We start from the raw sequence: 115343 nt of genomic DNA, 5'->3' as shown, positions 1-115343 counted from the left end.
ATCGTCGCTCCAGAGGGCGCAATTGCCTTTTCCCCTGTGTTGTAAACCGGCGTAATCATATCTTCCTGCCGTGCATCTCCATAAATGACCGGCCAGCCATAATTGCTTCCAGGCTCTATCATGTTGATTTCATCATGCCCGCCGGGGTCACCTGACGGACCATGCTCCGTATTGAACATAACGCCCTCATCATTCCATGCAAGCCCTTGCGGATTGCGATGCCCATACGAATACACGTAAGATGCGGGGAACGGATTATCGCTTGGCACCTTGCCGTCAAGCGTCATCCTTAATATTTTACCTGCTAAGCTATTAACATCCTGCGCCAGCTCCCGCTGCTGCGCATCTCCTGTCGTCACATAAAGCAGCTTGTCCGGCCCAAACGCCATCCGTCCCCCATCATGGTTGGCCGCTCCCGGTATGCCTTCGAGCAGCGCCCGCACCTCGTCCCATTGCCCGCCATTTTGCTTAAGCAGAACGACTCTATTCCATATTCGGCCATTTTCCTCGTACGTATGATAGGCATAGGCTGTTTTGGACTGCGCAAAATCCGGCGCCAGCAGAAATCCTAGAAAACCGCCTTCTCCGTTGCCGTGCACCTCTTTAAGTAAATGAACGGATTGACGGGTCAGCTCCCTGCCCTCAAGCTTCACAATGCTGCCTTCACGCTCGCTGATGTAGACAATATCGCCGTCGAACGCAATGACCCAAGGAACACGCAGCTCCTCGGCGAGCACCTCATAAGCCACCTCCGGTTCAGCCGGCTCCATCGTTTCTCCGCCCGTTTCCACTTCTTCCGGCTTGTCCGTTGCCGCATCCGCCGGAGCATTTGCCGGTGGGGGCGATGCGGACGGTTCGTTTGGCTCACATGCTGCCAGCGTGCCTAAGAACACCGTAATCATAATTAACGCGGCTATCCGTTTCTTAGCAGTCATCATCCATTGGTTCCTCCTCCCAATATCCTGCTCTTTTTTATCATTTAAAAAAAGAGAAGGACAACAAGCCTGCAGGTATTACAGGGCCGCTGTCCTAAGTTTTTATTCGTTTGCATTCGCATCGGCAAGCGCCTTGATAAGCTCATCCTGAATATGTCCGTTCGACGCTACAACATTGCGGACGCCCAAATCATAAGGCTTGCCCAGCGTATTGCTTACAACTCCGCCAGACTCCTGCACGAGCAGCGAACCTGCCGCCAAATCCCAGCTGCTAAGTCCGATCTCCCAAAATCCGCTTAAGCGTCCAGATGCGACATAAGCCATATGCAGCGCGGCAGAGCCGGTGATGCGAAGGTTGCGAACCTGCGGAGCAACCGCCTGTATCCCTTTCAGGTTGAGTGGAAGCGCGTAATGGTGATCGGCCGGAAGTCCGGTTGCAACCAGGCTGCAGCGCAGCGTATCCTCCTTCGACACCTGCATCCTTTTACCATGGACGTAGGCTCCTTTCCCTTTTTCCGCGACAAACATCTCGTCCTTCATCGGATCATAGACGACGCCGACAATAACCTCGCCGTTATGCGCAAGCGCGATCGATACGCAGAAATAAGGGAAGCCGTGCACAAAGTTGGTTGTGCCGTCGATCGGATCAACAATCCATAAATATTCAGCGTCTCGAATATTCTCCAGCGCGCGCGTCGAAGCCTCCGGCCCGGGCTCCACTCCCTCCTCGCCCAAAAACGAATGGTGGGGAAAATGGGTCAAAACTAAATTTTTAATCAGGCGCTCCGAGCCTTTGTCTACTTCCGTAACAAGATCATGTGGGGAATACTTTATATCAAGGCTCGCATAGTTGCCTAGTTTCGTCTTAATCCATTCTCCTGCTTTCGATGCGCAATTGATAGCGACAGCTGTAAAGCTTTTCCCGCCTACGACGGAAGCGTTATTCTGGTCACTCACGGTCCATCACTCTTCCCTCTATGTAAATTCTCGAACATTTCTATCCATGTAATGATCTTTTACGTATGAAGCTGATTTCAAGTTTCGCATACAATTATTCTCACAGTATCAAAACGAGCTCAAACCTTCAATAATTAATTGGCCGGCCAGTAAAATAAGCGTCACTCTAAGCAGCCAAAGCAAGCCCTTGCCGCTCATTTTCACCGCGATTGCCGCTCCCAGTTTTCCGCCGATCCAAGCGCCAGGCACTAATGCAAGCACGAGCAGCCAATCCGTCTCTCCCAAATAGGCATGCATGCCGCTCCCAAGTATGGATGACAAAAAAATGACGAACATCGATGTAGCCGTCGCCATATGCGGCGGAAAACGAAACAGAAGCACCATTAACGGCACGAACAACGAACCGCCTCCGATTCCGAACAAACCTGACATTAGACCAACGCCAAAACCAATGGCTAAGGCCGGCATCATTCCATAGCTGTACGTATGCACCTCTCCGGAAACATCCGTCATCGTACGGACGATCGGCCATTGCTTAGAAAACGGTTTCATATGCTCTCGAGCAATCAAGAGCGACGCCATAAGCAGCATAAAAACCCCAAACACGAGCTGGAATATGCCGGCTGGAAGCAAGCCCGTCAGCGCTGAGCCAAGCAATGCAGCAGGACCGCTCGTTATAAAAAATAACCAGCCGCTGCGGAAATCAACGATTTTGCGTTTGGCATAGCTCAGCGTTGAAGCGAGTGCCGTAACGACAAGAACCGTTAACGAAATACCGACCGCCGTTGCATGTCCAATCGTACCGCCCGTCAGCACCGGACCGATCAGCATTAAAACAGGAACGATAATAATGCCGCCGCCCAGTCCGACGATACTGCCGAACATGGCTGCTACGACGCCGAGCAGTACAAGAAGTATCCATTCCATGATAATATCACCTTTTTTCCAGAAACGTAATGATTGATTTACTGAGGGGCTGTCGATAAAATAACACCGTCAAGGTCAGGCCTTGACGGTGCTTCCATACAACCGTTAATGCTGATTGTGAGGGGCTATTTCTACGCGTCCGCCATCCAGCACCGTGACGCCTTCGCCGCATGCTTCCATCCGCTTCAAATCCTCGATGAGCTTGGGGCCACAAATTATAGTACAGATCGTCCTCACTGATGTCTCCCAGATTAACGGCATGATGATGAATGTCGAGCACCATAGGAACTCCCGCCTGCTTCGCTGCCTCGAGCGTCTCCCTTGCATGGAACGTAACGTATTATCGTCATTCTCGAGCGTAACCCGATGCTTAAAACGAGGCGACAAGGCGCTAAACTGACGAATGAACCGTTCCCCAGCTATAGCCTTGTCGCCATATGCTCCACCGATATGTATATATTGCACTTTGTCGCCTCGTCCAGCCCCATTGTCTCCAGCATCAAAAGATGTTAAGTAAATCCAACTCCGACTTCGCAGGCACATCCGGCCTCGGCGTGCTGAACACGCAGAAGTAATCCGGATGAAAGGACACTCGAATTCCATTCTGTTGAACAAATTCGCCAATCTCCCGAAAGGCAGACGCTAGCGCCGGAAATCAATCAGCTAATTCCTCATGTGTAGCAAGCGGAATGAGCTTGGACGAGAATCGATTAAGCCTTCTCTCCAAAAAACATTTCAAAGGCAAGCGCTGTTTGAACCCTTGCTTCTTCCTCGGTCAGCTTTCTCACGAGTTCCATCTCCACCTGTGTCACTTCTTCACCTTGAAAATTAATTTCCGCTATAGAAGCTAAGATGCGAACAATAGCAATCGCCTCATTGGCTGGCGTATATGCAATAACCTTCTGGCCAGTCGGAAATACGCGAAAGCCGCTCTTAACCATTTTGCCCCGACCGTACTCCAACAATTCATATAGCTCTTGTTCGGACTTGAATTTGCAGACAGAATTAAACTCAGTTGCAAAACCCATATGGTTTCCCTCCATTCAGTGAAATTTCTACCTGACCTTCAACGGATTAATGCCAAACCTTTTAAAGCTTAATGACAAACCTTTAAAGGCTTAATGACAAACCTTTAAAGGCTTAATGTGAAACCTTCAAAGGCTTATGCCAAACCTTCAAAGGCTTTTCGAACCCACCCAAACCCTCCCTTCCATGGGAGGGCCCCGAGGGTTGCACCCTCTGGACTCCTGCAATTGGACTAACGTAAGGAGGTGCAGAGAGGCTTGTGAGTCACGTTTGCGGTGGGTCGCTTTCGTCCCTGCGGGACACGCTTAACTTTTGGCATGCCTTTGTTGCTGGCATGAAATCCCTTCCTTCCAAGGGAGGGTTCCGAGGGTTGCACCCTCTGGATTCCTGCAATTGGACTAACGTAAGGAGGTGCAGAGACACTTGCGAGTTGCGTTTGCAGCGGATCGCTTTCGTCCCTGCGGGACACCAGCGATTTGCTTAATTAACAGGAAAAGCTCCTGTTAATTTTCCCCCAAAATGCGCTACAGCCTCATTTAACTGGAAATCCTCCATGTAATCTGAAGAAAATATCCCATTAAGGGACTATTTGCTGAAATTAGATGGAGAAATTCCTGTTAAATAAATCGCGGGCCTAATCATCAGCAAATTAGATGGAGCTTTTCCTGCTATTTGCTGATGAACTACCTGCGGGACATGTTAAGCCTGTCCTATTATTGGGATCGGAATTCGGAATATTATTTCGTTTCATTTTGCGAGCTTACTTTTGGAACTGTTTGATATAAGTGCTGTTTAGCTGCTTTTCACGAAACTAAACAGCACTTTTTAAACTTGGCTGATCATATATGCGCATTGAGTTCGAGATACAACTAATCGATCCTTTAATTTAGAGAGCGCTTGATTTAGTTTGATCATTTGCAACTAAATCGTGGTAAGAGCGTTCGATCGCATTCTAGCTCAAACTATAATAAGAAGTTTTTACCGCACCGCATCCACCAGCTATTATACCGGGTCGCCAGTATAGTCTATACGTTGTTTTTCGGCGTGGCGCGACAGGGCCAGCGAGATTAAGGTATCTAACAATTCTTTATATGGAATGCCGGTTTCCTTCCACATCAGCGGGTACATGCTGAAAGGCGTGAAGCCGGGCAAGGTGTTGACTTCGTTTATGAAAAGCTGGTTATCGTTTTTACGAAGGAAGAAGTCTACGCGCGACAAACCGGAGCCGTCGATCGCCTGGAATGCGCGAACGGCCATTTCACGGACGGATTCTGTTATTTCTTGCGGCAAAATAGCCGGAATTTGCATCGTCGATTTCCCGTCGATATATTTGGCTTTATAGTCGTAAAACTCGTTTGAAGGTGCAATTTCGCCGGGTACGGATGCTTTGGCATCGTCGTTGCCCAGTACGCTTACTTCAATTTCACGAGCGTCCACGAACTCCTCCACGATTACCTTCCGGTCAAAACGAAATGCATAGTTAACAGCCGCAACCAGCTCTTCGCGGTTTTTAGCTTTGGATACGCCGACGCTGGAGCCCAGGTTGGCCGGCTTGATGAAGCATGGATAGCCGAGCGCGACTTCGCATTCCATAATGAAGAAGGAAGCGTCTCTTTCCCATTGCGTCCTGTTGAAGTAGCGGAATATGCATTGCGGCAAGCCTTCTTGAGCAAATACTTTTTTCATCACAATCTTGTCCATCCCGACGGCAGAAGCGAGAACGCCCGCTCCGACGTAAGGGATGTTCGCCATTTCGAATAGCCCTTGAATCGTGCCGTCCTCGCCGAATGTGCCGTGCAATAACGGAAATACGACGTCAACGCCCGGCTCGCCGCTGGCAGCGGCGTCTCCTGCGTTTAGGCCCGCAAACAATGGAGCGAGCGCGAAGCCCGTTTGCTTCGCCTCGCTCGCTGTAAAACGAAGCTCTTCCACGCTGCCGGGACGGGCTTGCAAAGCATCTCCCGTTTTCCATTCGCCTTGCTTCGTGATATAGAAAGGCTTAATTTCATATTTGTTATAATCAAATTCTCCCATTACTGCGTAGGCCGTTTGCAAAGAGACCTCATGCTCTCCTGATTTCCCCCCGTATACTAAACCTACTCGAACCTTGCTCCCCATGGCATATCCTCCGGTACAATAATTTATAATTGATCAGCAATATGAAAAAAACGATATTTCGTTTGTTCCGTCCATGCATAGGAATCACGATAATCCCAATAGCGATGCCTGCTGGAGACCGTGTTGGCATTCACTAGCGGCATTCCGAACGAGTCAAAGGCAGTTACGATTGTGCTGTGCTGAAAGCGTTGATCGCCGTTCCAGTCATACGTAATGACATCGCCAAGCTGCAGCTCATCGGCGGACTGCACAACCTCCGCGCGCAAGCCAGAAGACTTGAAGCTGCTCAAATAATTGGTAAAAGCATTGGATACCGCCCAACTATAGCTCCACCACTCGCTGCCTTTATTCCGGCCTTTATACCACCAGCCCGATTCCCTTTTACCAGTATAGTTCATCGGAGCATTGCCTGCAAAGATGCACTGTGACACGTAATGGGTACAATTCACCTCAAAAGGCTCGTATGACGGGTTCCCTTCATTCCACCAGCGGTCCGCATACGCAGCAGCCAAATCTCTCCTGTAACGAATACCCGACGGCCGGTTTTTGAATTGCTGTAATAGGTCATAATTTAAGTATGGTGTTGACGGTGACGATAAATCGCCAAATAGCTCCGAATGGTTATCGACGGTCATCCAGTTGTCTGTAGCTGTGCCAAAGCGCGGCCTGCGCTCCGCTATGATCGGTTCAACCCGCAGGACATCCCAGGCACCGCCTGACAACCCAAGCCAGAGACGCTCGAATTCGGATCTTTCCTCCATGTAAAAAAGCCCAGACTGCTCCATCCTTCTTTTGATGTGGAGCCGAATGAGCACAGAAACTTCGCTGGACGATTCATTTACGCGCACGAGCTCTGCTTTCGTCTCGCTGCCTGCTGGCAGGGCGCCTCTTAGCAAATCGCGCTCGCGCAGACGTTCAAGCCTGCAACGGAGACGGTCGCAGTGCTCATGGTCGGTTACGTAATCGGTCAGCACCGTCGCATGCTGATTCGCTTCCGCTTGATTGTACAGGCTCACATAGCGATGAACGGCAGATTTCCAGCCCTGCAGACTCCCTTGCTGCCTATGCTGATCGTAATCGGATGAACGCAATAGCGAATTAAGCTTTGAAGTTTGCTGTCTGACGGACTTAGTTTCTTGATTTTCCTGATTCTGAAGCGCATGATTAACCGTTTCAGCATGCCGCTCCGGTTGCAGCCCGAAAGGCGCCGGCTGTTTTGGGACAGCATGCGTCACAACCTTTTGCTGCGGCTTGCGCTGAGATGCTATCGGCTTGGACGGCGCTTGATGATGCTTTTGGCCCTGAATGCCCTGTCCCCGGTTTCCCGTTCGCGGCATAGCAATCCCTCCTTGACCATGTTGGTAATGCAAAAAACGTTTCGCGCTGAAATATAAGCCGGATGATCAGACTAATCCTTATTCATCCTTGTATTTCAGGCATAAACACTGTAAACAGCCTTAGGCTGCATGAGATCACCATCAAGCTCAATTGCCTTAAGCTTACGCTGATTAACTGCTTCATTATATGAAGCCGTCTTTCGTTTCATGTAACATTCGTTCCGTACACTTTTCATGCCATTTACAGGCACGATAAGACATAATTGGACTTTACGGAAGGACTATTTTAACGATATACTATAGATATAGCGATTTTGAAATCGTGTTTCACAGAATGAAACATGAATTCCATTCAAAGAGGAGAATGACGATGTCTACACAAAATCATTATTCGGTTCGCACAACGCTGGACGCAGGTGGCAAATCTTACGCTTACTACCGTCTGGGCGGACTTGAAGAGCAAGGACTAGGCGACATTTCCAAGCTGCCTTTTTCCATCAAAGTATTGCTTGAGGCTGCTGTTCGTCAATTTGACGGCCGCGCCATTACACCTGAGCATGTAAAGCAGCTTGCTACATGGGCTGACGGACGCGAAGATAAAGAAATTCCTTTCATCCCTGCCCGTATCGTATTGCAGGATTTCACAGGCGTACCGGTTGTCGTAGACTTGGCAGCTATGCGTGATACTGTGAAAAAAGCAGGCGGAGACCCGAAAAAAATCAATCCGCTCGTACCTGTTGATCTTGTAATCGACCACTCCGTAATGGTTGACGCATTCGGCACGCCTGAAGCGCTTGAATATAACACGAAGGTTGAATTTGAGCGTAACGAAGAGCGTTACCGTTTCCTTCGCTGGGCACAAACGGCATTCGATAACTTCCGCGCGGTTCCGCCGGGCACAGGTATCGTTCACCAAGTTAACTTGGAGTATTTGGCATCCGTTGCCGCTACAAAAACAATCGATGGCGAAACTGTCGTATACCCTGATTCCCTCGTTGGTACGGATTCCCATACAACGATGATCAACGGTCTTGGCGTTGTAGGCTGGGGCGTTGGCGGTATCGAGGCTGAGGCTGGTATGCTTGGCCAACCGCTTTATTTCGTTATGCCTGAAGTTATCGGCTTCAAATTGACAGGCAAGCTGGCAGAAGGCTCCACGGCGACTGACCTAGCGCTTACCGTTACACAAATTTTGCGTAAAAAAGGCGTTGTTGGTAAGTTTGTCGAGTTCTTCGGCCCTGGCTTGTCTAACATCAGTCTTGCTGACCGTGCAACAGTTGCCAACATGGCTCCGGAATACGGCGCTACAATCGGCTTCTTCCCTGTCGATAATGAAACGCTTAGCTATCTTCGCCAAACAGGCCGCTCGGAAGATCTCATCGAGCTAGTTGGCTCTTACTATAAAGCACAAGACATGTTCCGTACGGATGAGACTCCAGATCCTGTCTTCTCAGATATTGTTGAGCTGGACCTTTCGACGATCGTACCTTCACTTGCAGGTCCGAAGCGTCCTCAAGACCGCGTTGAGCTTACTGCAATGAAAGAATCCTTCAATAGCATCATCCGCACGCCAATCGACAAAGGCGGATATGGACTGACTGAAGAGAAAATCGATCAAGTCGTTACGGTTAATCACAATGACGGCCAAGTGAGCAAAATGGGCACTGGCGCAGTTGTTATTGCCGCGATTACAAGCTGCACGAACACTTCTAACCCAAGCGTAATGGTCGGCGCCGGCCTTGTCGCGAAGAAAGCAGTAGCACTTGGACTTAAGAAGCCAGCTTATGTAAAAAGCTCCCTGACGCCGGGCTCGCTTGTCGTTACAGAATATTTGACAAAAGCAAACCTGCTCGAGCCGCTTGAAGCACTCGGCTTCCACGTTGCCGGCTATGGCTGCGCGACTTGTATCGGTAACTCAGGCCCGCTTCCGGACGAAGTAAGCAAAGCCATTGCTGACAATGATATGACGGTATCCGCTGTTCTCTCCGGTAACCGTAACTTTGAAGGCCGCGTACACGCGCAGGTAAAAGCAAACTACTTGGCTTCTCCGCCGCTGGTTATCGCATATGCGCTTGCCGGTACGACAAACATCGATCTGACAACGGAGCCAATCGGTTATACAGAAGATAACAAGCCTGTATTCCTCAAAGATATTTGGCCAACGTCGCAAGAAGTTAACGATGCAATGACCGCGGCTCTTTCACCGCAAATGTTCCGTGACAAATACGAGAACGTATTTACGCAAAATGAGCGTTGGAACGCTATTTCGGTACCTAAAGGTGAAAGCTACGAGTGGGATGCTAAATCGACTTATATCCAAAACCCGCCGTTCTTCGAAAACCTTGGCCCGGATCTAACGGATATCGGGGATATTCATTCGGCAAGCGTGCTTGCACTTATGGGTGATTCCGTAACAACTGACCATATTTCGCCTGCCGGTAACATTACCGTTAACAGCCCAGGCGGCCAATACTTGATCGAAAACGGCGTTAAACGCGAAGACTTCAACTCCTACGGCTCCCGTCGCGGTAACCACGAAGTCATGATGCGCGGAACGTTCGCTAACATTCGTATTCGTAACCAAGTGGCTCCAGGCACAGAAGGCGGCGTAACGACTTACCTGCCTACTGATGAAGTCATGTCGATCTACGACGCATCGATGAAATATCAAAAGGACGGCAAAAACCTTGTTGTTCTTGCCGGTAAAGAATACGGTACAGGAAGCTCCCGTGACTGGGCGGCAAAAGGAACTTTCCTGCTCGGCGTCAAAGCCGTTATCGCTGAAAGCTTCGAGCGTATTCACCGCTCCAACCTGGTTGGTATGGGCGTATTGCCGCTCCAATTCCCGGAAGGCCAAGGCTGGAAGACACTTAATATTACTGGACGCGAGACGTTCGATATCGCTGGCTTGTCCAACGATGTTACGCCAGGCTCGCAAGTTACCGTTACAGCTACACGCGAAGACGGCACGTCGTTTGACTTCCCGGCAATCGTGCGCTTAGACTCGATGGTTGACGTCGATTACTACCGCAATGGCGGTATCCTGCAAACGGTACTTCGTCAAATGATCGCGAATATGAACTAATCAGCATAAATGCTGCGCAACCAGGCGTAAACGGCTTTAGCGGCTAAAGCTCGTTTCGAGGTGAAATAGAAGCATTGTATAAGTTTAAAAGAGCTTTGCCGTCCTTTCGGCAAAGCTCTTTTTCAGTTGCAGAACGGGATTTATTCTGAGTGGGATAACACGCGATGACTTAGCCAATACGCATGAAGCTACTCTTTCATTCCTTTCTACAGCTTAAATAGCTATAAAAAAACAGCAGGTTTGAGGTTCGCCTCAGGCCTGCTGTTTCTTTTCAGCTATAAAATCATCATTCCCATCCGATTAGCGGATTCGATCATGACGGGCGCGTATTCCTTCATCGTCTGCAGCGTCAGCCTGCTTGCTGGACCTGATACAGATAATGCGGCCGTCAGCTTCCCTTTCCGGTTAAAGATAGGCGCGGACAATGCCGCTGCTCCCGGCTCGCGCTCCTCGAAGCTGGTGGCGTATCCCTGCAGGCAAATCTCTTCAAGCTGCTGCTTGTATTGATCCAGATCAATCGAGTATAGCCAAGCCGGATCTCCAAAAATGCTTTCCTGCGTGACCGGATCGGAATAGGCAATGAGCACCTTGCTCGACGCGCCTGCATAAAGCGGCAGCCTTACGCCGACAGGCGCTACCCGCCGCACGGGCTGGTTGCTCTGCACCGCTTGCATGCGGATCCTCTCGGAGCCGTCTCTAACATATATGCTGACTGTCTCTCCCAGCTTGTCGCGAAGCCGCTCCATTTCCGGCAGCCATATCGTTGCTTGATCGTCTGACCGCGATAGATTGGCGGACAGCTCCCACATTTTCAAACCCAAATGATAACGGTCAGTCGAACGATCCCGTTCGATGAAGCCCTTCTCCTCTAATGTAGCGAGCATCCGGTGAACCGTGCTTTTGTGCAGGCCGACATGTTCGGCAATTTCCGTCATTGCCCAGTCCGTTTTCGAAATAAAGCACAGCAATATATCAAGCGCTCGATCCACTGCCCGAACCGTTGATTTTCCATCTTCCATGCAGCCGTACCTCCGTCTTCCTAAAGTTTCATCCAATGAAACCGATTATCATCTAGTATAACTCATCGCTTCCATTATCGTAAAGAAAAGATCTTTACGTTACAGCAATATTACAAATCATTAACATTACCTCGACATCAATTGACAGGCCTTTAGGACCGGACTACGATTAAAGGACTAGAAATGATAAGCGCTTTCAGCTATGGGATGAAACAGTCCGACAGCCGGTTGCTTGCAGAGGGAGGAATACGACATGAGCACGAGCATAATGACACCAATGCCACTTGAAGGCGGATTTCCGCAAAGCCTTCAGCCCTTCCCTATGGGAGACTCAGACAGCCTTTTCCTGCTTCGCAAATCAAGAAGCCGCGGCAAGCACCTGCTGGTTGCCTCCATCGCTTCCCTCGCTGCTATGTGCCTGCTTGCAGTTATTATTTTTCATGGATATGTCGCTTGGATGCTTGCTTTTCCTTTTGTCGCTCCACTCTCCACTAATCCGCAAGCGGCTATCGGCCTAGATTATGAGGATGTCGTTTTCCCCAGCAAGAGCGGAGACACAACGGTCAGCGGCTGGTTCATTCCAGCGGAAGCCGATGCGGGCGGAGCCGCAGCCTCGGCGCGGACTGTCGTATTCAGCCATGGCTATGGCGCTAACCGCGAAGAATCATGGGTGCCGATGTACGAGCTCTCCAAGCTGCTGCACGGCTTAAACTATAATATTTTGTTGTTTGACTATGGCTACGCCTCGAAGGAGTACAAGGCTCCGGCCACTGGCGGCCTTGAGGAATCGCAGCAGCTGCTCGCAGCTGTAGATTATGCCAAATCCCGCGGCGCCGAGGATATCGTCGTCTGGGGCTTCTCAATGGGTGCGGGAACCGCCCTGCAAGCAGCGCTTCAGACCGATGAGATAGATGCGATGATACTCGACAGCTTATTTATACCAAGCCCCGAGGCGTTATTTGATAATCTGAATCAATTTGTAACCTTGCCGCGCTTCTCGCTGCCGCTCATTGAATCGATGATTCCGCTTTGGACCGGTACAAGCTTTGGCTCCATTCCGGCAAGCGAGGTTATCTCGAACATCTATGATATACCGCTTTTCATTATTCATGGTACGAACGATGTTAAAGCGTCATACAAAACGGCCGAAGTTATTGCTGAAGGGCAAGGCAACATTCTCTCCCGCTCATGGATCGTGCAAGACGGCAAGCACGAGCTGCTGTTTCAAGTTCACCCGAGCGAATACATCCAAAGAGCCGCCCTATTTCTAAGCCAAGTCGATCAGCAGCTCCAGACAGAAAGAATATAATCAGGAAGTACGACATAAGCCCGAATTGCAACGAATACATCTAACATAGATGCACATGTTGCGACATAGGAGGCGATGGTCGTGCTTTTTGTTTATGGAACGCTCATGCCCATACGAGTAATGGAATTAATCCGTCATTGGAAACTCCAAGAGAAGGAGCATGCCGCCGTTATTGTCCAAGCGGCTCCGGAGCTGAAACGCCAGTATGTGCAGCTTCTTCAGTCCTGGGAGCCGATCTTCTCTCAAACCGCGCATTATACGAACCAATGGCTGGATGAATGGCTCCCCTTCCCGTCCCATCTACCCTCACATGTGGAGCAATCCGTTGAAGCGCTTGTAGATGCTGCGCTTGAACAATCGCTTACTTACGTAGATCAGCTAAGGCAAATAACGGAGCGAACGGCCGCTGTATCTTCATCCATTACCAAAACCGTCATTTCACATTCCATCCGCGAATCCAATTATTATATCGGCTTAATGAGCGCTTATCGCCAAGCCGTGAACAGTCCTGGCAATCGCGAGCAGCGCCCCCCTCTTCAGCAAGTACCGGTCGGCGGGCATACGCTCCCTCCCCTGCCTTATACTTATGATGCGCTTGAGCCTTATATCGATGAGCAGACGATGCGGATTCATCATAATATGCACCACCAATCCTACGTCGATGGCTTAAATATAGCTGAACTTCAGCTGCAGACCGCACGCGATACCGGCAATTTCGAGCTCGTAAAGCATTGGGAACGCGAGCTCGCTTTCAACGGTGCCGGCCATTATTTGCATACGTTGTTCTGGAACGTGATGTCGCCCTACGGCGGCGGCGAGGCGACGGGGCCGCTTAACAACCAGATCCGGAACGATTTTGGCAGCTTTGCTGCATTCATGAAGCAGTTCAGCGAGGCTGCAGCGAAGATCGAGGGCAGCGGCTGGGCTATTCTGGTATGGAGCCCGCGCAGCAGACGGCTCGAAATTTTAACCGCAGAGAAGCATCAAAATTTGTCGCAATGGGATGTCATTCCTTTGCTTGCGTTAGACGTATGGGAGCATGCTTATTATTTGAGGCATCAAAACAGACGCCCCGAGTACGTACAGGAGTGGTGGAACGTGGTCAATTGGCCTTATGTGAATGAAAGGTATGAGGAAGCGCGGAAGCTCGTGTGGGTGCCGTTCTGATAAAATTTTGACGTTCCATCAATCAAAAAAAAGTCCGTCAGGAGCATTTCTCCCGTCGGACTTTCTAATATAGGCCGGCCTATTGCTTGAGCAAAGCAAGGAACTCCGAACGCAGCGCCGAGCTGCTGCGGAACTCGCCGCGTACGGCAGACGTAACCGTCTTGCTCCCAGGCTTCTTCACGCCGCGCGCGCACATGCACAGATGCTCGCCCTCGACGACGACCATAACGCCATGCGGCGCAAGCTCCTGATCGAGTATGTCGGCGATTTGCGATGTTATGCGCTCTTGGACCTGCAGTCTGCGCGTAACCGCCTCTACAAGGCGGGCAAGCTTGCTGAGGCCCGCTATTTTGCCGCTAGGGATGTAACCGATATGCGCTTTTCCGAAGAATGGCGCCATATGATGCTCGCACTGGCTGTAATATACGATATCTTTGACGATGACAAGCTCCTCATGCTGCTCATCGAACGTGACGCCAAGCACCTCGCGCGGATCAACCTCGTAACCGCCAAAAATTTCCTCGTACATCCGGGTTACGCGTGCAGGCGTTTCCAGCAAGCCTTCACGCTCTACATTTTCACCGATGAGCTTCAAAATTTCTTTTATATGGTGTTCGATTTGCTCCCGGTTGTTCTCTACGCTCGAATTGACGTAATCTTTCCTTCCCGCCATTCCTTAATTCCCCTTCCGGCCCCCCTCACGCTTTATCTGCGAGGCATTTTTTGATTTCTCATCATGTGCTGCGCTTTTTGCATCTGCTGTTTATTCAAATTGTAGCCCATTTGCTTAGCCATCTTTTGAATCATTTCAGGATCGTTTTGCATTTTCTCAAGCTGCTTCCGCAGATAGAATACGCCAACAAAGAAGCCCCCTACTGCTCCTGCTAATAAAGTAACGATCGGTACCACAATGTTAACCCACGACATACTGTCACCTGACCCTTTCTAAATCTCCTGCTGTGTATAATGTTCCCATGATAGCATGTTCACCCTATGTTCGCAATGAACAGCTTAGCCTTATCGCAAGCTTTATTAGCCAGCCTATAAGCTAGTTTTCCGCTTTCTTCTCCAGCTCAAGCAGCGCGGTCTTAATCGGCAGTCCTCCGCCATAACCGATCATTTGACCATTAGCCCCGATCACGCGGTGACAAGGCACAATGATCGATACGGGATTGCGATTGTTCGCGCCGCCAACGGCACGCATCGCGCCCGGCTGGCCGAGCATCACCGCAATGTCCTTATAGGTACGCGTCTCGCCATACGGGATTTGCTGCAGGGCTGCCCATACCTTCTGCTGAAACGGCGTGCCAAACAGCTGAACCGGAAGCTCGAACTGCCGCAGTCCTCCTGCAAAATAAAGCTGCAGCTGCCTGCCCGCTTCCTTCAGCTGCGGATGGGAAGACGCTACAATTTGCCTGATATCCGCTGCCTGCGGTCCAATATGGCGCAGCGCCCACTGCCGGAGTCCTTCCTCGGCAGCTTCAAAGGGAGCGAAATCCAAATGACAAATATGTTCGTCCGCTGCCGCCAGCGTCATCGTCCCGATAGGCGAGCCGATCTCAGCCGCATAAAGCTGTTCAATCATCTGTGCCAACACCTTCTTCCGACTGCTGCTGTATATCCTTGGCAATCGGGTTTATTTGATCGATCGCATTCATTATAGCCTGCAGCGCTTCCTCATCGCTCTCTTTATGAGAAGCGGCAAGCAGAGCCGCTTTCGCCTGCCCGCCGCCGATTCGCGCGAGCGCCCACGCTGCCGTACCTCGCAGCACCGGCCTCGTATCCTGCTCAAGCACGCGAATCAGATCCGGTACCGCGCTCGCCTCTTTGAAGTTGCCGAGCGCGATTACGGCGTTGCGCTGGATCGGCTTCTTACCGCGCCATGCAGAGGAGGTGCTTCCATATCTCGCTTGAAACTCTTTGTTTCCTATTGTAAGCAATGGAACAAGAAGCGGCTTCACGAGCTCCGGATCGGGCTGCAGCTCCGGCTGATGCGTCCAGTTTTTGCCGCGGTTAACCGGACAGACGGTCTGGCATGTATCACAGCCATACAGCCGATTTCCGATTTTGCGCATCAACTCGTCCGACAGCATTCCCTTTGTCTGTGTTACATAGGAGATGCAGCGGCTGGAATCCAATTGGCCCGGCCCGACTAACGCGTCCGTCGGACAAGCGTCAATGCATTTTGTGCAAGAGCCGCAGCTTTCCGTGACCGGTTCATCCGGCGCAAACGGCACATTTGTGATCATCTCTCCGAGATACATCCATGAGCCGAGCTCCGGGGATAGGATAGAGCAGTTTTTCGCGCTCCAGCCAATGCCTGCACGCTCCGCGACGGCGCGATCCGACAAGGCGCCGGTATCGACCATGCTTTCCACGCGCAAATCCGGCACGCGCTCCCTCAGCCATGCTTCGAGCTTCGCAAGCCGGTCCCGCAGCACCTTATGGTAATCGTCTCCCCAAGCTGAGCGCGACATAATGCCCCGCCTTGCTCCAGGCTCCGATTTGGGAGGATCCTTCAGCTTGGACGGATAAGCAATTGCGATCGCGATGATCGACTGCGGATTATCGAATAAAAGCGACGGATTCGTCCGCTTCTCGATATCCGGCTCCTCAAAGCCGGATTCTCTGCCAAGCTCGCGGTGTCTTAGCAAAATTTCCTTTAATGATACGAACGGGTCTGCGGATGCGACCCCAATTTTGTCGATTCCCAGACTAGGAGCGGCCCTTAGCATCTCTTCCTTCAGCTTTGCCCACTTGTTTGTCATCATCTATAACCGTTTAATAGCTTCACGAGCCAGCTCGTCACAGCGATTGTTCCATTCGTTATCGCTGTGGCCTTTTACCTTCACGTATTCGACTTTATGCTTTTTCATAAGCTCCCATAGCGCTTTCCACAGCTCTTGGTTCTCTACAGGCTCCTTCTTGCTGTTCTTCCAGCCGTTCCTCAGCCAGCCGTGAATCCAGCCCTTCTGGAAGCAATTCACAACATATGCTGAATCACTGTACACTTTTACCTGACAAGGCTCCTTCAGCAGCTTCAAGCCCTCGATCACCGCCTGAATTTCCATGCGGTTATTCGTCGCAAACTTCTCTCCGCCCGAAATCTCCTTCTGATGAACGCCAAAAAACAGCACCGCGCCCCAGCCGCCCGGACCCGGGTTGCCGGAGCAGGCCCCGTCCGTATAGATCATAACGTCCTTCATTGTAGACCCCTCCTTAAAGGTTTGCTCTCCCGATACGAACAGCGATTAAAGCGATCTTATCTCTTTGTACGGCCACAAAATATAATCGGCTCTGCCCCGGATCAGCTCTTCCGGCACAGCATGAAACGATCTGCTGTCCAGGCTGGCTCTAGCATGGCGGTTATCTCCCATAACAAAGTAATGGCCTTCACCGATTATTTCTGGTCCGTAGCTCATATCTTCTATTAAGGTGTCCGTGTAAGGTTCGTCCACCAGAATGCCGTTACGGTACAACCGCTTGTTGTGAATCTCGATGCGGTCGCCGGGAACGCCGATTACCCTTTTTACGAGATACTTCTCCTCTTTTGCGCCCGTATTCGGTTCCTTCAAAATAACGACATCCCCGGCCTTCGGCTTGGCGACCAAATAAATGAATTTATTAACAAAGAGCCACTCATGCGCCGTTAACGTCGGCTCCATCGAATGCCCCTCGACTTTGGATAAGTTAAATACAAAAAAGTGTAGAAGCATGACAACTGCAAAAGCAATAACTAATGTTTTTGTCCAGTCTAACAGCTCTGCCAGCCATGTGGATTGGTCGCTCGCAGCAGCTTCGGCAGACGGGCTGTTCTTACCCGCAATTCCTGCCTTATTTTCGTCCAGCTCATGTTCCCGGCTCAGCAGACTCATTGCTCCACCTCATCGTTTCGTCTCAGCCATTCCTCGTAATAGAGCGTCACAAGCTGATCCTCAAAAGGAGACTGTGCTTTATCGATTCGCCCAAGAAGCGCTTCAAGCCCCTCCTGTACCTTGTCGTCGACCATTTTCGGATAGTGATAGGCTGCTTTATGCATTTCGTATTCATCCTGATCAACTACGAACCTTCCGCCGTCTACCGTGCGAATAACATCCAAATCGTAATCAATATAGGTCAGCACATTCCCTTGCAAATAAGGCGGCGAGGCAATATTGCAATAATAACGAATGCCTCCCTCCTCAAGCAAAGCGACCACGTTAAACCATTGCCCTGGTATAAAAAAGGAGACTGCCGGCACGCGGCTTACCCATATCTTACCATCAGATTCTTGAATCGGCGTTTGGCGGTTAATGAGCACAATCATGGACTCCTCTTTATGCCCGCCAGCAAGCCGTTCATCCGGAACGAGCCAATTCTGCTGCCATGTACGGTGAATGTGACCGTTATGTTTGAAGCTTTTGATGACACAGTGCCGATATGGTTCCATCCCGTTCTCCTCATAAACGTATATAGTAATAAGAAAAGCATATCTCACCGCCAAAAGCAATGGCGATGCAGATATGCCCTGCGTACAAACTAACATGCAGTAAAGTTCGCGTTAACCCGCTACAATGCTCAGTTTCTGAAACGATCTGATAAAATCGTTGGCCACGTACCCCATCGACTCATACAAAGGTAAGACTGGCTCATTGTGCTCGTCCGCGGTAATTAGTATCTTTGTAACATTGCGCTGTTCGAAACGCTGGCGCAATGCCTGGATGAGCGCTTTGCCGATTCCTTTCCGCTGGTGGAGAGGAGAGACGGCAATTCGATAATAATAACCTTTGTTATTATCAATCGTACCGATAATCATGCCCACAATTTCGGAATTTTCGACAGCGACTAGAACTAAATCACTATCCCATGACAACTGGCGGGCAAAAGCTTCCATCGTTTGTTCGTAGCACTCTTCTGTAAGAACATCTTCGAGAAGTGCTGTAATTGGTCGGTAATCGGACAACTGGAAGGAACGAACATTCATTTAAATTACACCTTCTATACCATGTCATAGTATTGCATTTAGATTATATTACGACAAAATTTAACGAAATCCTGCTTCTATCTTTAATATTCCTTAAAAAAATTAAACAAATCATCGATTATCTCTTGAAAACGCTTTATATTAAGCGCTTTCATCGTTTTTATCGATTTTTATGTAAACTGGCTCAGGTTCTCTCTGCCTAATTCGCATAATTTTGATAGGACAGTGATAACCTATTGCAGGTTAAGTTCGATATCCCTGCCCTTCCGACTTTTGAAACAATAATGTTGATTTATTCGATCGGATAAGGGATAATGGATTTGGATAACTACATATCATTTAGGAGGCTGTAAAAAAATGGCACATCAACTACCTGCTTTGCCGTACGCGCACAACGCACTTGAGCCGCATATCGATGCGACTACTATGGAAATTCACCACGGCCGTCACCATAACGCATACGTGACTAACCTTAATGCAGCTTTGGAGTCCGCTCCAGAATTGCAAAGCAAATCGATCGAAGAATTGATCTCCGATCTTGCTAGCGTTCCTGAAGCTATCCGTACTGCTGTTCGCAACAACGGCGGCGGACATGCTAACCACAGCTTGTTCTGGGAAACGATCGCTCCAAACGCTGGCGGAGCACCTGCTGGCGCTCTTGCAGCAGCAATCGAAAGCGAGCTTGGCGGCTTTGATGCTTTCAAAGCGGACTTCGCTAAAGCAGCAACTACTCGTTTCGGCAGCGGCTGGGCATTCCTTGCGGTTGCAAACGGCAAATTGAAAGTATACAGCCTGCCTAACCAAGACAGCCCGATCATGGAAGGCGAAACGCCGATCCTTGGTCTTGATGTATGGGAGCACGCTTACTACCTGAACTACCAAAACAAACGCCCTGACTACATCGCGGCGTTCTGGAACGTAGTTAACTGGGATGAAGTTAGCAAACGTTACGAAGCAGCTGTAAAATAATATTGTTTTCCAAAACGGCGCTTTCCTCATTCCTGAGGAAGCGCCGTTTTTGCGTTTTATGACGGTCAATAAGCTAGTTTCTTTTGTGCAATCATTTTAGTCATTGCATGTTTATGAGGAATGCCCGACGAATTGCAGTCAAATATAACTTCTGAACTGTCCTTAATGAGCCAGTCGTGATAATGTGCGAGTAATTCTCCAGAATGCCACTTAAACGCGTTGGGTTCCTTTTCAGGCGGTGGAGCTATAAAGGGTTTGTTAACAAATACATTGAAAACATGCAGACCATTTGTGTTTGTGAATTTCTTATAATTACTAAATATGTCGTTTCGATAATCAGGCTTCAAATAATGTAAAACACCGCTAGAAAAAAGGATGTCGTAATTGGATTGCAAGCGAAAATCCAAAACATCTGCTTTGAAAGCTTTAACTGGTACACCAACTTTATCAGCAAGCTTTTTAGTTTTTTCAATACCTGCATCTGATATATCGATTGATGTAACATCATACCCATTTCTTGCAAAAAACACGGAGTCTTTCCCCTCGCCGCAACCAATATCTAATAATTTCAGATGTTTGGCAGGGGGCATTAAACGAATGACTTCATAACATGCCGTATTGGGTTCCATACCCCAATAATAATCTGGCGTTTTGTATTCTTCCTCATAGATCGTAATCAGTTTATCTTGTGATACATACCCAAGCAGCTTGTCAATATTTACATCTAATGCTGTAGATAGACTTGGTAACAACGAGATTTCGGGCATTGTTTGAGCATTTTCCCATTTTGAGACTGCTTGAAAGGTAAGTCCGAGTATTTGTGCAAGTTCTTCTTGTGTTAGTCCCTTTTCCTTACGATATCTGTTTATGTTTCTTGCCAGTGTGTCTTTCATAATATTTCACGCTCCTTGGTAACCAATTTTATTGATACCAACTAATACAAGCAATAACCTGGTATTTGATATTATATTTTACTCAACCAACAGTTGAATTGAATTCTTACCTTTACAGCTACGATGATGTCCTTTCATCCAAAACTCGCGAACACCGGATGGGCATTTGCCGCATACGATACATAAGGATAAATGCCTAATTTGTTTCGTGAAGGAGACTGAGTGCTTGCATGGACTATACTTACGCTAACGAGCAACATTTTCTCGCGGGTCGCGAGCAGCCAGTACGAGCCGGCAGCGATTGCGGATGCGGGGGATCGCGTATGATCATGCCGGGCGGACCTGGAGGGCCGGGCGGACCAAGCGGCTTATTCCCTCCCGGACCTGGACCGTTCCCTCCCGGACCTGGACCGTTCCCTCCTGGACCTGGACCGTTCCCTGGACCCGGACCATTCCCTGGACCCGGACCGTTCCCTGGACCCGGACCGTTCCCTGGACCCGGACCGTTCCCTGGACCTGGACCGTTCCCTGGACCTGGACCGTTCCCTGGACCCGGACCRTTCCCTGGACCTGGACCGTTCCCTGGACCCGGACCGTTCCCTGGACCAGGACCATTCCCTGGACCTGGACCGTTCCCTGGACCTGGACCGTTCCCTGGACCCGGACCGTTCCCGTTCCCGTTCCCGTTCCCGTTCCCTCCTGGGCCGCTAGCAACGGTAACGGTTGTCATCAACGGGGGAAGAACGTTCCCTAACGTAACGCAAGCCTATCGAGTGAGATTCTTTCCGGGCATGGCGATCTATCAAGCGCTTGCTGCAACCGGCGCCGTCCGTTTCAACTTTAGAGGACAAATCGTTTCCGTAAGCGGCGTTCCGATTGGCGGCAACATCAGCTATCGGCTTCAGTTGAACGGACGCAGTATTCCAGCGTCACTGCTTAACTTCCCGGTTCAACGCTATGACTCTGTAGCTCTTGAGCTCATTTACAACCCTTTCTTCCGCGAGGATGAAGCCGAATCTGAAGTCGAAGCTGAGGACACAAACTAGCACGACTAAACCCGTCTTTCGGCAAAAAAATAAATAAAGCAAGAGCTTCAACAGCAGCCCCTCAAATATAAACAAGGAGCTGGAAAGAGACGTCTCCCCCAGACGTCATTTTCCAGCTCCTTTTCTTTTGCTTGCCCCTTCGGCAAACCTTTTACTTAATCGCCTTTCCTTTTCCGCTTATAAGCTTCAACTGATCGTTTTCGTAGCCTACCTCATAGGTGACCTGATACTTGCTGAGCACATATTTGCCGTCAACCCGCTCGTCCGCTGAAATAACCGCGATAACCGTAGCGGTATCGTCCCTGCTGTCCGTTACTTGCATATTATCGATGACCACATTTAACGTCCCTAAGTAGCCCTCCCTGAACTTCTCGTAGCTTGTGCCTTCCTTCCAGTTGCCACCAAGCAGTGAGTACGCATAGACGTAATCGGCGTTGTTCAGGCTGTCGTAAAAATGAGTGACGAGATAACCCGCGTACTCTTCTAACGAAGCATCCTCCTCCAAAATAGCCGAATCAGCCGAAAGCTCCAGCTCGGGAAGCTCGGTCATCGGCTCTTTGGACCAGCCTTCAGCAATCTCGATAACGTTCGCAATCGGAATGCTGAAGCCAATCGAGCCTCGCTCGTAACCGGCTGAGTTAATGCCGAGAACTTCACCCGTCTTCTGATCGACGAGCGGCCCTCCGCTGTTGCCGGGAGCGATTGGCGCCGAGATTTGGTACAGGTCCGAATACAAGTAAGGCTCAATTTCAAAGCTTCTGCCTAAGCCGCTAATAATGCCGGTAGTAACCGTGTTTTGAAAGCCTAGCGGACTGCCCACAGCCAGCACCTCGTCGCCTACCTCCGCTTTCTCGCCCTGTACAACCTGCAGAGGCTCGATGCCGGTCCAAGCGTTCACGCGAACGACAGCGACATCCGTCTCCGTGCTGATGCCGATAACCTCTCCGTCCAGCTCGCGCGCATCCGCCGTTTTAATTTTCACATTGCGGGAGCCTGCAACGACATGCGCGTTCGTAATCAGATCGCCTTCCCAGTTATAGAGGAAGCCGGAGCCTTGCGAGCCGTTTTCCGTTTCAATCATAACGACGAGCTTCTGCGTCTCAAAAATGATATCCTTAAGCGTCTTCGCCTTGCCTCCTTCAGCAACAGAAAGCAGCGGCTTCCCCGCAAGCCGGCTTGGCACATCTGAATGGACGAACAAAGCAGCAGCCATTCCTCCGCACACAATAAGGGCCGATGCGATGACGCTGATCCATATCCGTTTACTCATCTCATCGCCCCCTTAATCCAAATACCAAGTCGCATGATCAACGACGACGGTCGTATTTTCTGCATTGACGCCATACACGGTGCCCGTAAAGCTCATCTTCCCGCCAGGCTCGACGTAATCCGGCGCCGCCTCGGCCGTGCCCGAGCCCACTTCCTTGCCTTCAGCATCGTATACGATAAACTTAACGGTGATCGAATAAATAGGCCGCGTAGCTGCGTTTTTCAGCTCGGCTGTTACGTTAAGGTCGCCAAACTCATCAAGCGTCGACTCCATATGAACAACCTCGACGGCTGCCGTCTGATTTTTCAAATCCTCTGCCGCCGCTTGCTGCATCGCTTGCTCTAACCGCTGCTGCTCGGTCTTCTCATACTCTGCCTGTGCCTGGTTAATGCGTTTCTCAAGCGAGAGCAGGCGTTCATTATCTTTGGCAAAAGCAAGCGCCCTATCCGTCACCGATAGTGCGTCCGTATAATTTTTTTTCTTAAGCAGCGCTTCAGCTTCGTTACAGCTAATATCTACGATTTTCGCAATGATCTGCTCCCGCACGGCGGCTGCTTCTTCACCATCTAAATGATTCGCAACGTTAAGCTTCGACTCAAGCTCATCGATTGTACTCAGATCAGCCAGCTCAGCTGTCAGCCTCATAACGCCAAGCTGCTCCGTATAAACGCCCAGCTGCTCCTTCATCATCGCGTAGATCGGCTCAGCGTGGCCCTTAAGCCCCTTCCTTGCCTGCTCCAGCGCCTGCTCCGCCTCCGTAAGCTTCTGCTCCTCAAGCAGCTTCCCGGCTGCCTTAACCGAACGTGACAGTTCATCGGCGAGAGCTGTGATTTCGGCATCCTTCTGTACCGCAGCAAAGCCCGGACGGGCATCGGCCGCTTCCTTAAGCAGCGCTTGCGCCTCAGCATACTTGCCTGCAAGCGCCAACGCCTTCGCTTCGGCCTGAAGCTTGATCACTCTTTCATTAATTCCTGTTTCATATATATAGTAACTAAAAACAGAACCAGTCGTAACAAGCGCAAGCAAAACGGGCACGAGCCATGCCCATACGGAGCTCCCGGCGCTCCGCCTCAAGGCAGCGTTTGGCCTATTCGACTGTTCCCCTGCTAATTCTTTCTCTATGGATGCAGCAGTCTCGCTTAAGACCTCAGCCCTCTCAGCATCTAATGCCGCTGCAGGATCCTCATCCGCAGCAAGCAGTCTTCCGCACTGGCTGCAATAGATCGCATCGTCTGTCCGCTTCTTTCCGCAATGATGGCAATACACTTCCGTTCATCCCCCAGCTACTCATTCTCTCCTCGCACATCTATCTATTTTATATGAAATAGTAAAATATCACCATTTTTAAATAGTGGGAAATTTTAAACAAAAAAAAACGATTCTGCCGCATATTATGCGCGCAAGAATCGTTTTCCTCATAGACTAAGCCTGCTCTTCTTTTATCGCTTTAAGCCGTTTCATCACATCGTTTGAACCGCGGCCGTAATAGTCATGCAGCAGATTGTATTCCGCATACAGCTTCTCGTACACCGCTACGTTTGCCGGGATCGGCTTGAATGTCTCTTCGCGTACGCGAGCCATCTTCTGAGCCGCATCGACGATGCTGTCGAAGCCGCCCTTCGCTGCGCCTGCCGCTACCGCTCCAAACATTGCTGCGCCGAGCGCAGGCGTTTGCTTGGATGCCGCAACCTTGATCTCGCGGTTCGTAACGTCTGCGTAAATTTGCATAAGCAGCGCGTTTTTCTGCGGCAAGCCGCCGCATGCGTACAATTCATTGACTTCGACGCCGTTGCTGTGGAACGCATCGACGATTTTACGCGTGCCAAAGGCCGTCGCTTCAAGCAGGGCGCGGTAAATCTCCCAAGGCTTCGCCAACAGGGTTAAGCCTACGATCGTGCCCGTCAAATCCGTATCAACCAGCACGGAACGGTTGCCGTTCCACCAGTCCAGCGCCAGCAAGCCGGATTCACCAACATTCAGCTCGTTTGCCTTGCGGGTCAAATAAACATGTACATTCTCGCCAGCCTGCTCCGCCTCTTGCAGCACATAAGCAGGAACCGCTTCCTCTACGAACCATTCGAAAATATCGCCAACAGCCGATTGGCCTGCTTCATAGCCGAAGTAGCCCGGAATGATGCCGTCTTCGACGACGCCGCACATTCCTTCAACTTCCTTCTCTTCCGTTCCAAGCAGCATGTGGCAAATCGAAGTTCCCATCGCCATAACAAGCTTGCCTGGCGTTACTACGCCAACACCCGGTACAGCCGCGTGCGCGTCAACATTGCCGACCGCAATCGCGGTGCCCGGCGCCAGCCCGATGCGGGCAGCAATATCAGGAAGCAATTCCCCGGCTTTCGATCCGAGCGGAACAACCTCGCCGCGCAGCTTTGTTTCCGTCAGGTTCTCGAGACGCGGATCAAGCGCTTTGAAAAACTCCTTGCTCGGGTAGCCTTCTTGCTTATGCCACATGCCTTTGTAACCAGCCGTACAGCTGTTGCGCACGATATTGCCGGTCAATTGGCCAATTACCCAGTCGGTTGCTTCAACGAATTTATCAGCCGTTTCATAGATGTCCGGCGCTTCGTTCAAAATTTGCCAAGCTTTGGCCATCATCCATTCGGATGATATTTTACCGCCGTAACGCGGTACCCACTTCTCTTCGCGCTGCGCAGCAAGTTCATTAATAAGGTTAGCTTCATCCTGGGCTGCGTGATGCTTCCACAGCTTCACCCAGCTATGCGGATTATCCTTGTAAGCATCCTGCACGCATAGCGGCGCTCCCTCTGCGTCGATTGGAAGCATTGTGCATGCCGTAAAGTCGATGCCCAGCCCGATTATATCGGCAGGGTCGATGCCGGATTCCTTCATAACAGCAGGAACGGACAATTCAAGCACTTCAATATAATCAAGCGGATGCTGAAGCGCCCAGTCATACTCAAGCTTAATGCCGGAGACAGGCAGCTTCTCATCGATAACATGGTGAGTATATGGGGTAACGTGCTCCGCTATCTCAGCACCGTTAGACAGATCAACAAGAACAGCGCGACCCGATTGTGTACCGTAATCTACGCCAATTGCATATTTTTTGCTCATTTTTCCATGTCCTCCTTATTTTTGGCCGTAGTAGGCGTTTGCTCCATGCTTGTGCAAATAATGACGGTCTAACAAAGCTTGATCCATCGGCTGAACATTCGTCGGATACGAATGTTCCCCTCCCTTGAGCGCGATAGAGCCACCCCTCCTGCTCCAAATCGCCCAGCGCTTGACGCACCGTTTGACGGCTCATTTCAAACTGCTTGCCGATCTCGTTCTCCGATAGCAGCTTATCATGCGGCTTGAACTGCGCCGTGACGATCCAGGATAAAATTTGCTGCTTCAATTGCATATATTTGGGCGTTTGCTGTTCCTTCACTTCACACCTCAGCTCCGTTAGTTGTACGACTAGTAGTATAGCATAAGCCAAACTTGTACGTACATGGTAATGTCGCTATCGGCAGGAGCCCCTCTCATGCAAAAGAGCCGCCCATCGGCGGCCCTTCAAATGATAGATACTTATGAGTTCGTCTCCTTTAGCCTCTCCAACAAGTATCTTCTGACATCCCCGGAAAGATCGGCTCGCTCCAATGCGAAATCGATCGTTGCCTGCACGAAGCCCAGCTTGTCGCCCACATCATGTCTGCGGCCGTCGAAGCGGTAAGCCGATAACGAGGCTATACGATTCAATTCCTGCAAGCTGTCCGTCAGCTGGATTTCTCCCGCCTTTCCAGGCGCCGCTTTCTCAAGCAGATCGAATATGGCATTGTCCAGCACGTATCGTCCGACAACCGCGTAATTAGAAGGCGCTTGCCCCGGAGCCGGCTTCTCGATGATGTCGCGTACGCGCGCAACCTGCTGGCCCCGCTCGATATCAACGATGCCATACTTATGCGTCTGTTCCCACGGCACTTCCATAACGGCTACGACAGATGAATACTGCTGCTCATACACGTCGATCATTTGGCGCAAGCACGGCGGCTCCGATTTCAAAATATCATCCCCGAGCAGAACGGCGAAGGGTTCGTCTGCAATGAAGCGGCGGGCGCACAAAACGGCATGGCCGAGGCCCAGCGGCTCCTTCTGACGAACGTAGTAAATGTCCGCCAGCTGTGATATTTTACGGACCATATCCAGCATTTCCTCGTTATGACGCGCCTCCAGCTCCATTTCGAGCTCGGCCGATTTGTCAAAATGATCCTCGATCGCCCGCTTGTTGCGGCCGCTGACGATCACGATGCTCTCAATGCCGGATTGAACCGCCTCTTCTACTATATACTGAATGGCTGGCTTATCGATGATTGGGAGCATTTCCTTCGGCTGTGCTTTCGTAGCAGGCAAAAACCTGGTTCCTAATCCCCCAGCAGGAATAATCGCTTTCCGTATCCGCTTTTCCATTCAAGCCCCTCCCCCAAATCATTACATGACTCGCATATACTCCCTCCATCATATCCATTCTATAATTAATTATCCAAAAAAATGACCTTTACCGGCTAAGCGGAATACCAACGTCAACGACTCACGACTAAAGTCGCGAGCTTGTGACGCTCCAGTAGTGCAAATGCCACGATGACACAGCACCTTGTATATACAAGATGCCGTTGTAGCTCCTACCTTTACCGCACCCGGCGGCATCGCCTCCATGGAAGCGTGAGGTCACATCCTCGATTTATCCTTTGGAAAATATCGAAATGGATATTTCCGAAGAAACATCGAACGGGCAGGCTGACAGCTACCCTGCGGCATAAGCGTGCTTATGTCGCATCTTTGGCGATGTACTTGTTTCCACTCTGCCAAAGATTCATCGAGGCGATACGGTCGTCATTCGACCTGTATCCGCAGGCTCGGCAGCAAAAGAGATGCTTCTTTTTGTTGCGATTTTCTTTCGCGATGTGATTACATTTCGGGCATGTTTGCGAGGTGTATTTGGGATTGACCGCGATGGTCTTGGAGCCCGCCATCACCGCTTTGTACGTGATCATTTGGCGAAGCTGGTAATAGGCCCACGAAACCGTGACGTAACGGCTGTTTCGGTAAACCCTTTCCGCCCACTTGCGCACGCCTTGCAAATCTTCCAGCACAAACAGCGTTTTGGCTCCATAGCGGGATATGAGTGCCTTACTGACCTGATGGTTAACATCGGTCATCCAACGGTTTTCTCTCTGCCCGATTTTTTTTAATCTTCGACGTGCAGATGGCGTTTGCCGCATTTGAAGCGCTTTTCGAAGCTGTTTATAACGTGCCCGTTTATCTTTGATGCGCCGACCCGAAAAGAAGGTCGTTTTGCCCGCCGAATCATAGGCGGTGGCAACAAAGTTTACCCCCATATCAATACCGATGACTTGGTCCAGGTTCTTATCTTCGATTTCATCGATTTCTTTGGTCATCGGGATATGCAGAAACCACTTACTGTGCTTGTGAACCAGCTTGGCCGTGCCAAAGCGCCAGGAGCCATCGAAGAAGTGTTCCATACCCTTGGACTCGAAGGCTACCTTGACGCGGCCTTCCAAGGTATTGAGTGAGAAAACGCCTGCCGCCAAAGAATAGTCACGGTTCCAAACCAAATCGTATTCAGGACGTTTGAACTGTACGTATGTCCGATCGTGCCCGCTTGATTCATTGGTTTTATACCGTGCGAGAACGGTTTTAAGCACCGACTGCGCCATTTGCGAACGCAAACCAAACTGCTGCCGCAAATAGGTATTCGTTAGCTTGTGCAACGACCTGGCGTTTAAGGCTGTTCGTTCAAAAATGAGCTTCGAAACCATGTTGCATCCTTTTCGATAAGCGGCCATGGTTTTGTGCAACAACATGGCTTGAAGTGAGGTTGGTTTGATTTTCAGTTTCGCTGTAAGGGTAAGATTCATGGATTCACCTCCCTGTTGATAGAGTTATACGATCATTGTATACGACCATGTGTTCGTATACAAGCAAAACCAGGCGTTTCCTCTCATGACTGAAGTCACGAGTATCCACGCCCCTATTGATGAACGTTACATGAACGATATTGACTTTAACGCTAGATTATAATAATTTTAATGTAGTACTTATTATTTTGATCAAGTCCCGAATGGAGGATATAGATGATGCATAAAACAATCATTATCGGTACAGGTCCTGCCGGATTAACGGCTGCTATTTACTTGGCTCGCGCGAATATGGAGCCGCTCGTTATCGAAGGGTGGCAGCCAGGCGGCCAGCTTACGACGACTACGGAGGTAGAGAACTTCCCGGGCTTCCCTGACGGGATATTGGGCAGCGAGCTCATGTCCAACATGCGTAAGCAAGCGCAGCGCTTCGGAGCAAAATTCAAAACCGGCTCCGTGAAAAGCGTCGATTTCAGCAAGCGTCCATACACACTCGACGTTGAAGGGATCGGCGAGCTGCAAGCGGAGTCGATCATTATCTCGACAGGCGCTTCTGCCAAATATCTTGGCATCCCGGGCGAGCAAGAAAATATCGGACGCGGCGTAAGCACCTGCGCTACCTGCGATGGCTTCTTCTTCCGCGGCAAAAAGATTATCGTAGTCGGCGGCGGCGACTCCGCAATGGAGGAAGCGGTGTTCCTCACCCGTTTCGCTTCCGAGGTGAGACTCGTTCACCGTCGCGAAGATTTGCGCGCTTCGAAAATTATGCAGGACCGCGCTCGCGCCAACGACAAAATCGTATGGAGCTTAAACCGCACGCCGCTTGAGGTCGCTGCAACGGGAATGGGTCTGCAGGGATTGAAAGTGCGCAATAATGAAACCGGCGAAGAAGAAATGCTGGAGACAGACGGCTTATTTATTACGATTGGGCATACGCCTAATACCGCCTTCCTTAGCGGCCAAATCGATACCGATGAGCAGGGCTACATTATCGTGAAGCCAGGCACTTCGGAGACGAACATCCCAGGCGTATACGCCTGCGGTGACGTGCAGGACCGCCAATACCGCCAAGCGATTACGGCAGCGGGAAGCGGCTGCATGGCTGCACTCGATTGCGAGCGTTTCTTGGAATCGCAAGCGCATGAAGCGGCTCACGCGTAAACTTTTTTCCCAAATTGACTAGAACAATACGTGCAAATTATGTATAATAAATGTGTTGAGAGTTACAATAGAAAGGCAATGCTACCGCAACCATTTGTTCGCAATATGCTTCGCGTGAGCGGCGCCTGAACGTATTATGGGAGAAGGTACAACCTCGGCTTTTATGAGCAGAGGTTGTACCTTTTTTCGCGTTGTAAGTCTTTTTCCATACCAATCATAAGGAGCGATAAAAAACATGTTATTAGAAGCTGTTTATCACAGACCGAAGCAAAACTGGGCCTACGCCTACGACGGGAAAACGCTGCACCTTCGATTGCGCACCAAAAAAGACGATGTTGCCGAAGCCGTGGCAATCGTTGGCGACAAATATGCATGGGATCAAACCCTCACTACTGTTACGATGCGTATTTTCTCCTCAGATGAGAGGTTCGACTATTGGGAAACGGCTGTTATCCCTCCGTTCCGCCGGCTGCGCTACGCGTTTCGCTTGACTAGCGGGGATGAGACGGTATTCTTTACGGAAAAAGGCTTCGAGCAAACGATGCCGGGACATTCAAATTATTTTTTCGATTTTCCATATATTAATCCAATCGACGTATTCAAGCCGCCGGCTTGGCTGAAGGACGCTGTCTTCTATCAAATATTCCCTGAGCGCTTCGCGAAAGGCGATCCATCGCTTGATCCCGAGCAGGTGCTTTCTTGGGGCGGCGAGCCGACTCCGCAAAACTTTTTTGGCGGCGACCTGCAGGGCGTAATCGATCACTTGGATCATTTATCCGCGCTCGGCATCAATGCTGTCTATTTCACGCCCTTGTTTGAGGCGACAACGAATCATAAGTATGACACGCAGGACTATATGAAGGTTGATCCGCATTTCGGCACGAACGAGAAGCTGAAGGAATTGGTTGACGCCTGCCATGCCCGAGGAATTCGCGTACTGCTTGATGCGGTATTCAATCACTCCGGCAGAACGTTCCCACCGTTTGTCGATGCGCAAAAGAATGGACAGCAATCGAAGTATGCAGACTGGTTCTACGTTCGGGAATGGCCGCTGCAGGTTGTTGACGGCGTGCCTTCTTATGAAACGTTCGGGTTTGAGCCGCTAATGCCGAAGCTGAACACCGAGCATCCTGAAGTGAAGCAGTATTTGCTCGAGGTCGCGCGTTACTGGGTCGAGGAAATCGGAATCGATGGCTGGCGTCTCGACGTTGCCAATGAGGTTGACCATCAATTTTGGCGCGAGTTTCGGATAGCGGTGAAATCCGTTAATCCGGAAGCGTACATTTTGGGAGAAATTTGGCATGATGCGATGGCGTGGCTGCAGGGCGATCAATTCGATGCGGTCATGAACTATCCATTTACGAATGCGGTGCTTGATTTCTTCGCCTATCAGACAATTGACGCAGCTGCCTTTGCCCATGCGATCGGCACGCAGCTTGCCGCTTATCCGCAGCAGGTGACGGAAACGGCCTTCAATTTGCTCGATAGTCACGACACACCAAGGCTGCTGACGATATGCGAAGATAACATCGGTTCGATGAAGCTTTCGTCGTTGTTCCAGCTGACTTACCCGGGAACGCCATGTATTTATTACGGCGACGAGGTAGGAATAAATGGAGAAGGCGATCCCGGGTGCCGCAAATGCATGGTTTGGGATCCAGCGGAACAAAACACGGAGCTGCTGCAATTTTATAAAACAGCAATCGGACTTCGCCACAGCCACAGCGCGCTTCGCAGCGCGGACATTCGCTTCGTGCACGTCGGCGAATCGGACGGCACCTTGGTATATGAGCGCCGCGATGGCGATCAGCGCTTGCTTGTCGCGCTAAATGCGCGCGGTAAAGCGGCCGATCTGCGCTTCACTGTTGAAGCGGCGCCGGCAAATAACGGGGCTGTTCCGTACGCAGTTGCGTTTACAGGCTTTGCTAGTGCGGAGACATTAGAGGAAGCAGTCGCTGCCGCTGCACCGGCGGAGGCTGCCGGAGCGGCGAGCTCAGCCGCAGTGACAGAAACAGATGCAGTAACAGTGGCAGTGGCGGGCGGAGGCGAATCCGCTTGGACGACGCTTTTCTCTAGCACAAGCGCTCTGGCTGCCGGCTCTACGCTGGCTAGCAATGCGAGTGGTCAGTTAAAGCTCTCATTGCCTGCTTTTGGCTACATCATTTTGCAGCAAGTAACGGCATAACAGCAAAGGACAGAGGCAGCCTCCAATCGGGCTGCCTTTGTCCTTTATTACCCCCTTGATTTTCCAGTAGAATAATCTGCCTTACTTTGATATCCTCATAGAGGAATTTTTTTCAACCAAGAGAGGAACATCAAAAATGAAAAATATTTATTTTCGCAGCACGATCTTCTTACTTTTATCCCTGCTTCTGATTTTTCCGCTTCAGTCTGTACAAGTGAAAGCGGCTGAGCTCGATCCTTTGGAACTCTATTTTCCGGCGGACATAGAAGAGCACTGGGCTTATAACGAGCTGGACAATTTTGTAAACGCAGATTTGTTACGGGGCTATGCGGATCAAGAAGGATATGTAACGGTTAAGCCAAACCATCCTATAAGCCGCGCGGAGTTTGTATCGATTTTGGTTCGCGCATTAGGTTTGGCAAGCGATGCGGCCGGAACGGCTTTTACTGACGTCGAACAAGGAAAGTGGTACTTCGATTCGATTCGCGTTGCCAGCTCCCTTGGTATCGTTAGCGGGATTAGCGAAACAAAATTCGGGCCAAATCAACTGATCAAACGCGGCGAGATCGCTACAATGGTCGTTAGAGCCTTTTCTTCCTCTGTCCAATTTGAAGGAGAAACGAAGCCATTTACGGATGTTCCCGACTACTTCGCTAAAGAATCCATTTTAAAAGCAAGTCAAGCCGGTATCGTACGTGGAGCCAGTGAAACGCAGTTCAAGCCTTTCGCCAATGCAACAAGAGCTGAAGCCGTTGTCATGCTGCAGCGTGCGTTAGACTTGCAAAAAAGCGCACTGCCTGAAGACGGTCTGCTCACATCTGCCGTGTTAGATTTAGAGGAGCAGGAAAATCAAAAAATCAAAGATAAAGCCTATGATCAATTAGAAGATGTGTATGCGCAATTTTATACTGGTTATTATTTAGCGTATAGCCATTCTTATTATGAAGAAATGATTGCACATATCAATCAAGGGTATGAACTTGAATTTGAGAAAATCACTGAACAAACGCTGACGGTCATGGATAAAACAGATCGATTCGCCGTAGTTGAGTCGAAAGGCGGCAGCTACAAAGTAACGACCACTAAAGATAATGAAGCAACCACAGATACAGTGGCAACCGACGGCATTTACTTATTGAAGAAAATGAATGACAACAGTTGGAAAATCTACATGTACTATCAGGATGGGCAGCAATAAACGAGTTTATTTCATAAAAAAATGGAGTGTGAACTGTAAACGTTCACGCTCCTTTTTTCACCTCAGGCACCTGTCCTCGGCATTCCCTTTGACACACTTATGTAGGGGTTCCCTCTGAAGGGACCCGATTTTTTTTCATAAGTATTAAACGGACTTATTTTTAAGCTGCTTTTGTAATTGAGCGATTTGTTTCTGCATCTGCTCCATCTGCAACTGCATTTGCTGCTGTCCACGTTGTTGTTCTTGTTGATCCTTTTGCGACTGAATTTGAGCCATCTGATCCTGCTCAAGTGCAAGAGCTTGCCCGGCAGAAGTGATAATATCCCCGGCCGTAACGAGCAGCTGCCCAAAGAACTGTATGAGATCCGGAAGATTATCAGCATTAACAGCCGGCTCAGCCGTATTATTAACTCTACCTTTTCCACTTTTTGCGCCTCTTGCAAGGTAATCACTGTTGTGTCTTATATAAATCCCTCATTTCTCGAAAAGCGAAGCTATAACAAGTTATTCGTAATGGTTTATTTAGGTGCCAGTCTAATGGGCTTGCCGTGCCGGAGGCAGTGACTCGGATTCAATACGATAACCGCAAATCCGAAGAAGCCTTTCAGCTAATGATGAAGCTTATTGATGATCCCTTGAATGGGCCATTAAAGTTAGAGCGAGTCCCAGCTACTGGCCTTACTTTGTATAGCAGCAAAAAGCTGCGAACGGCTGCATGCCGTCAAGCTGCAGCACCTGCTTGCGACTAAATTACGGTAATAATAGGCCTTATTCATCGAAAACTAAGCATTCTTAGGAAAATAGCGGAACAACGGGGGCTTATTTCGGTCAAACCAATCATTTAACCTCAAAATGAGCCTTTCTTGCCGAAATGAGGCTATTAATTACCGTTCTCAACGGATGCCACGAAGCCGCAAGCGTCATTAAACATGATTTAATGGACGGCTTCCGCTACGTCTGGCATGTACTTTTGCCAAAGCTGCCCTCATCCTGCTTCCGCTCGTCATGTTCTTCTTTCTGTCTACGTTTATGCTTATTCAAGTGATGGCAGTTCAGGAGTGGAAGGCAGAGCCTTTCGTATTCGGTTTGCTGGAAGCCTGCATCCCGCTTGGCTACGTGATCGGCTCCCTCCTCATTATGCGGCTTGATCAGCGGCTAAAAAACAGGGGAAAATGGATCATTGGGAGCATGATCCTGATGGGGCCGTTATTCATTGTGATTGCCCAGATGGCGACTGCTGCGATAGCCCTGCCGCTCATTTTACCCGTCGGCTTTCTGTTCTCGTTCAGTACGACCATTATCTTTATCGTTCTCCGGGTAATCATTGAGCCTGCTCTGCAGGGCAGAGTGTTCGGACTGCTCGGTGCGCTGACGAGCGCCTCGCCCCCTATCGGGTTAACCGTCTTTTCCACCCTTTCCGATATCAATGGACCGGCTATTATCATAACGATAAGCGGCACCACTATGCTCCTTATCGGCAGTATAGCGTACAGCCGCATGAAGCCGATCCGAAATGTCAATTAGCGTGCGTGCTTGCAGAAGATTGGGATATTGAAGTAAGGCAATGATCTACCGCGGCGATCCCTCCAGTTCTTCTATCAACGGGGTTAATTATAAATAATATTTATGATAAAAGATCATAAGAAATATTCATCACTCGTAGGGTGGGGGCTACTTGACGCCTACAATGGAACTATCTATTGTCCTTCGCTTAAACCGGAGTAACTGTTGTATTGTCCCCAATTCCGCGTTTCATGGCCCGGCTCCCGCGGATCGACATAATCCCAAGTGTTGTAAAACGGCTTCAGAGCGATGGAATAGCTATCGCCGTAATAGGTACCATTGGCCGATAAAATGTCTAAATGGACCGAAACCGTTTGTTTTGCTCCTAAATATTTATCGCCAGTCTCATTGTAATCCCCGGAACCCGTATCCCAACTGGTTATATGGTCAATATATTGAACGACTTCTAAATTAGTACCCTCTGAATTTTGATAAGCCCGCACCGACGTACTCGTTGATGGATCAGATCCGGACCAATAGGTGTAACCGTCCCTTGTATCCTCATAAGACAAAGTCACGTTTGCTGTCTTTTGCTTGCCCGTTTCGCTGGTCAGCGTCAGTTTTACTTCTTCCGGGTTGATTTGATCAGGGGTAAAGGTATATACGCCGAACGTTTCCGAAGAGCCTTTTTGATGAGATTCATTGTATTGGCTTTTCCAGTTGATTTCATAATCTGATGTGTATTCGTAATGTGAATGGTACTCCACGGTTTTGTTGTTTTCAACAGCTTCAATCGTAAATGTCATATCATTGTTGGAGTCGGCATAATCCCCCGGTTCCACACCGGTAATGTTCACTTTAAGCGTGTATGTTCCGGCTTTGGCAAGAGTCAGCATAAAAGCGGCTTGTGCTTGTCCCCCTGCATTCACCACTAACCTTTCTGCGGTATCAAGCACATTGGAACCATCAAGGATCTGCACGTTTGCTATAGCGCCGACATCTCCGTTCAGTTCTTTAATATTCGCGGTTACGGAGAATGGTTCATTTACTTTGACCTTATCTGTCGCTTGCACTTTATCGACAACAAGATCCGGTTTGAGCAGGACGTTTGTTTTTCCGCTTAACACTTCCTCGTCCGCTGTCTGATCATTTTGTACATGAATCCTTGTTTCTAACGATTGGTATCTTTCAAAATCATTTAGCTTTATATCGGTTAGTTCCGGGGAAGCGGCAACGTTGAAGAGATTCTTGGCGTAGATGAGTTTTCCTTCCAAATCGTAGGACTTAAGCTGGATTTTCTTGAGTATGTCCGGGGGGATCATTTCATTTGATTTAGGAGTAATCTTGACATACAAATCGGTTACGCTGTCTTTTCCTTTTAATGCTTGCAAAGCAAGGTCATAAGAGTTTATCGTACCTTCATTCGCAGGCACTGCAGATACGGTCCCTACGAAGAACAGAAGCAAGAAAAGCACCATAAGCACTGACAAAATACGCTTCATAACAACGCCCTCTCTTTCATTTACAATAAATGTCTTTAATTATCTTAATATTTATTAAAGATAAACGCATCCCTCCCGAGAACCATAGACCTGCGTATTAGGAATAAAACCGTAGTCTTGCAAAAAAGAGGGAACCGCACCCGCTGTGCGATTCCCTCTATCGATTCTATTTGATAATAACCGTGCTGTACGCCGGCATAGTCAGCTTGCTTCCATCCAGATTCGTTTTGGCGCTTGTCGCATGGATAAGCTCCTGAAACATACCATAGGTTTTGGACGGCAGCAAATCAGTTGTTTGCTGTTCACCGGATAAATTGTGCACGACTAGCACCCGTTCACTCGCAATGACGCGAATATAAGCGCTCAGCTTCTTATTAGCAGGCTCCAGCTTAAACTCCGCTATTCCCCCGTCACTCAAAGCAGGCTCCTCGTTCCGCCACTTGATAAGCTCGCGGTAATGACTCAGCATCGACTGTTTATCCTCCGTCTGGGCCTCTACAGATACCGCACCCGCCTCCGCATTATAGCGGGAAATCTCCCAAGTCGTCTGCCCTTCGCCTCCGCTTGGATCGCTATACCAGCGCATCGGCTCGCGGATGTACTCATCCGGCTTAGCGCCCTTCATGCCAAGCTCCTCGCCGTAATAGAGGAAAGGCGTGCCCGGAAGAGTAAGCAGCATAGCTGCAGCCATCTTTGCATGATCGATATTGCCGTTTAATACGGTCATGACGCGGTTTTGGTCATGGTTGCTCAGAAACGGCGCATCGACGAAATTTCCGCCGGAAGACTTCTCGTAAACGCCATAAGCGCGGCCAAGCGAAAAAGCCAGGTCAACATCTTGCTCTGCATCCGCTGCGCTGAGCAAGCGCCCTGCAAGATCGAAGTGGAACGCAGAGTCGAGCGCATGATCGAAGTAAGGCGCAATGACGGTCAGCGAATCCCATACCTCTCCGATCAAATAGACATCCGGCTTCACTTTGTTCATGCCTGCGCGGAACGCCTGCCACCATGCCTTGTTCTTCACTTGAATTTCCGGCGTACTGGCCGTCGACGCGAAATCGCCGTAAATATGCTTAGCTGCATCAAGACGAAAGCCGTCGAGACCCTGCCCGAGCCAAAATTGTCCGATCTTAATCATTTCCTCGCGAACCTTCGGCTCGTCAAAATTCAGATCCGGCATGCCCTCCCAGAAGACGCCCAAATATTTGTAACTGCCGAAGCCGTGCCAAGGATCGCCGCCTAACGCGCCGTCCGCTCTCACCTGCTCATCCGACTTCGCAAAGGTATACCAGCTGCGGTACGGGCTATTCTCATCAGCTAGCGCTTCCTTAAACCAAGGATGCTCCTTGCTCGTATGATTGACGACAAGATCCATAATGACTTTGATATCACGCTTATGCGCTTCATCCATCAGCTTCTTCAAATCGTCCAGCGTGCCGTACTCCGGATTAACCGCGTAATAATCTGTCGTGTCGTAGCTATGGTAGCTGGGCGAAGCGTTGATGGGCATGAGCCAAATGCCGCCAATGCCAAGCTCCTTCAGATAATCGAGCTTAGCGGTTACGCCGTTCAAATCGCCGATTCCGTCACCATTCGTATCATAGAAGGAACGGACGAATATTTCATAATATACCTTGCCCGGCTGCTCATCAACCGTATAGGAAACAGCGGCAGGCTCCCCGCCTGGCACTTCCTCCGCCGCCTGAGGTGCTGGCGCAACTACCGCTTTCCCGCCCTGATTTCCTTCGTCCGAGAAGCAAGACGCCAATAGAGCCAGCAATAGCGAGCAGAGCAAAATGGATCCGGCAAAACGCAGTATTTTATCGTTCATCCCCTTATCCTTTCGATGCGCCGGACATCAGCCCTTGCACAAGGAAGCGCTGCAGGAAGACAAACAGCAGTGTAATCGGAATCGCAATCAGCACCGCGCCTGCAGCGAACAGTGTAAAGTTGCTGTTTTGGTAAGAGTTGACGAGATCCCACATGCCGACTGCGAGCGTCCAGTTTTCTTTGCTGCGGAGCACCAATCTGGCAAAAATAAAGTCGACCCATGACCCTGTAAATGTCGTCAGCGCCACATAGGTAAGCATCGGACGTGACAGGGGCAGCATAATTTTGATGAATACCTGCACATGGGAAGCGCCGTCGATGCGGGCCGCTTCATCCAAGCTGCGCGGGATCGTATCGTAAAAGCCTTTGACGACAAACCCGCCAAGCACAGCGCCAGCGGAATAAACGAGAATAAGAGCGGAATGCGTATCCAGCAGGTTAAGCTGCAGCAAGAAAATGAAAATAGCGATCATGCTCATAAATCCGGGAAACATGCCGAGGACAAGCATAAACGTCAACGTCATCTTGCGGCCCCTGAAGCGGAAGCGCGATAACGCGTACATGCTGAGCGTGACCAGAATGGTTGAGAAAATCATCGTCATCGTAGCTATTTTCAACGTATTCAAGTACCAGACGCCGTAGCGGAAGCTTGGATTCGTAAACAATTCCTTATAATGAACCAGCGTAAACGTATCCGGGATAAGACTTTCGCTAAATAGAGCCGTGCCCGGACGGAGCGATGACAGCAGAACCCAAAGAGCAGGATAAATGGCGCAGACGGCTATCGCGATCAAAACGAGATAGCTAAGCGTCAGACGCACGAAGTTAGCGGTTTTACGGCCCATTTTCATTGAATCATATCCTCCTCTTTGAATGACCGCGAGCGGCGGTAGTTGTAAATGGAGAACGACGCCACGATCAAGAAGATGATGATGCCGATCGCAGATGCCATATTGAATTGGCTGTTGTTCAGCGTCAGCTTATACAGCCAGGTTACAAGCAAGTCCGTGCTCCCCGCAAATTGATAATTGCCTTTAACCGGGTCGCCGTTCGTAAGCAGGAAAATAACGTTAAAGTTATTCATATTGCCGGCAAACTGCGTAATCAGAATCGGCGCGGTCGAGAACAAGACGAATGGCAAAGTAATGATCTTGAATTTCTGGATGCCTGTCGCTCCGTCTACGTCCGCCGCCTCGTACAGGTCTTTCGGAATAGCAGTCAATACGCCAAGAATAAGAACCATAGATACCGGGATCCCGATCCACATATTAACCAAAATTACAGTAACCTTCGCCCAAAACGGGTCTGTCAGCCAAGGCAGCTTGCCGAGGCCAAAGTGTCCTAAGTATTGATTGATCGGACCAAACTGCCCGTTAAACAAATTTTTCATAACGAGCAGGGAAATAAGCTGCGGAATCGCATACGGGATAATGAACAGTGTCCGCCAAAGCTTTTTGAAGCGAATGCCCTTCTGTTCAATCAGCAGCGCAACAAGCAGGCCGCCGAAATAAGTCGTTACAGTTGCGATAACCGCCCATATAATCGTCCAAGTAAATACGCCAACAAATGTATGGCTCCATGTTTTGAGCGTCAGCAGGTTAGCGAACGTTTGAAAGCCTACCCAGTCAACCAGCTTAGCTGGCGGAATATGATCAGGCGACGCATAGTTCGTGAAAGCAAGCATGATCATGAAGATGATCGGCATGATCGTTAGAAACAATACTCCTAGCGCCGGGAGTGTCAGCATCAGGTACGGAAAGTTGCGGTCCGTCACATAAGCCAGCGTTTGCCGGAAACTTACAGGCACTGTCCCTTCATCTCTCTGCTTGCCGTTTCGGTATGCATCGCGGATATTCATTACATAGATAATGACAAAAATCAAAAATAAGATTAACGTTATTAATCCGCTGATTAAGAGAAAGATCGAATGATCTCCTTTGACGGCCACACTAATTCTCCCGATTTTCTCAAGCCCCTGCGTTTTCTCTCCTAGCGTTACAACTCCCCAAACGGCTCTTCCTATATTCGGAACAAAATACATAAGCGCTGCCGCTTCGACAGCGAGCATGATTAAGCCTTTAATAAATTGGCGGTTATACAATTGGCCAAGACCCATTACGAGTAACGACAATATAGCCGCGGTGCTGCGATGACGATTCATCCCGCCTGGCTCCCTTCCTTTCATCTAAAAAAACATTGTGCCGCATCCAGCATGGATAGCTTATAAACATCGGTTCACCCGCCGAATCGATTCGGCGGGTGTACCCTCATGAAACGATATTATTTTGCAGCCGCTGCGCCGTTGTTAGCGTCTTTAATTTGTTGAACGGCATTGTCAAGCGCCTCTTTCGCATCCTTGCCGGAATTCCACACGTCAGCGAATGCTGCACCGATCGGGCTCCAAACGTTGCCCATTTCAGGAATGGACGGCATTGGCGTCGATTGGTTAAATTGCTCCAGGAAGCCTTTAACAATTTCATTTCCTTGCACGGTAGGATCCGCAGCCGCTTCAAGGTTCGAAGGAATAGCACCTGTAAGCTCGAAATCTTTCAGCTGCGCTTCTTTAGTCGATGCAAAGTACGAGAATAGACGCGCTGCATTCGGGTATTTCGAGAATGAGTTAACGTACCAAGCTTTAATGCCGGAGAAGGAAGAAGCAGGTTGGCCGTTGATGCTTGGCAATGGAGCTACGCCGAAATCAATTCCTGCGTTTCTGTAGTCGCCGATGGTCCATGGACCGTTAATATCCATAGCCAGTGTACCGCCAGTGAACAAACCTTTTTTAATATCGTAGTTGATATCGCCGGAGTTCAATGGCAAAATGCTGTTTTTCAGGGAACCGTAGTAGGTCAGACCTTTAATGGCGCCTTCCGTGTTGAGGCCGATGTCGTCTTTGTTCTGACCGTTATCGCCATAGACATAACCGCCAGTCGAGATAAACGGATAGCTGAAGTAGAAGTTTCCTACATCCCACATCAGAGCGTATTTGTTATTTTTTGTGTCATTGAACGTTTTTGCAAACGCAACGATGTCGTCAAACGTTTTGGGAACCTCAGTAATAAGTGCTTTGTTATAAAATAATGCGTATGTTTCAACAGAACGCGGATATCCATATAGTACGCCGTCATAAGTTACCGCATTTACAGCGATTTCCGAGTTTGCGCTTTTGGATTGCTCTTCGTAGAAATCATTCGGCAAAATCAATCCGGCTGTAACCGCTTTGCCAAGGTTGTCATGCGGGAACAGTACAACGTCTGCGCCAAGGCCGGCAGGGCCGTCGGTGATCAGCTTGTTGACTTGATCGCCTGCGCCGATTTCCTCGAATTTAATTTCAATGCCGTACTTTTCAGTAAATTCCTTTGCGATGGCTTCAACGAAAGGACGCTCTTCTTTACTTTCCCATACGAGCAGCGATGCGCCTTCTTCCGGAACGATATTCTCTGCATCGGCATCGGCAGCGCCTTCAGTCGTGTTGCCCGCTGTATTGTTCGCCGGAGCTTTCGCAGCGTTGCCAGCATTCTCTGTTTTGCCTCCGTTTGTCGCGCCGCCACAAGCGGAAACGATAAACAAAGCTGCGATTAATGACATTACAAACCACTTTTTCATGCTAGGTGATCCCCCTCCATAATGTGTTTCATGCCTTTTTCGGAATAGTGCCATCCAATCCATTCCATTCCATCAGCTCATTTTCATAAAATGCTGAATTCGTGCAAACAATATGCTCTGCGGAGTATTCCGAGACCTTGACCCGGCTGACCGGCATGCTTATGAAAAAGCATAGATCAGAACCTGTGCAAACGTTTGTACAAGCACAGCTGGAAAATGCCGTGTAATCGGATTTTTTATCGTTTCACACGTTTATCAACCTAACATAATGGAATTGAAAGCGTTCTATTCGTGATTTCATCATACAACAGAGTGTGGGATTTGTTAAAACGTTTGCACAGTTCAATATTTGAAAGAAATAAGATGTTATCTTCGATTTTCACCGATTCTCTCTCTCTCATTCAGTTTTATAACATTTGTGGAACGCTTTCTTAAGATATATATTTACTTTTAGACAACAGTTGCATTAGGATGAAGCATATACAGCACACGATTGCGCAAGCAGGGGGCTAAAATTAATATGGTAACCATTAAAGATATTGCAAAAGCTGCCGGGGTATCTCCTTCAACGGTTTCCAGGGTCGTATCCAATCACCCTCGAATCAGTAAAGCTACTACGCAGAAGGTTAAACGGTTTATGGAAGAAATGGGCTACCATCCGAATGCAATGGCCAAAAGCCTTGTCTCTAAGACGACTCAAACGCTGGCGATTATGCTGCCCCGTCCTGCCGAAGAGCTGTTTCAGGATTTCTTCTTCGGAGAATTGCTGCGCGGAATACTGACGCAATCGACGCGGGCGGGTTACGATATGCTGCTGACGGCAGCCACCTCGCCGAGCGATGAGACCGAAACGGTATCCCGCCTCGTATTTGGACGACGGGTAGATGGCGTTATTTTGTTATCCTCCCGGGTAAATGACCCTTTGATCGATCTATTGAACAAGCATGAGTTCCCTACCGTATTAATTGGCCGCACCGATGATCATCCTAATATTTTATCTGTCGACAATAACAATGAGATCGCCGCATATGACGCGACGCAGCATTTAATTCTCCAAGGCCATGAAAGAATCGGCTTCGTTAGCGGACCGCCTTCACTAACCGTTGCCCATGACCGGATGGAAGGTTACCGCAGAGCCATGCGCGAAGCCGGCTTGCCGGTAAGACCGGAATGGATCGTTGAGGGCGAGTTTTTGCAGCAAAGCGGCTATCGCGCCATGTCGTTCATAATGAGCCTGCCCGAGAGACCAAGCGGCTTAGTCGTCATTGACGATGTCGTCGGCTTCGGCGTACTGCGCGGCCTGACTGAGCTTGGTTATAAAGTACCGGATGATCTAAGCATTGTAAGCTTCAATAACATTGCATTATCCGAGCTTGCCACTCCCCCGATCAGCTCCATTGATATCGGAACATACCAGCTTGGCTACACCGCTTCGCAAATGTTAATCCGTTTCATTCAAGAAGGAAGCGTGCATCAAAACCGCATGATTATTCCGCACAGGCTGATCGTTCGCGAATCATCTATACTAACTGTAACTAAAAGGAGTTAACAGCATGTCAAATAAAAAACCGTATCTCGTAGATGCCATTATTGGCAATTCAAATTTTCTCGCATCGCTTGGCCGCACAGGTAAAATGTACCGTCTGTGGTGGCCGAATATCGATTTGCCGCAGCATGTGGATGCCATTCGCACCGGCATTCAACTACCGCACTCACCCGTTTCTTGGTTTGACGAACAAGCAGACGGCTGGAAGCATGAGGCAGAATACGTGGCAAAAACCAACATTTTCCGCGTTAGCGCCCGTTCCGGGCAGCAGCCGGTTCAAGTAGAAAGCTTGCATCTTGCCGTTCCCGGGCAGGATGTTATCGTTCGTGAATATACTTTTACGAACGTAGGCGAACAGCCCGTTTCCTTCTCGTTTATCGTTCATTCTTCCTTTCTCGTCAGCGAAAATCAGCTGTATAATACGACATTGTTCAATGCTGCGGACGATTCCTTGGTTCATTTCCGTCATAAGTACTATTTTGCGCTTTCGAGTGCAAACGTGTGCACAGCATATCACGCAGGACTCCATTGGGACTCTGTTCAGCATGGCGAATTGAACGGCAACAACATTGATATGAGGCCGGACGGCGCTTTAAAATGGCATATTGATGCTCTTGCAGCAGGTGCATCCATAACGGTTCCCGTATATCTTACAGCAGGGCATGATGAGCAGAGCGCATTGCAGCAAATGCGGACTGCGAAAGGCAAAGCAAGCTCCGAATGGATCGCGGAAACGATGGCTTACTGGCACGAGTTTTTGGCAGCGGCAGCGCCTTGCCCGCTTGAGGATGCGGAAGTTTCCGATTTATACGACCGCTCTCTGCTTATGTTCAAGCTCATGTCCGACGAGCAAACCGGCAGTATTATTGCCGCTCCGGAATTCGACGAAAAATTTGCCCGCTGCGGCGGATATTCGTTCTGTTGGGGCCGGGATGCCGCATTCATTACGACTGCGCTTGATAAAGCGGGTCTTGGATCACTTTCCGACAGTTTTTATGCATGGACGCTTACCGCGCAATCGCCTGACGGCTCATGGCAGCAGCGCCACTATCACGATGGCAGCCTGGCTCCGTCCTGGGGACTTCAAATCGATGAAGGCGCATCGATTTTGTGGGGAATGTGGCAGCATTATTTAGAGAACAAGGACAGCCGCTTCGCTGAGCAGGTATGGCCTGCTGTCGAGAAGGGCGCTTCTTTCCTTATGAGCTTCCTGCATGCTGAAACCGGTTTGCCTAAGCCGAGCATCGATCTATGGGAAGAACGCGAAGCATCGCATACTTACTCCTCTGCCGCTGTATACGGCGGTTTGACGGCTGCTGCCAGCTTTGCCAAGCTTGCTGGCAGAACTGAGCTTGCAGCCGAGTGGACGGCTGCTGCCGTGCGGATTTCAGCTGCGATTAAGGAGCTTTGCTGGAATGAGGAAATCGGAAGCTTCTACCGCGGCGTAAATCTTACCGTTCCTTCAAGCAAGTACGAGCAAGCTATCGCAGCCGGCGCGACCGGGTATGTGGCTGAAAGCATAAAAGGCTACAAAAAATATACGCTTGACCACGATGCCGTGATCGATATCAGCTTGCTCGGCATCGCCGTTCCTTTCGGCGCCGTTCCGGCGGACCATGACTATATGCGGCGTACAGCCGATGCTGTGGAATCCGCATTGACCGTGCCGGGCGTAGGAGGTATTAAGCGCTATGAGGATGACATCTATATTGGAGGCAATCCATGGATTCTCACCACGCTATGGCTCGCCCACTACCGTATTCAAACCGGAAGCGTTGACGAAGCGAAGCAGCTGCTGAAATGGGCGATCAATCACCGCACCGAGACTGGCCTGCTCCCTGAGCAAGTGGATAAACACACAGGCGAAACGGCATGGGTTGTCCCGCTTACGTGGTCGCATGCGATGTTTATTTTGACCGTCTTTATGCTTGCGGAAGCGGAAAGCCGTGCGTAATTTCATCCTTCTAGCTGAGTAATTGTTGGCCGACGGTAACCGATACCGTCGGTTTTTTTTTGAAGCTTAGTTGTCCACACAATTCGTTCAATTTTCTCATATATTGTAATCGATTGCGATAAAAAGGAGGAATAGTAAATGGCCTATCCCAAAGTGAAATTTAAATTTAACGGCAATCTATTAAGAAAACTACTACTCAAAAAAATCCGAATTACAACAAATGCTCGTACTTTCACTGGAACACTTATATGTTTTGACCAATTTGTGCTAACACTAAGAATAAGACACGCAGGAAAAACTTTGTTTATAACCATTCCCCAGAATAAAATCAATGCAATCATTGGTTCTGTCGGACCTCAGCCGCAGCCCCGTTCTGGAGCCTGGTACGGCCGATGCATAACAGGGTGAACAGCGTTGAATCACATGCTGATAAACATCCATACGAACAGCGGTTGTCATCAATGATCAACCGCTGTTTCGTATACATAACAAAATCAATCCGTTACTGCCAATTGTATACGCTGGTATCTGCCGTTCCCGTAGAACTCGAAGGAGAGGTATACGAGCGGTTGCTTCCGCTTTCCCAGACGACATTGCCGCTGCTGTCCTTCTTAATGAATTTGAACTCGAAGGTCGTCCCTTTCGGTACACTAACCGGCAGGAACCATACCGGGTAGTTAGGATTCATCATCGCTTCTGGTCTTATTTATGTTGAATTGATCTCATACGCATCCAAAACAGCTGAATAACGCCGAACTTTTCCTCTATTTCAGTCGGTAACGTAGAATTGGATGATATAGTACCACTTTTTCCCGTTATACTTTGGCAGCACGAGTCGAATGAATTTATAGTTTCCGAACTGTAACAGAAATCTCACTTCGTCCTTCGAATGAGGTGAGCAGAGAGCATTCAGCAAACAAGCTCCCTATTTATGAAGCTGAACTTATATGCATAATTCATTTCCTGCACGATGGTGTAATGATATTGACAAACCTCTTGTAGTTTGTAATAATTATAAATAAGTAATTAGTCTAATTAACTGAGGTTTCAAAAGCAACTCGGCCATTTTTCGTATTTGAAAACGGTTAATAGCACAGACTACCACCTGAAAGGATGATTACGATGACTACTACAGCTGCAGCTACACCCACAACCGTACAACAGCATTTAAACCGCCAAATCGCCAACTGGAGCGTGCTTTACATCAAGCTTCACAATTACCATTGGTATGTGAAGGGCTCCCAGTTTTTCACTTTGCACGCTAAGTTCCAAGAGTTATACGAGGAGGCTGCGCTTCACGTCGATGAGATTGCAGAGCGTCTGCTGGCCGTAAAGGGCCAACCGATAGCAGCGATGAAGGATTATTTGAAAACCTCGAGCATTCAAGAAGCTTCCAATAAAGAGGATGCCACGCAGATGGTCGATCAATTAATCGAGGATTTCACGACGATCATCGGAGAGCTGAAGGAAGGCATGGAAGCGGCACAGAAGGCTGACGATGAAACAACGGCAGATATGCTTCTTGCGATTCATACAACGCTCGAGAAGCATGTGTGGATGCTGAACGCTTTTAACGGCAAATAAGCTGCATAAGCTACGGCAACGAGGGTGCCCCATAAGCGGAAATCGCTGCCGGGGCACCCTCGTTATCCCGCTCGTTCCTAAACCGCTAATCATTACCCATTCTAAGTGCATCCGCCGGCTTAAGCTTTAGCGCCGCCCTTGCAGGCGCGATATTAATTAACAAAGAAGCAAGCAGCAAGCCGCCGATAATCGGCAGAAGAATGTCAAACGGGTAATGATAAATAATCGGCTCTTCAAATACGCGTATGTCCTTCCGGGTACTTTCCACGAATATACGCCCCCCGCTCGAACCGATTGCAAAGCCGACCAACAAGCCGATCGCGCTTATGACGAAGCCTTCGATAAAAAACATCCAATAAATATGTTTGCCGGGCAGTCCCATGCAGCGCATCATCCCAATCTGCTTGCTCCGCTCGCGCACCGCTCTGAACTGAATGATCGCAAGCCCCATCAATCCAATGCAGGCCGAAATCACGGTAAAGCCTACGAAGCCGTAACCGAGCTGCTTGCTCATTAATTGCTCCGCTGAATTTTTCAAGTAAGGCACGTTAAAGGTCAGTACTCCTTGAATGGCGAACCTCTCCTCAAGCGTTTGCGCCAGATTTATGTCCTTATAGTCAAATTGGAATAAAACAAATCCAAGGTCGTTTTGAGCGGCCCATTTATAGCCAAGAGGGCGAAGCTCCTCTACTACGGTTTTGTGCATAAAGGTAGCTCCGTAAAAGTCCATCAATAGGGTGGCCGCATCATTCGGTACAAATCCGGCGACGGTGAACGTACGCTGCGCAACAGGCTCCCATGCTTCCTGATTTGTTCTAAGTTTATTCTCATAAACAGGAAGCGTAATGATATCCCCCGCCTTCACAAGCGTTATAGCTTCAGGAAACAGCGGGTCCTCTATCATATAAAAATGAGGTAAAATAATATATTTAGGGTCATTAAATACAGCTTTCCAAGCGGCTTCATCACTTGAAAATGCTGGTGATCTGGCGAGTAATGTTATGCTATTATGCTGCAGCAGCTCCCCGGTAACCGGAACAGCCGCTTGTGCTAGGCCGCGTTCTACCATGTTAAGCATGTAGGGCTCTGCGAACATCGTCCCCTTTATATGCTCCCTGATAAAGGGATCGTCGGCAGCGGCTGCCTCGATTTTTGCCTTCTCTTCGGCCGTACGGTACGAAGCATAGCCGCCAAAGCCAAAAACGGTTTGGTTCGTCCGATCAACATTCACGTTTGCGAGAATGACCTGCATCAAGCAAACCATAAAAGTGATGGCCATCATGACAAGCGCGAACATAAGCGCTGCCGTATAGGTTCTCCCTCTATACCGGCGAGGATATTTAATGGCAAGCATCAGCGATACCGGAGGCACGCCGACAAGCCGAAAAAGCTTCTGAAGAGGAGCATCGAGTTTGCCTAATGCGGCTAAAGCAGCAGCAAGCACGGTACAGCAGGCTATGAGCCAGGTTGATGCAATGATCAGCATATTTTCACCGTTTAATTCCGGCGGCCAAGCGAATGCAAACATAAGATGGATACAAGTGGCCGATAAGCCGCCAATCCGCAGCATTCGAATTACCATTCGTTTTTTGTTTTTCTTCTTTCCTTCTCCTTCACCGTCCGAAGGGCCCCGCAGCGCTTCAACAATTTTGAATTGGCTTACCTTACGGGCAGCAAATATAGAAATCACACTAAGAAACGATAGAATCGCTACAAATACAGCAGCCACAGTTCCTATCGACACATAAGGATGAATCTTTATAGGACTACCGGCCATTCGAGCCAGCTCTTCAGAATAAGCGCCGTAAAAGAGATGAATAAGGCCATATCCGCCTGAAATTCCGAGCAGCGTTCCGAGCAATGAACTGAATAGGGAAAGCAGAATCGCTTCCACGATAAACATGGCCGCTATATTTCCTTGGGAGAGACCGATTGCGCGCAGGATGCCGTATATCTCCTGCCTCGATTCGCCGATCATCACTAAAACCTGGCGCATGAACAGCATGCTGGAGACGACAGCTACGAAACTGATCATTCCGATAATCATAGAGTGATTCAGCTTATCGACCTTGCTCTTAAAATCATACTTCAGATACTGAACTTTGTACGGATGGTCTGGAATGAGAAACATTCCCTGCAGATCCACAGACGGATCCAAGGCTCCGGCGAGTATAGCTTCATAGCCGTCTCCAGCCTGACCGGACAGCTCCCGAACGGTACGCTCGGTGCCGATAATCGTACCGGTGAACGCACCGGATTCAAGGTAGCCTGTCAGCCCCCGCTGCTCCGTCACTTTACGAATCCGAAACAGCTTATCCCCGTTCGAAGCAGCAGCAGACAGCGTATCTCCGGTATCAACCTGCAGCAATCTGGCTGTTTCGCGGTTAATAATAAGCTCATCATCAGCCAAGCCATCCTTCCACAGCTCAGCGCCTGCCGGATCAAAACGGGCAGCCTCCTCCCTGGAAAACCCGATAAACAGCATATTCTTCAGGGCTGTCTCCTCGTCCGTATTCGCATTTTTGGCAACAACGACAGCTTCCGTCTTCACGTAAGGCAGCAGCTTAAAGCCGTTATTTGCCGTGCGGGTGTAATCCATAAGAAACGCGGTTTCCTTCGCTGAAAAGCCGCTGGAATCAAATTTCTCCGGCGTCAGCTTCCAGTTGATTGGTCCAAGATGCGACTCGATCCACTCTTCCCCGCTGCGCTTAACTGATTCATAGTTTACCGCGCTGACCGCGATCAGCATCGCTCCGATGGCTCCCGCCACAATCGTAACCAGCGTCTGCTTCCATTGTTTCTTCAAATGGCCAAGCGCCATTCGCCATACAACGCTTGACATCATCATAAGGAACCGCCTCCATCATGAATGACCCGGCCATTTTGCAAACGGATTGCGTACGATGTCCGGTTAGCTATCCGAGGATCATGGGTGACGATTACGATGGTCGTTCCGTGATGACGATTCAGCATTTCCAGCATGCCGATAATTTGCTCAGCCGAGTCCGTATCCAGCGCGCCTGTCGGTTCATCCGCCCAAATGATATCCGGTCTTCCTACTATCGCGCGGGCAATCGCAACCCGCTGATTTTGCCCGCCTGACAGAGTACCTGGATATTGACTAGCCTTTTCAGCAAGCCCAACCTCCTTCAGCGCTTCAAGAGCCCTCTCTTTCGCCTTGCTGGCGGGAATACCCGAGGCGATTAGCGGCAGCGCCGTATTTTCCCATGCGTTCAATACGGGTACAAGGTGGTAGGCTTGAAAAATGAACCCCATTCTCGCAAGACGCAGCTTCGCTATCCTTTTGTCATCCCATGTATGGATAGGCGCGCCACCAATCCAAATCTCGCCGCTGTCGCTGGACTCGATTCCCGCCAAAATATGCAGCAATGTCGTTTTACCGCAGCCGGAAGGCCCCGTTATCGAGACCATCTCACCTTGATTAATCGTAAATGAAACGTCGCGGAGCGCCCTTGCTGCCGCTTCTCCCTTGCCGTACGTCTTCGTTAAGCCTTTTACCGTAATCATCCCGTCTATCTTCACCTCTTGTTCCATTGAATGCCTTAACTCTAGCAAATCCATATGCATTCATGATGGAGCAAATATGCAGAACTTGTGCAGTTGGTTAGCCTTCTATAATAGGCAGACTCAGCGTAAACGCGGCGCCTTTGCCATAATGGCTTGATACGCTTAGCTTCCCGCCATGCGCGAGCGCGAATTGCTTCGCAATCGCAAGTCCAAGACCAAGACCTGATCCGCGCTTGCCTGCATCTGACTGACCCCCTCCTCTATAAAAGCGGTCAAATACATAGGCAAGCTCCTCTTCCTCAATCCCTAAGCCGTCATCGGCAATCTCGAGCTCCGCTTGCCCTCCGGTTAAACGAACCTCTACCCGAAGCTTTTGGCGTGCATGCTGCATCGCATTGCCGATCAGGTTTATAATGATTTGCCTTATACGAATTTCATCTGCATAGATGCGAATGTCAAGGTCCATATCCATGCTTGTCTGAATCGCTTGTTCCTCCGTACCGACGACAAGCGTCTCAGCCACGGCCGCAGCCAGTTCCGTTAATGAAAACCAGCTTTTGCTCAGCGGCAAATGACCCGATTCAGCGAGCGACAGCTCCTGCAGGTCGCGCACAAGCTTCGTAAGACGGAGCGTCTCGTCATGAAGCGATACCGTTCTCTCTAACGGAAGCGGCTGCCCTTTCTGTATGGCATGATCCAGCTGCGTTCGCATCACCGCGATTGGCGTACGAAGCTCGTGGGCTATATCCGCTACCATAGTCCGCCGCACGGTCTCCAATCGTTTGACCCTCCTCGCAAGCCCGCCTACCTGATCCAAAGCGTTATGTATATTGACGCCGCCAATCGCCCTGCTATTATCCATTAAGGCTGTCTGCTCCCCAATCGCTGCAGCAATGCGGCGCTCCGTCTGCTCCGAGGCACGCTGCGAACGGCGCATCATCCATGCTCCGCCTATGTATATAAGCACCGCTGACACCAACGGCGGCAGCATAACCCTTGCACTTATGAAATTCTGCACCGCATGACCGACTTGCGTATAGCCGACAATCGCACCGTTCGAGAGAACCGCTATTTTCCGGGTCTCGCGACCGCTGTTTATTTTGTTTCCCAGCCCGGCTATTTTGGCGGTCCCATCAAGGCCATAAACCGCGAGCGCAAACGTCTTATCCTCTGCGACCATAAACCGGTCGGATTGAAGACGCTCCTCAAGGCCAGCCCAGCTTCCCGTTTTCTCGTAAAATAATTTGGCATATCCGTTCCAAAACAACTCTGTCTTAACTTGCTCTTCCCGATCTATGCTTTGCATAAGCCATAACGAACAAATAAGAGTCAGCACAGCCGCAGCAACGCTTGTTCCGGCTAACCCAAGCCTGCCTCTCCGATTTCTCGCTCCAATTCCGTTACTCACTTGATTTCCTCCGTAAAGCGATAGCCAACTCCGTATACGGTTTGAATAAGCTCCAGCTTCTCATCCCCGGCCTCCAGCTTGCGCCGCAAGTTGCGAATATGGGAATCCAGCGTTCGCTCATAGCCCAGAAATCCGTCGCCAAGCGCCTTATCCATCAAATGCGTGCGTGTGAATACCCTCCCCGGATACGCCGCCAGCTTCCACAGCAGCAAAAATTCCGTACGGGTCAGGTCAAGTCTACGCTCATCCAGCACAGCCGCGAAGCGCAGCTGATCGAGCATGAGCGGTCCTCTATGAATAACCGATTCGTTCTGCGAAGGCTGTCCCGCTTCCTCCGGCTTGTTCGCTCTGCGCATAACCGCTTTTATCCGCGCGCTTAATTCCCGCAGCCCGAACGGCTTCGTCAAATAATCATCCGCGCCAAGCTCCAGCGCCAGCACCTTGTCGAATTCATCGCCCTTCGCCGTCACCATAATGAAGGGCAGCTGCCAATCCCGCTCATTCCGCTTGCAAATCTCTATTCCGCTCGCTCCGCCGGGAAGCATCCAATCGACCAGCAGCAGATCCGGATGCACCTGTGAAATGAGCAGCTCCGCTTCGGATAAAGTAGAAGCGCCATGCACTTCCACCGATTCCTTACTCAAAAAATCAGCACATTCCCGAAGCAGCTGTTGCTCATCCTCGATCCATACGATTTTCAACATCCACTCACTCTCCCATAAGTAAATTGTTACATAAAAAAACAGTTCTTCCAAGTAGGGAAGAACTGCAGCTGCCAAACCTTTCGTGCTATTTCCATAAAAAACGTTGCCTTAGCAGCAAAGCCAAGCACTAACGGCTTATCTTAAATAAGCTTCACGCTGCAGCTGCCAACCTTATTTCCCGCCCATAGCGCTTGCAGCTGATCGCCGTCCCGCAAAGCAGCTACACCTGCCGGCGTTCCCGTATACAGAATGTCGCCTGCGCCAAGTCCGTAGTGCTCTCCTACATACCTGATAAGCTCAGATACATGGAACAGCATGTCGCTTGCCTGTCCGCGCTGCGCTTCTTCTCCGTTCCGCAAAAGCACGAATTCGTACTCCGCAAGCGCCGCCGCGCCCGGATAAGGCAGCCATTCGCCCAGCGGGGCAGAGCCTTTAAAACCTTTGGCGGCAAGCCATGGCAGCCCCTTCGCCTTCAGCTTGGACTGGACGTCGCGAAGCGTTAAGTCAAGGCCAAGCGCCATGCCGTCGATGCATTGCTCCGTATCGATGCCCGGCTCATAAGCCCGGCCGATTCTCAGCACGATTTCCAGCTCAAAATGCACCTCGCCCGCATTTCCCGGCAGCTCGACGACATTTCCGTTCATCGGAACAACGGCGTGAGACGGCTTCGTGAATACGAGCGGCTTCTCAGCCACCTCGTTACCGAGCTCCAAAGCGTGAAGCCGGTAGTTGCGGCCAATACAATAAATATTGCGAATCCCGTTAGCGCTCATAAACAATCCCGCCTTCCAGCTTGTTTTATCCTATTAATTGTTCTTGCTATTAACGGTCTCCATCTTACTTCTGAGCCGCGATCCGCTCTGCCAGTTCATTCAGCTCCGCCCAGCGGTCCATCAGCTGCTCCAGCTTCTCTTCAAGCTGCTGCTGCTTCGCCATTAGCTCCTGCAGCCGCGCGGAGTCGCTGCTTGCCTCCTCCATGCGCACTGCAATCCCGTTAATTTCCGTTTCCGCATCCGCGATCCAGCCATCGATTTGCTCGAAGTCCTTTTGCTCCTTGTAGGACATTTTGAGCGCGCGCTCTTTGCCCGCCGCTTTCGCGGGCTCAGCCGCGCTGCTTGAATCGGCAATTTCTGCCGGCTTCGGCTTCGATGCAGCTGGCGCCGCGGCTCCCTGCTTCTCGACAAAAGCCTGATAGTCCGAATAGTTGCCCGTGTGATGAGTAATGACGCCGTCACCTTCGAATGCGACGATTTTATCAACCGTACGGTCTAAGAAGTAGCGGTCATGAGAGACGACGAACACGACGCCCGGAAAATCGTCCAAATAATCCTCCAGCACCGTCAAGGTCGATATATCCAAGTCATTTGTCGGCTCATCCAGCAGCAGCACATTCGGCGCGTTCATTAACACGCGCAATAGCTGCAGACGGCGCTTCTCGCCGCCGGACAGCTTCGATATCGGGGTCCACTGCATCGTCGGCGAGAACAAGAAGCGCTCCAGCATTTGACCTGCCGAAATCGTCGAACCGTCCGCCGTCTTCACCTGCTCGGCGCCCTCGCGAATGTATTCAATGACGCGCAGCGATTGGTCCATATCCTCATGCTCCTGCGAGAACCATCCCAGCTTAACGGTAGCGCCCAGCTCGACCGTTCCTTCATCCGGCAGCAATTGTCCGGTTATGAGCTTCAGCAGCGTTGACTTCCCGCTTCCGTTGCGTCCAACGATTCCGACCCGGTCCTCAGGAACAGCGATATAGCTAAAATCACGAATAAGCGTCCGATCGCCGAACCGTTTCGTCACCTCTTCGATCTCAACGATTTTCCGTCCCAGTCTGGTTGACGCAACCGACACGTCCATCTTGCCGCCCGCTTGCTTCGGCGCATCCGTCTTCAGCGCCTCGAACCGGTCGATACGCGCCTTTTGCTTCGTCGTTCTCGCCTTTGCGCCGCGCCTAATCCAAGCGAGCTCATTACGCAGCAGGTTCTGCCGCTTCGACTCCGTTGCCGCTTCACGTTCTTCCCGTTCCAGCTTCAGCTCAAGAAACCGGCTGTAGTTCGCTTGATAGAAATGGGCTTGGCCCTTATCAAGCTCGATTACACGATTACTGACACGATCCAGGAAATAGCGGTCATGCGTAATCATGAGAAGCGCGCCTCTGCGCTTTTGCAGCATGCCTTCCAGCCAGGCTACCGAATCATTATCGATATGGTTCGTAGGCTCATCGAGAATAAGCACATCGGACGGAAGCAAGAGCGCCGCCGCCATGGCGACCCGCTTGCGCTGACCGCCCGAAAACGTCTCAACCTTCGCCTCAAAATCATGAATGCCGAGCTTGGATAGCGCCATCTTAGCGTCGCTCTCCAGCTGCCACGCATCCAGCTCATCCATAAGCTGATTCGCCTTGATCAGCTGCTCCTGCAGCGCTTCGTCGCTCGGCTTCAATTCAATCGCTGCCATTGCCGACGCATAAGCCTGGACGGCTCTCAGCTGCGGCGAATCTCCGCCAAGCACATGCTCCAGCGCTGTTTCGTCCGGAGCGAACGCCGGATCCTGCGCCAGCATTCTTACGGTTACCCGGTTGCCGATCGATATGGTGCCTGAGTCGGCCGGCTCCAAGCCGGCAATAACCTTAAGGAAGGTCGACTTCCCCGTACCGTTCACGCCTATGATGCCGATTTTATCGCCATCCTCTACGCCGAATGTTACATTTTCGAACAACAGCTTCTCGCCATAGCTCTTTGTTATATGTTCTACAGACAATAAATGCATAAGGAAAACCTACTTTTTCGAATAGTATAGCTGCATAGGCAGCCTCTCGTATCATACCATAAAATTCGCAGCACTTGTGAGCATACGCATGTCTTGAAAAGCAGAAAAAAGGACCGGCGCTACGTCATGACATGACAGGCGCCGGCCCTTTGTATGCTTCATCTGTTGATTAATGTTTTCCGATCATGTTCTCCGGACGGACAAACTCGTCGAACTGCTCGGACGTCAGCAAGCCGCTCGCGATAGCCGACTCCTTCAGCGTAAGTCCTTTTTTGTGTGCATTTTTCGCAATCGCAGCCGCATTCTCGTAGCCGATATGCGGGTTAAGCGCCGTAACGAGCATGAGCGATTGATCAAGATTGCGCTTGATTGCCGCTTCGTTCGGCTCAATGCCGACCGCACAATTGTCATTGAACGATACCATGCCGTCAGCAAGCAGCGCGATCGATTGCAGGAAGTTATAAATGATTACTGGCTTGAACACGTTGAGCTCAAAGTTGCCTTGGCTCGCCGCCATTGAAATGGCTGTGTCATTACCGATGACTTGGCATACCGCCATCGTCAAAGCTTCGCTTTGCGTCGGATTTACTTTACCCGGCATGATCGAGCTGCCCGGCTCATTCTCCGGAATCGAAATTTCGCCGATGCCGCAGCGCGGACCGCTTGCCAGCCATCTTACGTCGTTGGCGATTTTCATCAAATCAGCCGCAAGCGCTTTTACCGCGCCATGCGTGTACACGATTTGATCATGGCTTGTCAGCGAATGGAATTTGTTCTCTGCCGTCACGAAGGTTTTGCCCGTAAGCGACGTTACTTCCTCCGCTACCGCAACTGCAAAGTCAGGATGAGCGTTAAGGCCTGTACCAACCGCTGTACCGCCAAGCGCCAGGTCGCGCATCGTTTCCACGCTTTGAACAAGCATGGCGCGCGTTCTGTCCAGCATAGAGTACCAACCGCTAATTTCTTGACCGAGCGTAATTGGCGTAGCGTCTTGAAGATGTGTACGGCCGATTTTTACGATATCGTTGAACTTCTCCGCTTTCGCGCGAAGCGTACCGTTAAGCAGGTCAAGCGACGGAAGCAAACGATCCTCAAGCGCGATAACGCCTGCGATGTGCATGGCTGCCGGGAAAGTATCGTTCGAGCTTTGCGAGCGGTTGACATCATCGTTCGGGTGGATGCGCACATCGCTTCCGCGTTCAGCAAGCAAGCTGTTCGCCCGGTTTGCGATGACCTCGTTAACGTTCATGTTCGTTTGCGTACCGCTGCCCGTTTGCCATACGACGAGCGGGAAGTGGTCATCCCATTTGCCGGCAACGATCTCGTCTACCGCTTCGCCGATGATCGCAGATTTAGCCGCATCCAAAACGCCGAGCTTCTCGTTGGCTTGCGCTGCTGCTTTTTTGATATAAGCCATTGCATATACGACTTCTATCGGCATGCGCTCGCCGCTGATTTTAAAGTTTTGCAGGCTTCGTTGCGTTTGCGCTCCCCACAGCTTGTCTGCAGGAACTTGAATTTCACCCATCGTGTCCTTCTCAATCCGATAATCCATTAATTGAACGACTCCTTTAATCAATTGGTTTGTCTCTTCATAACCTTGATTGTTCTTGATTGTCTCTTCATGACCCTGTTTCTGTTATAACGCTATTCCCGCCCAGAATCAAGCAATGATGCATAAATCGGCAGCGATAATTTATTCCGCTCTCCATATCCGGCTATAACGGACAAGCGTCCGTTAAGCCTTTCTCCGCAGCGTACCGTCCTTCTCTTCTACCTCAATGAAAACGGCCCGCTCGTCCGGCTGATTGTTTGGCGCATGCATCGCCAGCATAAGCCGCCCCTCCAGCGATCGGAACAGCATCCCATGTCCGCCTTCCTCAGGGAACAGCGTCTCCTTATCCTGCTTCCACGGCCCTGCGACTTTACCGGTCTCCGAACGCGCAATCCCGATTGCATAGCCGTTCTTCGAGCCGCTTGACCACAGCATGAGCAGCTCGCCCTCCTGATTTCTGAACAGGAATGGACCGTCTGTTACGTATACCTCTTTCTCGTCCCCGCCAGCTGCGGCCCAAGGCGCTTCCGAAGCGGAGAAGAGCGTAACCGGCTCCCCTCCAGCTTCGCTGAGGTCTGGGTTCAACGGAACCGCGCACATTTTTCCATCCTTTACTTGTACCCACTCATGGCAAAATACCATCCACGGCGTTCCGTCCTCTTCGATATGCAGCGTTCCGTCAAGACATTCCCAATCGGCTGGCGTAATCGGCTTGCTGCCATGCGGCTTAAAGGGACCAAGCGGGCTGTCTGCTTTTAAAATTTGCGTCGCCCGGCGCTTGTCGTCCGACTTAAAGGAGGCGAACATATAGTAACTGTCTTTATAAAAATACACCTCAGGCGCCCAGAAGTGATGATCCGCCCAAAAGCCCGGCTCCGGTCTGAAGGCAGGGTAAGGTCCGTCCCATTGTTCCAGATCCGTGCTCCGGTACGTATCGAAGCCTGTCCCCGGACCAGACCATACATTATGATCGGTTGTCCCGTAAAGGTAATAACATTTCGCTTGCTCATCTACAAATATATATGGATCACGAATTCGGATTTGTTCACGTTTAATCATTGGCTGAAAATCCCCCTCATCTCATTTAAGAACGCTTGCAAAATAGTTAATATCCTTAAAAAATCCTTAAAAAAACCCTGACAGAGGCTATTCCCCTCCATCAGGGTTTCATGCTAAAGCCCTTTCGCTTCGCGGTAAGCTGCGATATAGGCAGCCGCCTTTTTCTCAATAAGCGAGAAGTCGCCGGTTTTCACGGCATCCTTCGTCAGATCGGAGCCAATGCCGACCGCTACTGCGCCCGCCTTGATCCAATCCTTCAAATTGTCGAGCGATACGCCCCCGGTCGGCATAACGTTTGCCTGAGGCAGCGGTCCTTTGATAGAAGGAATCACGCTCGGAGAGTACAGGTTGCCCGGGAATAGCTTCACGATATCAACACCAAGCTCTAATGCGGTTTGAATTTCGTGAATCGTCATCGTGCCCGGCAAAACCGGAATCGCATATCGATTGCAAAGCTTGATTGTATCCGGGTTAAGAGCAGGAGAAACGACATATTCAGCCCCGGCCAAAATAGCTGCGCGCGCCGTTTCCGGATCAAGCACAGTGCCTACGCCGATAATGGCAAAGTTATCCGCATCGGGTGATACGGAGCTTGAATATTCCTTCGATAATTGTTCGATCGCGCGAAGCGCGAAGGGTACCGTCATCGTAATTTCAATCGCTTTGATTCCGCCTTTGATCGCGCGGCGCGACATTTCCGCAACTTCCTCTGGCGAGTCTGCGCGCAGTACAGCCACAACGCCGGCATCCGTCAGCTGCTGCAGCACCTTAAGCTTTTTCATCCGTTAGTCCCTCTTCCCATTTTGTTCATATTTGTTCGAAAATGTTCTATCTATACCGCTTATTATATGCCGTTTCGCACAAATCTTCAATCGTTGTTCTGCTTCGCGTAATCGATTTCAAGAAAATTTTCGACTTCCATCACCCATCGCTCATTCACAAATTGCACATGAAGCGGATGCTCGTTATACACGTCGTAATCGGCTTGATTCGCAAACTCCATGGAGAAGCCGTGGTGAAACTCATTTTTTGCGCTGACTTGCTTATAAACTTGAAAGTTCGTTACGGTTGGAATAGATGTAAGAATGCGCTTACCATCCGCCAAAAATTGACGCTCCGCCTCCGAACCCCGCTCATGCTTCAAGCTAAAAATAACCGAATGCAAAATCCAATCTTTCGATTGCGCCGACATCATATTCGCTCCCTCTTCTATATGAATTCATATCATTCCATTAAAAAATAACATAATTAGCAGCGGATTGTTACTGTGATGAACGAAAAAAGCTCTCCTTATTGTAGAGGTGAGCTTTAAGCTGAAATATATTTGTACATTCAACCGCAGAATGCCGTTTTCAGAGTCCGTTCATTCGTCCCTCCACGCACTCTTTAAATGATAGATATTCAAGGCGATCAGTTTAACATTCTCGTTTTTGGCGTAAAGCTCGACATCCCGGCTTTCAGGTGAAGGAAAAATCAGGCTCGTAATCACCTGCTCGCCATCATTTCCGAATACTTCCACGGATGAACGGTCAACGAACAAATGCAGCTTGATCCGGTTGCGGACGGGGGTCAAAGGAGCCCGGAACTCGCCCGTGAAAAACGGACTAAATTGCGTATTTCCCGACTTTGTCCGGTTTACGAACATTTGCGATGCGGCTGCATCGTATCCGACAATTGTTTCTTCATGCGCACCTTTTCGCACTTTAAAACCGAATTCCGTAGCTGAGCCCATTTCGAATTCGGCTTCAATTTCATAGGTATCGTCTTGAAACCCGGCGAGCAGATTGGATCCCGGAGTGATCGTTTCCGGCGTTTCCCACTTTTTCACAGGCATTCGAAGCTGCTTCAGCTCATAAATGGGAGCCTGCACCAGCCTGATCCCCTGCTGAGGTACCGTTTTTAAAGCGACCTCGCGAGGAATAGACATCGTTCCCCTCCATGGAGAAGTTGGGGTCTGATCCGCATACTGCCAGTTATTCATCCAGGCGAGCCAGACGCGACGTCCGGGCAAATGATTCCATGACAAGGGAACATAGAAATCTTTCCCGTGCTCGATCCACAACACTTTTTCGGGTGGATTGTCATTGACAAATTTCGTCCCGTCGAACCGGCCGATAAAATATTGCCCCCGGTATCCTTCATTCCTTTCGCCAGGACTTATGTCTACCTTCAATACCCATTTGGTATGAGAAGGATCGCCGTCTACAGGAAGTTCAAACAAATCCGGAACTTCCCAAACCCCGCCGTGAGCACCCTCCTGCATACCGAATTCGCTTAAATAGGTCCAGGTCTTTAGATCGTAAGAAGCATAGAACATCACTTTATCGCCTGCGGCAACAAGCATCGTCCATCTTTGCGTTTTGTCGTGCCAAAAAACTTTCGGATCGCGAAAATCTTTGATCCCCGGATTCGGCAGGACGGGATTTCCCCCGTATTTCATCCAAGTTCGGCCATTGTCCGCGCTGTATGCGATACTTTGCTGCTGAGTTTCTCCGGCGCTTGTATAGACCGCCACCATTCCGGCTGATTTCCCCTTGAAAAAGCCGCTCGTATTATGCTCATCCACTACCGCGGTGCCGGACCAAATCTGTCCCAGCCGATCGGGCTCCAAGGCCACAGGCAAATGCTTCCAATGCACCAGATCCTTGCTTACCGCATGTCCCCAGCTCAAATTCCCCCACGTATTTCCGTACGGATATACTGGTAAAAAAGATGATACTCCCCCTTAAAGTACACCAATCCGTTTGGGTCACTCATCCAATTTTGGATGGGGGTAAAGTGAAACTGAGGACGGTAAGGTTCATTGTACTCAGGCCGGGTTTCTCTTGCATGAGCAGCCGGGATTGCCGTAATGATCGTTACGATAAAGGCCATAAGGATCACAGGAAATATTCAGAACTCCAAATTCAACAGCTTCAGTCCTTCCTTATGAATCCGTTTCAGAATCTTATTCATAAGGATCATGTTTCCTTATTGAAATGGATATATCCGTAAATGAACCGTTAGTACTCATGACACTCGGACCATATATTGAAAATTTGTTTTTTATGGGCGATAACCCTAAATTACCCTGAAAGGCCGGAAGCCCTCAAGCAGCGGTCGATACGATCCAGCGCTTCGGTGAGCCTGGGTACGGAGGATGCGTAGGAGCAGCGGATGAACCCTTCCCCGCCAAGGCCAAAAACATGTCCCGGAACGGCAGCCACCCCTGCATCCATCAACAGCTTTTGCGCAAAAGCGTCTGAATCGAGTCCCGTATGCGCAATTGACGGAAATGCGTAAAACGCCCCCCGCGGCTCGTGGCAGGGCAGGCCGATTTCCCTCAAGCCCTTCACAAACATCCGCCTGCGCTGAGCATACGACTCGATCATCATGTCCTTATCCTCTAAGCCGTTCCGCAATGATTCAATCGCCGCGACTTGACCAATGATCGGAGCGCACATCACGGTATATTGATGAATTTTCAGCATCGCGGCAATCAGCTCATGATTGCCGCAAGCATAGCCGATTCTCCAGCCTGTCATCGCAAACGCTTTGGAAAATCCGCTGATAAGCAGCGTTCTCTCCTTCATCCCCGGCAGCGAGGCAAAGCTCACATGCTTCTCATCGTAGGTGAGCTCCGCATAAATCTCATCCGATATGACGATAAGGTTATGCTCTTCCACGACCTTAAGGATCGGCAGCCAATCTTCATACGTCATGATGCCGCCTGTCGGATTGTTCGGATAGTTAATAATAAGCACCTTAGAGCAGGACGTAAGCGCAGCCTTCAAAGCCTCAGCCGTCAGCTTAAAATGATCCTTCGCATACGTTTCGACCTGGACGACCTTTCCGCCGTTCAGCTGCGCAATCGGCGAGTACGCAATATAATTGGGAACGTGCACAACGATTTCATCGCCTGGCGCAATTAATGCCCGCAGCGCAAGATCAATCGCCTCGCTGCCTCCTACCGTAACGATTATTTCATTCGCAGGCTCGTATTTCACTTGAAAGCCATTATATAAATAGCTGGCGATCTCTTCTCTAAGCTCCAGAAGCCCCGCGTTTGGCGTATAAGATGTTCTTCCGAGCTCCAATGCCCGCACGCAGGCAGCCCTAACCCGCTCCGGCGTTACGAAATCAGGCTCCCCGACGCCGAGCGATATAATGTCTTTATTTCCTTCCGCCATGCTGAAAAACTTGCGAATGCCCGAAGGCGGAATTTGCTGCACCATCGGCGAGATTAGCTCACTCATAGACCATGTTTTCATTCTCGTTCCTCCTAAAATGAATTGAGAAAACAAAAAAGAGACCCATCCCTATAAAGGGACGAGTCTCCACCCGTGTTACCACCCTAGTTTCACGCCAAAGCGCGACACTCCGCTCATGTATCCATCAATACATGTTCCCGTTAACGCTGGAAATGCGGCAGAGCTTACTCTCGTTCAGCCTGCTTCTCGGAGATGGCTTTCCGCAAGCGCCCGAACGTTGGTTTTCAGCTGCCCCAACTCTCTGTTCGATCAGGCCCGTTACGTACTCTTTCTCGTCATCGAATGTAAAAGCTATTTAGCTTGTCATATCAAATCAACGATAATCGTAAAGTTTTTCCCAATGGTAACACCAAAAACCGGGAAACGCAATATGTATTTTTCAGCCATTAAAAGCCATTTCGTAATAGTCTGTATCAATAAAGTTTATTTGTTTTATATATTTCCTTTATGAAGCAAGCCGCTGTAATATACAACTTAACTTCATACGGAAGCATATCAGAGCGGCTATTCCATCATCTGTTCGAGGAGGCATTTCTATGAGTGATATTGTAAAGCAACAGTTCGATGCGGCCGCGCCAAATTACGACCGTCAGCGCCGTCAGCTCATACCCTGCTTTGATGACTTTTACGGCATGGCAGCAGGCTCCGTAAACGTCTTGAGCGCTGCTCCCCGCATTTTAGACTTAGGAGCAGGAACCGGCCTTTTTTCCTCCTTCGTACGCAGCAAATATCCGGGCGCCGCTCTCACCCTAATCGATCTGAGCGAAGAAATGCTGAAGGAAGCGCGCTCCCGCTTCGGCAATGACCCCGCCGTCCGCTATATAGCGGCAGATTATTCGAGCTATCCCTATACGGAAAAATACGATGCCGTCATCTCTTCCCTGTCCATTCATCACCTGACGCATCCTGCCAAACGAGCGCTGCTGCGTACCATCCATGAGCTGTTAGTCGACGGCGGCTGCTTCGTTAACGCCGATCAGGCCGCAGGTACGACGCCATATTGGGATGATTATTACATGACGCAGTGGAAAGCTGCAATTCGGCAAAGCGGTTTATCCAGCGAAGCGATCGAAGCGTCCATTGAGCGCCGGAAGGTCGACATCAATGCCAGCGTGCAGGATCAGCTGAAATGGCTTCGCGAGGCCGGCTTTGCCGATTCGGATTGCGTATACAAGCATTATAGCTTTGCCGTGTTTGCCGCTTTTAAGAACGGAGCGTCCTCTTAATCCATCACTCTAAGCCAGCAGACGATACAGCGGAATTAAATCCGATTATTACCCGGAATGCTCGTTCAAAAAATGGATATTCATCAAAATAAATAAAGCAGCAAATCCGGCTCCGGCAAAGCCTGATTAGCTGCTTTTCTTTTTGATACTTATTAAGCGTTCGTTTCCGGCTCCGGAGCAGCATGATCCTTATGCGCTGCGTCGTTCTCACGATTACGCGGTCCCATATGTACGAGAAAACCGAAGAACTGCAGGAAATGCGGCTTTTCTCCTATTCAGGGAGTAATTTATCCTGCATCGTAAAGTATATGAATTTGGTTCTTATTCCTCTATCTTTTACAAATTCCATACAATTTATAAATAATGGGATGATAAATGATTGATATGATCATGTGGCAATCAATGGTTTACATATGTAATGTTCCGAACTAACGCTGCCTGGGAGGGATCAAGACAACTATACATACCGACCACGGCTGTCGGACACTCGGTTTATAAAAAAATGCCCATTTGAGAAAGGTGACCTTATTCCATGCAAATGAAAAAAGCAATGGCAATCTCGATGATCACAGCAGCAATAAGCGCAGCAGCAGTCACTCCGGTATTCGCACAAACGGCAGCAGGCCAGCACGCTGTACAAATTAATCGTGCAACTTTTCTCGTAAACGCAAACCCGGTTTCGATTCGCACGATTATCGATGACGGCGTCATGCTGGCCTCCGTACGCGACTTGACTAATGCGATTGGCGCTTCGCTTCACATTAACCGTGACCACACTGTAGTCGTGAAGCTTGAAGGCAACACGCTGAAGCTGAAAGCTTCTTCAAAAACAATTACAGTCAACGGCGTCTCTTCTTCCCTTAAGCATCAGGCTAAAGAGGTAGCCTACTCGACCTTCATCGAACCAGCTGCTTTCATTAAAGCGCTTGGCGGTACCTATGACAAAGACACGATTTCGACGGTTCAGCTGCTTGCAGGCGCCGAGCATGCCGTATGGGTTAACTCGTCCCAGCTTCTTGTATCGAACTCTGCAGGCGAGGGCCGCGAGGATTACTTGGTTCATGCCGCTTCCGGAAAGTACGAGCTATTGCTGACTTCCACAGGCGCGTCCGAGCTTGTCCTGTCACCTGATGGTAAGAGCGTCACTTACTCCGATGCGAACGGTGCCGTGTTCACGATTGATCTGAGCACAAAAAAATCGATGCAAGTAAGCACAGACAGCTCGATCAAAAATGAGCTGCAATGGTCGGAAGACGGCTCGTCCCTCTTCTTCCTGCAAGGCGACAAAAGCTCTGTAATCGCGAAGCTTTCTCTAGCTGACGGCAAAGTGTCCAAGCTGCTCGAAGACAAGGTTGACTACAAGGCGAACCTCGAGGTATCCGCAGACGGTACAAAAGTTGCTTTCTACGTATTCAAACAGCCGAAAGTAACGGCGGACAGCAGCAAGGACGTCGAGCTTGATGATGTAGCTATCGATGCAACCGGCACTGAGCCGCAAATCTTCTTCTATAACACGGCTGCTGCCGACAATAAGTCCGTACAGCTTACAAAGGATACGGCGGACAAGGTGTTCCTGCATTTAGCGGCAGATGGCTCCAAGGTTAGCTACGTCAGCGTAAGCGCAGACGATGCGAGCATCGGACAGCTGGTTACAGTCGACAATACGGGTAAGGCAAAAACGCCGCAGTTCGCTGACAAAGACGTTTATCAGCTCGTTCAAGGCGGAAGCAAGCTCTATCTGCTCACAGCTGATGGCAGCAGCACGAACGCGATCTATGAAATCGATAGCGTGACAGGTACGAGCAAGCTTGTGCAAACCGTGTCTGACAGTGTATCGGAACTGATCGTATCAGGAAATTCGGATATCGCGGCACTTATTGATGGACAGCTTACTGTACTTACTAACGGCAAATGGAAAAACATTACTAACTAATTAATGGAGGTCTTTTCTAATGAAATGGTTTAAACAATTAACAATCGCAGCGCTTATCGCTGTAATCGGGTTCAGCTCTGTTCCTGCTTCCACACCTACCGCTGACGCAGCTAGCAAACTAAGCGGCAAAATCGTCATTAATGGATCCTCTGCCCTGCTGCCGTTAACGCTTCAAGCGGCTAATGAATTCAAAAAGCTGAACCCTAAAGTAAAAATTTCTGCGTCCGCTGCCGGTTCCGTTACAGGCCCGCAAGCCGTTCGCAAAGGCATCGCTAACATCGGAGCCGTAGACTGGGATGCATCGAAGGACGTGCCTGGCTTCAAAAAATTCGATGGCCAAGTCGCTCATAAAGTCGCGATTATTCCTTTCGCAGCGGTTGTGAACAAGAACGTAACGGCAACAAACCTGACGACAAAGGAACTGCAAGGCATCTTCTCCGGCAAGATTAAAAACTGGAAAGAGGTTGGCGGCAATGATGCTGAGATCATCGTTGTTAATCGTACTTTCGGTTCCGGAACTCGCGTTAACTTCCAGGACAAAGCGCTTGACGGTACTAGCTTTATGACCAAAGGGGATAACTACAAGGAAGTAAAAACAAGCGGCGACATGAAGTCGGCAATTGAAACTACCCCTAATGCCATCGGTTACATGGATCTTGCTTACGTAACGGACAAAATGACGGCTGTGAAAATCAACGATGTCGCGCCAACTGAAGCTAACGTTATTAACGGCAAATACAAAGTTTGGGGCTACGGCTACTACATGACTAAAGGCCAACCGACTGGCGCAACGAAGGAATTCATTAAATTCGTACAGAGCACAAAGTTCCAGAACGGATCTTTGAAAAAGCTTAAATTTATTCCTATCTCGGCAATTAAATAGATTAGTTTCAAAGTAGAGCGGTCGGCTTGCGCTAATGAGCGCCTAAGCCGGCCGTTCTTTCCTGCAATAGCACAGATATGTTCAATTACGATAGCCATTTATATTTCACCGCGAAACGAGCTTAGCTGCAAAAAGGCCGGCATCAGCCGATTTCGCTTGGAGGAGCCTATTATTATGTTGGAATCCACTCATACCGCTCGGCAGCCGAGATTCTCTGCCGAGCTCGGCAAAGCTATTTTGGCAGGCAGCAGCAAGCCGTTTGACCGGAGATCTCGCCTGTTTTTTACGAATCGTCTCTTTCGTTACATCTGCATCGCCGCTGCCGGCTTTGTTTGCCTCATCCTCTTACTCATTCTGCTGCTCATGTTCCGTACCGGCATTTTGACGTTCAGCCATATTTCACTGGCAGACTTCTTCTTATCCGCGGAATGGAATCCCGAGAATGAACAGTACGGCACGCTTATTTTCCTATTCGGCACCTTTGCCTTGACCGCGTTAACGCTGCTTATCTGTGTACCGGTTTCCTTAATCATAGCTGTGTTTCTGTCCGTTTTCGTACCGCCTTGGCTTAAAAATATGCTGCGTCCGGTGCTGGACCTGCTCGTCGGCATTCCTTCCGTCGTCTATGGCTACCTTGGCTTAACCGTGCTTATTCCTTTGCTTCGAAATGTCACCGGAAGCGGCATGGGCGACGGTCTGCTCGCCGCAGCGCTCGTGCTTACGATCATGGTATTGCCTACCGTAAGCCGCATAAGCGATGATGCGATCAGCGCAGTTCCGTCCAAATTCAGCGACGCATCCTTCGCGCTTGGCGCCACCCGCTTTCAAACGGTATGGAGAGTGCAGCTTCCATCGGCCAAAAGCGGTATCATGTACGCTGTCATTCTCGGTATGGCTCGCGCGATCGGCGAAACGATGGCCGTCGTTATGGTAATCGGCAATACGCCGCAGCTGGCCGACAGCCTGCTCAAGCCTACTTCCGTACTCACAAGCAACATCGTTATGCAAATTTCGAACGTTCCTTTTGACTCGACCTGGAATTACGCGCTTTATTTGATGGGCTTCCTGCTCCTCGTCATTTCATTAATTATGATCATTGCCATTCGCTGGCTTCAAAGAAAGGGTGCACAAGCATGAAGCAAGTTATTCATACGAAACCCTTGATGAATCCGTTTAGCGGCAAAAACGGGCTCAACCGGGTAAAGGACCGCATTTTCACAGGTGTGGTTTGGTCGCTTGGCGTACTTATCATCGCGTTTATATTCGGCCTCCTCTATCTCATTTTGCAGGATGGGCTGCCGAAGCTGACTTGGGACTTTATATTCGGTCTGCCGAGCGAGATTGAGGAAGGCGGCGGCATCGGTCCGACTCTGGTAAACTCCTTCTACATCCTGTTCATTTCTTTGGTTATTTCGATTCCGCTCGGAATGGCCGCAGGCATTTATTTGGCGGAGTTCGCGCCTGACAATAAGCTGATCGGCTTCGTACGCATTTGCGTAGAAGGACTCGCATCTGTGCCATCCATCATATTCGGCTTGTTCGGGATCGCGCTGTTCGTCGAATATTTCGAGATTGGCTTGACCATTCTCGGCGGAGCGGTCAGCTTGGCCTTTCTTAATTTGCCCGTACTGACACGCGTAACCGAAGAGTCGATCCGTGCGGTGCCGAAGGAGTTGAAGAGCGCTTCCTTCGCGCTTGGCGGCACGCATCTGCAAACCATCATACGCGCGCTTCTCCCCGCTTCACTTAACGGCATCATAACAGGCATCTGCCTGGTTGCCGGCCGCGCATTCGGGGAAAGCGCCGTCATCATCCTGACCGCAGGCGTATCTACGTCCGGCGAAATGTGGGATTTCAGCCTCTTCTCGCCCGGCGCCACGCTCGCCGTTCACCTCTGGTATGTGCAGTCCGAAGCCATCGTCGGCGATGCGCAGGAAATTGCCCAGAAAGCGGCGGCCGTTCTCGTATTCATCGTGCTGCTCATCAATTTATTGTTCCGCATCCCGTTATGGCTGAATTCCCGCCGTACGAAGCGCTCCTAGCAAAAAACAGGCCTTTAGCCTCCGTAAAATAGCCTGCACAAAACTTTCTACCATATTGTAGTTCCCATTTGCATACCTTTTTCTGATAGAATAGAGAACACAGGCTATCTATCGGAGGTTAGGATTTTGGACTATATTATTTTGGATATTGAATTTAACGGACGCAAGTTTGCAAGCGAATTGCCCATGGAGGTCATTGAGATTGGCGCAGTTCGTTTAAATAGCTCACTCGAGCAGGTTGATGAATTTTCCGCTTTGATCAAGCCGATTTATTTCTCCAAGCTGAACAGCTTTATTAAGAAGAAAACCGGTATTCCGCAGGAAGACATCGACACAGCGAGCCGCTTCCCGAAGGTAATCGGCGATTTTACGGCATGGCTGAACAAAAGCGAGGCTTTTCTGCTGTTTACTTGGGGCGGCGAGGACTTAAAGCGAATTGTGTATGATACGCGGATGCATAAGCTCGATGACAGCTTCTGGATGGCAGCCGATTATTTCGACCTGCTGAAGGGCTACATTCGCTATAAAAATGTTACGAATGATGTCAGCGTCGAAGCCGCTCTCATTGATCTCGAAATAACGCCAGAAGGCTCAGCGCACCGGGCGCTGGATGATGCCCGCATGACGGCTGAAGTGCTCTGCAAAATTTTTGGCGAGCTGGATTTCGGGCTGAAGCAGCAGTACAAGGATATGTACACCAATGCGAAGGAACGGAGAATGGTCAAAAACGCGATCCGTACGATGAATGCGCAGAAGATCGTTCCGCAGTGGGAAGTGTTCGCTGAACGTTACTTAGCTGGAAAAGCTTCTTTCGAGGACGTAAGGAAGGTTGCGGAACTGCAGCAGTATTTCGATTTAGAGCTTGAGAAGGCGGCAAATTCTTCGGCCGGACAAGCAGGACAAGCCGGATAACAAGCAGGACCGTTTAAGTTTGGCAAAAAATAAAATGAGAGCCCCTGACTCTTCAAACGCAGCCGGTGCGTTTGAAGAGTCAGGGGTTTTGCGAGTATGGGAGAACATACGCTTATGAACCGCAGCCCCCAGTCAATTGCCGCCTATGAATTGCTATACATCGTCGGGATTATCGCTATCTCGTTTTCCGCTATATTCGTTCGTTGGTCCGACGCCGACGTAGCTGTCATAGCGATGTACCGGCTGTATTTAACTAACTTAATTATGCTTCCGCTCGTCTTCAAATATCGGGCTGAATTGTTCCGGCTGAGCGCCAGGCAGTGGCGGCTGTTAGCCTTCTCGGCCATCATGCTGGCGCTGCATTTTTTGCTTTGGATGGCTTCGCTGCGGCTGACCACGGTCGCCAGCTCCACTGTAATATTAACGCTGGAACCCGTTATCGTCATGCTCGGCTCTTACTTGCTGTTCCGTACGAGGACCAATCGCATGATGCTATGGGGAGTGGGGATCACGCTCATTGGCTCTATCGTCATTGGATCAGGCGACTTTACACTCTCGAGAGAAGCGCTGCTCGGCGATGTTTTATCCTTGCTGGGCGCTGCGGCAGTTGCCTTTCATGTGCTAATCGGCAAGCAAGTGCGGAAGGATATGAACGCGTTCACGTATAACTTCTGGATATTCGCGCTTGCCGCTACTGCGCTCGCCTTCTATAATATCGCCCGAGGCAATTCCTTTACCGGCTACAGCCCGAAGGAATGGGGCATTTTCTTGCTGCTGGCGATCGTCCCGACGCTATTCGGCCACTATCTGTTCAATTGGCTGCTAAAGCATATGAGCGCCGCCGCGGTTTCGATGTCCGTGCTTGGCGAGCCAGTCATCGCCTCCCTGCTTGCTTGGGTGCTTCTGAAGGAAGCGTTGACAGGCTATCAGTTGGCGGCTGGCGCGTTAGTTTTGTTCGGCGTATGGCTGTTTATTCGTCATGGTAAGGAATGATATCTCCATATTAGCTGTTATTTTTTATATGAATTGATCATAAATTTGTTTTTCTATCTCTTATTCTAAACCTTTAAAATAACTACACGTATCGCGGGGGAATGCTTTACCTCGAAAAAACCAATTGTGAAACTGATGCAAATAAACTCTTTACTACAATAATGAACGTTTACAATAAAATAGGCGACCTCTTCCCGATTGGATACCGAGAAACGATCGCCGCTTAATCATTTTACTTCACTGTCTACTTAACGGAACTACGACCAACTGGTCAATTTTTTTTTATTTTTCGTAGAGATACAAGGAATATTATAAGAAGAATTAATGAAAGTACAATAAAAAATAATCCTACATAGAAATGAAATCCTGTTTGATATAAAGTTTTGTATCCTCCTAAAAAAAGTCCAATTATTGAAAATCCTATAAGACTAAAATCTTTTTTCATACTAGTTTCCGCCTTTTATCGTGCTTGGACTATAAGATTGAGCTTTCAAATAGTTAAATTTTATTGCCATCTCTCTCTTATTGCTTAATGAAGTTCTTACACGTATGTTCCAAAGCTTACTTTTAGAAAAATGATTAATACTAAAACAGCAAAAATACGATTTCTTATAATCACGTTCTTTAGTTGATGCCTCTATAATAACAGGTATTATATCAAATATTTCATCCTCAGAATATATTTCTAAAAACATTAAAAAATCAAACTTCACATTTTCGAAATCACACCAAATATTCACTAGTTCTTGTGAATTATTCAATACACTTATTCTATTAACTGGATGATAAAGTTTGGTATCATTTGAATAAACCAAGTTTTCACAGCAAAATAAATTCGAAATAACAATTGAATTTACATCCTTAGTAATGCCTTCATTAATTGAACAAATAACTTTATTTCTCATTTTGAATTTTTTTCTAATATCCGGTATTATTGTCTTCCCATTTATTTTGAGATAATAGAAATGATGTGAATTTATTATATTATCATTCAAAACCCATTTATCTATTTCTTGTCTAAATAGATCTACTTCAAAATCATCTGTTAAATAAGAAACACTGTTTATAGGTAAATCATCATTTATAAAATCAAAAATTTGTGTCATAAATTCTCCTTTTCAATATGCGGGAGACAAATATTGGTTATTTATTGCTGTCCATTTATGTATTTTCTTTGCGCTCCATTAGGTGAATAATAACTAGAAACCATATTTACGCCAGTTCTAACCACTACTTCAATTGCAGCACCTCTCACTGCACTTTTTACAGCATTCCCGACCGAAGTACCTGATGGCTCTCTATTAATTCTTGAGTCAACAATGGATGTCCCGGCACCAATGATGCTACCTGACCAGTATCATTTAGCGCTTTTTTAAAAGGGTCCACCACTAGATTTTTTACAGCCACTTTGGTCTCTTTAGCAGCCTCTTTTGCAGTTTTTACAACCTCATTTTTAACATTTGTCGCGACTGTTTCTACTTTTTTCATTGTGTTATTAAAGGATTTTGTAACAGAATTTTTAACATTACTTATTAGTCCCATATCCATCCTCCTAAAGTCCCTATTTGTCTCCCGAATTCAATTTACTATATATAATATTTTGTAAATAATAATATTAATTTGAATAAATGATGTATATTTCACAATTCACCAGGAGTATATACCCCCTCTTTTTTACGTAAAAATTTACAATTAGACACTAGTCTAGTTTTCGCGATACACCCACGCAAAGTCAAGTTGTATTTCACGCAAAAATTTTGCGCGATTAATGCGAAAAATTCTTATAGTTGAGCAATTGTTCACTCTCACCAATTCCTTTAGATATGTGAGCTACACTCATTATGATAGCGATTAAATTGGCATCGATAACTTATTTTGTATTTTCCAAAGAGCCTTCCATGCAATTTTCATGGCATTTTACAATTTAATGGTACGAAGGGGAATTCTTTGAACGTTATGGTTCGCATAATGAAAAAGTGAATTTAGAGAACAGGTCACGAGTATACAATAGATTCTTCAATTGAAATTAAAGAATACTGAGGCTCATTCGTGTTGTGTTTGTCGTCAAGGAGAAGTACCTACTCATCTAATAGAATGTACAGCAAATAAACCTGGCCCCTCGAAAGAGATGTTTCCACTCTATTTGAATATGTACAGAACATACGTGCAAGTGACCGGTTCGAGATGAATTTTCTTTCCTCATCCAAGTGTTGACTCCTTGTTGACTTCAAAAATTAAAACATACAGAGCAACGATGGGCGTGACTCACCGCGCTCTGTATACAAAATCATCTCCAACTCTCACTCATCCCTCATCGCCACAGTGTTCTTCTTGTAAAAACTCCAATCTCTCCAGCTACCGGGGCGCATCCTCTTCGATACGTTTATTTGCCCATCAGGTTATAGATGGCCTGCGCGCTTTCGGCACGCGTCATTTTGCCCTTCGGCACATAAGCATCATTTGCTCTGCCTTGAACCAGTCCAAGCTCTGCAGCAGCCCCAACGGATGCGGCAGCCCATTCGCTGATCCGGCTGCGGTCAGCAAACGCGGTTTCCGCCGTCGCCGCAGTGCCCTCCTGCCCCTTCTTTACCTCGTATGCCCGTACGATCATGACCGCCATTTCCTCGCGGTTAATCGTTTCGTTTGGCGCAAACAAATTGTTGTTGCGCCCCTTAACGATGCCGAGCTTGCTTGCTGCCGCCACGTGAGCGGAATACCATCTGTCCGCGCCAACATCCGCGAAGCCCGCTGTGCCTTCCGCCTTGACGCCAAGCGCGCGAATGAGCATAGCCGCGAATTGTGCGCGGGCTACGTTCGTATGCGGCGCGAATTGCTTATCGTTAATGCCCGTCACGATATGCTTTGCAGTCAATGACTTGATCGCTGCGAAAGCCCAATGCCCGGCTTGAACGTCTGCAAAAGATTTGTCGTATTCCAGGACCGCATATTTACTGAAATGGAATACCGCCGCCGTCATGCTGTCACCGTTCATCGTGCCTCCTATGAATTCAAGCTTACCGTTATCACCTACATAATAGACGCCGATAATGTCTTTATCTGCATTCGCGTTGACTTTGAAAGTGAGCATAATCGGCTTTTCAAACTTCGCAGCCGGAATCGCCTTTCCGTCCTTCGTAAGGATGCCTAAGTGGAATTCGTAAACCGGGGAGGCAGCCTTTATATTTGTTTGGCCTTCCTCTACCTGGTCGATCAAGGCGTTCACTGCTGCCTTCTCCACTTGTTTTGCTTCAAATAAAATACGGGTGCCGTCCGCTTCGCCTGCAGGCACGAGACCTTGAATCGAAGCGAGCACTTCATTTGGCAGCGTAATCGTAATGCCATTTGTTTTCAGCTCCAAAGCGCTGCCGGCTACCGCTGCCGCTGCTTGAAGCGGCAGCAGCACTGCGTTTTTCCCTTCATCCATTTGTACCGATACTTTGCCGTCCTTGCCGTTCTTCAAGCTGCTTTCATTAACAACCTGAGCGTCAGCCGCCTGCGGTGCGCTCACCGGCTTGTTCGGCGTTGGCGCGCCAGTCGAAACTCCGCTTAAAATGACGGTGCCGCCATCGTTTCTGCCAGGTACGTCAATCGTCAGCTCTCCACTGGCTGAAACCGTGTAAAGCGTTCCGCTGTATTCGTCTTTTGCCTGTGAACCGGCTAAGAATGGAACCTTTAGCGTAACGGACTTGCTTCCCGCTGCCGTGTTAATGACCGTTACGACATTTTCGCCGTTATACTGCTTGTTGAAGGCCAGAAACGCTAACGCATCCGAGCCTGCCAGCTTTGTACGCGCGCCTTTGGCAAAAACCTTCGAGAACTTTGCCCGGATATTCAGCAGCTTCTCGTAATGGTCATGAAGCGCCTGCTCCGGCGTCAGCTGATCCCACGGCATATCTCCGCGATTTTCGCTGAACAAGCCTGCACTCATGTCACGCGCATTAGCTCCCGAACGGCCGAGCTCTTCCCCGTAATAAATGACGGGCTGGCCTTTCGCCGTCATCTGGAGAGCCGCTGCGATCTTCAGCTTTCCTTTGTCTCCATCCACATAATGAGAGAGGAAACCATCTTCATCATGACTGCTTAGGAACTGCCCCATGGTGGCCCCGTTATCCAGCTTTGTCTCACGATCCGCCAAATAAGCGTCGACCGCGTCAATCGAGCCGTTTGCAAAATCTTTCGCTCTGCCCTTGAAGCCGAAATCGAGCAAACTGTCCATTTGACCGCTGCGAAGCATGCCCCCGTCGCTGTCTGCCGTTCCGCCAAAATATTCACCGATCAGCTTGAAGGTTGGATCGATCGTTGTCAGCGCATTTTTGAACGCCTTCCACGTCGTGCTCTCCACATGCTTGACCGTATCTACGCGGAAGTAATCAATCGTATCTCCGCGATCTGTTTTAGCGCGTTCCAGCCAGCCTGCCTGCCATGCAATCATTTTTTCGCGCACGGCCGGGTCTTCCGTTTTGAAGTCCGGCAGATTTGCCAATTCGCCTTCGATGGGATTTACGTCTGCTTGAACGCCATTCGTTCTCAGCATGCCCTCAAAGCGCGCTTTGTCCTCCAGTGTAATGCCCGGGCGGCTTTCATCCGCTTTCAAGCCGTAGCCTGTATGGTTAAGCACCACATCGACCATTATTTTGATGCCTTTGTCATGAGCCTTATTGATAAGCTCCTTGAACGTATCCATATCGCCAAGATGCTCGTCGAGCTTTGTAAAATCTTTGGCCCAATAGCCATGATAGCCGTATTGCTTGCTGTTAAAGTCGACGCCTTTGTTAAAATCGATATTGTCGACAATCGGGGTAATCCACAGCGTATTGATGCCCAGCTCCTGCAGATAATCCAGCTTGTCGATCATCCCTCTGAAATCACCGCCGTGATAAGCTTCGAGATGTTCCTTATCCACATCCGCATTATTTGCCGCATCGCCATCCGCAAAGCGGTCGGTCAGCGCGAAATAGATGCGTGCCTCATCCCAGTCAAAGTCGAGACTTCCGGCAAACGTTCTCGCTTTAACCGTTACCGAGCCCGTATGCGTATGCTTATTGCCGTACTCGTCGATTAGTGTAATCGGTATTTCCTTTCTGCCGGCTGTAACATTGTCCTTCACAGCAATCGATTGTGCGAGCAGCTTGGTGTCAAAATAAACCTTCGCCGCCCCGCCTAATGCCGTCAGGTCCATATAGCCTTCTGTAAAGGCAACCTCTTCCGAAGCGGCTGCCTGCACGGTAAGCACCGCATTTTCGTTATACGATATCGCCCTTGGGTTGACCGCCGCCGTCATCGTTACGATAGGCTTCCGATACGTGATGAGAGACTTGCCGTCTGCCGTGTTTTTCGGATCGGTTATTTCAACTGCAGCTTCATCCTGCTTCGTTACAAGGAAGGTATATTCATACGTGCCGCCTTCTATATCGGTCAGAGAATAAGCAAACCATTCCTTAGCTGCATCATAAATCATGTCATACGCCGTACCGTTTACCTTCACCTTCACGCCTGTCAGATCGCTCATAGTCCCATTTTTAAATAACGCGTCATCCCGGTATAGAAACGTAATTCCTCCATCCTTCAGAACAGGTCCATTTATAGCAGGCAAAATATCAAGCTGATTGACCATGCTCGTAATATTTACCTTTGTAAAAGCAGCCCCCGGCGCAACCGGAATGACGCGGTCATCCGGAATATCCTGCTTCGCGGTGTTCCAATCCGTTCCTTTGCGAAGCACGAAGCCTACGCTTGTCGTATCCGGCGAGATTTCAAGCATGACCGTAGCTATGCTGTTTTCGACTTTATCGAATAGGATTTGGTCATTTTTCACACCGGTGTTCCACACCCAAAGATTCCAATCCGTATAGTTTTTATCCGGACGGATGTAATTCAACTGGACATAACGCTTCGCCGAATCGTTAGAAACAGCTACCGCAGCGCTCGCGGTTAGCCCGTTATAGGAAACCGTGATGATTGCATGGCCGGCGCCGGCTGCCGTTACAAGGCCGTTCGCCGCAACCGTCGCTATGGCTGGCTTATCGGACAAATATGCTGCTGAATCCGTCACTTTTTTCTTGCTGCCATCGCTGTATTTGGCGTAAACCTCCGTTTGATGTGTGGTACCGGCCTGCAGCGGATAGCCCGTGCTGTCCAGCTCCAGTTCCGTCAGCACCGGTGCCTCGGCCTCCATCTTAATAATGACAGCCGTCAAAGGCTCTAGCTTGATCGAGTCCGCTGTCAGCTCAAAGCCGGATGGAACGGAAACGGCCCCGGTTCCCGCCTCGTCATTATCCGCAACCACCGTGCCTGCGGTTAAATCCTCCGAAAGCGTAAGCGTTCTTGCCGTACTGTCCGCATTCATAAATACATAGTAATTTCCTGAACCGTCGGTCGCTTTGTTTTTGTAGCCGATAACAAGGTCGCTTGCTTGCATTTCCTCCGCGTCGATGAGCGTCACGTTGGAATTGACCAAATCCTTGTCACCCAGCCGGAACGCATCCGAATGCTTCCTAAGCTCGATCAATCCTGCCGTATATTCCTTCGTTACGTGGTTTACAGGATATTGCCCGGCATCATTAGCCTTCTGCCAATCAAACTTGTTAACGGCATCCGAGGAATCATAGGAATCATGAATAAAATAGCCAAACGGATTGCCCTCCGCATCCTCCAGCTCATGATATTTCTGCTCCGGAGTGCCATCCCCCAGCCACTGCTTCGTCCTGCCGTATTCTTGCCCTGCATGCAGGAAGGCTGTGCCTTGAGACGTTAAAATGAGCAAATTGCCCAGTCGTATCCGCTTGTGAATTTCCAGATTATTGGCCGCTGCGGCCGGATCCATCTTGATCGATTGCGCGATAACGTCGTACAACGGGAGGTTGTCATGGGCTTCAATATATTGCACCATGTCTCCCGGATCATCGGCAGGCGTATTGCCGGGCTGTCCCTTAATGTTGTTAAGAATTGTTGTAATACTTCTTGCGCCGCCTGTAATGAACCTTGGCTCCCCTTCCGAGCCGAAGCCGGATTTCAATTCATTGCGGATCTCGTCGGAGAATACGCCGACATTGTCCGTCTTGTCCATCCAGTCTTGATCCGCTCCTTTTCCCGCTAACGAAGCATCGGAAACAGCGCCGCCAAACGTTCTCCAGCCTTCGCCAATAAAGAGCGCATTCGGATTAATGTTTGCCGCGGCATCATAAGCATGTTGGACAGCGTCATAAGTGGCATCGCCCATCATATCCCAGCGCATGCCGTCAATTTTATATTCATCGAACCAATACTTAATGGAATCAACCATCAGCTTCTCCGCCATTTTATGAGAAGTCGCCAGGTTGTTTCCGAAGCCGCCAATGTTGTTCCCGTTCGCATCCTGGAATGCGTAGTAGTTAGGCACGATATCGTTCAGGAAGCTTGTTTTTGCCATATGGGTGTAGACCACATCGAGCACGACCCCCATACCGGCATCATGGATGGCATCAATCAGTCCCTTTAATTCTTTGACTCTAAGCTCGGGATCTGCCGCATTTTCCGAATAAGCGCCGTCCGGCGAGAAATAGCTGTGCGGATCATAGCCCCAGTTATATTCATTATCTTGAGACGAATACGCAAGCTCCCTCTCGCTCATATTGGCCTCGTCGCCATAGTACCAAGCCATTACCGGAAGCAGTTGGACATGGGTAACACCCAGCGATTTGATATAATCCAGCTTATCCTTGAACGCGCCGTAGGAGCCCCATCTCGCATTCAAATCATCCGCGATCGAAGGATCGGATGTAAAATCCCTTATATGCGCCTCCCAAATAATCGCATCTTCCCGTTTCTCATAGCCGTCGATATCGGCAAAATCAAAATCTGCGGCAGGATCGGTCTCACTTAAATCAATGATTGCCGCTTTACCAACCGCATCGCTATCAGGTCCCGCTTCACCTTTCGTGTTGACTCTGAACTCCGCCATCGATTTCGCGTACGGGTCAAGTACATTTGTGGTTACACCGTCATTCGTTACTTCATATTGATAGAAATAACCTTTCAAATCGGTTATGCCTTGGACGTCCAGATCAGACGGTTCAACCGCTGCCATCCATACGCCCTTGTCACCCTTCGTCAAATCTACGCTGCCGACAAGCTTAGCGGAATCATTTTTATCGTAGACGTTGGCAACGACGGAGCTTGCTTTTGGCGCCCAGAGCTTCAATATGGCATTGCCCGACTCGTAGCTGGCTCCAAGATCGTTCCCTTCGTAAGCATACATTTCGTCGAGCATTCTCCAGCCTGCAGCGGCCAATACCGTTTTCCCTTGGTAGGTGACGCTAAGCGGCGCATGATCCAGCTGAATGTCGGCCGTTAACAAGGCGGTCTTCTTGTCTGGATTTAGCGTGACTTGTTGAACAGCAACGGCTGCGCCGCTATTATCCGTAACGGTGATCGCTGTCTTCAATTCATCCGCAGCGAGGCCGTCGGTCATCGTAAACCCGAGAAGCAGCCTGCTTTCAGACAGTATCTCTGCGGAAACAAGGCCGGTAGGCAGCTCCCAATAAGGGGAAACGTAGATGTTGTTGTCGCCCTCTCTGATCCAAAGCTGATCATAGCGGTCTGCAAGACTGAATGTCCGATCCCCGCCGTCCTTATCGCCTGATGTACGATTGACGACCACGAAGCTTATTTTTTGCGCATTTTCTTGAAGCGGTATATCTACGTAACCGCCGTATCGGTCTACATGGTCCGCAGTAAACGCGGATGCGCCCGCCGGCCAGCCCGTAGACGGCGCCGCCACCTGATCCCACAGCCACAAGCCGTAAGCACTCTGATTTTGATCGTCTCGGGCGTAGTGAACCCGAACCGTGTTAGCCGGCAGCTCCACCGGTTCGTAATAAGATACTTGATCAGAGTCCTGCTGAATCCAAACCTCATTCACCTCCGGAGAGCTTATAGCGACCGCTTTATCACCGCCGTCCTTCGCGCCATCAGATCGGTTAACTACAAGGAAGCCTACTTTTTGGGCATTATCGGCAAGCGGAATATCCACATAAGCGCCATAGCTGTCTCTCTTATCGTCTGGGAAAGCCGCAGCGCCAAGCGGCCAGCCTGCAGAAGGTGCGGCAACATGGTCCCAAGCCCATATTCCTTGGTTTTCATAGAGACCATCGGTCCGGTTGTAGTGAATGCGAAGATGGCCCGCCGGCACCGGATCCAAATTCGGATCCACCGGATCTGGGTCAGGCTCCGGTTCAACAGACGCCTGGAAATCGGCCGACACCTCATTCGTTTTGGCATTGTATTTAAAGGTTACCGGCAGGTCCTCCGAAAGGCTGAGAGCCCGGTTCGATTGCGGATACGCCGCATCCTCCCAAGTTGTCCCCAGCACGATTTTGAATTCGTAATCTCCTTTTGGCACATCCTTGGTGATCGTGTATACGCTGTCAAAATCAGAATCGTCCATCAGCGAGAGCGCCGATTGCGGCGCCCAGTCTGCGGAATCGCCAATTTCAGTCTGCAGATTCCCTACGATCCGAGGAAGCTTGCCGCCAGCTAACGGAGTGTAATACGACGAGTCGGCGATTTTATGAGCAGCATGATTATAATAAAAGGTTACTTCTGTCGCTTCCGCAATGGACAGCTTAATATTGCCGCCATTTTCCTCACCGCTCGGGTTCGTATAGCTGCCAAAGCCGTAGCTTTCGTCCCAGCCGCCATTAAGGGCCACCTTATATTCATAATCGCCTGCAGGCAAAACGGCGGTAAAGCTATAATATCCGCTGCCGCTGTCCATCATCTCGGTCGCTCCGGCTGCCGGATCCCAGTCCGCGCCTGCGCCAAGCTCAGATTGCAAATTGCCGACAAGCACAACCTTATTAGGAGCTGCGGCGCTTGCTTGCAGCGGAATTGCGCCGATTATCGACCAGATCATAGCTGCAATAAGCGCCAGGGACAGTATTTTCTTTTGCTTTAAAACAAAGCTCATTCGGATGAACCTCCCCATTTATCGTTAAAGCCCGTTCAAATCATAAAAGGAATAAAGCCTTTTCACAGCAAGCATTCTCTGACAAAACACCTCCTTCCCCTGCCGCATTTAAAGCCGCAGAGTTAGTGCAATCGTTTGCACAAAAAGCACAATAAATGCAAACCTTTTCTTCCACACCTCTCTCCGCAGCGATTAATGCCAAAAAAAGAGCGTTGGAAGCGTTTACCTACTCTCATATTAATACTGGAAATAAAGTGCTGTCAATTCATTTTCTCCGTTTTTTCCTGTTTCGTTATGTATATTTACCAATTCCCGCTCAAATGACAACGTTTGCACAAATGTTGCACACCAAACATAAATGATAGAGAAGCTGCTTCTGCGGCATCGTTGTTTGGGTCAGATTCGCCGTTATTTCTTGCTGTTCCGCATACCCGGCAGCACGATCACATTTCCGTGCCCGCCTTCAACGAAGCGATGGTATTCAGCTGATTCCACGGGTACGAGCGCCATTTTGCCAGCTTCGTTAAAATGAATGCCCCAGCCATATTTCTTAGGAAGCATGGAGGCCCTTAGACAAGCCTTCGGCTTCGAAAAAAATTCATTCCGAATTTCCGCCCCCCGTGCTTCCAGCTCCTCTGGCGCAATCTCCTTATGGCGAACATGCACCTCGTACATCAGCTCTTCCTGTGTATACCCGTACGGTCGACTCGCGGCCAGCTCGTATTCGAGACTCGGTTTTGTCCGTCCGCCCTTCTTGTCCGGCGGCACCGTCCCGAACTCCGCCGGGCAGTCCGGCGAAACGGTAATGAACGTATTATAGTAGTTCCAGTTCATAGCGGTCTGCCTCCTAACCTAGGATAAAGCTATTATAACGTTTTCTCACAAATGCACAATTATTCGCAGGAGGTGATTTAGAGCAGCCCAAATATGCACGGCATATACCATATTTTTAACTTTCTGTTACTCGGTCACTACGATCTCACCCTGCATGCTGGGATGAGTGGAACAATTTGGGTGCTTTTTCATTTGTAATGAGCATCGTATCTCTCAATTGTTCCATCCAGTTCCTTAACGGTATCACCAATCATTGTTTTAATTGGGAATTTCATGGATCGACAGCTTTTTTATTTTCGAACAGATAAAATATGTTTCAGCAGCTTATGAGGGGAGGTTTTACATTTGTTAAAAGAACCGAAAAGCAAACCATTATATTACGACGGAAGTATACCTTTGCCTGCATCGGTAATATCCCAATACAGGGAAATAACAGCCATCGTGATGACTCCCGAGATTCGAAAAAAAATTTCGGGGAATCCCTTCGTTTTCTTCAAATAAGCCAGCTAGGACCGAGTTATAACCTAAAACACTCTGAGGGAGTTTATCAGCCTTAATATTTAAACTAAAAGAACCCCGCAGATTATGCCTACGGGGCTTGTTATCTATCAATTGGACTAAATTTATAGACTAGTTAAAAGTCCCTTACACACTTTTTAGTGACTAATTTTCCGATAATTTGACCATGCTAGTGATAGAGGTAAATAGTCATGTTTGAAATCGGCAGTTAGTGCGTAGAGGGATGCATGAATCACGTTTCCAGGACATAATATTTAAGTATAAAAGCGCTTTCAAAGGGGAGTTGGTCACATGTTCAACCCTGAAGAATGGACAAAACTATTCATGACTATTCAAGGTAAGTCTAAGACCGTCTACATCAACGAACATACGGGACTATCCAAACTGCGGGTCACCTTTACTAAAGAACAGCAAATGGCGCTAGATCGTAAAAGAGTGGATACAGGCGGCCCGCTATTACAGAATAGAGGTGAATAACATCGTACAAAAGAAGACGATCGTGGAGAAAATAAAAACAACTATCATTCATAACCGTCAAAATTTTCTACTCTGGGTAAAAACGGGAGATACTAGATACCTAAATCTAATTAATAATAAAGCGTAACACCATCTTCAAAGATTCAAGACAAAAAGAGGTTACTGCAACAAGCCTCTTTTAAGGCCGCTTGCGGTTAACCTTTTTTGCTTATTTCCGGCAGCGGATGAAGTTAGTTTTATGCAAGCTTCACTTAGTTTCGTGTATGTAGCATTGGCCTGATATCTCCTATAATCGGTTTATAAATTCAAACCATAGGAGGACATCGATGATATGAATCATTCACCGCTATTGCTGACAGACGAGCAAATGAGAAAATTCGTTACGGAAGGCTTTCTAATCTTAAAAACGGATTTCCCTGAAACGTTCCATCTTGCGATGACAGAGGAGCTTAAACGGGTTTATGACGAAGAGGGCAACCCCGGCAACAACCTGCTGCCGCGAATCCGCGAGATTCAGCAGGTATTCGACAGCCCCGTCATTACGGGCGCATTAACGAGTGTGCTGGGGCCGAACTACATGCTGCATGCGCACCGGCACGGCCATTATAATGCGCTGCCTGCTGCCGGCGGCTGGCATAAGGACAGCTACTTTGGCTACTCGCGTATGCGCAACCACCATCCATGGTGGGCGATGATCATGTATTTTCCGCAAAATACGCCTCGTGAGCTTGGCCCGACAGGCATACTGCCCGGCACGCAAAATTACGAATCATGCACTTTTGTCTCCGATGAGACTGCCGGTGAAGCCTACGCCAGCGGTGAAGCAGGTACATTCGCTCTCATTCATTACGATATTTGGCATCGCTCGACGCCGAATGTGCTCGGCAATGCCCGCTATATGCTGAAATTCGAATTTATGCGTACGGCAGCTCCAACCGGGCCCTCTTGGGATAACCAGGCCGCGGAGTGGAAAGAGCCTTCCGGCCTTGATCTGCCTATTGCGAACCATGAAACGTTATGGGAAGAAACGTGGAATTGGCTGTCAGGCAGCGTAGGCAGTATCGCGAATTCCCGGGCAGCGGATGCAGCGAGTATTAACGAGCTTTCAAGCGCATTAGAGGATAAGTTCGAGCCGAACGCGCTGAACGCGGCATATGAGCTTGCCAGGTATGGCAAGCAGGGCGTCGCTGCTTTGCTTGCCGGACTTCACCATAAGCGCGTGGACGTATCGCGTATTTCCGCTTACGGGCTCTCGGCCGTCGGCCCGGATGCCGTCGAAGGATTGACAGCCGCGCTGGTGCATGAACGCGAAGAAACGTTATACCATGCGATATTCGCGCTTGGCGAGCTGCGTCACCATGCGGGCTCTGCACTTCCAAGACTTGCCCGTTTGTTATCCCACCCTGCCCTTTCCATACGCAGCGCTGTCGCAGAAGCGCTGGGGATGATTCAGACAGACGCTGCTGCCGCGGTCGAAGCTTTAATCGCATGCTTAGCCGATGAAGATGCGCAGGTTCGTTTTACGGCTAGCCTTTCGCTGTCAAAACTCGGCTCCGCAGCTGCTGCAGCCGTTCCGGCTTTGACGGCAGCACTCGATGACGGGAACCGCTACGTACGGGCGCATGCACTCGAAGCGCTCCGCTATATCGGCACGGAAGAAGCGAAGGATATCCTAATTAAGTCGCTGTTTAATGCGCGCTGGTGTACAACAACTACGCCCGCGAATGCCTTTTATCCTTGATCCTTTAAGCGCAAACAAAGAACCACTGGTTTAACAACCGCGGTTCTTTGTTATTTCGCCGTCCTATTTTAACGAAAGCTCCCTATACTCGCTCGGCGATAGTGCCGCATACTCCTTAAAGAGCCGCGAGAAATAAGTCGCGTCCATGCCCAGTGATTCGGCCACTGCCGATATGCTCATAGATGTAAAGGAGAGCAGCTGTCTCGCCTTGTCCATGCGCTTGCGGTTCACATATTGAATGGGCGATAGCCCGGTCGTATTTTTAAACATGCGTATGAAATAATTGGGGTGAAAATGCACCAGCTGCGCCAGCGTGTCTACCGTAATATTTTCGGAAAGATGCTCCTCGATATAAGTCAGCACGTCATTCATCTTCTCGAACGAGCTTGTCGCTGGCGTGTTGATCGTAACCCGCTCGGTTTGCTCCAAAAACATCGCCATAATCTCGAGAAAAACAGCCTGTACATGCAGGTCTGCCGTCCAATCCCCGCTCTTATGGTGATGCATGAGACGCTCGAATTTATCCATAAGCGCCGGATGATCGGATACCGTCAGCATGACAGGCATCTCAAGCAATTGAAACAGGTTGAAATTGCCCAGCTTCGCCGTGAAATGGCACCAGTATTTGCCGAAAGTGTTCGTATTGATCGTGCCGTAGGATTGGATCACATCCGCAGGCATCAAGCATAGATCGCCTGCCTTCGGATAAAACGTACGATTCCCGACCTTAATGTAGCCTTCGCCCTCTTGGATATAATAAAGCTTATTTACATCGGGCGTGTAATCCTCGTCATTCCACGAAAGGGGTACCTTCGTATATTCAGCCACCGCCACATGCAGCTGCAAGCCGGACAAATAGGACTTCCAAAATGTTCTCAAGCCAGCGTCCACCGCTATTCCCGCCTTCCAAGAACCGCTAATCGTCATTTCTGCTCCTAGCTCCATCTGTAATCGAGTCCCCTTGAATTGAACTACCCCTTCTTAAAATCAATTGATTTTTGAAGAAGGGGATTCCTAAGAACTTTACCCTAACGGGCAAATATATAGATTAGGCTATCCCCGTAGTCCCTACGGTTTGATGGCTGCCGCAGCTTGGGCATTCCCATTCACGCAAGGCGAGATTCTTCACGTCTTTGTTTTTCGTTCCGCAACAGGAGCATAATTGGCTGCTGGCAAAGTTACGCGCTACGGCAATCACCCGTTTGCCATACCAGCTTGCTTTGTACACAAGCATCGTACGAAATTTCCACCAGGATACTTTAGGGTGCTGCGTTATTGCAAAAATCAACGATCCTATCGAAAATCAACGGTTACTCCCGGCAAACCATTAACAGATTATCATCCGGGTCTTTGATGACGAACCAGTGATCATGCTGAATATCCGTGACCATGTTCACCTGATTCGCCACCGCAAAATCATAGGACGCTTGGAGATCGCCCGTCAAGAGCATGAAGGCCGGCGTCTTAATAGGAGGAGCCCCTCCGGGCTCTTTCCCGCCCCACATCGGCATCGTGTCGAGAATAAGGCCTGTGCCCTGCATCGGGAGCGGACAAAGATGGCCATTCATAATTTCACAATCATTCGGCAGCCCCAGCAGCTGACAATACCAATCACGCGATTTCTCAATATCCTTGACCGGAACAAATATACTGCCTACCTTGTTCATGATGGGGCTTTTGACAGCTTCGTTGCTTCCTTGTTCCCTCATATCCATTTGAACGCCTCCAAATAGTGTTTTAACAGCTTTCGGTATAATGACAGGTTGTACCACTTAATCGCCCGTTTTGTTCTGCGTATGACGGCTGGCGGCCGCCTTTTTGAATGTTCACCTAAGCGCAGGTGTTTATTCGCGTCCATATTCACCCTCTATCTGATTGGAGTTCTTTATGTACTTATCTTATCAAATTGGTTCGTGGAAAACATGCCGATTTCTATCAAAAAAAACCGAGGCTCATGTACAAAGAGACTCGGCCACTTGAACCGTTATCTGTTAAATGTTAAAGCTCCCTACTGGAATTGGCAAACGATATGATCTGCCGTGCGGATAGCTGTGGCCACGTTTGTAAGCAGGGGATTTACCGCAGCAATGTTTGGCAAGATGCTGCTGTCTGCGATAAATAGTCCGGAAGTGCTGTGGACTTGACCATACCGGTTTGTGACCGATGTCTCCGGGTCATCGCCCATTCGGCATGTTCCTGCATCATGGTTATCGTATCCGGGAGGCCATATGCAGTTGTCAGCGGGGACGGACGCTTTCATGCCGGCAGCCACTTTCCTCACTGATTCTTGCATAAGGTGAACAACGGCCAGATCGGTTTCACTATAAGAAAAATTAATCTGAATTTCAGGGACGCCGTATTCATCCTTCCTGTCATGATCTAAATAGACGAAGTTATCAAAACGGGCCTGAATTTTTCCGGAAATATCATAGACGATCTCCGTTCCATATCCTGTTATTTTATACTGGTATGGACGATTCTCTGTTTGTGGAATCAACAGCGAAATACTGCTTTCCACGATATCTTTCGGTTTCAGGGTTCCTCCGGTTTGCAAATAAGAATGATTAATGAGATAGTGTCCAATGGCTTTCCCCGGGATCGCGGAATTTAGCAGCAGACGCGGGGTTTCGAATGTGCTTCCCGCCACGACCACCACTTTTGCCTTAATCATATAAGATTGTTTATTGGGTGATTTGACCTGGACGCCAGTGACCTTGCCTTGTTCTGTCATGATTCGAACGGCTCTGGCATTGACGGCCAGCTCGAACGACCCTAGACGTAAGGCTTCCCCGATGAATTGGGTGGCGCTGAAGTTGTTGTTGTACATGCCGCGGCCAATCGCATCCGGCAGAAGTGTGGATTCAGGAAAGCCGCTTTCCCACAGTCGACGGAGAAGAACTTTATTTAACGCCGTGTTATCTCCACTGACATTCATCATTTGTTCGGCCAGGTTGTAGTAGGGTTCCAACTCTTTGTAAGCAATCGGCCAGCTCGCAAACTCAAACGGAGGGATGCGTGGAGAGGTAAGACCCCAGAACAGAGTTCTTCCGCCTAGAGCGTACACTAACCTTGCGCCCGGATATTCAGGCAGAGATTCTCCAATAGGGCTGCTGACTTTCGGGCTCAAATAGTACTCAAGCATTCGGGACCAACTCCACAGCGTAGGGACGTTCAGTGAATGCGTCGGGATCAGAAGATCTCCTCTTTCGACGATCCCGATTCGAATGCCGCTTTTACCAAGCTGCTCGCATAACCTCCAAAGCGTCGCGCTACCTCCAGCGCCGGTTCCGATAATAAGTACATCGTAATCGTTTTCTGCCATTTGCGATAAAGGAGTAAGCGGCACCCAATGATTAAGGCGTTCGTCAGGATATGCGGGAGGACAAAATGCGACTGTTTTTGGAGTGGCTGGCTGCTCGGGGATGTTGACAACTGTACCACAAATATTCCGCGTTGAATGGTTAATATGCGGGTTAAGAGAGACGATTGTTTGCAGGGGAACCTTGTAATAGCGGGCTATTGTTCTTAGGCTATCTTTTTCTCCAGCCACACGAATCCTCACTTATTACCACTTCCTTCATAGTCACGGTAAATGGTTGCTTCCATATCATTATTCATGAATATCAATCATTATACGTTTTCGAAAAGCAGTTCCGGATCTGTGATAAACTAGTTACTAAACGATAGAACCGCAAGGAGATAGATAATGATCAAGCTGGTATCCTGGAATGTTAATGGTTTAAGAGCATGCGTAACGAAAGGCTTTAACGACTACTTCAAAGAAACGGGCGCGGATATCTTTTGCCTGCAAGAGACGAAGCTGCAAGAGGGACAAATTAGCATGGAGCTGGGCGGGGAGTATTCGCAGTATTGGAATTATGCGCTTAAGAAGGGCTACTCCGGCACGGCTGTTTTCACGAGAATAAAGCCTCTTTCGGTACACTACGGCCTGGAGGAAAATTCAGAGCCCGAGGGACGTGTCATCACGCTCGAGTTCGACGGCTTCTATCTCGTTAACGTCTATACGCCAAATGCGAAGCGCGATCTGTCGAGATTGGACTATAGATTGGAATGGGAGAACCGGTTCCGGAGCTATCTGCAGCAGCTGGATACCTTGAAGCCCGTGATCGTTTGCGGCGATCTGAATGTCGCCCATCAGGAGATCGATCTGAAGCATCCGAAGCCGAATCTGGGAAATTCCGGATTTACGCTGGAGGAGCGCGGCAAGATGACGGAGCTGCTGGAGGGCGGCTTCCTCGATAYGTTTAGACATTTTTACCCGAATCGTGCAGATGTGTACAGCTGGTGGTCTTACATGCCAAAGGTGCGCGAGCGGAATGTGGGATGGCGGATCGATTATTTCCTAGCCTCATCAAGGCTGAGCCCGCTGCTTATCGACGCGCAAATAGACGCGCACATATTAGGCAGCGACCATTGTCCGGTCCTGCTGCATATCGAGGACATCCAAGCGTAAACGACTGTCGCCATCCTTTGGCGGCAACAGCTCGTTTCGCGGTGAAATATAAGCTTATTTATAAATGTGAAACTTATAAATTCTTATATTTTAACAAAATAGGCGGACAACACTCGTGGATGAGTGTTGTCCGCCTATTTTCTGTTCAAAAGGGCTCCGTCTCCGTCAAGTTGTCCTTCTCCCGTAAATATGCGAGCGCCGTCTGCATTTTATCGATATAGCCGGGCTCATTGCCCGTACACATGAATTGAACGTTCCCGCTTCCGCCGCCCCTAGCGATGCCATAGCGGCTGAGCAATGCGGACAGCCGCTTAACCGTTCCGACGTTGCCGTCGACAATCGCAATATGATCCGGAAGCAGCTCTCTCAAAATGTCCTTGTAAAACGGGTAATGCGTACAGCCGAGCACGATTATGCCGTAATCATTCAGCTCATAGCCCGCGAGCTTTGCCCGAAAATATTCATTCATAATTTGCTTATCGAATTGCAGCGATTCGCAATAATGCACAAGCTCCGGCAGCGGGAGCGAATCTACGATTCCCGTATCGTCAACGCGGGATACGAGCGCATAATATTTAGGCAGCTGAAGCGTTAAAGGCGTTGCGAAGACGAGCACTCTTTTACCTGTTGCGCTGTTCATTTCGACCGCCGGCTTGACTGCAGGCTCCATACCGACAATCGGAAGCGAATAGCGCTCTCTCAGCTCGGTTATCGCAATACTGGTCGCCGTATTGCAAGCTACGACTAGCGCATCAATGCCCTCGTTCATCATCGTTCCAACCGCTTCCAAAATATACCCTTTCACGTCCTCCTTCGACTTCGTGCCATAAGGAACATGAAGCGTATCCGCCATATAAAGAAAATCCTTGTCAGGGTGCCTTCGGAGCGCTTCCGCCAGCACGGTAAGCCCGCCAATCCCTGAATCAAAAAAACCAATTCGCATGTCTCATCGATTCCTTACGTTTATGGAATAGAATATTCATATTGTGCTCTTTCCATATTAACTCATTGCCTCCTTCCTATAAAGCTTATAATTGTATCCAGGCCAAGCGTAACCATTCGACTTTCGGTTTTTTGTCTGTAATCATCAAAAACGCCCCCTGTCCTAGGCGGACAAGAGGCGTTCCCTATTCTATGGCGCCCGCTTCGGCAGCAGCCTTACATAATCGTCCGAAAGCTTCATGAGCTCCAATATATAATCGTAATCGTCGCGGTATCGGCTGAAATCGGCCACCGGCTCCTTCGTTCTAATATCGATAGCGGTACCGTCCTCAAAGCCTTTGCCCGGCACGAAAAGAATGTCATTGTTGAAAAATGAGCCGGTCGGGAGATAATACCTCATACCTACCACATTTCGGGTAATATTAAGCAGGTCGTGGCCAAATGCGGTATATCCCTTATCCTTCAGCGATATACCCAGCAGGTTGGAAATCGTCGGCATAATATCCATTTGACCGCCTGTCTGCTCCACGACCTTCCCCTCAGCGCCCGGCACATGCACAAACAGCGGAATGTTGAAGCGGCTGATCTGCCCGTCATAATGAATGCCGAGCTGCTCACTGACCCATGCAGGATCGTTATCCTTCGTTTGCAGGCCGGAGTGATCACCGTATGCGACCAGCACCGTATTTTCCCATAAACCGCTTGACTTGAGCCCTTCAATAAAAGTTCCGAGTGCATAATCCGTATAATTTAGACCCGTTAAATAGTCACCGAGCTGGGTGCCTTCCAGCGAATCCGGCATCGTAATCCGCTGAAGCTTGCTCGGCACCTTGAACGGATGATGGCTCGAGGTGGTCACGAGCTGCGCATAGAATGGCTTATTTTGTTTTGCCAGCGCCTGAAGGTTTTCTAAACCAACCTTGTACAGCTCCTCATCGGAAGCGCCGAAGGAATTGAAATGATCGTTTTCAAAAGCAGGCTTATCATAGTATGCCGTAAATCCCAGTGCAGGATACATCCGGTTACGGTCCCAGAACGTCACATCGTTAATATGGAACGTATTTGACTCATACCCGTCCTCTCCCAGAAGTCTGGGAAGGCTAGGCACGACTCTGTCGCCGTAGCCTGTAGACATGGCAATTACACCCGTCGGATAAATGGAAGTGTTAGACATGAATTCGGCATCCGACGTGTTGCCTTGCCCGATTTGCTGAAAAACATGCGGGAAGTAGAAGCTTTCCTTAGCCAGCTGATTAAGCACGGGAGTGACCGTCTGTCCATCGACCGAGAGGTTGATCGCAAAATTTTGGAACGCCTCCAGCTGAACGACGATGACGTTTTTCCCTTTGGCGAAGCCAAAGTAATTAGGCGTGCCTGCGGACGCCGTATCCCCCGCTTGGTCAAAATAAGAGGCCTGAAGCGCATCCGCGCTGGCAGCAGTCTCTTCTACGCTTCCGCTGCGGAGTGCGGTCTTCTCTTTATTCGCCTTTATCGCCGCTGCCACCTGATAATCAAGAAAGCCCAAGCTCTCGGCTTGCACAATCTCATTCGGAATGGCGATGCCCGACCAAATGTATCCGCCTGATACCGTTACACACAAAATAGATGCAATGCCTGTAAACGACGGCTTGGCGATCCGCTCGCGTCCCTCGCTGCGAATGCCTTTAACGCGGTTAACGACAGATAGAACAGCTAACGCAGCAACATCTGCAAAAAACAAATAATACAAAGGTTGTATGATCGAATCTACGCTCGTCCGAATTTGCAGCACCTGGTCGAGTCCATGCAGCGCGATGTAGGTAGGCACCGTACCATAGTAGCTAAAATATACCGTAGATGCGAACAGCAGCAGCGAGAGCAGCGCGTTCAGCGAGCCGAACACAACCCCCTTCCACTTCGCGGAGGTAATCATCTCCACCAGCAATAACAAGCTGAGCACAGCAGCCGCATCCGTCAGCAGTTGACCCGCCTGAATGCCTTGAAAGACGAAATGGCGAAACAAGATCATTTTCAGCATGATGACGATAAATATGAGTATAAACGGTGATCTTCCGTAACGTTTAGATGTAAACTCCAAGCTCTTTCACTCCTTATAAATAAATACATGTTAGCAAATAGAAAAAACCGTCATGAGATGACGGCTAATCTAAACATTAATATTAAGATATTATTAAGGCAAAAGCAACGGCCAATAAGTAGGAAACGATTGAAAGGCACCAGTAACTGTCTATTGACAAAAATATATTTTTATGGTATAATAATTAATTTTTATATTGAATTCTTCTGTCGTGAATGGTATATAGGTATTATCTGTTTTTTATAAATCACCTAATCCGATACGGGGGGTTCTATTATGGAAAGTCTTCCATGTAAAGGTTGTAGGGGGCTGTGCTGCGGACCTGTTCCTGTCACAGAGCAGGAGCTCAAAAGTATAAAGAAAAAGATAAAATCGATGCCTCATAAAATCCGCTTAGAGCTCGAAAACCAGGACAGGTATCCGGGTACCTGCATTTTTTACGATCTTGTAAAAGACAGGTGCGGCATTCATTCCGTAAGACCGTCAATATGCCGGGCGTTCGGATTGTATAAAAATTTAATTTGTTTTCGCAAACCGGACGCAGCCAGAGCGGGCAATTGGAACGTGGAAGAAATAACTGCTGGTCTATTAAGCGTGGACTATACCTGGAAGGATTTCAAATAACAATATTTGGGGGCGCTCTCTTTGCCTAATAAACATTTTCTTACCGATCTCGACGGAACGCTGCTGCAATCGGATGCAACCTTGTCCGAGTATACGATTAACGTCATTAACAACGCTTTGAAGCAAGGTATTATCATTAGCTATGCAACCGCAAGAAGCTATATCAGCTCTCACAAAATCGTTTCTGTTATTCCTTGGAAGTACCCTATTATTTTATATAATGGCGCCGTTATTTTTGATCCGGTTTCTTCTAAGGTCATTGGCGGATATTGGCTGGGTATCGAAACGACGAATGAAATCATTCAATTGGGAAGAGAAAAAAGTCTGATCCCGTTTTTATTTGCGCTTGATGAGGAAGATAAGGAACGTGTTCTGCATGAGAAATTGCTCCGGACCGGTGATTTGAAATTTTACGAAAGCCGCCCTGGTGATCCCCGCTTTGGAGAAATGCCGCAGTTGGAATGCCCCGATTCGTTTAGAACGCTTATCATTACTTATATTGGTCTGCTTGAAGAGCTTGAACCGTTAAAAGCTGAAATACAGCAAAAATTCGGAAACCTTGTTCATGTCCACCTTATGAAGGATCAATATATAGAAAATCATTATTTTCTGGAGTTTAGTCACCGCATGGCGAATAAAAAGGAAGGCCTTAAGCAATGGTCCGAGCTTATGCATTGTCAACCTGAAGAAGTGACGGTATTTGGAGATAATCTTAACGATTTAGGGATGTTTGAAGCGGCAGGAACCAAGGTCGCCGTGTCCAATGCACATTCAACGCTTATTGGTCTATCGACGCATGTGGCAAAGAGTAACGATGAGGACGGCGTTGCAAAATATATTGCTGGCGTGACTGTCAAGCGTAAACGGCTGTCGCCATCCTTTGGTGGCAACAGCTCGTTTCGCGGTGAAATATAAGCTTATTTATAAATGTGAAACTTATAAATTCTTATATTTTAAATAAGGGATGCCTTTCACGATTACGTGACTGCATCCCTTGCGGCTGGTCAATCCAAAATGGTTATTCAATTGGAAGGATGATTTCAACGGTTGTCCCTTGGTTAACTTTACTCGTTATAGTTATACTCCCCTTGTGTCCTTCTATTATTTTATTCGTTACCATTAATCCGAGCCCCGTTCCTGTCTCTTTGGTGGAATGAAACGGTTCGCCCAGCTTTGGCAGTTGATCCTCAGGGATGCCAATGCCTTGATCAATAAACCGGATTAATAGTTCATTAGGCTGAATATTCTTGACTTGAATACGGATTATGCCGCCGTCGCTCATCGCTTCCAGAGCATTTTTAAGAATGTTTATAAAAACCTGCTTCAGCTGATTTTCATCACACTTAATTAAAGGTAAACCGCTTTCACTTTCAGTTACAATTTGCACATTCATAAGATTTGCCTGTGCGCCAAGCAGCATGACGATATTTTGGATTATACTTTCCACATTTTTCTTTTCTTGAGAGCGGACTACCTGCGGGTTTGAAACAATCATAAATTCATTGACGATAAAATTGATCCGTTCGACCTCGGCTTGCATAATCTCAAAATAATTTTTGTAGCCAAGATTTTTGGAATTTAATAATTGTAAAAACCCTTTCAAAGAAGTCAATGGGTTCCGGATTTCATGCGCAACCCCCGCCGCCAACTGACCTACTACAGAGAGCTTTTCAGACTTCCGGATCATTTCCTCCGTTCGCTTTCGCTCCGTTATGTCTCTTATCACATTTTGAATGACGGGCTTTCCCAAATATTCATCAATACAGATGCATGAGGTCTCGACGTCTATAATTTCTCCATCCAATCGGATAATCTTCTGCTCGATGTATTCCGCACGTTCTTCCGTCGGTATGATAGACTGAATTCGTTCTGTTACCATCTCATGATAATCGGGATGTAAAAAATCAAAGAGCGGTTTACCTAACACATCCTCCATTTTGGTTGCCCCGACTACTTTCAAAGCAGCATCATTCGCATATATCAAAATACCGTCGCTATGGATGGTGATGGGTTCAGGCGAGAGCTTTATGATTCTCCGGTATCTGGTCTCGCTGTCACGAAGCATTTCTTCAATTTGATTCCGCTTAAAATTGTTACGCTGCATAAATAAATAAAGCAGCCAAGCCATTACAACGATAAATAAGAAGCCTTTAATCGTTTGTAATCGAGTTATCGTTTCCTCATTCTCGAAGATTACAAATAACATATAATCTGTAAACACTATCCATAACCCTGTTATAATAATAAAGACTAAAACGATTTTTAAAATTTCAAATCTTTCATTGGACTTTTTCTGTCTACTTGAGCCCATCTAAATTCCCTTCTTTTCTTTATGTTTTAGCTCACAGAAGCATATTTTATTCGAAGACTCATTTCCTTAACAAGTGAACATTCCATATGAGGGTGAACTTTTCCTCCTTTCTCGTGAAAATGTTTACAAAGTTTATATAAGCAGTGTAGAATTTTGTTGCAACCGCTCTCACATACTCTTATACTGATAAATATTTACAAAAGTGAGTATTTTAAGGGGGTCATCTATGCTTTATGCTTATTGGTATATTACAAAAATGAAGCTGCTTACCGGATTGGCTTATCGCTTTGAGGTTTTTGCTTCCGTAGGCACCAATCTCATTCTGATGCTGGCATCCGTGTTCCTGTGGAAAGCCGCATATGGCGGAGGCACCCAGCAGGTTAATACCCTTAATCTTCAGGATCTGACTACCTACACCATCCTATCCATCATGCTGTCGTCGGTATACGTCTGCGGCGTGCAGGACACCATTTACCGCAAAATCCGGGATGGACAGATTGTTACCGACTTTTATCGCCCCATCCCTCTTCTCGCCTGTTATCTGGCTGACGATATCGGAGGCATGCTGAGCGCATTGATCAATAAAGTACTCCCTCTATTCCTGTTCGCTGCTCTTTTCTTTGGCGTCCCTTGGCCGTCTTCCGGCATTAGCCTGCTGCTGTTTATCCCCTGCTGTCTATTAAGCTACGGCATTTTATGGCTTCTTAGCGCGCTAGTAGGCTTAATTGCATTCTGGGTTATGGAGATCGGCAATATGGGCATGGTCAAGGACAGCATCGTTCGCGTATTGTCCGGCAGCATCGTGCCGCTCTGGTTTTTTCCGGAAAGCGTTCAGACGGTATCGAAATTTCTTCCTTTTCAATATACCTATCAGACGCCGCTCGGCATTTACATAGGCAATATCGGAACTAGAGAGGCACTCGCGGCCATGGGCATTCAGATCATATGGATTGCCATCTTGTTTATGCTGCTTGCGGCCGGATGGAAGCGAACCAAGACGAAGACATTAATCCAAGGAGGCTGAACGGCACTCGATGGTATCATCCATACGTCATTACGTCTCTGTTGCAGCCTGCTTTGCCCGGCTCGCTATTCAGCGTCAGCTTGAATATCCGCTATTTTTGTTCAGCTGGCTCCTTATGATTCCCATTCAGTATTTCTCAGGCATTTGGATGCTGAAAATCATCGTCGACCGCTTCCAGCCGCTGAACGGCTGGGATTTTCCCGAGCTTACATTTCTTTACGGTCTAGGCCTGATCAGTCATGGCATTTTTGTCGTCTTCTTCATTAATACATGGCATATCGACCACATGGTTATTGACGGGCAATTCGACCGGCTGCTGCTGCGCCCAATGAACGTCTTCTTCCAGCTGGTCGCGAGCTATGTCAACTTTATCGGTCTCATCGATTGTATTCCAGGTATTATCATTTTCGTTTATGGCTGTCAATTAGTCGGCTTCGAATGGACCTTCTTTAATGTCGTTAAGCTGCTCCTGGTACTGGCTGGAGGCGTCTTCATTCGCGCCGCATTATTCATCACTCTAGGGACGATTGCTTTCTGGACCAAAAGAAATGCTTCAATGGTAGGCTTTGCCCTTGGCATGCTGGAGCGCGGAACGATGTATCCACTCACTATTTATCCGCATATCATTCAGGCGCTCTTCACGTTTGTGATTCCAATCGGGTTTATCAGTTTCTATCCGGCAGCCCAGTTTTTAGGAAAAAGCAGCGACGGGCTGCAGCTTCCGCTTAGCTTCGCACTGATGACTCCGGCTATTGGATTGGTATGCTTCTTCTTGTCGCAATGGGTCTTTCGAATCGGAATGAAGAGCTACGAGAGTGCTGGCTCATAATAAAGCGAGGTGCAGGCAAACGTGGAAGCCGTAATTGAGGTTCATGATTTAATTAAGGAATATATCGTAACGAAAAAAGAAAGCGGACTGCGGGGAGCGCTCAAAGGTCTCTTGTTTCCTGAGAAAAGTACGGTTCGCGGGGTAGACGGCATCAGCTTCTCGATTAATCCCGGAGAAATCGTCGGATATATCGGCCCTAACGGCGCAGGGAAAAGCACGACCATTAAAATGTTAACCGGCATTTTGCATCCTACCTCCGGGTCCATTAAGGTATGCGGCGTCTCTCCTCAAGCAGACCGAAAATCTGTTGTGCGTAAGCTCGGCGTCGTATTCGGCCAGCGGACGCAGCTTTATTGGGATTTGCGGCTTGGCGAGTCATTTGAGCTATTAAGGCGAATCTATCAAATCGATAAAACCAGCTATGAAGAAAGCTTGACCATACTGAGCGATGTGCTTAAGCTAAACGAGTTTATCAACACGCCGGTGCGTCAATTGTCTCTTGGGCAGCGAATGCGCGGCGACTTGGCTGCTGCCATGCTCCATTCGCCGTCCATCCTGTTTCTCGATGAGCCGACGATCGGCCTCGATGCAGACGCGAAGTATGCCATTCGCAATTTCATCAAGGAAATAAACCACAAACGGGGAGTAACCGTTATTCTGACGACGCATGACCTTGATGATGTCGAGGAGCTATGCAGCCGTTTGGTCGTCATCAATCACGGAAAAGTCGTGGAGGATGGCCCCATCGAATCGCTTATTCATAAGCTAACGCCTCATCGTCTGCTTGTCGTTGAACTGCAGCATCCATGTGATGATCTAACGCACCCTTCTGCGGAAATCATTAAATGCGACGGGCTGAAAATTTGGTATCAGTTCGAGAAGGAGCGCATATCCGCAGCAGAGCTTATTTCCGATCTGTCGCAGAAGCTGCCGATTCAGGATTTGAGCGTGAAGGAGCCAGACATCGAAGATGCGATCCGGGAAGTGTACAAAACGACTTAAAACTAAAAATCAATAAAACCGCTTTTTTCATCATCAAATCGGCCGAATTCACCTGCTTACAAAAATCAAAAAATGGCTGTCTCTCAGGTTTTTAGACCTTTTGAGACAGCCACTTTAAGCTTATTACTTTTTCGCTACATACTTGCGAATATCGAATGCGACGGCAACGACGATAATCAAGCCTTTAATAATCAGCTGCCAGTTCGGATTGATACCGATATAAGTCAAACCATAGTTGATGACGGTAAATATGAGAACGCCTGCGATAATTCCCTTCACCCGGCCTACGCCTCCGGTTGTCGAAACGCCGCCGACGACACACGCCGCGATGGCATCAAGCTCATACATGTTACCGTAGTTGTTCGACGCACCGCCTGTACGCGCCGCTTCCAGCACGCCGGCCAAGCCGTACAAAGCGCCTGCGATCGCATATATCCACATCAGGTTGCGTGCAACGTTAATCCCGGATACATGCGCCGCCTGAATGTTGCCGCCAATTGCGTACATGTTTTTGCCAAGGCGGGTTTTATTGAATACGACCCAAACGATAAAAGCTACGAAAATAGCGATGAGAACGATATACGGAATGGAGAATTGACCGCCGCCAACCGCGCCTGTTCCAAGCTCCGTGAAATCCTTGCGCAAACCGCCGATTGGCTGCGAGTTGTTCGGTGGCATATCGAAGTAGAGCGAGTTCGCCCCGTAAACCGCGACCATCGTGCCGAGTGTCGCAATGAACGGCGGAACGTTAAACTTCGCTACAATGATACCGTTCAGAAGTCCGACCAGCAAACCTACCACAATCGCAATAACGATCGGGATAGCAAGCCACAGCTCAGGCATGTTAGGGAAAAACTTGCTGGCGTAATCCGGCATTTGCAGCATCGATGCGGATACGACTGCACTGAGGCCGACTACGCGTCCGGCCGACAAGTCTGTGCCCGCTGTAATAAGTACAAAAGCGGCGCCAAGTGCAATGATAACCCTCGTCGAGGATTGCACCATCATATCTCTAAGCGTTGTGATCGACAAAAAGTTTGCATCGATAACTGCGATTCCTAAAATCAATGCGACAAGCACAATCCAAATTGCGTTTTGCGAAAAAATATTTTTTAGTCTTAAGCCTTTAGCAGCGTCCATTTGTCTTAACCTCCTTTAAATCCTCACCCATTAGCCCGTCTGTGCCGCGAGCCGCATAATGCTTTGTTCGCTCGCCGTATTGCTGTTCAAAATGCCGGTCGAGCGCCCTTCCGACATCACCATGATGCGGTCCGACATCCCGATCAGCTCCGGCATTTCCGACGAAATCATAATGATGCTTTTTCCTAGCTTCGCGAGCTCGATAATAATGCTGTAAATCTCGTACTTCGCGCCGATATCGATGCCCCGTGTCGGTTCATCCAGCAGCAAAATATCGGGATCGGTAAGCAGCCAACGAGCCAGCAGCACCTTTTGCTGATTGCCTCCCGATAAGTTGCGGATAAGCTGATCGACAGACGGCGTTTTCGTTTTGAATTTCTCGACGCCTTTTACGGCCTCTTTTCTCATCCTTGACTCATTCAGGAAACCGAAGCGGTTTTCGTAAATGCCCAAGTTAGCAATGGCGGTATTTTCCATCACGGACAAGACCGGAAAAATACCGGTTACCCGCCGCTCTTCCGTTAGCAGCGCTATTTTGTGCTTCTTAGCATCAATTGGCGACTTAACGGTGATCGGCTTGCCATTCTTGTAAATAGCGCCCGATTTCACAGAACGAAGTCCGAACAGCGCTTCGACCAGCTCCGTACGCTGCGCGCCGACAAGCCCGCCTATGCCGAGTATTTCCCCTTTGCGAAGCTCAAACGATACGTCTTTGAAGGAATGCGGTTGAGTCGAAGTTAAACCTTCCACCCGCAGCATGACATCGCCAGGCTTGTTGGTCCGCTCCGGGAACCGTTCAGATAAATCACGGCCAACCATGCGGGTAATAATCGTATCGATCGTCAGCTCAGGCGCCGGCCAAGTACCGATATATTTACCGTCGCGCATAATTGTAACATCATCCGATATGCGCAATATTTCTTCCATTTTGTGCGAAATATAAATAATGGAAACACCGCGTGCCCGCAGCTTGTTAATAATGGCGAACAGCTGCTCCACCTCATTGCCTGTAAGCGATGAAGTCGGCTCATCCATTACGATAATTTTCGAGTTGAACGATACTGCTTTGGCAATTTCGAGCGATTGAATTTTGGATACCGATAATTCGCCGACAAGCTGGTTCGGGTCGATCGCCATATTTAAATCCTCGAACAGCGCTACCGTGTCGCGGTACATCTTTTTATGATCAATAAACCGGAAAGGCGGAATGCCTTTAACCGGAAATCTGCCAAGCCAAATGTTTTCCATCACGCTGCGCTGCGGCACCGGATGAAGCTCCTGATGAATCATAGAGACGCCGAAGTTCAAAGCATCTTTCGAGTTTTTAATTTCGACCTTCTGTTCATCCAGAAAAATTTCGCCGGCATCCGGCTTATATATGCCAAACAAGCATTTCATCAATGTAGATTTGCCTGCACCATTCTCGCCCATAAGAGCGTGAACCGTACCTGGCCGTACTTTCAGCGTTACATTGTCCAGCGCTTTAACACCCGGAAACGTCTTCGTAATTCCATTCATTTCAAGTAAATAAGGATGCTGCTTTGCCATTGTATAGCCTCCTTTTATCCAATCCGCCAAGCAAGCGGGCGAAAAAAAACAGGGGCAACGCAAGTGCCGTTATTCCCCTGCTCTTGATCATTCATCTCTGTACGTATTATTTGCTTTCTTGTGTTACCTTTTGATACGGAATCCAAACATATTTGCCGTCAGTAATTTCAAAGCCTGTATTTTCTTTCGTCGGTGTTTCGCCTGCAGCAAGCACGCTCATAAGCTCAACCGTCGCTTTACCTTGGTTTTCCGCATCGTTTAGAACCGTACCGAGCAGTGTGCCTTCTTTAAGCGCCTGCTGTGCAGGATCCGTTGCGTCTACGCCGACAACCGGCATATATTTATCGCCTTTGAAGTAGCCTGCCGCTTTCAACGCTTCAATTGCTCCAAGCGCCATATCATCGTTGTTAGCTAGAACCGCTTCGATATTGTCGCCTTTGGACGAAAGGAACGCCGCCATTTTCTCTTGTCCTTTTACGCGGTCCCACATCGCCGTGTCTTCTGCAAGCTTCTCAACTTTAATGCCTGCATCCTGAATCGCCTGTACGGAGAATTTCGTCCGCAGCTCAGCGTCCTGGTGACCCGGCTCGCCTTTCAGCATAACGTATTGCAGTACGCCGTCGCCGTTCTTATCGGCTTCCGGATGCGCTTTCCAATACTCCGCAATAATTTCGCCTTCCATCGTACCGGACTCTTCAGCCTTTGCGCCTACAAAAAACGCTTTGTCCCATTTCGCCAAATCATCCGCAAGCGGTTCACGGTTAATGAATACGACCGGAATGTTCGCCTTTTGCGCTTTGTCAATAATAATGCCTGCAGCCGTACGGTCAACCGGATTGACCGACATCGCTTTTACTTTTTTCGTAATAAACAAATCGACTTTATCATTTTGTGTCGGCTGCGAGTTTTGACTATCTACGATGTCTACTGTCAATTTACCCTCTGCCGCTTTGTCAATCGCGTTACGCACGCCGCTCATGAATGTATCGTCAAATTTATAAATCGCCACGCCTGCTTTTGCAAGACCGCTTGTGCTACCCTCTCCGTTAGAGCTTCCGCAACCTGCCGCCGTAACCGCTAAAGCTCCAATAATGAAAGCCGCTGTCCACTTTTTCATATTATTTTTAACCCCCTGGTGGTTGAATGAACTACTCCTTTATTATGTCGTAGTTTGCGATTCATTCACATTTAATATTCTCATCACTTTTATTAAAATTCTCATGTATTTGTGATTATTGAACGACAGGGAACAGTAATTTTTGATTTTTAAGCCAAAACATATTTTCTTCTGTAATGAGCTCCACGCTCATTTCCACCCGTGATGGAATCGTACGGCCCTGCGCAGCCTCGATTGCATGCTTGACGCTAAGATAGCCCATGCTGAACGGATTTTGCACGATTAACGTCTGCAGCTGATTTTCCTGAAGCAATTCCAGAAGCTCGGGCGAGCTGTCGAAGCCGACCAGCTTAATCTTCTCGCCGGCTTGCCTCCGCTTTAGCTCTAGCGCAACTCCGATCGACGTTTCCGTATTAAGCGATAAAATACCGTCTACCTTCTGCCTGTCCAAAATACCGCTGACAGTACGCTGGCATGCCCCATATTCATCCGAGCATGTTTGACTGTCTACGAGGCGGACGCCTTTATACTCCGCTACGGCATCACGGATGCCCCGCTCCCGCAGCTCGCCGTTAATGCCGCCTTTGGCGTATGCTACGATTGCTATGTCTCCTTTGCCTCCCAGATGCTCGGCCATCTCACGCAGCGCTTCTTTCCCGGCCAAGTAGTTGTCCATACCGATATAAGAAGCCGTCTTGCCCGACGTCAGCATGCTGTCAATCGCAATTACGGGAATATGCCGCTTCGCAGCTTCCTTCAAAAAAGGCTCGAATGCCGCGTCAGCATTCGCCCCGAGTACGATGGCATCGGGCTGCGCTTCCAGCGATTGCATTGCCGTTTGCAGCTGACCCTCTACATCCCCTTCATCTGCTCCGGCGGAAATATGAAGGTTAATGCCGAATTCCTTAACGGCTGTCTGCGCCCCCATCGTCACATTTTTCCAATAGTCTCCATTGTTTGTCCGGAGAATGAGCTGTATCGTCTTGCCGCTTTGCTCCTCCTTCGGCTTCTCGGCATCCGGATAAAGCGCAGAGTACAGCAAGAAGGCCGCTGCGATCAGGAGCAGCCAGCTGAATAGGCTTCCTTTGCTTTTAAACATTATGGCCGGTCCCCTCCTTCGGTTTGCTTATGTGTCAAAGCGGGGAACCGAATCGTGACGGTTGTGCCGACCTCCAGCTCGCTTTCAAAATAAAGCCCATATACATCGCCGAAATACAGCCGGATTCTTTCCTGCACGTTTTTAACGCCTACACCCGATCCTTTCGAGCTTACTGCTGTTCCCGACAAAATTTTGCCCAGCTGCTCCGCAGGCATTCCGAGTCCATTATCGCTAACCTTGATGACCACTTCACTGCCGTCAAGCTTTACGGAAACGGCAATATGGCCCTTATCGACGGATGGCTCAATGCCGTGCATCAGCGCATTCTCGATGAGCGGCTGTATGATAAGCTTCAAGGTTACAAAAGACAGCGCCTCTTCCTGCATATCAAAGGAAAAGTCGAATTTATTTTTGAAACGCATTTGCTGAATGATCAAATAGTTGCGCGCATGCTCCATCTCATCCGCAATCGTAATCAAGCTCTTTCCTTTGCCTATGCTGATTCGGAACAGCTTGGACAGCGCGGTAATCGTCTTAATGACCTCTTCGTTCTTATTCATGCCCACCATGCGCACGACCGTATTTAAAGTATTGTACAGAAAATGCGGATTGATCTGCGCCTGCAGCGCTTCCAGCTCATACTTCCGCTTGCTTTCCTGCTCTGTTACAATCCGGTTCATCAGCTGCTTGATCGTACCGATCATAATGTTAAACCGATCCGCCAGATGCTTGATTTCAAGCGGCCCCTCGCCGCTGACTGTCAGATTAAAATCGCCGCGCTCCACGCTTTTCATCGATAGCTCAAGCCGCCTGATCGGCCTGGATATACGGCTGGCTACCAAGCTGGACAATAGAAACACAATAAGTGCTAATGCAATCAGCAGCTTGGTCATCGAACGGTTCAATTCCGAGCTTGTCGTCATGACCTCATCCATAAACGATACGCCAACCACCTTCCAACCGACGTTGCCGATCGTTTGGACGCTGATCATTTTCGCTTCCTCCGCAGTTTCGTCGATAAAGCTACCATAAGTATACTTGAGCGCAAGCTCGACATTCTCTTCCTTCAAGTTCGCATAAATGAGCTCAAGCTGCGGGTGATACACGATGTTGCCTGCCGACTCGTCAAGGATATACACATACCCTTTTTGCCCAAGGCTTATTCGCTCAGACAGCTCATCAATCGTGTTGAAATTGACATCCATCAGCAGCACGCCATGCACCTGCTTGCCGTTATGCTGGACTGTGATGCTTTTGCTGAGCGATACGACCCAGCGGAACTGCTGCTTGTACAAATTTTGCACATGGGGCAGCGATATGGACAAATGGCCTTTGGTATCGAGCGCGCTTCGAAACCAGCCTTCCTTCGTAACCTGCAGCGTGTCCTTCAATTCGACGTTCGGCAAGTCAAGCAGCACCCCCCCCTTATCGTCAAACAACGCAAGCGCCACCGTATCGGTACGCGTTGACATCATCGATTCCAGCTGCTTTCGCATCGCATCGGAGCTCACATCTTCGCTTTGGCCGATTGCATGATGCAGCATGCTGAACAGATCAGATGTAACCTCCACATAGTTCTCGAGATTATAGCTAACCTGATCGACGATTTGCTGCGAGTTGCGAAATGCGTTTTCCTTGGCGGTCGCCGAGAACCGGCCATACAGCACACCGCTGACAAGCAAAATAATGAAAATAGAAAACAGCGTGATCGACATTGTTAAAATAAACTGAATGCTTCTGCGCTGCATCACTTCTCCTCCGCTAGGCCGCTTCTGTATTCTTTGGCAGACACTCCCGCGTATTTCTTAAAGCTGAGGCTAAAATAGTTCGGGTCCGCAAAGCCGATCTTTTCGGCAATTTCGAATGCTTTAAGCTCCGTTGTCCGAAGCAGCTCCTTGGCCGCCTCCATGCGAAGCTGCAGCAAATAGGCGCCGAACGTCATTTTCAGCTCTTTCTTGAACAAACCGCTGAAATAGCCTGCGCTGATATGCAGCTGCGAGCAAAGCTTCGATATGGATAAATCACTTTCGTGATAGTGGCTCTTCGTATAGCTAACGGCATCCTCTACAATTTGCTTGTACGTATGCTGCCTGCGGCTGGCGATGCGGCCGCGCACCTTCGCGCACAGCTCTCCGAACCAAGCCTTCGTTTCCTGCACGCTGTTCAGCTTCTGGTATTGATTCAAAATCCCCCATCCACCCGAGAATATATCATCGGTCTCGTCATCATAGACTTTTGTCAATTTGATTAACGCCGTTACCATTTCGAGCAAATAATGCTGGTATTCATGCACAGGCGCCTGACTGCGGGCGATTTCGTCGAACAGCCCCTCTATGACCTCTTCCAGCTCCTTCTCTGTACCCAGCTTGATCGTGCGAATCAGATTCTGCTCCTTCCATTCGTCGAAGAGGAGCTTCTCATGAACGCGGTTTTCCATATCATCGATGCAGATGATCAGGTTGTTGCCGAGAATGCGCCGATAATCGAGAGCTACCGCGGCAGCTTCGTACGCATATTTCAGGCTGCCGATATCCCTCGTGAACGTTCCGACGCCGATCATGACCGGAAACCGTAAAAATTTCTCGATGCTTTGCAATATTTCTTTCAGCGCGTCCTGCGTTTGCTCCATGATTGGCACGGCATCCGGCAGCGGGCTTACGGTGAACAGCACAACCTGATCTTGATGGATGAACACTTTCCCCAGCTCATGTCTCGTCCATATTTCACTCGCAATGTTGCATACGGAAAACAGCTTCAAGTCCAAATCGGTAGACGAAGCCAAGGAATAGTAAGCCGACTTCTCAGCGGACTCATCCGCATTTTCCGAATGGTTCACAGCAATAATCGATACGACATAGCCTTGGCCCTCCAGCTGCAAGCCGTATTTCGCCGACTTCACAGAAATATCCTTATGCAGCTGCTTGCGGGTGATCAAAGAAGAGAGAAACTTCTCGCGAACGATGGGCAGACTCGTGCGGTAATGCTCCTCCAGCAGCGCGATATTGCTCCGCTTCTCCCGCTCCTCATCCATCCGCTTCGCCACTTCCACTATCGTGTCCGTCAGCTGTTCTGCTGAGAACGGTTTCAAAACATAAGCATCCACCTGCAGATGAATCGCTTGCTTAGCGTATTCAAACTCATCGTAGCCGGATAAGATAACGATACGGGTAATCGGGTACATCTTCCTAGCCCATTCCGAGAGCTCCAGTCCGTTCATGTAAGGCATACTAATATCGGTAATGAGCACATCGGGCTCCATTTTCTCAAACAACTCCATCGCTTCCTTGCCGTTTCCCGCTGTTCTTACCTCCGAGAAGCCGCAGCTCTTCCAGTCGATTTCTATCATTAATCCTTCCGTAACTTCCGGCTCGTCATCGACGAGCAGCAGCTTGTACATATAGCTCCCCCTAAAAACATTGCTTTGGGCACGACGCCTTGTTGGCTGCGTGCCGCCACTATCATTTTGCCACAGATTTCGCCTTTGTAAATAAAAGATCATTTGATTCTTTTAGCGTTTGTCATTCACCAGGGTTATTATTCGTTTTGTATTTCACGAGAAACTGGATATTTGCTCATTATATTGCTATATTACCTAAGATGAGTTAGAGTTCTTATACAGATAAGAAACTTCTTAGACTAAAGAATGTGCAGGTGGATAACATGATTGAGATAAAGACTTCCAAGCTTAGCGATGGAGAGTTAAATAGAGGGGTTTTTGCGACACGCGATTTTGCAAAAGGTGATCTGATACACGAAGCACCGGTCATTCCCTTCCTTAATGAGGAGCATGTTCACATAGAGAAAACGATACTTGCCGATTACGTGTTTGAGTATGGCGCTAACCATACGGCTATCCTGCTGGGCTATGGTATGCTGTTCAACCATTCCTACGAGCCTAACGCCTATTATGATCTTAATTTTGACAATCATACAGTCGATTTCTATGCCCATACTGCAATAACGGCAGGGGAAGAGATCCTCATTAACTATAACGGCGAGGTCGATTGCGAAGATCCACTGTGGTTTAATGAGACGAAGCAAGCGTAAACGGCTGTCGCCGTCCTTTGGCGAAAACGAGGCAGATTAGCGCAAAATACGCTGATCTGCCTCATTTGTTTCTGCTTGCATGCTTTATACAAATCCCCCGTTAACGCGAATCGTTTCAGCTCCGTATTAACCGTTCCAGGTGCGACCGCATGCGGAATAACATCTCTCGGAATATATCCAAGTAATTATTTCACAGTATTAACCAATCTATCAATACTTACTACTGCTTGGGCTTTCGTAGCTTGGCCGTTCGGCATAAACACTCCGCCACCCATGCCGTTGATAATTCCGGCCTTTTGAAGGGCGGATACGGCCTCTTTCGCATATGAAGCTATATGAGCGTTATCCTTAAATGAAGAAACGGCGACATTACCCTTTAATTCTACTTTTAACCTTTTCGCTGCTCTAAACATCATGACGGCCATATCCTGACGGGAGATCGTTTCATTCACTCCAAAAGTTCCATCCTTTTTACCGCTCACGATACCTAATTTTTGTGCTACCGCAATGGAGCTGTAATACCAGTCTCCTTCTTTTACATCTTTCAACGTGCTGACGGCACGCTCATTAGCCAAATCAAGTGTTTGCATGAGCAGCTTGATAAACTCGGCTCTGGTTACGTTACTGGTTTGTGCCGGTTTGATCAAGTCGAGCTCAACTTTCGGCTTAAGCACGTCATGAACAGTCTCGGCAATGATCTCTTTAGGAACCGTAAAGGTTGCTGCCTGCCGGATATCCTTGGAGGAAGCCGCTGCATAGATCACATAGGTACCCGGTTCCACCACCCATGCATTCCGGGCTTCATCGTAGGAAGCAAGAGATTTGGCATCAAGCGTAAAGTTCAGCGTTTGCGACGCGTTGGCAACAAGATTATTCGTCTTGCCGAATACTTTTAGTTCCTTCACCGGTTTGTCCATGGATTTACCGGGAGCTCCTGCGTAAATCTGAACCGTCTCCTTGCCGGTTTCAGCACTAGTGTTCTTTACATTGACAGTGATATTCAACTTATCGCTGGCCTTTTTAAATACAGGAGAGCTTAATTTCAAATTGCTGTAATCAAACGTCGAATAGTTTTTACCGAAACCGAATTCATAGGATACAGGCACGTTGAAGGTGTCATAATAACGGTAGCCGTTATAAATGCCTTCGTTATAGGTTAAGCCGCCCTGCCCGTTCGTTTGTCCAAAGTCTTCAGCCGGTGAATAAAGGTGCCCTTTGCTGTCTTTCCCTGTAACATCAACCGGGATGGTCGTCGGCAATTTACCGGACGGGTTTTCCGCTCCGGTTAATACAGCGGCAACCGGCTTGGCAAGAACCGTACCCGGTTCCCAAGCGAGCAGAATCGCATCCGCTTTGTCTTCCCAACTCTCCATTTCAATCGGAGACCCGATGTTCAGGACGACGATAAACGGTTTTCCTGCGGCGCGGGCTTTCGCGGAAGCTTTGTTAATCAAGTCTCTTTCCGCATCGCTGATGTAATAGGCGCCTTTGGACTTCCTGATATCAGAGCCTTCAGACGAACCCCTTGCGATGGTCATGATAATGATTCCTGTATTTTGCACGAGTTCGTCCATCTGGCTGTCCGAGATTTGCACCTCGTTTTTGGCTCCGGTGGTGCTAAACCCGCCAATCGGCAAGACACTTGGCACTTGCGGATAGCCATTTTTAGACGTATCGATAACAGAACCACCTTTATTAATGGCCGCTAACGCTTGCGGCAATTGCAATAGTTTTGCAGTGTCGATATTGGCGCCGCCGCTGCCGTCGCCGCCGCGCACCATATCCGTCGATGCCCGTCCGATGGTTGTAATATTGCCGCTTGTCAACGGAAGCACTGGTTTATTGTTGACGGAGTTATTTTTAAGAAGGATCATACTTTCAACAGCCTCTTGGTAAGCAATCGCTTCATGCTGCTCCGCATAAGGGTTCGGTTCTGTATTGGCCGGTTCTCCCTTGAAAGAAAGCGAAGTGACAACAAACTCAAGAATGTTTTTTACGCCTTTGTCGAGTTCAGCCATCGTGAGGAAGCCGGAATTGACTCCTTCGATGATTTTGCTTGCATCGCCGTTCGGCATTCCAATGTCCACGCCGGCTTTCAGATTGGACGAATAGGGGTTATTGCCGGATTGTTTGGCCCAATAGGAAGCATTGCCTTGGCCGTTCCAGTCTGTCATGACAAACCCTTTGAAGCCCCACTCATCACGCAGCACCGTATTTAACAATTCCGGATTTTGCGCCGTGCTCACACCGTTGATGTGGTTATAAGCGGTCATCAGAGCCATCGGCTGGGATTCTCTGATTGCAATTTCAAAGCTTCTCAACTCAATTTCCCTGAGGGTGCGTTGGCTTACATTCGTGATGCCGTTACTGCGCTGGGTCTCCTGCGCATTAGACGAGAAGTGCTTGATGGTTGCGCCGACGCCTTGAGATTCAATTCCGTTGATCTCTGCTGCCGCCATTTTACCCGAAAGAACCGGGTCTTCCGAATAATACTCAAAGTTTCTTCCGTTTAACACGCTTCTGTGAAGATTGACAGCCGGAGCCAGCAAAAGATCCGCACCGAAATAATGGGTTTCTCTGCCGAAGGCCGTACCGAGAGAATGCTCCAAAGACGTATTCCAGGTCGCCGCACGGGCTGTAGCGTTAGGCCACTGTGTGGCATATCGGGTTGCCGGGTTGCCGGTAGAATCAACCCATCCTTCCGGATGCGCCGAAATTCTGACGCCTGCCGGGCCGTCCACAGACGTGGTTCCCGGAATATCCAATCTAGGGATGGCTTTGGATGCGCCGGCGGCTCCAGGGATACGTACCACACCGTTTCCGCTAACCAGATCCGCCTTCTCCTGCAGTGTCATTGAACCAATGACGCCAGGAATGGAAGCCGCACCGGTTAACTTCACAAGCGAAGAATCAATCGTGTAGGTAAACGTTGAGATACCGCTAGTTCCTAGATTTGGCGTGATGGAAATCGCTTTAATGGTAATTTGCTTATTGGAAGCAATACTGTTTGTCAGGCTGATCGGTCCCGTATAAAGCGTGCTTGAAACGGTGGGATCGCTGCCGTCCGTTGTATAATACGTTTTTGCTCCCGCCGATGTGGACGATAAGGATGCTTTCACTCCATCCGGAATCGATACGCCGGAAGTAATATCGGAGGTTGGAGCTGCAGTAGTAATGTTGTACGTGTATTCAGCCACATCGCTGTTGTTCAAGCTATCCGCAACCGTAATCGCTTTCAATGTAGTGCCGGTGCTGATGGAAATCGCGGTGCTGTACAGCTTTGTGGAACCCGTTGCGGAAGTTGCAGGCGTAGTGCCGTCCGTCGTGTAATAAATTTTTGCATTGGAGAATGTTGAAGACAAAGTTACGCTTTGCGTGCCCCCGTATGTCCCCGAAACCTTTGAAGCCACGGGCGCCGCCGCCTTCGCACTAGGATCAATGGCATAAGTAAAGGCCGCAACATTGCCATTTTCCAATCCGCTTCTGACAGCGACTGCGTTGATTGTGGCAGCCGAAGCAACCGCGATCGGGTTTTCATACAATAGGGTCAATCCATTCCCAGGACGATAGGCACCGTTCGTGTCGCTTGTTACCGCCGGCGTTGATCCGTCTGTCGTATAGTAGATTTGTGCGCCGGGAATATCATCGGCAAGAGCTACATTTACCGTAGAAGCGTAAGTGCCCGGTGCGGAACTGGCTGTAGGCGCAGACACCGTGGTTACTGGCGTGAATTGGAATGAATCAATATTGTAATCGCCCTTTTGGCAATATAACGAAATGGTTTGCTTACCCGCAGGCAGAGTCACATACCCCGTCATAGTGTTCCAATTGTAAACCCCGCCGGTCGCAGGCGTATTAAAGGTATAAAGCACTTTGCCTGTACTGTCTCTCAATGTGAAAGATTCAGTCTCCGATACAGATGCTCCATAACGGACAACGACCTTGTAAGTGCCTGCAGCAGCGGCATTTATCAAATAATTGAATTGGTCACCCGCGATGACGCGGCGGAGGGCAAGGCCTTCACTCGCGGTTTGACTTGTACCGATCGTACTGGTGAAACTGGGAGCCGTAGTGAAGTACTCCGCTTCAATCAATCCCGGTACGGTTGCAGTTGTAGCCGCTAGTGCAACTTTAGGGGGAGACATGGCTAAAAATGAAAAAGATAATGCCGTGATAAGCAATACTGGTAAAACCTTTTTTTGAGCTCGGGACATAGTGTAAATCCTCCTATTTGTGCTAATTCATTGCCGCTTGTAACCGTATTCAATTTGCCCAGTGAGTATATACGTTTCACAATTCGCCGCCAGTTCTGAATTGACGAGTTTCACATCTTTAGAACCACCTGGCCCCCCCATTGGCTTTCATTTAAAAAACAAGCTTACCTAATACGATTTCATCCTCTCCGTTTTGCCAGTAGTAATTCCTCCATTCAATATTTGATTTTTTGTATCTGATTTCAATAGTAACAATCCTCCCCTCTTCCCACTATTACAATATGGTAGACGAATTATCACAAATCCGACTTATTCAATGTTTATATTTTGATTCGTATAAAATTTCAATTACAATAACAACAAAGACATTTCTTTGCAGAAAGTAGGCCACAGCTATGGTCAAACTTAAAAAACATCTGTTCCGCTCCATACGGTTCCAACTGGTCGCTGGTTTTTTAATCGTCATCATTCCCTTAATAACCCTTCTAATTTACAATAATTATTATGCTATTGAAGTTGTCCGAAAACAAACCGCCGTTACTCACCAAACAACGATGGAACTTTATATGAATCAAATCGACAACAGCTTGGAGGAAGTCGACAAATACTTATATTCTACTGCTGTGCAAGAGACAGACTTGGTGTACCTTCGATTATGGGAAGGCGACAACCGTCAAAACTACAATAAAGCCAAGATCCGGATGTTCAATAAGCTAACAGCGGATCGCGGCCGCTTCAGCAAGGTTGACTTATTTTTCATCTATTCCCCGACCAATGATGATTTGATCAAGACATCCCTAAGTACCTATTCCTTCGCTGAACGGGAAACCATCACAGCAGATATACGACATCTATTTAAAGAGAAGAAGAAATATAATTGGAATCAGGAAAATTGGTCTGTCTTTAATTCCATGCAACATAATTATTTGTACCGTATCCTCTATTCAGAGGGGATCTACATCGGTGTACTCGTTAGAGCGGACCAACTATTGATTTCACTCCAAAGCATCAGCCAGCCGGATCGAGTAAGAACGATTCTCACTACTAATCAAAACCTCCCCATGACTGACTTGGATTTTGTCTCTGAAGAAACAGGGATTGATTTAGACTTCGGAAATAGCTCGTATAAGTTAACGGGGACTGTTCAGCGTTATTTACTGATCGGTACTTCATCCAAGAAAGGAAATTTCAATCTTGTTTCCTTGATTCTCGACAGACCTATATTGGAACAGCTGCCTTATTGGCAGCAGATTTTTTCCGTTATCTCTGCAGGAGCGGTTGTTTTGGTCCTTCTATTCCTGTTCTTTCTTCGAAAGATCATTCTAACACCGATAAGAAGCATGGTTGCTGCCATGCAGCGGGTATCGTTAGGCGTCTGGGATTCGCAAATCACTAACAAGTCCGACTCACATGAATTTGAGCTCATGAACCGAACATTCAACAACATGGTTAATCAAATTGAAACTTTAAAAATCAATGTCTATGAAGAGCAGCTTAATCATCAAAGAGCTGAACTTAAGCATTTGCAGCTCCAAGTAAATCCTCATTTTTTCTTAAACTCGTTAAACATTATTTATAACCTTGCCAGAGTACAGGATTATACTTTAATTAAGGACATGTCCATGTATTTGGTCAAATATTTTCGTTATACCCTTCGCAGCAGCATGTCTAAGGTCAAATTGAGTGATGAACTGGATCATATCCACAACTATTTGAAAATTCAGGAGATGCGTTTCCCCGGACAGTTAACCTTTTCCATTTCTGCAGAGGAAACTACTCTTCATCAATCTATTCCTCTCCTTATCATTCAGCCTTTTGTGGAAAATGCCGTGAAACACGGTTTCATCATGAATCAGCCCCTTCATATCGCAATTGAAGTAACTGTCATTACGTATGAAGGGCGCTCTTACATTAACATATCTGTAAGGGATAACGGCAAGGGTTTTCCAGATGAAGTTTTGGATAGAATACGAGAGGAAAAGTCTCTTAGCAATGAGCAGGGAGAGCATATTGGTATATGGAATGCCCAACGCAGGATTCGTCTAGCGGAACCGCACCATTCCTGCATAACAGTCTCAAATGGTACACATTCGGGTGCTCACATTATGATTAAACTGCTGCAAAACAAGCAAGAACAAGGAGGTACGGCAGGTGCAATTGCTGATTCTAGATGACGAACTACATGCCATTCGAGGTATCGAAGCGGAACTGGAACAAAACAAACTTGGAATAACAGTACTTCATACCGCCCTTCATGCCTATCAAGCGGAAGAAATATTCCGTAATTTCCCTATCGATATTCTGATTTGCGATATTGAAATGCCGGAAATCAACGGCCTTCAATTTATCGTTTGGGTTAAGGAGCATTATCCACTGACGCAGTGCATTATCCTGACTTGCCATTCTGATTTTCACTACGCCAAAGAAGCTGTCCACCTTGGAAGTATCGAATATTTGCTCAAACCTGCCACAACGGAAGAGCTCGAGGCGGCTATTCGTAAAGCGGCTGAACAGCTGTTAAGATCCCGTGAACAAGCTCTATTTCATCAAACCTATCAGAAAGCATATGAATTATGGAATAAGCACCAGCCTCTTCTCATTGAGCGTTTTTGGTCCGACTTGGTCAACGGGAATATCCCTGACCGCCCTGACTCTATCCGCGAGGCTGTACAAAACTTGGCGTTGAAAGACAGGCTTGATACTTGGTTTGTACCCGTGTTTATCCGGATTGATCGTTGGTATAGGGAGTGGACCGATAGGGAAGAGAAGATCATGCAGTATGCTCTCTTAAACGCAGCTAATGAATGTATAGCTGCTTATACTGGGGAAGGACAAACTGTACAGTTAAATAATGGGGGATTCGTAAGTATTCTAATGCTGAATGTAGATGACATGAATCTAGAGCCGCTCGCTGGTGATTGCCTAACTTACATCGGCTCCTGTAATCAATATTTTTACTGCGACTTGTCTTGTTTTATCGGAGCCCCCGTTGCAATTCACGAAATACCCTACATGCTGAAGAAGTTGAATGAATGTTCGCACAATCAAGTATGGTCACGGAATCAAGTTCACTTCCACTATGAATCCGAACATGAAGATGTCTTCGAACCTTCCGTGCCTACGATGTCCCATTGGCAGGAATTGCTGCAAATCGGCCACAGGGAACTACTGGAGGCTAATCTCCAGCAGTTTTGGAATAGGGTATCCAAACAAGGCAGAGTAGACAAAGCCTATCTGGAATGTTTTTATCACGATTTCCTTCAAATGGTCCATTACACATTACAGTTGAAGGGACTGCAAGCCCATTTGATTTTTGCTGAACCTGAGATTGCCAAATATGCTTCAACCGCCACGCGCTCCGTCTTTCATCTGCAAGAATGGATTCATCATATTATCAAACAGTCCATTCTTCATATGAAGTCGGCCGAAGAAACTACAGATGTGATTAGTAAAGTGAAGAAATATGTGTCTGAAAATCTGGAGCAAAACCTAACAAGGGATCAAATCGCAAATCATGTATACTTAAACCCTGATTATTTGGCCAGGATGTTTAAGAAGGAGACAGGCTTCTCCATACTTGATTACTTAATGAAGGAGCGTGTGGAAGCAGCACGAAAACTTCTGGTCCATACAGATCTTCCTGTCAGTACCGTTGCAGAAAGGGTTGGTATCCCCCATTTTTCCTATTTCTCTAAACAGTTTAAGAAGCATATGAACATGAGTCCTCTGGAATTCCGTCAGAAGAATCGCATGTACACACTGGAAAGCAGGTGACATTATTTGGAAGTGAAAAAAGTCCCTTTTACGTCTTCATTTTTCACCACTTCCCTGCTAATAGTTTTACTTGTAATGTCGGGTTGTTCAGCTGACCGAAGCACAAGATTCCCTGTCCAATCGGGCACCGATGATTTACCTGAAATTGTTTTCGCTTATAGAGAAGATCAGCCAAGCCCTGATTTACCAGATGTGGAAAATGCGATTAATCGGATTGTGTCACTTAAATTAAGTGCAAGGATACGCTTGCTCCCCATTCAAAAGGATAACTATTACCAGCAGATTCAGTTAATGATGCTGAAAAAAGAAGCGATTGATCTATTTGTTACTACGAATTCACCTATCAATAACAGCATGATTACCAAAGGACAGGTATTACCCTTGAATAATTTAATCCGCCAATATGCTCCGGATATCCAGAATTCGATTGAGCCTGAGATACTGAGCATCCTCAAGGTGGACGGCGATCTTTACTCTATCCCGAGTATACGTGATTGGGCAGCCGGAAATGGGATCATAATGCGCAAGGATTTGCTGGAAAAGCATCAATTTCATACAGGCGATATACACACATTAGATGATTTGGAAGAAATATTTCAAACAATCAAAACTAGGGAAAATGGCATCTATCCCCTTGTTCCATTGCACTCTCCTTCAATTTATACCGGAATAAAGAGTGGGACCTTTGATTCCCTTGGCAATAGACTGGGTGTGCTTCCCGACTTTATTCATAGTCTGAAGGTTGTCAATCTCTTTGAGACTATGCAATATGAAGAGGACATTCGCCGAATACACCGATGGTATAATGCCGGATACATCCCCAGGGATGCAGCAATCAGTACGGATAATGGGAGAGAGCTAATCAAGACGGGTAAAGGGTTTGCCTATTTCTCAACAATAAAACCAGGTGTGGAAGAACAGGAATCCCGCTTAACTGGTATGCCCATGATTGTAGTTCCTTTAACCGAACCTGTTATGACATCATATAATATCATGGTATTCGGCATGAGTTTAGCCGCTCAGTCCAAGCATCCGGACAAAGCAATGGAATTTCTTAATCTATTGTACTCGGATGCCAGTCTGATAAATTTGCTTAACTATGGAATCGAGGGAAAGCATTATATCAAGGTAACGAAGCAATCGATTGCTTATCCTGCCGGTAAGAATATACACAATGTAGGATATTGGTTTAGTAATTACGAAGTTGGCAATCAATTTCTCTCTTACATCTGGAAATCTGATAAGCCTGATATTGATATGCTCCCCATACAGTAGACAGGTTAAATAATAAAACCTGCTGCTGTGAGGGGAGCTTTTTCATGTCAAAAGAACAGTATAGCGCACCAGAGAAA

At 48.7% G+C, this 115343-nt stretch carries 90 protein-coding genes, 6 pseudogenes and 1 other annotated feature (1 of these 97 running past the window's edge); of the genes and pseudogenes, 32 read left to right on the top strand and 64 right to left on the bottom strand.

The features are described 5' to 3' along the window. From ASG81_RS28795 to ASG81_RS28765, 9 genes and pseudogenes are all read right to left on the bottom strand, one after another. A protein-coding gene (locus ASG81_RS28795; RefSeq protein WP_235549077.1) for a PQQ-dependent sugar dehydrogenase crosses the window boundary here: on the bottom strand, nucleotides 1–938 show its 5' portion. It extends 226 nt beyond the left edge of the window; 938 of the gene's 1164 nt are visible here — the first part of the coding sequence; its start codon is at nucleotides 936–938; its stop codon lies off the left edge, out of view. Nucleotides 939–1037: 99 nt separating this feature from the next. Next, a complete protein-coding gene (locus ASG81_RS28790; RefSeq protein ID WP_056643015.1) occupies nucleotides 1038–1892 on the bottom strand; it encodes an inositol monophosphatase family protein in 855 nt (284 codons plus the stop codon). Between the two features lie 108 nt (nucleotides 1893–2000). Then, nucleotides 2001–2819, bottom strand: coding sequence for a sulfite exporter TauE/SafE family protein (locus tag ASG81_RS28785; protein WP_056643012.1), 819 nt, complete (start codon nucleotides 2817–2819; stop codon nucleotides 2001–2003). 7 nt (nucleotides 2820–2826) lie between these two features. After that, nucleotides 2827–3102: a hypothetical protein gene (locus ASG81_RS33630; RefSeq protein ID WP_268795839.1), complete on the bottom strand. Its 276-nt coding sequence runs from the start codon at nucleotides 3100–3102 to the stop codon at nucleotides 2827–2829. A gap of 116 nt (nucleotides 3103–3218) precedes the next feature. Then, a pseudogene (locus ASG81_RS33625) lies at nucleotides 3219–3362 on the bottom strand (hypothetical protein); the annotation flags it as partial. Further along, nucleotides 3319–3456 (bottom strand): annotated as a pseudogene (locus ASG81_RS33620) (UV DNA damage repair endonuclease UvsE); the annotation flags it as partial. The pseudogenes ASG81_RS33625 and ASG81_RS33620, both read right to left, overlap by 44 nt. Nucleotides 3457–3529: 73 nt before the next feature. Then, nucleotides 3530–3847 (bottom strand): hypothetical protein, encoded by a 318-nt coding sequence (locus ASG81_RS28775; RefSeq protein ID WP_056643007.1) that lies wholly within the window; start codon nucleotides 3845–3847, stop codon nucleotides 3530–3532. Between the two features lie 1000 nt (nucleotides 3848–4847). Further along, nucleotides 4848–5963 (bottom strand): D-alanine--D-alanine ligase, encoded by a 1116-nt coding sequence (locus ASG81_RS28770; RefSeq protein ID WP_056643005.1) that lies wholly within the window; start codon nucleotides 5961–5963, stop codon nucleotides 4848–4850. Nucleotides 5964–5986: 23 nt separating this feature from the next. After that, a complete protein-coding gene (locus ASG81_RS28765) occupies nucleotides 5987–7300 on the bottom strand; it encodes an amidase domain-containing protein (RefSeq protein WP_081417648.1) in 1314 nt (437 codons plus the stop codon). 370 nt (nucleotides 7301–7670) lie between these two features. Here ASG81_RS28765 and acnA point away from each other — a divergent pair, with 370 nt between their 5' ends. Beyond that, complete coding sequence (gene acnA, locus ASG81_RS28760) at nucleotides 7671–10385, top strand: aconitate hydratase AcnA (RefSeq protein ID WP_056643001.1); 2715 nt, start codon at nucleotides 7671–7673, stop codon at nucleotides 10383–10385. 275 nt (nucleotides 10386–10660) lie between these two features. Here the strand turns inward: acnA and ASG81_RS28755 are convergent, their stop codons facing one another. Next, a complete protein-coding gene (locus ASG81_RS28755) occupies nucleotides 10661–11404 on the bottom strand; it encodes an IclR family transcriptional regulator (RefSeq protein WP_056642998.1) in 744 nt (247 codons plus the stop codon). A 253-nt stretch (nucleotides 11405–11657) separates the two neighbouring features. Between ASG81_RS28755 and ASG81_RS28750 the strand changes: the two genes are divergently transcribed. Both ASG81_RS28750 and ASG81_RS28745 read left to right on the top strand, forming a co-directional pair. After that, a complete protein-coding gene (locus ASG81_RS28750; protein ID WP_056642995.1) occupies nucleotides 11658–12713 on the top strand; it encodes an alpha/beta hydrolase in 1056 nt (351 codons plus the stop codon). 81 nt (nucleotides 12714–12794) lie between these two features. Then, nucleotides 12795–13880 (top strand): Fe-Mn family superoxide dismutase, encoded by a 1086-nt coding sequence (locus ASG81_RS28745; protein WP_056642992.1) that lies wholly within the window; start codon nucleotides 12795–12797, stop codon nucleotides 13878–13880. Nucleotides 13881–13959: 79 nt separating this feature from the next. On the opposite strand, the gene folE is transcribed toward ASG81_RS28745, so the two are convergent. From folE to ASG81_RS28705, 8 genes are all read right to left on the bottom strand, one after another. Continuing rightward, nucleotides 13960–14553: a GTP cyclohydrolase I FolE gene (gene folE, locus ASG81_RS28740; protein WP_056642988.1), complete on the bottom strand. Its 594-nt coding sequence runs from the start codon at nucleotides 14551–14553 to the stop codon at nucleotides 13960–13962. Nucleotides 14554–14585: 32 nt separating this feature from the next. Beyond that, a complete protein-coding gene (locus tag ASG81_RS28735) occupies nucleotides 14586–14807 on the bottom strand; it encodes a YneF family protein (RefSeq protein ID WP_056642985.1) in 222 nt (73 codons plus the stop codon). 121 nt (nucleotides 14808–14928) lie between these two features. Then, complete coding sequence (locus tag ASG81_RS28730) at nucleotides 14929–15465, bottom strand: methylated-DNA--[protein]-cysteine S-methyltransferase (RefSeq protein ID WP_056642981.1); 537 nt, start codon at nucleotides 15463–15465, stop codon at nucleotides 14929–14931. Next, entirely contained in the window at nucleotides 15458–16651 is a 1194-nt protein-coding gene (gene queG / locus ASG81_RS28725) for a tRNA epoxyqueuosine(34) reductase QueG (protein ID WP_442952975.1), read from the bottom strand. The genes ASG81_RS28730 and queG overlap by 8 nt, the downstream gene beginning before the upstream one ends. Beyond that, entirely contained in the window at nucleotides 16652–17086 is a 435-nt protein-coding gene (gene rnhA, locus ASG81_RS28720; RefSeq protein WP_056642978.1) for a ribonuclease HI, read from the bottom strand. It lies immediately after the preceding gene. A gap of 45 nt (nucleotides 17087–17131) precedes the next feature. Then, nucleotides 17132–17755 (bottom strand): signal peptidase I, encoded by a 624-nt coding sequence (gene lepB, locus ASG81_RS28715; RefSeq protein ID WP_081417647.1) that lies wholly within the window; start codon nucleotides 17753–17755, stop codon nucleotides 17132–17134. Next, nucleotides 17752–18309, bottom strand: a complete 558-nt coding sequence (locus tag ASG81_RS28710) for a DUF402 domain-containing protein (RefSeq protein WP_056642975.1) — start codon at nucleotides 18307–18309, stop codon at nucleotides 17752–17754. The genes lepB and ASG81_RS28710 overlap by 4 nt, the downstream gene beginning before the upstream one ends. A 111-nt stretch (nucleotides 18310–18420) precedes the next feature. Continuing rightward, entirely contained in the window at nucleotides 18421–18843 is a 423-nt protein-coding gene (locus ASG81_RS28705; RefSeq protein ID WP_056642970.1) for a GNAT family N-acetyltransferase, read from the bottom strand. Nucleotides 18844–19200: 357 nt separating this feature from the next. Here ASG81_RS28705 and ASG81_RS28700 point away from each other — a divergent pair, with 357 nt between their 5' ends. Continuing rightward, nucleotides 19201–19812 (top strand): superoxide dismutase, encoded by a 612-nt coding sequence (locus ASG81_RS28700; protein ID WP_056642968.1) that lies wholly within the window; start codon nucleotides 19201–19203, stop codon nucleotides 19810–19812. 65 nt (nucleotides 19813–19877) lie between these two features. On the opposite strand, the gene ASG81_RS28695 is transcribed toward ASG81_RS28700, so the two are convergent. Further along, the gene (locus tag ASG81_RS28695; protein ID WP_056642965.1) at nucleotides 19878–20705 is read right to left on the bottom strand and encodes a helix-turn-helix domain-containing protein; all 828 of its coding nucleotides are present in this window, start codon (nucleotides 20703–20705) and stop codon (nucleotides 19878–19880) included. A 230-nt stretch (nucleotides 20706–20935) separates the two neighbouring features. Here ASG81_RS28695 and ASG81_RS33380 point away from each other — a divergent pair, with 230 nt between their 5' ends. Beyond that, on the top strand, nucleotides 20936–21751 hold the full coding sequence (locus ASG81_RS33380; protein ID WP_235549074.1) for a hypothetical protein: 816 nt from the start codon (nucleotides 20936–20938) through the stop codon (nucleotides 21749–21751). 151 nt (nucleotides 21752–21902) lie between these two features. Here ASG81_RS33380 and ASG81_RS28680 read toward each other — a convergent pair whose 3' ends face one another. The 7 genes and pseudogenes from ASG81_RS28680 to ASG81_RS28660 all read right to left on the bottom strand — a co-directional run bounded on the left by ASG81_RS28680 (nucleotide 21903) and on the right by ASG81_RS28660 (nucleotide 28921). Then, entirely contained in the window at nucleotides 21903–23021 is a 1119-nt protein-coding gene (locus ASG81_RS28680; protein WP_056642955.1) for a S1C family serine protease, read from the bottom strand. Nucleotides 23022–23033: 12 nt separating this feature from the next. Then, entirely contained in the window at nucleotides 23034–24287 is a 1254-nt protein-coding gene (locus ASG81_RS28675) for an FxLYD domain-containing protein (RefSeq protein WP_056642952.1), read from the bottom strand. Between the two features lie 156 nt (nucleotides 24288–24443). After that, entirely contained in the window at nucleotides 24444–26114 is a 1671-nt protein-coding gene (locus ASG81_RS28670) for a ribulokinase (RefSeq protein ID WP_056642949.1), read from the bottom strand. Between the two features lie 15 nt (nucleotides 26115–26129). After that, nucleotides 26130–26210, bottom strand: a pseudogene (gene araD / locus ASG81_RS33375) (L-ribulose-5-phosphate 4-epimerase); the annotation flags it as partial. Nucleotides 26211–26217: 7 nt separating this feature from the next. Continuing rightward, nucleotides 26218–26433, bottom strand: a pseudogene (locus ASG81_RS33370) (GntR family transcriptional regulator); the annotation flags it as partial. A gap of 140 nt (nucleotides 26434–26573) precedes the next feature. Next, nucleotides 26574–27452, bottom strand: coding sequence for a UTP--glucose-1-phosphate uridylyltransferase GalU (galU, locus tag ASG81_RS28665; protein ID WP_056642946.1), 879 nt, complete (start codon nucleotides 27450–27452; stop codon nucleotides 26574–26576). A 356-nt stretch (nucleotides 27453–27808) separates the two neighbouring features. After that, complete coding sequence (locus ASG81_RS28660) at nucleotides 27809–28921, bottom strand: RNA-guided endonuclease InsQ/TnpB family protein (RefSeq protein ID WP_056642941.1); 1113 nt, start codon at nucleotides 28919–28921, stop codon at nucleotides 27809–27811. Between the two features lie 219 nt (nucleotides 28922–29140). Here ASG81_RS28660 and trxB point away from each other — a divergent pair, with 219 nt between their 5' ends. The 3 genes from trxB (at nucleotide 29141) to ASG81_RS28645 (ending at nucleotide 33465) form a co-directional block, all read left to right on the top strand. Continuing rightward, complete coding sequence (trxB, locus tag ASG81_RS28655) at nucleotides 29141–30082, top strand: thioredoxin-disulfide reductase (protein ID WP_056643278.1); 942 nt, start codon at nucleotides 29141–29143, stop codon at nucleotides 30080–30082. A 235-nt stretch (nucleotides 30083–30317) separates the two neighbouring features. Next, nucleotides 30318–32267 carry a glycoside hydrolase family 13 protein gene (locus tag ASG81_RS28650; RefSeq protein ID WP_081417645.1) on the top strand — a complete coding sequence of 650 codons (1950 nt, stop codon included), beginning with the start codon at nucleotides 30318–30320 and terminating at the stop codon, nucleotides 32265–32267. A gap of 136 nt (nucleotides 32268–32403) precedes the next feature. Next, nucleotides 32404–33465 carry an S-layer homology domain-containing protein gene (locus ASG81_RS28645; RefSeq protein ID WP_056642938.1) on the top strand — a complete coding sequence of 354 codons (1062 nt, stop codon included), beginning with the start codon at nucleotides 32404–32406 and terminating at the stop codon, nucleotides 33463–33465. Nucleotides 33466–33609: 144 nt separating this feature from the next. On the opposite strand, the gene ASG81_RS33615 is transcribed toward ASG81_RS28645, so the two are convergent. Then, the gene (locus ASG81_RS33615; RefSeq protein WP_268795838.1) at nucleotides 33610–33741 is read right to left on the bottom strand and encodes a hypothetical protein; all 132 of its coding nucleotides are present in this window, start codon (nucleotides 33739–33741) and stop codon (nucleotides 33610–33612) included. A gap of 768 nt (nucleotides 33742–34509) precedes the next feature. Between ASG81_RS33615 and ASG81_RS28635 the strand changes: the two genes are divergently transcribed. Next, nucleotides 34510–34989, top strand: a complete 480-nt coding sequence (locus ASG81_RS28635; protein ID WP_162255084.1) for an MFS transporter — start codon at nucleotides 34510–34512, stop codon at nucleotides 34987–34989. 173 nt (nucleotides 34990–35162) lie between these two features. Here ASG81_RS28635 and ASG81_RS28630 read toward each other — a convergent pair whose 3' ends face one another. The 5 genes from ASG81_RS28630 to ASG81_RS28610 all read right to left on the bottom strand — a co-directional run bounded on the left by ASG81_RS28630 (nucleotide 35163) and on the right by ASG81_RS28610 (nucleotide 41906). Next, nucleotides 35163–36470 (bottom strand): hypothetical protein, encoded by a 1308-nt coding sequence (locus ASG81_RS28630; protein WP_056642928.1) that lies wholly within the window; start codon nucleotides 36468–36470, stop codon nucleotides 35163–35165. Nucleotides 36471–36636: 166 nt separating this feature from the next. Further along, complete coding sequence (locus ASG81_RS28625; protein WP_056642925.1) at nucleotides 36637–38301, bottom strand: alpha-amylase family glycosyl hydrolase; 1665 nt, start codon at nucleotides 38299–38301, stop codon at nucleotides 36637–36639. A gap of 4 nt (nucleotides 38302–38305) precedes the next feature. Beyond that, a complete protein-coding gene (locus tag ASG81_RS28620; RefSeq protein WP_056643275.1) occupies nucleotides 38306–39145 on the bottom strand; it encodes a sugar ABC transporter permease in 840 nt (279 codons plus the stop codon). Nucleotides 39146–39147: 2 nt separating this feature from the next. Then, entirely contained in the window at nucleotides 39148–40461 is a 1314-nt protein-coding gene (locus tag ASG81_RS28615; protein WP_056642922.1) for a carbohydrate ABC transporter permease, read from the bottom strand. 119 nt (nucleotides 40462–40580) lie between these two features. Continuing rightward, nucleotides 40581–41906, bottom strand: coding sequence for a sugar ABC transporter substrate-binding protein (locus tag ASG81_RS28610; protein WP_056642920.1), 1326 nt, complete (start codon nucleotides 41904–41906; stop codon nucleotides 40581–40583). A gap of 520 nt (nucleotides 41907–42426) precedes the next feature. Between ASG81_RS28610 and ASG81_RS28605 the strand changes: the two genes are divergently transcribed. From ASG81_RS28605 to ASG81_RS28595, 3 genes are all read left to right on the top strand, one after another. Then, nucleotides 42427–43455, top strand: a complete 1029-nt coding sequence (locus ASG81_RS28605) for a LacI family DNA-binding transcriptional regulator (RefSeq protein WP_056642918.1) — start codon at nucleotides 42427–42429, stop codon at nucleotides 43453–43455. 4 nt (nucleotides 43456–43459) lie between these two features. Next, the gene (locus ASG81_RS28600; RefSeq protein ID WP_056642915.1) at nucleotides 43460–45406 is read left to right on the top strand and encodes a glycoside hydrolase family 15 protein; all 1947 of its coding nucleotides are present in this window, start codon (nucleotides 43460–43462) and stop codon (nucleotides 45404–45406) included. 138 nt (nucleotides 45407–45544) lie between these two features. After that, nucleotides 45545–45814, top strand: coding sequence for a hypothetical protein (locus ASG81_RS28595; RefSeq protein ID WP_056642912.1), 270 nt, complete (start codon nucleotides 45545–45547; stop codon nucleotides 45812–45814). Between the two features lie 94 nt (nucleotides 45815–45908). On the opposite strand, the gene ASG81_RS30470 is transcribed toward ASG81_RS28595, so the two are convergent. Further along, the gene (locus ASG81_RS30470; protein ID WP_081417644.1) at nucleotides 45909–46097 is read right to left on the bottom strand and encodes a carbohydrate-binding module family 20 domain-containing protein; all 189 of its coding nucleotides are present in this window, start codon (nucleotides 46095–46097) and stop codon (nucleotides 45909–45911) included. A gap of 431 nt (nucleotides 46098–46528) precedes the next feature. Here ASG81_RS30470 and ASG81_RS28585 point away from each other — a divergent pair, with 431 nt between their 5' ends. Continuing rightward, complete coding sequence (locus ASG81_RS28585; RefSeq protein ID WP_056642906.1) at nucleotides 46529–46990, top strand: Dps family protein; 462 nt, start codon at nucleotides 46529–46531, stop codon at nucleotides 46988–46990. Between the two features lie 85 nt (nucleotides 46991–47075). Here ASG81_RS28585 and ASG81_RS28580 read toward each other — a convergent pair whose 3' ends face one another. The 13 genes and pseudogenes from ASG81_RS28580 to ASG81_RS28520 form a co-directional block, all read right to left on the bottom strand. Continuing rightward, nucleotides 47076–49838, bottom strand: a complete 2763-nt coding sequence (locus tag ASG81_RS28580) for an ABC transporter permease (protein WP_056642903.1) — start codon at nucleotides 49836–49838, stop codon at nucleotides 47076–47078. Further along, nucleotides 49835–50545 carry an ABC transporter ATP-binding protein gene (locus ASG81_RS28575; RefSeq protein ID WP_235549073.1) on the bottom strand — a complete coding sequence of 237 codons (711 nt, stop codon included), beginning with the start codon at nucleotides 50543–50545 and terminating at the stop codon, nucleotides 49835–49837. Before ASG81_RS28575 ends, ASG81_RS28580 begins: the two co-directional genes overlap by 4 nt. 70 nt (nucleotides 50546–50615) lie before the next feature. Further along, complete coding sequence (locus tag ASG81_RS28570; protein WP_056642897.1) at nucleotides 50616–51926, bottom strand: sensor histidine kinase; 1311 nt, start codon at nucleotides 51924–51926, stop codon at nucleotides 50616–50618. After that, the gene (locus tag ASG81_RS28565) at nucleotides 51923–52630 is read right to left on the bottom strand and encodes a response regulator transcription factor (protein WP_056642894.1); all 708 of its coding nucleotides are present in this window, start codon (nucleotides 52628–52630) and stop codon (nucleotides 51923–51925) included. Before ASG81_RS28565 ends, ASG81_RS28570 begins: the two co-directional genes overlap by 4 nt. 140 nt (nucleotides 52631–52770) lie before the next feature. Next, on the bottom strand, nucleotides 52771–53403 hold the full coding sequence (locus ASG81_RS28560; protein WP_056642892.1) for a fumarylacetoacetate hydrolase family protein: 633 nt from the start codon (nucleotides 53401–53403) through the stop codon (nucleotides 52771–52773). Between the two features lie 64 nt (nucleotides 53404–53467). Further along, nucleotides 53468–55399: an ABC-F family ATP-binding cassette domain-containing protein gene (locus tag ASG81_RS28555; RefSeq protein ID WP_056642889.1), complete on the bottom strand. Its 1932-nt coding sequence runs from the start codon at nucleotides 55397–55399 to the stop codon at nucleotides 53468–53470. A gap of 169 nt (nucleotides 55400–55568) precedes the next feature. Continuing rightward, on the bottom strand, nucleotides 55569–56954 hold the full coding sequence (gene fumC / locus ASG81_RS28550) for a class II fumarate hydratase (protein WP_056642886.1): 1386 nt from the start codon (nucleotides 56952–56954) through the stop codon (nucleotides 55569–55571). Nucleotides 56955–57137: 183 nt separating this feature from the next. Then, a complete protein-coding gene (locus ASG81_RS28545; RefSeq protein WP_056642884.1) occupies nucleotides 57138–58013 on the bottom strand; it encodes a glycoside hydrolase family 43 protein in 876 nt (291 codons plus the stop codon). Nucleotides 58014–58126: 113 nt separating this feature from the next. Continuing rightward, entirely contained in the window at nucleotides 58127–58795 is a 669-nt protein-coding gene (locus tag ASG81_RS28540; RefSeq protein ID WP_056642874.1) for a bifunctional 2-keto-4-hydroxyglutarate aldolase/2-keto-3-deoxy-6-phosphogluconate aldolase, read from the bottom strand. A gap of 86 nt (nucleotides 58796–58881) precedes the next feature. Then, nucleotides 58882–59208, bottom strand: coding sequence for a Dabb family protein (locus ASG81_RS28535; RefSeq protein WP_056642871.1), 327 nt, complete (start codon nucleotides 59206–59208; stop codon nucleotides 58882–58884). Nucleotides 59209–59376: 168 nt separating this feature from the next. Then, a complete protein-coding gene (locus tag ASG81_RS33365; RefSeq protein WP_442952976.1) occupies nucleotides 59377–59940 on the bottom strand; it encodes a GH32 C-terminal domain-containing protein in 564 nt (187 codons plus the stop codon). Beyond that, nucleotides 59932–60770 (bottom strand): annotated as a pseudogene (locus ASG81_RS33360) (glycoside hydrolase family 32 protein); the annotation flags it as partial. The pseudogene ASG81_RS33360 and the gene ASG81_RS33365, both read right to left, overlap by 9 nt. Nucleotides 60771–61078: 308 nt before the next feature. Beyond that, nucleotides 61079–62263: an aminotransferase class I/II-fold pyridoxal phosphate-dependent enzyme gene (locus tag ASG81_RS28520; protein WP_056642862.1), complete on the bottom strand. Its 1185-nt coding sequence runs from the start codon at nucleotides 62261–62263 to the stop codon at nucleotides 61079–61081. A gap of 51 nt (nucleotides 62264–62314) precedes the next feature. Continuing rightward, nucleotides 62315–62551: a binding site (T-box leader), on the bottom strand. A gap of 248 nt (nucleotides 62552–62799) precedes the next feature. Here ASG81_RS28520 and ASG81_RS28515 point away from each other — a divergent pair. The 7 genes from ASG81_RS28515 (at nucleotide 62800) to ASG81_RS28480 (ending at nucleotide 70252) form a co-directional block, all read left to right on the top strand. Beyond that, nucleotides 62800–63489, top strand: coding sequence for a class I SAM-dependent methyltransferase (locus tag ASG81_RS28515; RefSeq protein WP_056642859.1), 690 nt, complete (start codon nucleotides 62800–62802; stop codon nucleotides 63487–63489). Between the two features lie 532 nt (nucleotides 63490–64021). Next, on the top strand, nucleotides 64022–65422 hold the full coding sequence (locus ASG81_RS28505) for a stalk domain-containing protein (RefSeq protein WP_056642853.1): 1401 nt from the start codon (nucleotides 64022–64024) through the stop codon (nucleotides 65420–65422). A gap of 19 nt (nucleotides 65423–65441) precedes the next feature. After that, complete coding sequence (locus ASG81_RS28500; protein ID WP_056642850.1) at nucleotides 65442–66305, top strand: phosphate ABC transporter substrate-binding protein; 864 nt, start codon at nucleotides 65442–65444, stop codon at nucleotides 66303–66305. A 174-nt stretch (nucleotides 66306–66479) separates the two neighbouring features. After that, nucleotides 66480–67442 (top strand): phosphate ABC transporter permease subunit PstC, encoded by a 963-nt coding sequence (gene pstC, locus ASG81_RS28495; RefSeq protein ID WP_056642847.1) that lies wholly within the window; start codon nucleotides 66480–66482, stop codon nucleotides 67440–67442. Nucleotides 67443–67468: 26 nt separating this feature from the next. Next, nucleotides 67469–68347: a phosphate ABC transporter permease PstA gene (pstA, locus tag ASG81_RS28490; protein ID WP_056643271.1), complete on the top strand. Its 879-nt coding sequence runs from the start codon at nucleotides 67469–67471 to the stop codon at nucleotides 68345–68347. Between the two features lie 126 nt (nucleotides 68348–68473). After that, the gene (locus ASG81_RS28485; RefSeq protein WP_056642843.1) at nucleotides 68474–69259 is read left to right on the top strand and encodes a 3'-5' exonuclease; all 786 of its coding nucleotides are present in this window, start codon (nucleotides 68474–68476) and stop codon (nucleotides 69257–69259) included. 114 nt (nucleotides 69260–69373) lie between these two features. Next, a complete protein-coding gene (locus ASG81_RS28480; RefSeq protein WP_056643269.1) occupies nucleotides 69374–70252 on the top strand; it encodes a DMT family transporter in 879 nt (292 codons plus the stop codon). A gap of 446 nt (nucleotides 70253–70698) precedes the next feature. Here ASG81_RS28480 and ASG81_RS28475 read toward each other — a convergent pair whose 3' ends face one another. From ASG81_RS28475 to ASG81_RS28460, 4 genes are all read right to left on the bottom strand, one after another. Next, on the bottom strand, nucleotides 70699–71358 hold the full coding sequence (locus ASG81_RS28475; RefSeq protein WP_056642840.1) for a hypothetical protein: 660 nt from the start codon (nucleotides 71356–71358) through the stop codon (nucleotides 70699–70701). 157 nt (nucleotides 71359–71515) lie between these two features. Further along, the gene (locus ASG81_RS28470; RefSeq protein WP_056642838.1) at nucleotides 71516–71794 is read right to left on the bottom strand and encodes a hypothetical protein; all 279 of its coding nucleotides are present in this window, start codon (nucleotides 71792–71794) and stop codon (nucleotides 71516–71518) included. An 841-nt stretch (nucleotides 71795–72635) separates the two neighbouring features. Next, nucleotides 72636–80198 carry a pullulanase gene (locus ASG81_RS28465; RefSeq protein WP_056642835.1) on the bottom strand — a complete coding sequence of 2521 codons (7563 nt, stop codon included), beginning with the start codon at nucleotides 80196–80198 and terminating at the stop codon, nucleotides 72636–72638. A 408-nt stretch (nucleotides 80199–80606) separates the two neighbouring features. Further along, on the bottom strand, nucleotides 80607–81032 hold the full coding sequence (locus tag ASG81_RS28460) for a DUF6157 family protein (protein WP_056642832.1): 426 nt from the start codon (nucleotides 81030–81032) through the stop codon (nucleotides 80607–80609). 810 nt (nucleotides 81033–81842) lie between these two features. On the opposite strand from ASG81_RS28460, the gene ASG81_RS28455 reads away from it, so the two are divergent. Then, the gene (locus tag ASG81_RS28455) at nucleotides 81843–82028 is read left to right on the top strand and encodes a hypothetical protein (protein WP_056642829.1); all 186 of its coding nucleotides are present in this window, start codon (nucleotides 81843–81845) and stop codon (nucleotides 82026–82028) included. 331 nt (nucleotides 82029–82359) lie between these two features. Beyond that, on the top strand, nucleotides 82360–83769 hold the full coding sequence (locus tag ASG81_RS28450) for a HEAT repeat domain-containing protein (protein ID WP_056642826.1): 1410 nt from the start codon (nucleotides 82360–82362) through the stop codon (nucleotides 83767–83769). Between the two features lie 63 nt (nucleotides 83770–83832). Here ASG81_RS28450 and ASG81_RS28445 read toward each other — a convergent pair whose 3' ends face one another. The 4 genes and pseudogenes from ASG81_RS28445 to ASG81_RS28435 all read right to left on the bottom strand — a co-directional run bounded on the left by ASG81_RS28445 (nucleotide 83833) and on the right by ASG81_RS28435 (nucleotide 87331). Then, entirely contained in the window at nucleotides 83833–84714 is an 882-nt protein-coding gene (locus ASG81_RS28445; protein ID WP_056642822.1) for an AraC family transcriptional regulator, read from the bottom strand. A 103-nt stretch (nucleotides 84715–84817) separates the two neighbouring features. Then, a pseudogene (locus tag ASG81_RS30465) lies at nucleotides 84818–85030 on the bottom strand (zinc ribbon domain-containing protein); the annotation flags it as partial. 49 nt (nucleotides 85031–85079) lie between these two features. Beyond that, nucleotides 85080–85484, bottom strand: a complete 405-nt coding sequence (locus tag ASG81_RS28440; RefSeq protein ID WP_056642820.1) for a VOC family protein — start codon at nucleotides 85482–85484, stop codon at nucleotides 85080–85082. A 293-nt stretch (nucleotides 85485–85777) separates the two neighbouring features. After that, nucleotides 85778–87331 carry a GMC oxidoreductase gene (locus ASG81_RS28435; RefSeq protein WP_056642817.1) on the bottom strand — a complete coding sequence of 518 codons (1554 nt, stop codon included), beginning with the start codon at nucleotides 87329–87331 and terminating at the stop codon, nucleotides 85778–85780. Nucleotides 87332–87478: 147 nt separating this feature from the next. Here ASG81_RS28435 and ASG81_RS28430 point away from each other — a divergent pair, with 147 nt between their 5' ends. Beyond that, nucleotides 87479–88243, top strand: coding sequence for an exodeoxyribonuclease III (locus ASG81_RS28430; RefSeq protein WP_056643267.1), 765 nt, complete (start codon nucleotides 87479–87481; stop codon nucleotides 88241–88243). 145 nt (nucleotides 88244–88388) lie between these two features. Here the strand turns inward: ASG81_RS28430 and murI are convergent, their stop codons facing one another. Both murI and ASG81_RS28420 read right to left on the bottom strand, forming a co-directional pair. Then, nucleotides 88389–89186: a glutamate racemase gene (murI, locus tag ASG81_RS28425; RefSeq protein WP_056642814.1), complete on the bottom strand. Its 798-nt coding sequence runs from the start codon at nucleotides 89184–89186 to the stop codon at nucleotides 88389–88391. Between the two features lie 189 nt (nucleotides 89187–89375). Then, nucleotides 89376–91262: an LTA synthase family protein gene (locus ASG81_RS28420; protein WP_327205200.1), complete on the bottom strand. Its 1887-nt coding sequence runs from the start codon at nucleotides 91260–91262 to the stop codon at nucleotides 89376–89378. A 276-nt stretch (nucleotides 91263–91538) separates the two neighbouring features. On the opposite strand from ASG81_RS28420, the gene ASG81_RS28415 reads away from it, so the two are divergent. Next, on the top strand, nucleotides 91539–91886 hold the full coding sequence (locus ASG81_RS28415; protein ID WP_056642811.1) for a YkgJ family cysteine cluster protein: 348 nt from the start codon (nucleotides 91539–91541) through the stop codon (nucleotides 91884–91886). Nucleotides 91887–91907: 21 nt separating this feature from the next. Then, the gene (locus tag ASG81_RS28410) at nucleotides 91908–92801 is read left to right on the top strand and encodes an HAD hydrolase family protein (protein WP_056642808.1); all 894 of its coding nucleotides are present in this window, start codon (nucleotides 91908–91910) and stop codon (nucleotides 92799–92801) included. Nucleotides 92802–92904: 103 nt separating this feature from the next. Here the strand turns inward: ASG81_RS28410 and ASG81_RS28405 are convergent, their stop codons facing one another. Next, entirely contained in the window at nucleotides 92905–94107 is a 1203-nt protein-coding gene (locus ASG81_RS28405; RefSeq protein WP_162255083.1) for an ATP-binding protein, read from the bottom strand. Between the two features lie 316 nt (nucleotides 94108–94423). Between ASG81_RS28405 and ASG81_RS28400 the strand changes: the two genes are divergently transcribed. Genes ASG81_RS28400 through ASG81_RS28390 form a run of 3 tightly spaced genes read left to right on the top strand, consistent with a single transcriptional unit; the run spans nucleotide 94424 to nucleotide 97052 of the window. After that, nucleotides 94424–95221, top strand: a complete 798-nt coding sequence (locus tag ASG81_RS28400) for an ABC transporter permease (protein ID WP_056642803.1) — start codon at nucleotides 94424–94426, stop codon at nucleotides 95219–95221. Between the two features lie 10 nt (nucleotides 95222–95231). Beyond that, nucleotides 95232–96050, top strand: coding sequence for an ABC transporter permease (locus ASG81_RS28395; protein ID WP_056642800.1), 819 nt, complete (start codon nucleotides 95232–95234; stop codon nucleotides 96048–96050). Nucleotides 96051–96071: 21 nt separating this feature from the next. Then, nucleotides 96072–97052, top strand: coding sequence for an ABC transporter ATP-binding protein (locus ASG81_RS28390; RefSeq protein ID WP_056642797.1), 981 nt, complete (start codon nucleotides 96072–96074; stop codon nucleotides 97050–97052). Nucleotides 97053–97175: 123 nt separating this feature from the next. On the opposite strand, the gene mglC is transcribed toward ASG81_RS28390, so the two are convergent. From mglC to ASG81_RS28360, 6 genes are all read right to left on the bottom strand, one after another. Next, nucleotides 97176–98192: a galactose/methyl galactoside ABC transporter permease MglC gene (gene mglC, locus ASG81_RS28385; RefSeq protein ID WP_056642793.1), complete on the bottom strand. Its 1017-nt coding sequence runs from the start codon at nucleotides 98190–98192 to the stop codon at nucleotides 97176–97178. Between the two features lie 30 nt (nucleotides 98193–98222). Further along, nucleotides 98223–99740 carry a sugar ABC transporter ATP-binding protein gene (locus ASG81_RS28380; RefSeq protein WP_056642789.1) on the bottom strand — a complete coding sequence of 506 codons (1518 nt, stop codon included), beginning with the start codon at nucleotides 99738–99740 and terminating at the stop codon, nucleotides 98223–98225. Between the two features lie 106 nt (nucleotides 99741–99846). After that, on the bottom strand, nucleotides 99847–100857 hold the full coding sequence (locus ASG81_RS28375; RefSeq protein WP_056642786.1) for a galactose ABC transporter substrate-binding protein: 1011 nt from the start codon (nucleotides 100855–100857) through the stop codon (nucleotides 99847–99849). A 115-nt stretch (nucleotides 100858–100972) separates the two neighbouring features. Continuing rightward, complete coding sequence (locus ASG81_RS28370) at nucleotides 100973–101956, bottom strand: substrate-binding domain-containing protein (protein ID WP_056642783.1); 984 nt, start codon at nucleotides 101954–101956, stop codon at nucleotides 100973–100975. Beyond that, nucleotides 101956–103704: a cache domain-containing sensor histidine kinase gene (locus ASG81_RS28365; RefSeq protein ID WP_056642780.1), complete on the bottom strand. Its 1749-nt coding sequence runs from the start codon at nucleotides 103702–103704 to the stop codon at nucleotides 101956–101958. The genes ASG81_RS28370 and ASG81_RS28365 overlap by 1 nt, the downstream gene beginning before the upstream one ends. After that, a complete protein-coding gene (locus ASG81_RS28360) occupies nucleotides 103704–105353 on the bottom strand; it encodes a response regulator (protein WP_056642776.1) in 1650 nt (549 codons plus the stop codon). Before ASG81_RS28360 ends, ASG81_RS28365 begins: the two co-directional genes overlap by 1 nt. 263 nt (nucleotides 105354–105616) lie before the next feature. Here ASG81_RS28360 and ASG81_RS28355 point away from each other — a divergent pair, with 263 nt between their 5' ends. After that, complete coding sequence (locus ASG81_RS28355; protein WP_056642773.1) at nucleotides 105617–106003, top strand: SET domain-containing protein; 387 nt, start codon at nucleotides 105617–105619, stop codon at nucleotides 106001–106003. Nucleotides 106004–106188: 185 nt separating this feature from the next. Here ASG81_RS28355 and ASG81_RS28350 read toward each other — a convergent pair whose 3' ends face one another. Then, on the bottom strand, nucleotides 106189–110217 hold the full coding sequence (locus ASG81_RS28350) for a chitobiase/beta-hexosaminidase C-terminal domain-containing protein (RefSeq protein WP_056642770.1): 4029 nt from the start codon (nucleotides 110215–110217) through the stop codon (nucleotides 106189–106191). A gap of 395 nt (nucleotides 110218–110612) precedes the next feature. On the opposite strand from ASG81_RS28350, the gene ASG81_RS28345 reads away from it, so the two are divergent. From ASG81_RS28345 to ASG81_RS28335, 3 genes are read left to right on the top strand one after another with little or no spacing between them, the layout of a single operon-like run. Further along, complete coding sequence (locus ASG81_RS28345) at nucleotides 110613–112391, top strand: sensor histidine kinase (protein WP_056642767.1); 1779 nt, start codon at nucleotides 110613–110615, stop codon at nucleotides 112389–112391. Beyond that, nucleotides 112369–113991, top strand: a complete 1623-nt coding sequence (locus ASG81_RS28340; RefSeq protein ID WP_056642764.1) for a helix-turn-helix domain-containing protein — start codon at nucleotides 112369–112371, stop codon at nucleotides 113989–113991. Before ASG81_RS28345 ends, ASG81_RS28340 begins: the two co-directional genes overlap by 23 nt. 12 nt (nucleotides 113992–114003) lie before the next feature. Further along, a complete protein-coding gene (locus ASG81_RS28335) occupies nucleotides 114004–115266 on the top strand; it encodes an extracellular solute-binding protein (protein ID WP_235549080.1) in 1263 nt (420 codons plus the stop codon). The last annotated feature ends 77 nt before the right edge of the window (nucleotides 115267–115343 follow it).

The sequence above is a fragment of the Paenibacillus sp. Soil522 genome, assembly GCF_001428245.1.
GTDB lineage: Bacteria > Bacillota > Bacilli > Paenibacillales > Paenibacillaceae > Pristimantibacillus.
This window is presented reverse-complemented; position numbering and strand designations above follow the sequence as displayed.

Bases quoted from the DNA above. Each gene is read 5' to 3' on its own strand.
- ASG81_RS28785 (WP_056643012.1), bottom strand. From the start codon at position 2,819: ATGGAATGGATACTTCTTGTACTGCTCGGCGTCGTAGCAGCCATGTTC.
- ASG81_RS33630 (WP_268795839.1), bottom strand. From the start codon at position 3,102: ATGGTGCTCGACATTCATCATCATGCCGTTAATCTGGGAGACATCAGT.
- ASG81_RS28775 (WP_056643007.1), bottom strand. From the start codon at position 3,847: ATGGGTTTTGCAACTGAGTTTAATTCTGTCTGCAAATTCAAGTCCGAA.
- ASG81_RS28770 (WP_056643005.1), bottom strand. From the start codon at position 5,963: ATGGGGAGCAAGGTTCGAGTAGGTTTAGTATACGGGGGGAAATCAGGA.
- ASG81_RS28765 (WP_081417648.1), bottom strand. From the start codon at position 7,300: ATGCCGCGAACGGGAAACCGGGGACAGGGCATTCAGGGCCAAAAGCAT.
- acnA (WP_056643001.1), top strand. From the start codon at position 7,671: ATGTCTACACAAAATCATTATTCGGTTCGCACAACGCTGGACGCAGGT.
- ASG81_RS28755 (WP_056642998.1), bottom strand. From the start codon at position 11,404: ATGGAAGATGGAAAATCAACGGTTCGGGCAGTGGATCGAGCGCTTGAT.
- ASG81_RS28750 (WP_056642995.1), top strand. From the start codon at position 11,658: ATGAGCACGAGCATAATGACACCAATGCCACTTGAAGGCGGATTTCCG.
- folE (WP_056642988.1), bottom strand. From the start codon at position 14,553: ATGGCGGGAAGGAAAGATTACGTCAATTCGAGCGTAGAGAACAACCGG.
- ASG81_RS28735 (WP_056642985.1), bottom strand. From the start codon at position 14,807: ATGTCGTGGGTTAACATTGTGGTACCGATCGTTACTTTATTAGCAGGA.
- ASG81_RS28730 (WP_056642981.1), bottom strand. From the start codon at position 15,465: ATGATTGAACAGCTTTATGCGGCTGAGATCGGCTCGCCTATCGGGACG.
- queG (WP_442952975.1), bottom strand. From the start codon at position 16,651: ATGATGACAAACAAGTGGGCAAAGCTGAAGGAAGAGATGCTAAGGGCC.
- rnhA (WP_056642978.1), bottom strand. From the start codon at position 17,086: ATGAAGGACGTTATGATCTATACGGACGGGGCCTGCTCCGGCAACCCG.
- lepB (WP_081417647.1), bottom strand. From the start codon at position 17,755: ATGAGTCTGCTGAGCCGGGAACATGAGCTGGACGAAAATAAGGCAGGA.
- ASG81_RS28710 (WP_056642975.1), bottom strand. From the start codon at position 18,309: ATGGAACCATATCGGCACTGTGTCATCAAAAGCTTCAAACATAACGGT.
- ASG81_RS28705 (WP_056642970.1), bottom strand. From the start codon at position 18,843: ATGAATGTTCGTTCCTTCCAGTTGTCCGATTACCGACCAATTACAGCA.
- ASG81_RS28700 (WP_056642968.1), top strand. From the start codon at position 19,201: ATGGCACATCAACTACCTGCTTTGCCGTACGCGCACAACGCACTTGAG.
- ASG81_RS28695 (WP_056642965.1), bottom strand. From the start codon at position 20,705: ATGAAAGACACACTGGCAAGAAACATAAACAGATATCGTAAGGAAAAG.
- ASG81_RS28680 (WP_056642955.1), bottom strand. From the start codon at position 23,021: ATGAGTAAACGGATATGGATCAGCGTCATCGCATCGGCCCTTATTGTG.
- ASG81_RS28670 (WP_056642949.1), bottom strand. From the start codon at position 26,114: ATGAGCAAAAAATATGCAATTGGCGTAGATTACGGTACACAATCGGGT.
- galU (WP_056642946.1), bottom strand. From the start codon at position 27,452: ATGGAAAAGCGGATACGGAAAGCGATTATTCCTGCTGGGGGATTAGGA.
- ASG81_RS28660 (WP_056642941.1), bottom strand. From the start codon at position 28,921: ATGAATCTTACCCTTACAGCGAAACTGAAAATCAAACCAACCTCACTT.
- trxB (WP_056643278.1), top strand. From the start codon at position 29,141: ATGCATAAAACAATCATTATCGGTACAGGTCCTGCCGGATTAACGGCT.
- ASG81_RS28650 (WP_081417645.1), top strand. From the start codon at position 30,318: ATGTTATTAGAAGCTGTTTATCACAGACCGAAGCAAAACTGGGCCTAC.
- ASG81_RS28645 (WP_056642938.1), top strand. From the start codon at position 32,404: ATGAAAAATATTTATTTTCGCAGCACGATCTTCTTACTTTTATCCCTG.
- ASG81_RS33615 (WP_268795838.1), bottom strand. From the start codon at position 33,741: ATGGCTCAAATTCAGTCGCAAAAGGATCAACAAGAACAACAACGTGGA.
- ASG81_RS28635 (WP_162255084.1), top strand. From the start codon at position 34,510: ATGGCAGTTCAGGAGTGGAAGGCAGAGCCTTTCGTATTCGGTTTGCTG.
- ASG81_RS28630 (WP_056642928.1), bottom strand. From the start codon at position 36,470: ATGAAGCGTATTTTGTCAGTGCTTATGGTGCTTTTCTTGCTTCTGTTC.
- ASG81_RS28625 (WP_056642925.1), bottom strand. From the start codon at position 38,301: ATGAACGATAAAATACTGCGTTTTGCCGGATCCATTTTGCTCTGCTCG.
- ASG81_RS28620 (WP_056643275.1), bottom strand. From the start codon at position 39,145: ATGGGCCGTAAAACCGCTAACTTCGTGCGTCTGACGCTTAGCTATCTC.
- ASG81_RS28615 (WP_056642922.1), bottom strand. From the start codon at position 40,461: ATGAATCGTCATCGCAGCACCGCGGCTATATTGTCGTTACTCGTAATG.
- ASG81_RS28610 (WP_056642920.1), bottom strand. From the start codon at position 41,906: ATGAAAAAGTGGTTTGTAATGTCATTAATCGCAGCTTTGTTTATCGTT.
- ASG81_RS28605 (WP_056642918.1), top strand. From the start codon at position 42,427: ATGGTAACCATTAAAGATATTGCAAAAGCTGCCGGGGTATCTCCTTCA.
- ASG81_RS28600 (WP_056642915.1), top strand. From the start codon at position 43,460: ATGTCAAATAAAAAACCGTATCTCGTAGATGCCATTATTGGCAATTCA.
- ASG81_RS28595 (WP_056642912.1), top strand. From the start codon at position 45,545: ATGGCCTATCCCAAAGTGAAATTTAAATTTAACGGCAATCTATTAAGA.
- ASG81_RS30470 (WP_081417644.1), bottom strand. From the start codon at position 46,097: ATGATGAATCCTAACTACCCGGTATGGTTCCTGCCGGTTAGTGTACCG.
- ASG81_RS28585 (WP_056642906.1), top strand. From the start codon at position 46,529: ATGACTACTACAGCTGCAGCTACACCCACAACCGTACAACAGCATTTA.
- ASG81_RS28580 (WP_056642903.1), bottom strand. From the start codon at position 49,838: ATGATGATGTCAAGCGTTGTATGGCGAATGGCGCTTGGCCATTTGAAG.
- ASG81_RS28575 (WP_235549073.1), bottom strand. From the start codon at position 50,545: ATGGAACAAGAGGTGAAGATAGACGGGATGATTACGGTAAAAGGCTTA.
- ASG81_RS28565 (WP_056642894.1), bottom strand. From the start codon at position 52,630: ATGTTGAAAATCGTATGGATCGAGGATGAGCAACAGCTGCTTCGGGAA.
- ASG81_RS28560 (WP_056642892.1), bottom strand. From the start codon at position 53,403: ATGAGCGCTAACGGGATTCGCAATATTTATTGTATTGGCCGCAACTAC.
- ASG81_RS28555 (WP_056642889.1), bottom strand. From the start codon at position 55,399: ATGCATTTATTGTCTGTAGAACATATAACAAAGAGCTATGGCGAGAAG.
- fumC (WP_056642886.1), bottom strand. From the start codon at position 56,954: ATGGATTATCGGATTGAGAAGGACACGATGGGTGAAATTCAAGTTCCT.
- ASG81_RS28545 (WP_056642884.1), bottom strand. From the start codon at position 58,013: ATGATTAAACGTGAACAAATCCGAATTCGTGATCCATATATATTTGTA.
- ASG81_RS28540 (WP_056642874.1), bottom strand. From the start codon at position 58,795: ATGAAAAAGCTTAAGGTGCTGCAGCAGCTGACGGATGCCGGCGTTGTG.
- ASG81_RS28535 (WP_056642871.1), bottom strand. From the start codon at position 59,208: ATGATGTCGGCGCAATCGAAAGATTGGATTTTGCATTCGGTTATTTTT.
- ASG81_RS33365 (WP_442952976.1), bottom strand. From the start codon at position 59,940: ATGTCTATTCCTCGCGAGGTCGCTTTAAAAACGGTACCTCAGCAGGGG.
- ASG81_RS28520 (WP_056642862.1), bottom strand. From the start codon at position 62,263: ATGAAAACATGGTCTATGAGTGAGCTAATCTCGCCGATGGTGCAGCAA.
- ASG81_RS28515 (WP_056642859.1), top strand. From the start codon at position 62,800: ATGAGTGATATTGTAAAGCAACAGTTCGATGCGGCCGCGCCAAATTAC.
- ASG81_RS28505 (WP_056642853.1), top strand. From the start codon at position 64,022: ATGCAAATGAAAAAAGCAATGGCAATCTCGATGATCACAGCAGCAATA.
- ASG81_RS28500 (WP_056642850.1), top strand. From the start codon at position 65,442: ATGAAATGGTTTAAACAATTAACAATCGCAGCGCTTATCGCTGTAATC.
- pstC (WP_056642847.1), top strand. From the start codon at position 66,480: ATGTTGGAATCCACTCATACCGCTCGGCAGCCGAGATTCTCTGCCGAG.
- pstA (WP_056643271.1), top strand. From the start codon at position 67,469: ATGAATCCGTTTAGCGGCAAAAACGGGCTCAACCGGGTAAAGGACCGC.
- ASG81_RS28480 (WP_056643269.1), top strand. From the start codon at position 69,374: ATGAACCGCAGCCCCCAGTCAATTGCCGCCTATGAATTGCTATACATC.
- ASG81_RS28475 (WP_056642840.1), bottom strand. From the start codon at position 71,358: ATGACACAAATTTTTGATTTTATAAATGATGATTTACCTATAAACAGT.
- ASG81_RS28470 (WP_056642838.1), bottom strand. From the start codon at position 71,794: ATGGGACTAATAAGTAATGTTAAAAATTCTGTTACAAAATCCTTTAAT.
- ASG81_RS28465 (WP_056642835.1), bottom strand. From the start codon at position 80,198: ATGAGCTTTGTTTTAAAGCAAAAGAAAATACTGTCCCTGGCGCTTATT.
- ASG81_RS28460 (WP_056642832.1), bottom strand. From the start codon at position 81,032: ATGAACTGGAACTACTATAATACGTTCATTACCGTTTCGCCGGACTGC.
- ASG81_RS28455 (WP_056642829.1), top strand. From the start codon at position 81,843: ATGTTCAACCCTGAAGAATGGACAAAACTATTCATGACTATTCAAGGT.
- ASG81_RS28450 (WP_056642826.1), top strand. From the start codon at position 82,360: ATGAATCATTCACCGCTATTGCTGACAGACGAGCAAATGAGAAAATTC.
- ASG81_RS28445 (WP_056642822.1), bottom strand. From the start codon at position 84,714: ATGGAGCTAGGAGCAGAAATGACGATTAGCGGTTCTTGGAAGGCGGGA.
- ASG81_RS28440 (WP_056642820.1), bottom strand. From the start codon at position 85,484: ATGGATATGAGGGAACAAGGAAGCAACGAAGCTGTCAAAAGCCCCATC.
- murI (WP_056642814.1), bottom strand. From the start codon at position 89,186: ATGCGAATTGGTTTTTTTGATTCAGGGATTGGCGGGCTTACCGTGCTG.
- ASG81_RS28415 (WP_056642811.1), top strand. From the start codon at position 91,539: ATGGAAAGTCTTCCATGTAAAGGTTGTAGGGGGCTGTGCTGCGGACCT.
- ASG81_RS28400 (WP_056642803.1), top strand. From the start codon at position 94,424: ATGCTTTATGCTTATTGGTATATTACAAAAATGAAGCTGCTTACCGGA.
- ASG81_RS28395 (WP_056642800.1), top strand. From the start codon at position 95,232: ATGGTATCATCCATACGTCATTACGTCTCTGTTGCAGCCTGCTTTGCC.
- mglC (WP_056642793.1), bottom strand. From the start codon at position 98,192: ATGGACGCTGCTAAAGGCTTAAGACTAAAAAATATTTTTTCGCAAAAC.
- ASG81_RS28380 (WP_056642789.1), bottom strand. From the start codon at position 99,740: ATGGCAAAGCAGCATCCTTATTTACTTGAAATGAATGGAATTACGAAG.
- ASG81_RS28375 (WP_056642786.1), bottom strand. From the start codon at position 100,857: ATGAAAAAGTGGACAGCGGCTTTCATTATTGGAGCTTTAGCGGTTACG.
- ASG81_RS28370 (WP_056642783.1), bottom strand. From the start codon at position 101,956: ATGTTTAAAAGCAAAGGAAGCCTATTCAGCTGGCTGCTCCTGATCGCA.
- ASG81_RS28365 (WP_056642780.1), bottom strand. From the start codon at position 103,704: ATGCAGCGCAGAAGCATTCAGTTTATTTTAACAATGTCGATCACGCTG.
- ASG81_RS28360 (WP_056642776.1), bottom strand. From the start codon at position 105,353: ATGTACAAGCTGCTGCTCGTCGATGACGAGCCGGAAGTTACGGAAGGA.
- ASG81_RS28355 (WP_056642773.1), top strand. From the start codon at position 105,617: ATGATTGAGATAAAGACTTCCAAGCTTAGCGATGGAGAGTTAAATAGA.
- ASG81_RS28350 (WP_056642770.1), bottom strand. From the start codon at position 110,217: ATGTCCCGAGCTCAAAAAAAGGTTTTACCAGTATTGCTTATCACGGCA.
- ASG81_RS28345 (WP_056642767.1), top strand. From the start codon at position 110,613: ATGGTCAAACTTAAAAAACATCTGTTCCGCTCCATACGGTTCCAACTG.